A 115,343-nucleotide genomic window follows, 5' to 3' on the forward strand; every position below is an offset into this window, starting at 1 on the left:
GCAGGACCAGACCGCCGTCCAGACCGCGGCTGCCCGGCTCGCGCCGTTCGGGACGACCCAGCTCCCCCCGCCGGTTCCCTCCCCGGACGGGCGGGCCGCGCTGCTGATCGTGCCGATGGAGCAGTTGGCGGACGCGAACAGGTTCGCCGACCAGATCGACGAGATGCGCTCGACCGTGCGCGGGCTCGCCCCACCGGGCCTCACGACATCCGTCACCGGCCCCGCGGGCGTGATCGTCGACACCTACACGCTGTTCAGCGATGTCGAGGGCACGCTCCTGTTCGTCACGGCCGGCGTGGTCGCGGCGATCCTGCTGATCGTCTATCGCGGCCCGTTCCTCTGGCTGGTACCGCTGCTCGCCGTCGGCGCCGCCGACCAGACCGCCAGCGCGGCCACCTATCTACTCGCGCGCCATGGGGGCCTGACCGTCAACGGGCAGAGCGCCGGCATCCTGCGCGTGCTGGTGTTCGGCGCGGGGACCGACTATGCCCTGCTGCTGATCGCCCGCTACCGCGAGGAGCTGTCCAGGTATGCCGCGCCCGCCGACGCGATGCGCGTCGCCGTGCGGCGCGCGGGCCCGGCGATCCTGGCCTCGGCCGGCACCGTCGTCATCAGCCTGCTCTGCCTGCTGCTCGCCGAGCTGAACTCGGACCGGGGCCTCGGCCCGGTCGGCGCTATCGGGATCGCGACCGCGTTCGTCACGATCATGACGCTGCTGCCGGCCGCGATGGTGATCTGCGGGCGCCGGCTGTTCTGGCCGTTCGTCCCGAAGTTCGCCGCCGTGCCCACCGAGGTGGTCGGTGGGGTGCCCGTGGCGGTGGCCGTGGCCGGGACCGACACGGTGGACATGGCCATGACGGGCACCTGGGCGCGGATCGGGGCCGCGATCGCCCGCCGCCCCCGGCTGGTCTGGCTGGTCACGGCCGCGGTGCTCGCGGGACTCGCGGTCGGCATCGTCACGCTCGACACCGGGCTTCGCCAGCAGGACGCGTTCCGCAAGTCCACCGACTCGATCGTCGGCCAGCGGATCGTCGAGAAGCACTTCCCGCCCGGCGCGAGCGAGCCGACCTATGTCGTCGGCGCCGCCAGCGTCGACGACCAGCTGGCCAGTGTGATCAACGCGACCCCTGGCGTCGCCGCCTCGACGGAGAGCAGCAGCGACGGCGAGGTCACGCAGTTCCTGGTGGTGCTCACGGACTCACCCAACAGCGCCGCCTCGTTCGCGACGATCGAGCGGCTGCGGGACCGGGTCCACGCCGTGCCGGGCGCGCACGCGCTGGTCGGCGGGAACACGGCGGTGAACCTCGACGTCCGCGACGCCTCGGTGCGCGACCGTCAACTGATCATCCCGCTCGTGCTCGCCGTCGTGCTGGTGATCCTCGCGATGCTGCTGCGATCCGTGGTCGCGCCACCGCTGCTGATCGCGACGGTGGTGCTGTCGTTCCTGGCCGCGCTCGGGGTGGCGGCGCTGGCGTTCACGCACGTCTTCGGCTTCCCCGGCTCCGATCCCTCGCTGGAGCTGTTCGGGTTCATCTTTCTGGTGGCGCTCGGGGTCGACTACAACATCTTCCTGATGACGCGGGTCCGCGAGGAGGCCGCGCGGACCGATGCCCGAACCGGGGTGCGGCGCGGGCTCGCCGTCACCGGCGGAGTCATCACCTCGGCCGGGGTGGTRCTCGCGGCCACGTTCTCGGTGCTGTTCATCTTCCCGCTGGTGCAGCTCGCCGAGATCGGCTTCCTGGTCGCCTTCGGGGTCCTGCTCGACACCCTGGTGGTGCGCTCGATCCTGGTCCCCGCGCTCRCCCTGGACATCGGAGCCGCCATGTGGTGGCCCAGCCGCCTAGGCCGTCGCCCACCCACCACCACCACGAGCGCCCTGCCCCCCATCACCACCTCCGACAACCGAACACCGCGCCCCACCCACCACGGATAGGGCCGCCAGACGTTCAAGCGAAGTGGCCCCCGCGGGGGCCGGGCAGGGTGGTGACGTTCAGCGTCGGGTGACCGTGCGGCGCGGAGGCGCGCCTCCGCGGAGGCCCTCCTACGAGCGAAGCGAAGTAGGGGGCCGCGGCGGAGGTTGCCGGAGCGAACCAGAAATACAGTTCCTACCCGAAGGTCGGGAACTCCGGCCCGAAGATGGCGGCCCAGAACGCGACGGCCTCCTCGTGCCGGCCGTCGGCTTCGGCAAGGATCGCCTTCTCCGAGTAGGAGCGCGCCAACCGGATCGACTCTTCAAGCGCGCCGAGGTCGTCCGGCCGCAGGTAGGTCGACAGGTCGCCGCCGACGTCCGCCGGGTCGGCCATCGAAAGGCCGACCTCCTCCATGTGCCGGAAGACGGTGGTGAGCGCCTGGCGGGTGTTCAGGCCGCGCCCGGCGAGCACGGTCCCGGCCAGCGCCTCGATGTGGAACGAGCGCAGGTGACTGCCGCAGACCCGGTTCCACGCCTTCAGCAGGCGCACGGCGGAGATCACCCGAGGGCCCAGGTCCTCGGTCCAGCTGGCGTGCCGCTCGGGCCGGGTCGGCAGCCAGCCGCCGACCCGGTCCGGCATCACGTAGCCGGCCCGCGGATGGTCGAACGCGGGAACGAGGTGCACGTCCGGCGGCGTGTCGTAGACGACGCGCAGCGCCTGGCCGCGGGTGCCGATGGTCTGCACCCGGTCGCCGCCGATCGCGCCCCGCACGCACAGCAGCAGGTCGCGCGAGTCCCAGCGGAACCGCTTCCAGGCGCCGCCCGCGGCGCTGAACACCGCGAAGATGTCGACCTCGTCCAGCGGGCGGATCATCGTGTCCCGGCCGGCCGAGCCGATGGTGGCGACACCGACGAGCGGCAGCGCGCAGCGTGGCGGGAAGATCGCGCGCAGGGCCCGCTCGGCCTCGTCCCTGCGGGCGTCGATCACCGCCTTGTCCTCGGAGCTCAGCCGGATCATGTCGTCGAGCTTGGCGAACGCGCGCGCCGTCGTGCCGACCAGCAGCGGACCGGTCATCGCCCCCGTGTGCGGGCCGGTCAGGTGCGGGCCACTCGCCGGCTGTGCCTGCGCCGGGGGCGCGTCGACAGTCGGAAAGAGTGAGTTCGGCGCGCCGGGGACGGACTCGTCCGGCCGCCGCCAGTGCGGCGGAATGATCAGATGGTCGTACGTGACCTCGGCTGGTGGGATCTGCGACGAGATCGGGTGTGGGGAATCCACGCTCATGGTGCACCTCCCCGGCGCATCGCGCCGACCGTCGAGCTCCCCCTCCCGGACACACGCCGCCGTGTTGGCCGACGCGGATACCCGATCCGGACGGTGGAAGCCTTGTCCGGTCGCGACATCATTGCCATGGTGCCTCAGGCCGTCACCGCCTGAACAGCCGGGACACCCTACAGGTGGCCAGAAGCTACGCATCGGCGACGAAACAAGACCTCAAACGTTGTCGGGTAGCCGACAACCTAGCAGCGCATGCCGCCGATGTGCAGGCCAAAGAACAATCCGGAAACGCCGCGTTGAGCTGCGGCAATGACGCAGGGAACCGGGCTTCTCGCGGTGCGGCACACCCCGGGAACGAGGGGTACGAGCGGGCCGCGAGCGTCCGGCACGCCGCTACGCCCCGTAATGGCGGCTCGGCCCGATCAGCGGGACGGCGGGCGGCACCACAGTCGCCAGCCGGTGGTGAGCACGACCCTGGTGGGCTGAAAGGACGTTGCCATCGCCAGTCGTTCGGATGCCGCGTCGTCGGCGCGCACTCGGGTCTCCACCAGAGCGAGAAGAGACGCCTCCAGCCAGGTCGCCAACGCCCGGACGATCTCGGCGCCGTATCCGCGCCGGCGTTCGTCCGGGCCGATCACCACCGCGACCGCCGCACGGTGCGCCCGGGTGTCGGCGCCGAGCAGCCCGACGGCGACGCCGCCGTGGTCGCGGACCACCCAGGTCAGCGCGGCGCGGCCGGCACCCGTCCGGTGGCGCAGCTCGCGGCGCAACGCCGCCGGCTCGGTCGTCCCGCGCGCGTCCGGGCCGGCGAACAGCCCTCCGACTCCGAGCCCCGGAGCCGGGCGCGCCGCGAGCGCGACCTTGCGCGCCAGCTCCTCGGCGACATAGCCCGCGTTCCACACCGTCACCGGCAACGCCTGCAGCCGCGGCGTCGTCAGCGTCGGCCCGTCGCCACCCACGCTCACCCGCGCCGGGAAGGCTCGCGGACGCCCAGCAGGCCGCGGTCACGCAGCCAGGCCTCGGTGCGGCTCATACCGTCGGCCAGCTCGACCCGCGGGCCCCAGCCGGTCAACGCGGTGATCCGCTCGCCCGAGCACCTCCCGGTCCTGGTCACGTCCGCCACGCTGAGCGGACCCAGGTCCATCCGGCCGCGCGGGTCGACCCCGGCGACCAGCCGGGCGCCGAGACCGCGCACGATCCCCAGGGCCGCGGAGCCGGCCGACGGGACGGACGCCTGGCCGCCGCCGGCGTCCCCGGTGGGCTCCCCAGCGACGCCGGCGGGCTGGCTGCCTCGGCCAGCCTCGGCGAGCGCGGCGGCGGAGCCCGGCCGCGGGACGCGGTGCGACTCGACCCGGCCGCGCAGACGCCCGACGGCCACGGTGGCCTCATCCAGCGCGCCGTACATCCGGGCGGGCACTGAGCGCGGTGCGGGCAGATCCAGCATCCGGCTGTAGTAGCCGACGAACTCGGCGACCGTGCACGGCCCCGGCCCGGTCACGTGCAGAATCTCGCCGGCCGCCCGCGGCGAGTCCGCGGCCGAGATCACGGCCGCCACCACGTCGTCGATGTGGACGGGGTTGAGCCACCCGGTGCCACCGTCGAGGAGGACGAACCGGCCCGAACGCAGCAGCAGCACCGGCCAGACCGTCCACCGGCCGGCCCGCGGGCCATAGGCGTCCCCGAGGCGCAGCACGGTGGCCGACAGGCCGGACGCCGTCGCCGCGCTCACCGACTGCTCCGCGGCGGCCAGGGTGTCGGCCCGCGGGTCGCCGGTCAGCCCGACGGGCGCGGTCTCGTCGATGCCGTCGGCGATGTCCGGGCCGAGCGCCGACACGCAGGACAGGTGCACGACCCGGCGCACCTCGGCGCGGGCGGCGGCGTCGAGCACCGTGGCCGTCCCGCCGAGCAGGACCTGGCGCATCCGGGCCAGCGGAATGCGCGCGCTGCCGAGCGGTCGGCCACCGCGGATCGGCGGCAGCTCGCCGACCCCGCCCATGCCGGCCGCCGCGGCGTGGACCACCAGGTCCGCGCCGGCGAACTCCTTCTCCCAGTCGCCTGGCCGGCTCACGTCCGCGGTGCGCACGCCAGGGCCGCGGGCCACGTCGAGCGCGACCACCTCATCCCCGCGACCACGCAGGGCATGGGCAATCGCCCCGCCGACGAACCCGGCGGCGCCGGTGACCACCACCCGAGCCAACGTCAGCCCTCCTGACCGTGACCTCGCGGACGAGACCGTTCTGATCCTGCTGGCACGCGGTCCTCACGGCCGGAGTCCAGATCACGTCCCAGCATGCAGCATGACAGCACACCCGGATCTCAGCACGCACGGCGCCCGGCACACCACATGGACGACGGCCACCCACCTGCCGCCTCCAGAACCTACGACTGCCTCCCGGGCCTACGACAGGCCGCCGCCCTCGACGGGCGCGAGCCCGACCGGCTCCTCTTTCCTCTCCTCTTCCTTCTCTTTCCTTTTCTCCTTCACGAGGCCCCCGCCCTCGCCCCCGGTCTCCTCTTCCTCTGGGCTTCCGGCCACCGTCGCGCGGCGCCGGGCCACCTGGCGCCGCAGCAGCTCACCGAACAGGCCGGCCAGGACCGAGACGACCACGACGGACGGCGCGAGCCACGGAGTCGACTCCTTCAGCCCGGGCACCGACGCCGCCGCGTAGCCCAGCGCGGTCAGCCCGGTACCCCAGATCACCGCGCCGACCACGGCCGCCAGCAGGAAGCGCGACCACGGCATCCGCACCGCGCCCGCCAGGATCGGGGCGAAGGTGCGCGCCCAAGGCACGAATCGGGCCGCTACCAGCGTCACCGGGCCGAAACGTCCGTAGAACTCCTCGGTGCGGTCAAGCAGCTTTTTGTGTCGACGTTCCAGCCAGGGCCGGCCGAGCCGCCACCCGGTCACATAGCCCACGCAGACCCCCACGACCGCCATCACGGTCACGCCGGCAGCAAGTAGCGGCAGCGACACCCGGTGTGTCGGATCCGCCGCCAGCAGCCCGGCCGCCAGCAACATCGCGTCTCCCGGCAGCCAGAACCCGATCGGCACGCCGCTCTCAAGGAAGACGATCGCGAAGACGGTCAGATACAGGGTCAGGCCGGATAGACGGTCGACATCCATGCCATCAGTCTGACGGGGCGCCGAGCGCACCCGTCGCCGGACGCTTCGCGGCGCGCGCCGTGATACCCGATCGGCGCGGCCGCTGCGAAGATGACGGATCGAAGGGTAAGTAGTCACGAGTCCCAGTGGCGCGGGCGATGTCGGCGGCAACGGGCTCCCTCACAGCCGCCTCGCGTCATACCCTTCGCGCAACACAGCCCACAACGCGCGGTCCCGGCACACCCCGGCGCGCGCCGTCCACCCCTGCCCGGTCCGCCGGCGGGCGACGGCCGCCGGCGGGCGAACCCGGCCGCGTCCGCCCGCTCGGTGGCCCGACGCCTTTGACAGGAGCTTTCGATGCCCATCGCGACCCCAGACGTCTACGCCGAGATGCTCGACCGGGCGAAGGCGAACGCCTTCGCCTACCCAGCCATCAACGTCACCTCGTCACAGACGCTGAACGCCGCGCTGCGCGGCTTCGCCGAGGCGGGCAGCGACGGAATCCTCCAGGTGTCCACGGGGGGAGCCGAGTACCTGTCCGGGTCGACCGTCAAGAACATGGTGCTCGGCGCGGAGGCCCTGGCCGAGTTCGCGCACCACGTCGCCAAGGCCTACCCGGTGCAGATCGCCCTGCACACCGACCACTGCCCGGCGGACAAGCTCGACACCTACATGCGCCCGCTCGTCGCCATCTCCAGGGAGCGGGTGAAGGCCGGCCGCGACCCGCTGTTCCAGTCGCACATGTGGGACGGTTCCGCGGTGCCGCTGGAGGAGAACCTCAAGCTCGCCGAGGAGCTGCTCGCCGACTGCAAGGCCGCGAACATCGTGCTCGAGGTGGAGATCGGCGTCGTCGGCGGCGAGGAGGACGGGGTCGTCGGCGCGATCGACGAGAAGCTCTACACCACGCCCGAGGACATGTGGCGCACCGCCGAGGTGCTCGGCACCGGCGACAAGGGCCGGTACATGCTGGCGGCCACCTTCGGCAACGTGCACGGCGTCTACAAGCCGGGCAACGTCAAGCTACGCCCGACGATCCTGCGCGACGGCCAGCAGTACGTGGCCGCCAAGCTGGGGCTCRGCGCCGACGCGAAGCCGTTCAACCTGGTCTTCCACGGCGGCAGCGGCTCGGAGCTCTCCGAGATCCGCGAGGCGCTGGACTACGGCGTCGTCAAGATGAACGTGGACACCGACGCCCAGTACGCGTTCACCCGGCCGGTGGCGGACCACATGTTCAAGAACTACGACGGCGTCCTGAAGATCGACGGCGAGGTCGGCGTCAAGAAGTCCTACGACCCCCGCACCTGGGGCAAGGCCGCCGAGGCGAACATGGCCAAGCGGGTCGCGCAGGCCTGCGAGGACCTGCGCAGCGCCGGCCAGGCTCTTTAGTTTGGTTCGCTCCGTCCGGGCACGGCGCTCCGGCGACCTCGCTGCGGCCCGGCCCACTTCGCTTCGCTCGTGGGCCGGGCCTCCGCGAGGCGCGCCTCCGCGCCGCGCGGTCACCTGCCGCTGAACGTCACCAAACCAAGATCCATCCGATCCGGGGCACCAGCCAGATTTAGCTCGGCGTCGGATCTTCGGCCCGGGGTCGCCAACTTGGCGGCCCCGGGTCGTTTGCTGTCCCCGGCCGGTCCATCGCCCGTTCGGGCGGGTCCACCCGGACGGGCGGGCCTACCGGACGGGCAGGTCCACCAGAGCGGCGGGTCCACCCGTGGGTGGGCAAAGCGGTCAGCATCACTACTGACTACTCGCCGTTGCACAGTGGACTACTTAGCGCCACCGAAAGCGGACCACGACCGGACACGCCTGGCCAGTGCGCCACAGGGGTCGAATCTGTCGATGGTCAACCATGAGCACTCATTCGACTACCATCTGCGCACGAACCGGGTGATTCGGGGCGGGTGTAGCGAGGATCGCATTTCGCCCGAGCAAGCATCGAAGGTGCCCTTCGGACGGCAGAATGGTAGATTTATTTTTCGACGCGACACGCGGACGGAACCAGACCCGCGTGTGGCCCTCTGCTCGGACGGTCCGGCCCCTTGTGGGACGAAACCGCCAGCTAGCAGATCCTCGACGCAGAGCAAGAAAACGCCGCCCGCGGAGCCGGGTAGGAAAGATGAGCGCGCGTACGCGCGCGATAACATCGTTTCGGGCACATTTCAAGCAGCGACACGCCGGTGTGGCCTTCTTCACGTGCCTATTTCAATGCTTGCCGCCACGCCGAGGAATGTGGTTATGGTCTTCGCCGTGCCTGGCGACAGGACAGGCACCCAACGGGCGGCACGCCGAATCCTGCCCCCGCCCGGCGAGTTTTGAACCAGCGGCAGGAACGGGGGAACCGAATCCGGACGCCTGATCCAGAGATCCTGGGCAGCGGCCTTTTCCACCAACCTGATCGGACCGACGAGACCCGTGGAGCCGAAGTGGTGACGGAAAAGGCTCAATAGTGCGACGGCCTGCGTGGCCAAAAAGCGCGCCACGCCAGCCTCGCCCTCAACAGGCGTCCTAGGGGTGAAGCCGACCGACTTTCGCTGTGCTCGTTGACGCGCCGAACCGAGCGCGTCAACCCAACAGCCGAAAATGTCGCGTGGCCGGGCAATCTCTTTCCAGCCCGAACCCGACAGCTCACCTCGCAGGCGTGGGGAAGGGCAATCACGCATGTCCGAATCAAGTACCCCTGGTCGACATCGCATGCCCGGCGGTCGTTTCGTTCCGCCGGTGGCCGAATGTCCGCCAGACGGCACCACGAGCGTGCGCGTCTCCGTCAGCCCCCGAGCTGGCGAATCGGCGGGGCCGATCCGCCAGGTTTCTCCCCGGAATTCCCGGGAACCCCGGCGAGCCGTCACGTCCCCGGCACGCCGGCTACGCAAGTCCCTCGCGGCAGTTCCCGTCATCGCCGCGGCCGTGGGCGGCACACTCGCCGTCGCGACACCCGCGAACGCCTCTTCCACCTGGGCAGAACTGCGCCAGTGCGAGTCGGGCGGAAACTATTCCATCAATACCGGCAACGGATACTACGGCGCGTACCAGTTCTCCGTGAGGACGTGGCAGAGCCTCGGATATTCGGGGCTGCCGAGTGCCGCGCCACCGGCGGTTCAGGACGAGGCGGCGCTGCGGCTGGCGCAGCGCTCCGGCTTTGGCCAGTGGCCGGAATGCGGCCGCGGGATGGGTCCGGACCAGCTCGCCCCGGGCGCGAGCTCCGCCGGCGCCGGCCAGGCCTCCCGGTCGGCCCCCAGAGCGCCTCTCGTGGCCCAGCCGATCTCCTCGACCACGGCGCACCTGCCCTTCACGACGGCACTGGCCGGCCAGTACCGCGCCGACGTCCAGTCCTGGCAGGCCCAGATGAACAAGATCGGCTATTCCCTCGCCGCCGACGGGCACTACGGGCCGCGTTCGGCCGAGGCCGCCCGCGCGCTGCAGCGGGCCAAGGGCCTGGCCGTCGACGGCGTCGTCGGCCAGAGGACCTGGGCCGCCACCTTCGCCTGAGCCGTCAGGCGTCACCGCCCGGCTGACCTTCTCGCCGAGGCCTCCCGTCACGCGGGGCTTTGCCATTGCCCGTCGTTGACGGAACTCCCGGGGATCGGCTGACACCGATCCCGGGCAGGAGCCTCGGCCTGGGCCACCCGCCCGGATCCTCCCTCCCGGGCCGGCCCCGCGAGGTCAGTCGACCCGCCGCCACTGGAACCTCGCCGCGATCGGCCCCCACCGACCGCTGCCCACGCTGGCGACGGGACCCCTTTCCCACCCCGTCTCCGGCCGCCAGTCGGAGGCGTGCGGCCTTGGCCCGCCGGTTGGTCGGTGGGGCGAGGGGATCTGGCGGCGACGACGGTCGCTGCCTCGCCGCCGTGCCGTCGCGCCGGCCACAGAGTCGAAGGCCGCGCGAGCCTCATCATGATCGCGTGGCCGCCGGCCGGCGTGCCGGTCGGGCGGCGTCAGCGAGTGGCTGGCGCCACCGCCGGAACAGTCGCGAACCGGGGTCGTCCCTTTCGTTGGGGTGACCCCGGTTTGCGGCGAAGGATGACGACTCGCTACAGTCCGGTGCTACTCATCCGACCTGGGTGAGTCGCGCGGGCGGACGCCGAGTCCTGCCCCCACCCGCGTGTGGAGATGGCCCCGCTGCCGCGGGGCACGATCCGCTCGGGCAGGAGCGGGGGACCCACTTCCGGACGGGACGACAGTCACGTCCTCGGGGTGAAGCCGGTCAGCTGGGCGCGACGCCGCGGGCGACGCGCGAGGTGACACCGGCCGGGCATTCCCAGCCCGAACCCGACAGCTCACCCCGCAGGCGCAGGGAAGGGATCGACATGCCGTCTGAGCAGTCCGGTGACGCCCGGTCCGCCTCCAGGACGGGAGGCCGGCACCGTGCCCCGCAGGGCCCGTCGTCGACCGCCCGCCTGCTGCGTACCACCGGCGCGGTCACGGCGCTCGTGGGCAGCGGCCTCGCGGTCACCGCGATACCGGCCGGCGCCGCCACCCCGGACGACTTCGCCCGGTTGCGTCAGTGCGAGTCCGGCGGCAATTACTCGATCAACACCGGCAACGGCTTCTACGGCGCCTACCAGTTCGACAAGCGCACCTGGCAGGGCCTCGGCTACTCCGGCCTGCCGAGCGAGGCGGCCCCGGCCGTTCAGGACGAAGCGGCATACCGGCTTTACAACTCCCGCGGCTGGTCCCCCTGGCCGGCCTGCTCCAAGAAGCTTGGCCTGACCAACAACGGGCCGGTCGGCGGCGTCTCGTCGTCCGCGTCCAGCGGCTCGGTCCAACAGGCGGTCCAGCCAGCCGAGCCTCCGATGACGCTCGACCGGGCCCGCTCCGAGGTCCAGCAGTCGGGCTTCCACGGCACGATCTCCACGGCCGACGGCGGCAAGGTGCGCGCCGACGCCTACGTCTGGCAGCAGCAGATGCGCGACCAGAGCTTCTCGCTCACCGTCGACGGCAAGTTCGGCCCGCAGTCGCAGGGCGTCGCCGCGCTCTACTCGTACCTGACCGGGGTCAGCGACGGCGAGCCCGGCGTCGTCGGCGAGAACCTCTGGAAGGCGACCGTCCAGGGCTGACGCACGGCTCGGACGCCGCGCGCGGGCCGGTCCGTGGCCGGGGGGCCGCGCCGTCTACGGTTGGGGCATGACGACTCCGTCCGGACGGCCCGATCTCATGGGCGGACCACCAGCCACCCTGCTGCCGGTCGACCCCGCATCGGCGGCGCTCGCCGCGGGTGAGGCCGCAAGCCGCGTGGCCGCCCGGTTCCCCACCTCCAGCGCGGCGTGGGCTGCGTTGGCCGAGGAGGCCCTCGGCGGCGGGCGCCCAGTCGAGGCGTACGCCTACGCGCGCACCGGCTACCACCGCGGCCTCGACGCGCTGCGCCGCTCGGGCTGGCGCGGGCACGGACCGGTCCCCTGGTCGCACGAACCGAACCAGGGATTCCTGCGCGCCCTGGCCGCCCTCGGGCAGGCCGCCGCCGCGATCGGCGAGACCGCCGAGGTCGAGCGGATCGGGAAGTTCCTGTTCGACAGCGACCCGACCGCCCCTGGCCAGCTCACCCAGGCCGACTGATCATCGGCTCACGGGGTCGAAGGCACAGTCAGGCACCGAGCCGTCACTCAGCCAATCGGTGGGGTAGGCGGGGCTTCGTTCTTAGGTACAGTCTCACCCCGTGCCTGCGCTTGTCCTGATCGGAGCCCAGTGGGGCGACGAGGGTAAGGGAAAGGCGACCGACCTTCTGGGCGGCGCCGTCGACTACGTCGTGCGCTACCAGGGCGGCAACAATGCCGGYCATACGGTGGTCATCGGCGACGAGAAGTACGCCCTGCACCTGATCCCCAGCGGGATCCTGCGTGCGGACTGCATCCCGGTGATCGGGAATGGTGTGGTGATCGACCCGGGGGTGCTGCTCGCGGAGATGGCCGGTCTGCGCGCCCGCGGCATCGACACCTCCAGGCTGATGATCAGCGCGAACGCCCATCTGATCATGCCGCACCACCGGGCCCTCGACCGGGTGACCGAGCGTTACCTCGGCAAGGCCCGGATCGGCACGACCGGCCGCGGCATCGGCCCGGCCTACGGCGACAAGGTCGCGCGCACCGGCATCCGGGTGCAGGACCTGCTCGACCCGGGCATCCTGTGCCAGAAGCTGGAGCTGGCGCTGCGCGAGAAGAACCAGGTGCTCGCCAAGGTCTACAACCGCCGCAAGATCGAGGTCGACGCGGTGGTCGAGGAGTACCTGGAGTACGCCGCGCAGCTCGGCCCGCACATCGCGGACACCGGCCTCGTGCTGGACTCGGCGCTGCGCGCAGGCAAGGTCGTCCTGCTGGAGGGTTCCCAGGGCACCCTGCTCGACGTCGACCACGGCACCTATCCGTTCGTCACCTCGTCGAACCCGACCGCGGGCGGCGCGGCCACCGGCGCGGGCATCGGCCCGACCCGGATCACTCGGGTGATCGGCATCATCAAGGCCTACACCACCCGGGTCGGATCGGGACCGTTCCCGACCGAGCTGGACGACAAGGTCGGCGACGAGCTGCGCCGCGTCGGCGGCGAGTTCGGGGTGACGACCGGCCGCGCCCGCCGCACCGGCTGGTACGACGCGGTCATCGCCCGCTACGCGGTCCGGGTCAACGGGCTCACCGACCTGTTCCTGACCAAGCTGGACGTCCTGTCCGGCTTCGACACGGTGCCGGTGTGCGTGGCGTATGACGTCGGCGGCACCCGGATGTCCGAGATGCCGATGACCCAGACCGAGTTCCACCACGCCAAGCCGATCTACGAGGAGCTGCCCGGCTGGAACGAGGACATCTCGGGGGCCACGTCGTTCGACCAGCTCCCGCCCGAGGCGCGTGACTACGTCAAGGCGCTCGAGGAGATGTCCGGCGCGCCGATCTCGGCGATCGGCGTCGGCCCCGGCCGCGACCAGACACTCGTCCTGCGCGACCTCCTCTGACGTTGACGTACCTCTGACGGTCACGAACCTCGGACGTTCACCGGCCCCCGGCGGCCACCAACTTGCGCTACGGACAGTGACGAGCGACGCTTTCTTGGTCACGCCCCGCAGCCGCCGGGAGGTTGATCACGTGGTCGCCCGCCCGTCCGAGGAACCGCAGCCCACTCCAGGACCGCCGGAGGCGCGAAGGGAGAACAGCTTCGGGCCCGCATCGATGGTGCCGCCCGCGCCCGCCGACGGTCAGCCTGGCGAGGACGGTCCCGGTGGCCCGCTGGTGGTGGCACCCGGTGGGGACGAGGCCCTGTGGCGCCGCGCCGCCGTGCTCGCCGGCCCCGCGGAGCCGCTCTGGCAGGTCCGGGCGGGGGGCTACCGCGCGGACGTGGACGCCGACGCCTGGCCGGTCGGGTTCTCTCCGACGGGCGAGGCGCTGCCCGACGCCCTCACCGACGTCCTGCTGCGCGGCAGTCACTGGGTGCGCAGCGCCCGGCTGGCTGAGGCGGAGCGCAGGGAGCGCTCGGCGGCCGTCGCCGCCCACGTCGAGGCGCAGCTGGCCGCGTTCCTCAAGCTGTGTGCCGAGGYGGAGCTGGTAGCGCCCGTGACGATGCGGGTGGTGCGGGACGCGCCACGGCTGGCGCGGGCTCGGCACCGGGCCGAGGGCCGGCCGCGCGCGGCGCTGCGCGCGGCCGACGACTCGACGGCGGACCTTCCGCAGGGGACCGAACGCCGCGACCAGCACGCCCGGGGCGGCGGGTCGCCCGGCCGCTGGCACGGCAGGAACCGGCCGGCGGCATGGCCGGTGCTCTACTGGCGCTGTGAGAGCTTCCCGTCGGCCGGCCGGTCGCTGCACCTGTTCGTCGAGCCGGGCGGCCGGACGTTCGAGGGCCGGGACCTGCCGGCCCCGCTGACCGTGCTCGGCCGGCAGGTCCGGGTCTGGCCGGTCGACGTGCCGTCGATCGTCGAGGGCATGGCCGAGGTCGACGCACGCCGCTGCGCCCTCCACCTGGTAGACGGCATGGCCAGGCTGCTGTGGCGAGCCGGCGTTGGGCTCTGAATCACACCGAGCCCGGCTCGGGCTTTAGGCGCGCGTCGGGGAATCGGGTGACAGGTCGGTTTCCGGGTATGGTGCGGCCCGGGCCCAAGGTCCCCGCCGACCGGTGTCGCCGGTTCCGGGGGTGACGGCCCGCAGCGGCCCCCCGACAGGCAAAGGACCGACGGACCGATGACGCACGGCGTACGACGCCCACGACCGCCTGGCCGGGTGTCTCCAGAGGTGGCTGCGTGAGCATGAAGGTCCTTGTGATCGGCTCGGGCGGCCGGGAGCACGCGCTGTGCCGGGCGCTCGCCCGCGACCCCCGCGTCGGCTCGATCGTCTGCGCGCCGGGCAACGCCGGCATCGCCGACCTCGCCGAGGGCCGCCCGCTCGACGTGGCCGACCCGGACGCGGTGGCCGCCGTCGCCGAGTCCGTCGGCGCCGAGTTGACGATCATCGGCCCGGAGGTCCCCCTGGTCGCCGGCGCCGCCGACGAGCTGCGCGCCCGCGGCCTGCCGTGCTTCGGACCGTCCGCCGCCGCGGCGCGCCTCGAGGGCAGCAAGACGTTCGCCAAGGAGGTGATGCGGGCCGCGGGCGTGCCGACGGCCGCGGCCCGGGACCACGCCGAGATCGAGCCGGCGCTCGCCGACCTGGACACCTTCGGCCCGCCGTACGTCGTCAAGTACGACGGGCTGGCCGCCGGCAAGGGGGTGACGGTCACCGAGGACCGCGACGCCGCCGTCGCGGCCGTCCGCGACTGCCTGCGCGGACCGGACGACCGCGTGGTGCTCGAGGAGTACCTCGACGGCCCGGAGGTGTCGCTGTTCGCGGTCGTCACCGAGGACGGCGCCGTGGCACCGCTGTTGCCGGCCCAGGACCACAAGCGGATCGGCGACGGTGACACCGGTCCGAACACCGGCGGGATGGGCGCCTACGCCCCGCTGCCCTGGGCCTCGCGCGGGCTCGCCGGCCAGGTGGTCACCACCGTCGTCCGCCCGACGGTCGCCGAGATGGCCCGGCGCGGCACCCCGTTCACCGGTCTGCTCTACGTGGGTCTGGCGCTCACCGCCCGCGGGCCGCGCGTCGTCGAGTTCAACGCCCGGTTCGGCGACCCGGAGACGCAGGCGATCCTCGCGCTGCTCAGCACGCCGCTGACCGACGTGCTGACGGGCCGCCGCCCGCCGGTCTGGCGGTCGGGTGCGGCGGTCACCGTGGTGGTGGCCGCCGCCGGTTACCCGGGCACCCCCCGGCTCGGCGACCCGATCCGCGGCCTCGAAGCCGCCGGGAAGCTCACCGGGGTGGACGTCCTGCACGCCGGGACGAGACGCGACGCGGACGGACGAGTGGTCTCGGCCGGCGGCCGAGTGTTGTCCGTCACGGCGATCGGTTCCAACCTCGAGTCCGCGCGAGGATCGGCGTACGAGGCCGTCAGCCGGATCTCGCTGGCCGGCGCCCAGTACCGCACCGACATCGGTGACCCGTCGCGGCTGCGCCACGCCGCGGACGTCCGCCGCGCCGGCTCGGCCGGCGGGTCTGGCGAGGCTGGCTAGCGTCCAGCGAGGCTGGCCAGGCGGTCACCGCCCCGAGCAGTAGGGGCGCCCCAGGAGCACCTGCCGGTGGTAGAGCCGGAGTCCTCCCCGACGACGAGGAGCGAAGTGAGCAGCAACAACACCCCCGAGTCCCCCTCCGCCCGCCCGCGGGTCGCGGTTGTGTACGGGTCGGCGTCGGACGCGCAGACGATGAGCAAGGCCGGCGCGACCCTCGCGCGGTTCGGCGTCGCCCACGAGGAGGCCGTGCTCTCGGCCCATCGCGCGCCCCGCACGCTGGCCGACTGGGTGGAGGGCCTGCGCGGCCGAGGCATCCAGGTGGTCATCGCCGGCGCCGGGCTCGCCGCCGCGCTGCCGGGCACCGTCGCCGCGCTCACCACGCTGCCGGTGATCGGCGTCCCGATCTCCGGGGGCGCGCTCGACGGGATGGACTCGATGCTCGCCATCGCCCAGATGCCGCCGGGCGTCGCGGTGGCCACCGTCGGCCTGAACAACGCCACCAACGCGGCCGTGCTCGCCGTCCAGATCCTGGCCCTGGCCGACCAGGAGCTCGCCGGCAAGCTCGCCACCTACAAGGACGACTTCGAGCGCGCGGCGGCGGACGGGCTCGCCCGCGTGACGGCGGCCGCCGCGGCGCCCGCCGGCGTGTCGGCATGATCGAGCGTTACACCCTGCCCGAGATGGGCCGGGTCTGGTCGGAGGCGTACAAGTACGAGCTGTGGTGCAAGGTCGAGGTGCTCGCCATGGAGGCGCACGCCGCCGCCGGGCGCATCCCCGCCGACGCGGTCGAGCCGGTGCGCGCGGCGCCGGCACCGACGCCGGCGGCGGTCGCCGAGATCGAGGCCGTCACCCAGCACGACGTGATCGCGTTTCTCACCGCCTGGGCCGACCAGACCGAGCCGCGCTCGGCGGCCGCCTACGTCCACTTCGGAATGACGTCGTCCGACCTGCTCGACACGGCGCTCGCGCTTCAGCTGGTCGAGGCGACCGACCTCCTGCTCGCCAAGGCGGACACCCTGGTCGCGGCGCTGCGCGACCTGGGGCTCGCCCATCGGTCCACGCTGCGGGTCGGGCGCACCCACGGCATCCACGGCGAGCCGACGGTCTTCGGCCACCGGGTCGCGGACCTGGCGTTCGGCGTCGCGCGCTGCCGCGACCGGCTGCGTGCCGCCCGCGCCGACGTCGCCATCGCCAAGATCTCCGGGGCGGTGGGGACGTACTCGAACATCGACCCGGACGTGGAGCGCCACGTCGCCGAGAGGCTGGGCCTGGCCCCCGCGCCGGTCGCGACCCAGGTCGTGCTGCGCGACGGCATCGCGAGCTGGGTGGCGGCGCTGGCCGGTATCGCCACACTGTGCGAGGCGGTGGCGCTGGAGGTCCGGCACGGGCAGCGCACCGAGGTGCGCGAGCTGTCCGAGCCCTTCGGCAAGGGCCAGAAGGGCTCGTCCGCGATGCCCCACAAGAAGAACCCGATCATGTCCGAACGGATCGCGGGGCTCGCCCGGATCGTGCGGGCCCAGTACGTCCCCGTCCTCGAGGGCGTGCCGCTGTGGCACGAGCGGGACATCTCGCACTCCTCGACGGAACGGATCGCGCTGCCGGACGCGGCCGCCGGCGCCGACTACCTGCTGAACCTGACGACCCGGCTGGTGACCGGCCTGGTCGTCGACGTTGACCGGATGCGCGGGAACCTCGACGCCACCGGCGGGCTGGTCTACACCTCCGCCGTCCTGCTGGAACTGGTCGAGACCGGCCTGTCCCGGGAGGACGCCTACGTCATCACCCAGGCCGCCGCGATGGAGACCTGGCAGACCGGCGTCCCGTTCCGGGAGACGCTGCGCAAGCATGCCGCCGATCGCGGCCTGCCCCTCGACGAGAGCCGTCTCGACGAGGTCAGCCGGCCCGAACGCTATGTCGAGCGGCTGGGACCTGTTTTTGACCGACTCGCGGCGCTGAGCTGACGGCGTTGAGCTAGGAACCTGGAGAAATCATGCCGCTTACGCACGAGGAGTTCGCCGGGCTGACGCACCTGGGCTCGGGTAAGGTCCGCGAGCTGTTCGCCGTGGGAGATGACGCGGTCCTGCTGGTCGCGAGCGACCGGATCTCCGCGTTCGACGTCATCCTGCCGACCGAGATCCCCGACAAGGGCGCGGTGCTGACTGGCCTGACGCTGTGGTGGTTCGACCAGCTCGCCGATCTCGTTCCGTCGCACGTCATCAGCTCGAACGTCGACGAGTACCCGGCCGAGCTCACTCCCTACCGGGAGCAGCTGCGCGGCCGGTCGATGCTGTGCCATCGGCTGGACATGGCCATGATCGAATGTGTCGCTCGCGGCTACCTGACCGGCAGCGGGCTCAAGGACTACCAGCGCACCGGCGCCGTCAGCGGCCACCCGCTGCCCGAGGGCCTCGTCGACGGCTCGAAGCTGCCGCACCCGATCTACACCCCGTCGACGAAGGCGCCCATCGGCGAGCACGACGAGAACATCAGCCGGGCCGACGCGGCGGACCGGGTCGGTGGCGAGCTCGCCACCGAGCTGGAGAAGCTCACCCTGCAGATCTTCGGCCGGGCGAGCGACCTCGCCGCGGAGCGCGGGATCCTGCTCGCCGACACGAAGTTCGAGTTCGGCCACGACTCGGCCGGCGTGCTGCGGCTCGGCGACGAGGTGCTCACCCCGGACTCGTCCCGCTTCTGGCCGGCGGACCTGTGGTCGCCGGGCGGGGCCCAGCCGTCGTTCGACAAGCAGTTCATCCGGGACTACCTGGTCAACTCAGGCTGGGACCGTGACACTCCGGCCCCCGAGCTGCCGGCCGACGTCGTCGTGTCGACGAGGGCGCGCTACGTCGAGGCGTACGAGCGCCTCACCGGCATCTCGTTCGACGACTACCTGTCGACGTCCTGAGCCAGCCGTCGTCCTCCTGGGCGAAGGACCGTCACCGACCCGGTCAGGCCCGCTGGCCGGATTGGCCGTTCAGCACCTTGATCGGGTCGGTGCACAGGAGGTTCAACGCCTCGTTCACCAGCACCGGGTCGTAGCGGCGCTCGTCGAACTGCGCCCGCACGTGCAGCACGCCCGCGAGTTCCAGGTAGATGAAGGAGATGCCTTCGTCCTTGCCCCCGGAGCGCGCGTTGGCGAAGAAGCGCTCCTCCGGCGGGGCGAGCCACCGCAGACGTTCCAGCTCGGGCTCCCGGCCCCAGCTGACCAGCCACGGCCGCACGTCGGGTGCGGCCGGCGGCGCGGCGGCCTGGGGGCGCGGTCGAGGCAGCCAGGACTTCGCGATCTGGAAGGCCTGCCTGGCCAGCGGCTGGCCCAGCTCGGTCGCCCGGCGTAGCTCCGCTCCGAACGACTCCGGTGACGTCGGATCGTCCGGCCAGATGGTCAGGCGTTCCACGAAGTTGCCGAACGTCGGAGCGCCGACCCGCAGATAGCGCCGCAGGTCGCAGGGCAGGTGGATGCCGTCGTCGGCGCTGCCGAGCCCAGCCGCGTCCATCGCGGCCATGGTCGCCGCGAACAGCACGCTGTTCACGGACACGCCAGGGGCGTGCAGGTCCCGCCACGCGCGCAGCGTGGCCAGGTAACCCGGCCGGGAACGCTGGAGCAGCCTGCCCACGCCGCCCGCCGCCGGGCGCGGCCCCGCCGCGGCCTGGGCTGGCAGCCGCTTACCGAGCTCGAGCTGCTCGCCACCCGGGAACTCGCCGAGCTCGAGCTGCTTGCCACCCGGGAGCTCGCCACCCAGGAAACCAAGCCGGCCGGCGGGGACCTCGTGCCGTTCACGCATCGACGCCGCGAGATCCCTGAGCAGGGCCGGCCGGCGGCCGTAGGTCTCACGCAGGGCACGGGGTAGCGGGTACCGCGTCCCGCCACCCACCAGGTCGGTCGGACGGCTGCCCTCCAGCGCGTGGCGCAGCACGCCGGCCCAGAACTTCAGGCAGGTGTAGTCGCCGAGGAGGTGGGAGAACATGAGGAACGAGCAGCGCTGGCCGACGAAGATCCGGAACGGAAGGTCACCGAGACCCTCCTCGCAGAGCTCGGCCAGACGGGCCAGCAGTGGGCCGGAATCCTCGACGGGCTCGCCAATGGCGGCCGGGCTGTCGTCGAGGTCGACGACGACGGCCGACAGGAACCGTTCGCGCTGCCTGAGCGGAACAGGAACACGGGCCCCCCTGGCGGCATCGATGCGACGCGTGAACCGGCTGGACGGGTCGATCGTCGCGAGTTGCCGGATCACGGTTCGGGCGGCCTCGACCGACGGCATCTCGGCCGGGCCGGTCGCGACCGCGAATGTGCTCTCGATGCCGAGCCAGAGGCGGTCGCGCCGCGGGAAGTCGTTCCAGCGGAAGACAGTCGCGGTTTTTGTCACGGATTCCCAGGCACCCCCACCTGACAAGTACAGAAATTGTACCTTACGTAACTGTACCTACCGTCGGACCAGTCGCGTTCACCGCCCCACCGGCTCCGGGCCTGGTTTATCGCCGCCGGAGAGGCACTTTAGGCCCGGCCCGTGCATTGCCGGACAGGAGCTTTGCTCGGCGACTACTCGGCAGCCTCCACAAGGGTCGATCTTCGCAGGGATCGACCCGCGCGGCTCGGCCGTTACGGAGACGAGACCGTCGGCCGCCTGTCGGCGTTCCGACATCCACCCGGGACGCCTGGCGCCAGCGGATGACGGCCGGCGTGCCCCGCGGACGCCAGTTTTCGCGCCTGCCGCGGGAACGCCGCGGGCACGGGTGGAAGTCCTGGTCACGGGCCCGGCAAAGGACGGCGGCACCCGCGCCGCACCGCGTCAGGGTGGGGCTGGCCCCACCCCGGCCGGCGGTGGTGACCCACCATGGCCCACAGGCTGGCCTGACCCCAGGGCCGGCGGTTCACTCCAGTGACCTTGCCCGCCCGTTCCGGGACCGTTGACCCATGCCCAGTCGCGCTCCCCACCACCCCGACGGCCATCGGGCCGATCACTCCGCCCAGGCCCCGGCGCGCTCCGCCGCCGGGGCCGCCCGCCGGCCGAACGGCAACGCGGGCCGCGTCACCGCCGACGGTCACGCCAACCACCTCGCCGCCAGGGCCGCGCGCTGGAGCGTGCGGCACCGCAAGTTCGCCGTCGCCGGCTGGCTGCTCGCCGTCGTCGCCGTGATCATGATTGGCAACATGATCGGCACGAAGACCCTCAAGGACGAGGACATGAGCCTCGGCGAGAGCGGCCGCGCGGAGCAGACGCTGCGCGACGCCGGCTTCGTCGACCGCGACAGCGAGAACGTCCTCATCCAGCTTCCTACCGCGCCGGCCGGCGGCCAGCTGGCCGACCCGCAGGTCCGCGCGACGGTCGCCGATGTCATCGCGCGGATCGCGGCCACCGGTGAGGTGACCGACGTGCGCGCCCCGATCCCCGCGCAGGGTGCCACCGAGGACAGCGGTCTGGTCTCCGCGGACGGCCGGTCCGTGCTGGTGACCTTCGAGCTCACCGGGGACCCCGACACCGCGGCCGACCGGATCGAGCCGGTCATGGACACCGTCGCCTCGGTCGCCGCCGCCCACAGCGGGCTCACGGTCGAGCAGTTCGGCCAGGCGAGCGCCGACAAGGCCCTCGACGAGACGATGGGCAACGACTTCCAGCGGGCCGAGTGGTCCGCGATCCCGGTGACCATCGCCATCCTGCTGATCGTGTTCGGCGCGCTGATCGCCGCGCTGATCCCGGTGGCGCTGGCGATGACCGCGTTCATCGGCACGCTCGGCGTCGTCGCGTTCGTCAGCCACCTGATGCCGACCAACGAGATCGCGACATCGGTCATGCTGCTGATCGGCCTCGCCGTCGGCGTCGACTACGCGCTGTTCTACATCCGCCGCGAGCGCGAGGAGCGCGCCAAGGGCCACGGCCCCGAGCGGGCGCTGGCGATCGCGTCCGAGACCTCCGGCCACACCGTGCTGGTCTCCGGCCTGACCGTCGCCGTGTCGCTGGCCGGCCTGATGATCACCGGGATGAGCGTCTTCACCGGGATCGCGGTCGGCACGATGATCGTCGTCCTGGTCGCGCTGCTCGGCTCGGTCACCGTGCTGCCCGCGCTGCTGTCCCTGCTCGGTGACCGGGTCGAGCTCGGCCGGCTGCCGTGGAAGCGCCCGGCGGCGCCGGACGCGCCCCGCTCCCGGCGGGCCCGGCGGGCGGCGCGCCGCACCGCGCGGCACTCGAAGCGCCAGGCCGGCGAGATCGCGGACGCGGCCATGACCGAGGTCCTCGGCGCGGCCGTCGCCGCCGAGCACGCCGAGCGCGTGGAGCGGGCCGAGCGGGCCGCGCTCCTCGAGGCGGCCGGGAAGAACGGCCGGGTCCGCCTGCTCGACCGGCTGATGCGCCACCCCGGCATCGTCGCGACCGTGACCGGCGGCCTGCTGATCCTGCTCGCCCTCCCGACGCTGGGCATGCACACCGCCGAGCAGGGGCTCGACGACCTGCCCAAGGACATCCCGGTCATGAAGACCTACCAGCGGCTGACCGCCGCCTTCCCCGGCGGGCCCACGCCCGCGGTGATCGTGGTGTCCGCACCCGACGTCACCTCGGCGCCCGTCACCGCCGCGATCGACGACCTGCGGTCCAAGGCCGTCGCGGCCAAGGTCGGCTTCGAGCCCGTCGTCGTCGACATCAGCGCCGACAAGACCGTCGCCCGCGTGCTCATGCCGATCGCCGGCGGCGGCACCGACGACGCGTCGATGGACGCGGTCCACACGCTGCGCGACGACCTGGTGCCCTCGACGATCGAGAAGATCCCCGGCGCGCGCGCCGACGTCAGCGGCCTGGCCGCCGGCTCGCTGGACTTCAACGACCAGCTCGGCGGGCGTACCCCGCTGGTGATCGGGTTCGTGCTGCTGCTGGCCTTCGGGCTGCTGCTGACGGCGTTCCGCAGCGCCACGGTCGCGGCCCTCGCGGTGGGCCTGAACCTGCTCTCCGTCGGCGCGGCCTACGGCCTGCTGGTGCTGATCTTCCAGCACCACTGGGCGGACAGCCTGCTGAACTTCACGGCCACCGGCAGCATCGCCAACTGGATGCCGCTGATGCTGTTCGTGATCCTGTTCGGCCTGTCGATGGACTACCAGGTGTTCCTGCTCTCCCGGGTCCGCGAGGCCCGCGAGGCGGGGCTGGACATGCGGTCGGCGGCGCTCGCCGGCCTGCGCCGCAGCGCCGGCGTGGTCACCAGCGCGGCGGTCATCATGGTCGCGGTCTTCTCGATCTTCGCGACGCTGTCCCAGGTCAGCATGAAGCAGCTGGGCATCGGCCTCGGCTCGGCGATCCTCATCGACGCGACCGTCATCCGGGTCCTGCTGATGCCCGCCATGCTCACCCTGCTCGGCGACCGCGTCTGGCGCCCCAAGGCCGGCTCCACCCCCGCGGCCGGCCCCGACGCGGGCGAGACCCCCGCGACGGTTCTCCCCACCCAGCAGCCAAGGAGCCTCCGAGCCCACTCGCACACCAGCTAACCGCGCCCAGCTAGCCACACTTGGCTAGCCACACCGATCCTGTGCCCGCCCTGCCGTCCCCCGCGGCAGGGTGGGCACAGCTGTGTCCCGCGCGCGAGATCCGCGCCACCTGGCTCCTGATCAAGCCTTCGGAGCGGAGCGGGTGAACAGCATGTCGGCCTCGCCTGCTCGATCCGCGGCCGCATCCCCTGCCCCGACACCGCCTCCAGCTCCACCATCACCCGAACCGTGTCAGCTCACCGAGCCCATGGGCTCGGTGAGCTGACACACCTCACGACAGCGCCCCGGAGGTGTGTTACATGGCCGAGCCCATAGGCTCGGTGAGCTGACCCGATTTCCACTCGGGTACGGGCGCCCGGCGACGGCGACGCTGGACTGCTTACGRCACGCCCCGGGCCATCTATCCGGCCGGCTGGATAGAGCAGTCACCGGCCCGCTCGGCCGTACGCACTTTGTCACCGTACGTAGACGACGCGACGCCGCAGCCGCCGACCGCGAAGTCCGAGCGACATCAAGGCGGGACACGACGCCACCTCACCGGCCTGGCCCCTTCCTGCGTGGGTCACAGCGGACCCCCATGGGGGTTGCGCAGGGGTTACAGTCGTCCGCGACGTCCGGTACCGCACTCGAGGACTGGAACGGCCAGATGCCCCGTACCCCGCTCGCCGATCCCGACGCAAGGACTCGGCCCGCCCTCGCCAGCACCCGCGCGGAGCTGGCCGCGCTGCTCGCCCCGCCGGCCGGGCGCCGGGCGGTGGTGATGACCATGGGCGCGCTGCACGAGGGGCATGCCACCCTCATCCGCGCGGCCCGCCGGGAGGCCGAGCAGGTCGTCGTCACGATCTTCGTCAACCCGCTGCAGTTCGGGCCGCACGAGGACCTCGACCGTTACCCGCGCACCCTGGCGGCCGACCTCGAGGTGTGCGCCCGGGAGGGTGTGGACGTCGTGTTCGCGCCGTCGGTGGTGCACGACCCGGCACCGCTGGTGACCGTGGGTGCCGGGCCGCTCGGCGACATGCTGGAGGGGGCGAGCCGGCCGGGGCACTTCGACGGCGTCCTCACGGTCGTCGCGACGCTGCTGCACCTCGTCCGGCCGGACCTGGCGTTCTTCGGCCGCAAGGACGCCCAGCAGCTGGTCTGCATCCGCCGGATGGCAGCGGACCTGGCCTTCGGAGTGCGGATCGTCGGCGTGCCGACCGTCCGCGAGCCGGACGGGCTCGCGCTGTCCAGCCGCAACGCCTACCTGACCACCGCCCAGCGGTCCTCGGCGCTCGCGCTCTCCCGGGCGCTGGCGGCCGGCCTCGCGGCCGCCGCCGCCGGCCCGGACGCGGTCGTCGCCGCCGCGCGCGCGGTGCTCGCGGCCGAGCCAGGCATCGAGGTCGACTACCTCGTCCTCGCCAGTCCCGACGACCTCGGCCAGGCCACGACCGGGCCCGCCCTGCTGCTCGTGGCGGCCAGGGTGGGCGCCACCCGCCTGATCGACAACGTCGAGCTCACCCTCCCACCCGCCGCCGAACCAGAGGCCTGACCATGACCAGCACCCGTTCGCCCGCGGCGTCGGCGCCGCACACCCAGGCGGGCCAAAGGGTGCGCGAAAATGTTTCTCCTTCGCGCACCCGGCGGCCCTTGTCCCTGGCGTCACCGGCCGGCCTGCCCCCGCTGCCGGTGCTGCCCGCGCGGCTCGGCGCGCCGCGGGCCGGCTGGACCAGGCACGCCGACGTGGTGGTGATCGGCTCGGGTGTGGCGGGCCTGTCCGCGGTGCTGAGGGTGCGCGCGGCGCTGCCGGCCAGCCGGGTGCTGCTGGTCACCAAGGCCCTGCTGGACATGGGCTCCACCCGCTGGGCGCAGGGCGGGATCGCCGCCGCCCTCGCCGCCGAGGACTCGCCCGACGACCACCTGCGCGACACGCTGGTCGCGGGCGTCGGCCTGTGCGACCCGGCGGCGGTGCGGGTGCTGGTCGACGAGGGCCCGGCCAGGGTCCGCGAGCTGGCCGCGCTCGGCGCCCAGTTCGACCGCACGTCCACCGGCGAGCTCTCGCTCACGCGGGAGGGTGGCCACCTGCGCGACCGGATCGTGCACGCGGGCGGTGACGCCACCGGGCTGGAGGTGGAGCGCGCGCTGATCGCGGCGCTGCGCGCCGACGAGGCCGTCGAGGTCATCGAGCACGCCCTCGTCCTCGACCTGCTCACCGACGCGGACGGCCGGGCCGCCGGCGCGACCCTGCACGTCCTGGGCGAGGGTAGCCGCGACGGGGTCGGAGCCGTCATCGCGCACGCGGTGATCCTCGCGACCGGCGGCATGGGCCAGATCTTCGCGTCGACGACGAACCCGCCGGTCTCCACCGGCGACGGGGTGGCGCTCGCGCTGCGCGCGGGCGCGGTGGTCACCGACCTGGAGTTCGTCCAGTTCCACCCCACGGCGTTCTGGGCTCCCGGCACGGGGCCGCACGCCGTCGGCCAGCGGCCGCTGGTGAGCGAGGCGATGCGCGGCGAGGGCGCCGTCCTCGTGGACGCGGCCGGCGAGCGGGTGATGCCCGGCGTGCACCCGCTGGCCGACCTCGCGCCGCGGGACGTGGTCGCGAAGCAGATGTCGCGGGTGATGGCCGCCCAGGGCGTCGACCACCTCTACCTGGACGCCCGGCATCTCGGCGAGGAGACGATCCTGCGCCGGTTCCCGACCATCACCGCCCAGTGCCGCGCCCAGGGTGTGGACCCGGTCACCCAGCCGATCCCGGTGGCGCCGGCGGCCCACTACGCCAGTGGCGGGGTGCGCACCGACACCTGGGGCCGCACCAGCGTGCCCGGCCTCTACGCCTGCGGCGAGGTGGCCTGCACGGGCGTGCACGGCGCGAACCGGCTGGCGTCGAACAGCCTGCTCGAGGGCCTGGTCTTCGCGGCGCGGATAGCCGACGACCTGGCCGGCGGGCTGCCCTCCCCGGGCGAGCCGGCGCTGGCGGTGGTCGAGCGCGGCTCCGCCGGGCTCGCGGACCCCGCCGAGCGGGGCGACCTCGCCCGGGTGATGACCGACGGCGCCGGGGTGCTGCGTTCCGCGCCGAGCCTGCTGGCCGCCACGAAGGCGCTCGCCGCCATCGGCGACGTGCGGGTGACCGGCTCGACCGTCACCGCGGGCCCGGACGCGTGGGAGATGAGCAACCTGCGGACCGTGGCGACGGCGCTGGTCGCCGCGGCGACGGCACGCACGGAGACCCGCGGTTCGCACTGGCGCGAGGACTTCGCCGACGCGGACGACGACTGGCGCGGGCATCTGCTGGTCCGGCTGGACCCGGACGGGGCGCTCGGCGTCGCGTTCGAGCCGGCTGCGGCCGGCGCTGGCAACCTCGCCGGAGAGGCGAGCCCCGCCGACGGAGCCGAAGGAGAGGTGGCACCGTGAGCCCCAGCACGGCCGCGACCCACGCCCCCACCACCCCCAGCGCGGCGCTCCGGCTCGCCCTCGGGCTGTCGGGCGCGTCCGCGTCGGCCCTGACCGCCGCGGGCCTCGAGCCCGCGGCCGTCGCCGACGTGCTGTCCCGGGCGCTCGCCGAGGACCTGCCGGCCGCGAGCGGGCTGGGCGTGGACGTCACGTCGGCCGCCACCGTGCCCGCGGACCTGGTGGCCACCGGCCGAATCGTCTCTCGCGCGCGTGGCGTGGTGGCGGGACTCCCCGTGGCCGCGGCCGTGTTCGAGGCCGTCGTCGGTGAGGGCGTCGAGGTCACGCTGACCGCGGCGGACGGCGACCGGGTCGAGCCCGGGGGCGAGGTGCTGCGGGTGCGCGGTCCGGTGCGCGGCCTGCTCACGGCCGAACGCACCGCGCTGAACCTGCTGTGCCACCTGTCCGGGGTGGCGACGGCGACGAGGACCTGGGTCGACGCGGTCGCGGGGACGGGGGCCGCCGTGCGGGACACCCGCAAGACCCTGCCGGGGCTGCGCGCGCTGGAGAAGTACGCGGTGCGGGCCGGCGGCGGTGTGAACCACCGGATGTCGCTGGTGGACGCGGCGCTGGTCAAGGACAACCACGTGGTCGCCGCCGGCGGGGTGCCGGCCGCGTTCGCCGCCGTGCGCCGCGCCTTCCCGGATCTGCCGGTCGAGGTCGAGTGCGACACCGTCGAGCAGGTCGCCGAGGCGGTCGAGGCTGGCGCGGACCTGATCCTGTGCGACAACATGAGCACCAACGAGCTGCGGGCGGCGGTGGCGCTGGCCAGGCCGGCCGGTGTCCGGCTGGAGGCCAGCGGCGGCCTTACTCTCGCGGTCGCCGCCGAGGTGGCGGCCACCGGCGTCGACTATCTCGCCGTCGGTGCCCTCACCCACTCGGTCACCGCGCTCGACCTGGGCCTGGACCTCACCCTCGACACCGGCGACGAGTAGGAAACAGTCCCACCCATGCTGCTGACGATCGACATCGGCAACACCAACACCGTCCTCGGCGTGTTCGACGGTGAGACGTTGGCCGACTCGTGGCGGGTGCRCACCCAGCCGAACGCGACGGCGGACGAGCTGACCCTGATCTACCGCGGGCTGCTCGGCGACTTCGAGATCGACGGCGTGTCGGTGTGTTCGACGGTGCCGGCGGCGCTGCGGGAGATCCGCCGGATGACGGCGCGGATCTTCCGGCACGTGCCGGTGGTGGTGGTCGAACCCGGGACCCGTACGGGAGTGCCGATCCTCATCGACAACCCCAAGGAGGCGGGCGCCGACCGGATCATGAACACGCTGGCCGCGCACCACCTGTACGGCGGGCCGACGATCGTGGTCGACTTCGGCACGTCGACCAACATCGACGTGGTGTCCGCGCGCGGGGAGTTCCTCGGCGGCGCGCTTGCCCCGGGCATCGAGATCGCGCTGGACGCGCTCGCCTCCCGGGCCGCCCAGCTGCGCAAGGTCGAGCTGGTGCCGCCCCGCTCGGTGATCGGCAAGGGGACGGTCGAGGCCCTGCAGTCCGGCATGATCTACGGAGCGGCCGGGCAGGTGGACGGCCTGGTGCGGCGCATCCGCGCCGAGCTGGGCACGGAGGYGACCGCCATCGCGACCGGTGGCCTCGCTCCGCTCGTCATCAAGGAGAGCGAGACCCTCCAGGTACACGAACCACACCTCACGCTGATCGGCCTCCGGCTGGTGTTCACCAAGAACATCTGATGCCGCTCCGAAACACGTCGGAAATCCATATCGCACCTTTTCCGACATAGCTCGCCAGTCCGAGGCCGGCAGGTCGCCTAACCAGTTCGGTCACGGCCGGGCGGGCGGCCGGCGGAACGCGGTGGCGGCCGGTCGGAGGCACCCCGACCCGACCTGGTCTCGGCAAACACCCTGGTCGGGGCGTCGCCTTCCCGACATATGACGATGGTCACGATTCCATCGAATTAACATCGTTGACATTTATGGCCATCCGAGTCACACTGCGCGATCGAATCCGCATGGAGCGTGCGTAACACCACTACGGCACACCCACAAGCGTTCAGATGGACCACTTCAAGACCAAGGGACCCACGTAGAGCAGCCCGCCCGGTGCCGTGGATTACTCGCAAGAAGACCAAAGACACTATGACGTGCCGTTAGACTTCGGGCCGACCCGTTGTATCGGCCGCAGGCAGGCCAAGAGCTGTCCGATCGCTCTCCGATCGTCCAGCCGAAGGCCCACACCCGGGGCGACCGGGGGTGGCCACGCTCGACGGCTGACGCCGTCGGCCGGACGGGCCGAAACGTCGGGGGACGTAGGGGCGGGGGCCACCGGTGACGGAGACGATCGACGGTATAGGCACACATGTTCGGACAGAGCCCCCGGGCGCGGAGCAACCGCGCGTACCGCGCGGGGACACAGCTCGCCCGAGGACAACGGCCCCGGCCACCGCGAGTCTGCGCACAGAAACCCCGGACACGGAGCATCCTGACCCGGGTGGCCCTGACACGGAGCACGTCCACACGGAGCACGCCGCCCCCAGGGCGGACGAACCGCGTCAGGACGGCTCTGGCCCGTCACCCGGCGGGTCCGGCACCCTGCACGCCAGCGGCGCGGACCACCGCGCGGCCGTGGAGCCCGCCGCGTCGAACGCCGTCGCGTCGATCGCCGTCGCAGCGGTCAACGCCGCCGACCGGAGTCCCGCGGAGCCCAGCGCCATGGACGAGAACGCCGTAGACAACGACATCACCGAGGCCACCGGCACCGACCCGGAGACGACGGTTCGGGTCCCGAGGCAGCGGATCTCGCCGCGCCCGGCCGGTCCACGCGTCACTGGTTCCCGCGGCGCGCGCTCCGCCGGCCCGCCCGCGAGCGGGCCGGCGACACCCAGCCTCGCCATGCCCAACCCGGTCATGCCCAGCCCGGTCACACCCGGCGCCGCCGCGGCCAGCCCCGCCGAGGCCGACGCGGACGTCACCCAGCGCATCGTCACCGGAGGCCTCTTCGTCAGGGGCGGCGTCGGCGGCGTCGGGAACGCCGCTCCCGAGAACGCCGTCGCCGGGAACGACGTCACCGACAAGGTCCTGGCGCCCGGCGGGGCCGGGACGGACCACGCCGCGGCGGACTCCTCGGCGGAAGGCGTCGAGAGCACCCCGTTCGGCGCGGTCACCGGGCCGACGCTGCTCCCGCTGCCACCCGGCGGCCTCGAGAGCCTCGGACTCACCGCGGCGCCAGCACCGGCGGCGGCACCGGCGGCAGCACCGGGCGTCTCCGTCCCCTCTCCCAGGGAGACGGCGCCTGCGGAGACGCCGGCCGACGACGCGCAGGGCGGGCTGGAGAAGCCCGTCGGGCGCCAGCCATACCGCGCCAAGATCGCGTGGGAGGGCAAGTACACCCGGCTGGTGATCGGCGCGGACCTGGCGGCGGGGGCGTTCGCGGCGGCGCTCGCCTATGTCCTGCGGTTCGGCGGCATCGTCGACTTCGACCTGATGCCGCCGTCGCCGATGCCGTACCTGATCATCAGCGTGGTGTTCCCGATCGCGTGGCTCGCCGCGATGTCGTTGAACCGGGCCTACGAGGACCGCTTCCTCGGTGGCGGGTCCGAGGAGTTCCGCCGGGTCGTCAACGCCGCCGTGCGGTTGATCGCGCTGGTGGCGGTCGGCTCGTACGCGACCAAGGCCGAGGTCGCCCGGGCCTACCTGCTGATCGTCTTCCCGGTGGCCACGGTCCTCACGCTCGCGGGCCGGGCCACCGCTCGCTCGCTGCTGCACCGGATGCGCCGGGCGGGCCGCTGCCAGCACCGGGTGCTCGTCGTCGGCGCCGGGGAGTCCGCGGCGTCGCTGGTGCGGCTGGCTCGCCGCGACCCGAGCGCCGGCTGGTCGGTCGTCGGCATCTGCCTGGACCGAGCGCCCGGCCGCCACAGCCACGACCGGATGGAGCGAGCGGGCTTCGACCTGTTCGGTATCCCGATCGTCGGGACGTCGGACGCGCTGGAGGACGCGATCCGGGTCACCGACGCGACCATGGTCGCGATCAGCCCGCAGATCGACGGCGAGCGGCTGCGCCGGGCGCTGTGGGCACTGGAGGGCTCCAACGTCGACGTGCTGGTGTCCTCCGCGGTGACCGACGTGACGGGCCCCCGGATCCACCTGCGTCCGGTCGCGGGTCTGCCACTTCTTCATATCGAGGAGCCCGAGCTCACCGGTGCCCGYCGGCTGATGAAGGCGCTGCTCGACCGCGGGGTGGCGTTCGTGTCGCTGACGCTGCTCTCGCCGCTCCTGCTCGGGCTCGCCCTGGCCGTCCGGCTCACCAGCAGGGGCCCGGCGGTCTTCAAGCAGACCCGGGTCGGCCGGCTCGGCCAGCAGTTCACGATGTTCAAGTTCCGCTCGATGTTCGTCGACGCGGAGGCGCGGCTCGCCGAGGTCCTCACCCTCAACGACCGCGAGGACGACTACATGTACAAGTCCAAGGACGACCCGCGGATCACCTGGATCGGCAGGTTCCTGCGCAAGTGGTCCCTCGACGAGCTGCCGCAGTTGCTCAACGTCCTGAACGGCAGCATGTCGCTGGTCGGCCCGCGCCCGCCGCTGCCGCGGGAGGTCGCGAAGTACGAGCGCGACGTGCACCGCCGGCTGATGGTCAAGCCGGGCCTGACCGGCCTGTGGCAGGTGAGCGGCCGCAGCGACCTGCCGACGGACGAGGCGGTCCGGCTCGACCTGCGCTACGTCGAGAACTGGTCGCTCGCCATGGACCTCATGATCCTCTGGCGCACCGTCTTCGCCGTCCTCAAGCGCGAGGGCGCCTACTGACCCTCCCCCACCGATCCGCGGGGTTTGGCCTGGTCAGGGCCCAGGCCGGCCGATTGGTGGGGCCCTGGGCCACCCGTCAGATGTGGTCCTGCCCACTGCCCGGGAGGTCGTCCGGCTCCGGGCCGGCGGGACGGGACTGGCCCGGTGTCCGCCCGCGCCTCGGCGCGGCTCCCGGTCTTTCGGCGGGGATGCCTGGCACATATGCCCACGGCGGGAAGCCGCCGGCCCCGCTCGCTCGCCCGCTCGCCCAGCGGCGGCCGGGCGCGGGCCGACGCCCAATGTCCGGAAGTGGACCATTTGTCCGCCGCCCGCCGAAATCCGAGAAGGATGCCTCAACGCCGGGGATGGGTCAGACGTTGGTATTTTCAACGCGAGTCACGTCGGCCGCCCACGGACTGCCCGGCGAGGTGCGCGTGGGCTGCTGCCCGCAGGCTGGTTCGGCGGAGGGGTGCGCATGGGTGCGAAGCGGGTCATCCCACGCGCCGACCCGCGGTCGGTCGCCGCTGGCTGGCGGGCAGGCGTAGACGGCCCAGGAAGGACGCGCCGGTGACCGCGACGACGACCCGCGGACAGGCCGGGAACGCCAACCCCGGCGACGGGAATGGCAACGGCGACGGCGAGGCGACGCTGCGCGTCTCGATGCGCAACTTCCGGGCGCGCCTGGCGGGCCGGCCGCCGGAGCGACGGAACCATCCGAACGCCACCACCCGCAGCGCCGCCGAGCTCGCGATCCTGTCGAACACCCCGTACGAAGGGGTGCGCGAGCCGTACCGAGCGCAGCTGAGGTGGGAGCGCGACTACGCGCGGGCGGCGATGTTCGCCGACCTCGCCGCCTGCCTGGCCGGGACCGGCCTCGCCTACCTGATCCGCTTCGGCGGGATCTTCACGTTCAGCCAGGCGCCGTCGTCGTCGCGGCCCTACCTGTTCTTCACCCTTGGCCTGCCGCTCATCTGGATCGCCGCGGTAGCGCTCAACCGGGGCTACGAGTACCGGTTCCTCGGCGGCGGGTCGGAGGAGTTCCGCCGCGTCCTGAACGCGGCCATCCGGCTGACCGCCCTGGTCGCGGTCGCCTCGTACGCGACCAAGGCGGAGTTCGCCCGCTCGTACCTGTTGGTGGCCTTCCCGACGGCCACGCTGCTGACGCTCGTCGGCCGAGCGGTGGCCCGCGCGCGGCTGCACCGGATGCGCCGGGCCGGTCAGTGCCAGCATCGGGTGCTGGTGGTGGGCGCCGGCGAGTCGGCCGCCTCGCTGGTTCGGATCGCCCGGCGCGACTCCACCGCTGGCTGGAACGTCGTCGGCGTGTGTCTCGACCGGGCGCCCGGCCTGCACAGCTCCGAACGGCCGGACCGCGCCGGCTTCGACCTGGCCGGCGTGCCGATCGTGGGGACGTCCGAGGCGCTGGAGGAGGCGATCCGGCGCACCCGGGCGACCGCCGTCGCGATCAGCCCGCAGATCGACGGCGAGCGGCTGCGTCGGGCGCTGTGGGCACTGGAGGGCTCCGACGTCGACGTCATGGTGTCGTCCGCGATCACGGACGTCACCGGGCCCCGCATCCACCTGCGTCCGGTCGCCGGGCTGCCGCTGCTGCACATCGAGGAGCCCGAGCTCTCCGGCGCTCGCCGGCTGATGAAGGGCATGCTCGACCGGAGCCTCGCGCTGGCCGGCATGCTGGCCCTGCTGCCGCTCTTCGTGGCGTTGGTGCTGGCGATCCGGCTGACCAGCAAGGGCCCGGCGTTCTTCCGGCAGACCCGGGTCGGCCAGGGCGGCAAAGAGTTCACGATGTTCAAGTTCCGCTCGATGGTGGTGAACGCCGAGGCGCTCAAGGCGAAGCTCGAGGCCCGCAACGAGGGCAAGGGCGTGCTGTTCAAGATGGAGAAGGACCCGCGGATCACCCGGGTCGGCGGCTTCCTGCGCAAGTGGTCCCTCGACGAGCTGCCGCAGCTGCTCAACGTCCTGAACGGCACCATGTCGCTGGTCGGCCCGCGCCCGCCGCTGCCGAGCGAGGTCGCCCAGTACGAGCGCGACGTGCACCGCCGGCTGATGGTCAAGCCGGGCCTGACCGGCCTGTGGCAGATCAGTGGCCGCAGCGACCTCGACTGGGAGGAAGCGGTCCGGCTCGACCTGCGCTACGTCGAGAACTGGTCGCTCGCCATGGACCTGATCATCCTCTGGCGCACCGTCTTCGCCGTCCTCAAGCGCGAAGGCGCCTACTAGCCACCGCCGGCCCAGCCACCGCCGACGGTGGCGGTGGCTGTAGCCGTGGCGTCCAGGAGCCCGGACGCCGCCGACTCGGTAGCCCGACTCGGCCGCTAGTTCATCCGGTTTCCATCCTCCGTGCGTTTAGGGGTCGTTTCCGGCAAAGGAGGTCCGGTACATTCGCCGGGTTGACGCGGCACCACGGGCCCGCCGGCGGCGGCCGGGACGGCTCGGTGGGTGCGGCTGGCCGTCGAGGCCAGCCGTCGAGCGCCTGGGTTCCGCGGCCGGGGGGACGACCGGGACGGGGAGAAAGTGGCGAACCGGACAGGCGTGGCGACGAGCGACGGGCAGACGGACGCGGTGGTCGCGCCATGATCGCGCCATCGCCGCCTTCCGCGCCGCCGAGTTCCGCGCCGTCCGCGTCGGCGACTCCGGGGGCGTCGACTCCCGCGGTGCCCGCGCGGCCCACGCAACGCCATCGTCACCGCAAGCCAAAGCGGTCGGCCGGACGGCGGCGCGGCCGCGCCCTCAGCCTCACCCGCGTCGTCGCGGTGCCCGCGGTCGGACTGCTGCTCATGCTCGGTGGGGGGCCCGCCAGCCCCCGTGATGACGAGGCCGCGGCCAGCTCACCCAGCACCCAGCCCGTACGCGGCGACACCTACCCCATGCCGCCGCTGACGCCGGACGGCGAGATCAGTGACGACGGCGGCGACGGGGCGGTCCTCGTCACCGAGAGCCCCGGCCCCGGGGACGAGGTCGGCACGGACACGCTGGCGGCGGCCGCCGCCGGCGACGGCGACGGCGACGGCGCGCTGGTCCGCCTCGCCGGCGCCAACACGCAGATCCCTGACAGGATCCTCGCCGCCTACCAGCGAGCCGTCACCATGATGGCCAGCGAGCTGCCCGGCTGCCATCTGCGCTGGCAGCTGCTCGCCAGCATCGGCCGGGTCGAGTCGAACAACGCGACCGGACGCTCCATCACCGCCGACGGCACCGTCACACCGACGATCGTCGGCGTCGCGCTGGACGGGAAGGGCGGCCGCGCGCTGCTGCGCGACACCGACGACGGCGCGCTCGACAACGACAAGGTCTACGACCGCGCCGTCGGCCCGATGCAGTTCATCCCGAGCACGTGGAAGACCTCCGGCCGCGACGCCAGCTCCGACGGCCGCAAGGACCCGAGCAACATCAATGACGCGGCCCTCGCCGCCGGCGGCTACCTGTGCGCACATGGCCGGGATCTCACCAATCCGGCGCAGCTGCGGGCGGCCATCTTCTCCTACAACCCGTCCGACGCCTACGTGCGCGCGGTGCTGGCGTGGATGACCGGCTACGACGGCACCAGCCCGACCACGGTGCCGATCCCGGTCGTCGCCCTCACGCCGGCGGCCGGCTCCAGCGGTGCGCCGTCCCCGGCCGTGGCCCCGGTCCCGGTCGTGACCCTTGCCGCCGGCGCGGCCGTCCCGAGCGCGAGCGCGAGCCCGACCAGCGCCGCCTGCGCCACCATCGCCGTGACCGCCGGCAGCCTGGCCGCCACTGTCAGCCCGACCGCGAGCGGTTCCACCCTGGAGGTCACCGGCACTTACACCGCCGCGAGCGCGACCGCCACCGGCAACGTCTCGATCCATGCCGAGGCCCGCGCGTCCAGCGCCGGCGCCCTGCTCGCGCAGGCGGACACCAACGTGCCGGCCCGGCCCGCCACGGGCTCCGTACCGCTGGCACGCCTGGGCCTCGCGCCGATCACCGGCGGCTCGGTCACGGTCACCCTCACCACGACCCCGGCCGGCTGTACCGTGCGGACGCTGACCACGGTGGTGGTCACCGGCATCCCCGCCACCACCCCGGCCCCGACGTCGGCGGCTCTCAGCGCGCCGCCCAGTTCGTCACCGAGCCCGCCGCCCAGCTCATCGCCGAGTTCGTCACCGACGCCCAGCGCGACGCCCACGGCCGCGCCGACCACCGCGCCGGCCGCGCCGAGCTCCAGTCCGGCCTCGGCGGCCGCCGCGCCCGCGCCGACGAGCGTCACCTCGAGCCCGACCACCTCCGCGCCGAGGGCCGCGGCGACCTCGACGTCTCCCGCGTGAGACCGCGCCGCGAGATCCCTGGTCGCCGGTGGGTCGACGCTCGGCGACCGTCGAACGATCGGCCACCGGCCCGACCGCGCCGTACCAGTACCCGCACCCATGTCCAAGGCCCGGGCGTCTCACGTGGCTAGGCTTGACGCGGAAGCTGGTCGGCATGCGCGGCCAGCTTGGACGCGCCATCGGGCCTGCGCCGGGCAGCATTGCTAAAAGCGCGGTACTCGACGCCGCGCAGGCTCCTCTGGACCGGAAGGGCGGTATGAAGGGCATCATCCTGGCCGGTGGCACCGGCTCACGCCTCTACCCGATCACTCAGGCTGTCTCGAAACAGCTGATGCCGGTCTACGACAAGCCGATGATCTACTATCCGCTGTCAACCCTGATGTCCGCGGGAATCCGCGAGATTCTGATCATCACCACCCCGGAGGACCAGGACCGCTTCCGCCAGCTCCTCGGCGACGGCAGCCGGTTGGGCTGCCGGTTCGAGTACGCCGTCCAGCCGGAACCGCGCGGGCTCGCGGACGCCTTCATCGTCGGCGCGRATTTCGTCGACGCCGACAAGGTCTGCCTGGTTCTGGGCGACAACATCTTCTACGGCGCCGGGCTGGGCAACACGCTGAAGCAGTACACCGACCCCGCCGGCGGCATCATCTTCGCGTACCACGTCTCCGACCCGGAGCGCTACGGCGTCGTCGAGTTCGACGGGGACCACCGCGCGGTCTCCATCGAGGAGAAGCCCACCCGGCCGAAGTCCAGCTACGCGGTGACCGGCCTCTACTTCTACGACAACGACGTGCTGGAGATCGCGCGCGAGACGAAGCCCAGCGCCCGGGGCGAGCTGGAGATCACCGCCGTCAACCAGGAGTACCTCGACCGAGGCCGGCTCGGCGTACACCTGCTCGACCGCGGTACCGCCTGGCTCGACACCGGCACCTTCGCCTCGCTCATGCAGGCGGCCCAGTTCGTGCAGGTCATCGAGGAACGGCAGGGACTGAAGATCGGCTGCGTCGAGGAGATCGCCTGGCGGGAGGGCTACCTCACGGACGACGAGCTCGCGGCGCTGGCCCATCCGCTCGCGAAGAGCGGCTACGGCGAGTACCTGCAGCGCCTGCTCGCGCGGTGAGCGACAGGCCGGCGGACAGCGACAGGCCAGCGGACGGCGACGGGCCGACCGAGGGCAGCGTGCCGGCGGAGGGCAGCGTGCCCGTAGGCGAAGAGTGGTCGTGGCTCCAGCGCCTGGTCCTGGCCTTCAGCACCCGGAACCGGGCCCGGAAGGCGGCCGTCATCACCCGCTTCATGGCGGACCACCGGCTGCGCACCGTGCTGCTGGTCGGGGCGGGAGACGCGGGCAATCCAAACAAGCTCGTGGTGGAACGCGAAGTTGCCGCGGCCGGCCGAATCATGGCGGCCTGCGACCTTTACCGTCCCACGTCCATCGACTGGCCCTACGTCCGGGGCGACGGTCGGCGCCTGCCGTTCCGAACCGGTTCCGTGGATATCGCCGTGTCCAATGCGGTGATCGAGCATGTCGGCGACGAGAACGACCAGCGGGATTTCGTACGTGAGCATGGCCGGGTGGCCCGCTCCTGGGTAATTACCACGCCAAACAGATGGTTTCCGGTCGAGCCGCACACATCGACCGTCCTGAGGCACTTCTCGCCCACCTGGCGGGAGTCTCGCGCCGAGTTCACCCGCCTCCTGTCGCTACGGGAGTTCCGACGCCTCGTTCCGCCGGATACCCTGGTGATCGGGCACGCCTGGTCGCCGACATTCATTGCGCTGTTCTCACCCGCGCGCGACGACCGGACGCCCGGCGGCGGTAGCCGAAACCGGGCGACGGCGTAGRCCGTAGCCGAGCTGGGCGCATGGCGGGACTCGAGCGCCGCCGACGCGGCCAGCGCCACCAGCGCGGTTGAGCAGCCGGAGTGCTGGCCCGTCGGAGAAGCGACACATTCCCCCATGGCCGCCGACCGCTATCCGCCARCCAAGGGACGGTTGCTCAGTTACGCTCCGGAACCATGCAGCTCCGCTCGCCAGCGCCGACGCGGGYGCCTCGCCTCGTCAGCCTGGGCGTTGTCAGCCTGTTCGCGACGCTTGCCATCCTGCTTTCCGGATGCCAGCCGCGTACCCAGCTGGAACAGGTCGACAGTGACGTTTCCAGGGGGCAGACCAGCGTAAACGCGGTCGGCACCAACAAACCCCTCGCGGACAAACCTCTCACGATCGTCGCTCTCGGCGATTCCTACTCGTCCGGCGAGGGCAACGCCCCCTTCGACCTGGACGCCGCGAGCTGCGGCCGGGGCGCCAATGCCTGGCCTCGGCTGCTCGGCCAGGAGATCGCCGGCTCGACCGTCCGCCTGCTCGCCTGCTCGGGTGCGAAGACCACCGCGTTCACCACCTCGTTCCACGGCCAGCCACCGCAGGTCGAGGCGCTGCGCGCGCTGGTCGCCAGCGGTGTGAAGCCGGACATCGTGACGATCACGATTGGCGGCAACGACGCCGGCTTCGGGTCCACGATCGTCAGCTGTGTCGTCTGGCGCTGCTTCTGGACCGGTCACGACGACAACAAGCGCAAGTACGTCACCAAGCAGCTCCCCTCGCTGCTGAAGACGGCCTATTCCCAGGTGAAGGCCGCGGCGGGCGGCGCCCGGGTCGTCGTCGTCGGCTATCCGGACCTGTTCCCCAGCAGCACCGCCAATATCTGCAAGTGGCTGGACAACAACGAGCGCGTCCAGCTCGCCGGCCTGAACAACGATCTCAACCGGGTGATCCGCCGCGCCGCCAGCCAGTCCGACGTCGACTTCCTCTCCATCAACCGGGTGTTCGATGACCACAAGCTGTGCACGAAGGACCCCTGGGTTTACCCGGTCGGCCTGACCGGCGCCGGCCTGGAGGCGAGCGGCCACCCCAACGCCTCCGGCCAGCGCGCGATCGCCGACGCCGTCCACGCCTACATCTCCAAGAGCAAGTAGCCGAACCCGGCTGCCCTGTCGCCCGCCGTCGCCAATGCCCCAGGCTCAGAGGGACGAGACGTCCGCGCCGGCGGCGCTACGAGCCTCGGCGCGGTGGCGCTCGGCGCCGCCGCCCTTCACAAGGCCGTCGCCGAACAACGCAGCCAATGCCCCGCGCGGGCCGCGAGCGCGCGGTACCCAATCCGCGGATCCGGCCAACATATCAGCATGAGGCAATTGAATAGAGAATTCATGAAACAGCCGCCGTCCCGCCATAAATGAATATCAGTAGCGCTCTTCGCCGTTAGACTGCGCAGCACAGTCGGAAGATCCTGACCGGCCGCGTAATACGTGAACGGATTGAGGGGCGGCAAGAAATGGATCAGGGCGGAAAGCCGAAGATCAGTCGCATCAGTGTGATCGGCACGGGCTATCTCGGTGCCACTCACGCGGTGTGCATGAGTGAGCTCGGCTTCTCGGTGGTCGGGATCGATGTCGACGCGGCCAAGGTGGACAGTCTGAGAGCGGGTGTGGTCCCGTTCTTCGAGCCCGGCCTTGAGGAGCTGCTCCGCAAGAACATCGACACGGGCAGACTGACGTTCGCCACTTCCTTCGAGGCAGTGGCCGACGCCGATGTGCACTTCCTCTGCGTCGGCACGCCGCAACGGCCTGGCTCAAGGACGGCCGACCTCAGCCATCTCGACGCCGCCGTGGACCGGCTGCTGGCCGTCGGCCCGAAGACTGGCTCCCTCGTCGTCGGCAAGTCGACCGTGCCGACGGGCACCGCGGCCCGGCTACAGGTCCGGCTCGCCGCCGAGGCCCCCGGCGTCCACCTGGGCTGGAACCCCGAGTTCTTGCGCGAGGGCTTCGCCGTCGAAGACACTCTGCGACCCGACCGGCTCGTCTTCGGGGTGCCCGCCGAGGACACCCAGCTGGTCGAGGACCTGCTCCGTGTCGTCTACGCCTATCCGATCTCGGAGGGTGCTCCGGCCATCGTCTGTGACTTCGCCACGGCCGAGCTGGTCAAGGTCGCTGCGAACGCCTTCCTCGCCACCAAGATCTCGTTCATCAACGCGATGGCCGAGATATGCGAGGTCGTCGGGGCCGATGTCAAGCGGCTCGCGTCGGCGCTGTCGTACGACTCCCGGATCGGAGGTCGTTTTCTTGGGGCAGGGGTCGGATTCGGCGGCGGCTGTCTGCCCAAGGACATCCGTGCGTTCCAAGCCCGCGCCGAGGAGCTCGGGGTCGGCCGGGCAGTCGGCTTCCTCGGCGAGGTCGATGCCATCAATCTGCGCCGCAGGGCACGGGTCGCCGAACTCGCGACCGAGTTGTCCGGGGGCGACGTCCGGGGGCGGGCGGTCGCGGTACTCGGTGCGGCCTTCAAACCGAACAGCGACGACATCCGCGACTCACCCGCGCTCGACGTCGCGGAGCTCCTGCGTGGCGCCGGCGCACGAGTCACCGTCTGCGACCCGGCCGCAGTCCCCAACGCCATGCGTCGTCATCCGGAACTGCTGTACGCGCCGAACGCCCTCGAAGCCGTCCGCGACGCCGACATCGTGCTGCACCTGACCGAGTGGGCCGAGTTCCGCGAGGTCGACCCGGTCCTCCTGAGGTCATTGGTGCGCAACCCGATCCTCATCGACGGCCGCAACACGCTGGACGTCGAACGCTGGCGCGCCGCCGGTTGGAAATTTCATGCGCTTGGCCGTCCGAACGCCTGACCAGGCGTCGGCTACGGGCGTGTGCTCTGTACGGCCGGCTGGTAAAGACGGTCCTTACCGTACCAATCGCTTCCTCGCGTTCACGCGCGTCACTCGACCAGGCTCAGGCTAGCCATCTCCCAAGAAACGTCACGCAAACGCGAGCATCGGTTGAGGCGCCCTATACGCCCTTAGCCCGGCCAAGGATCTCTCGCACGGCCGCCAGCGTCTCCCGTGTCGAGTCGAACCGCCAGTCTGCGCGGCCCGCCGGCCTCGCATCATAGTCAAAATAGCAGATGGTGCGCATCCGAGGGAACGACCGGGTCTCGGCCATGTCAGCGATCCACTGGGCCTTGGTGCCGCGCTGCCACTGCAATGGCTCGTGGCAGCCCGTCTCGCCGATCCAGAACTGTTTGTCCGACAGCGAAGTAATCCTGCGGTAAGGGTCGGCAACGATCTCGTTGAAAGATTTCCACTCCTGCGGCTCGTTGAAGACGTCACAACCGACGATGTCAACCCAGTCCTCTCCAGGCCAGTAACGCTCCATCGCCACGCCACCTACGTCTCGCCCGGTCGGACACCAGAACCATCGAATGTTGGACGGACCGGGCATACGCCGCTCGCGGGCGACGATGTAGCGCCAGGCGGTGACGTATTGCTCAGGCGCCGACCTGCCACGCGGGTAGGCCGCGCACCAGGGGTACCAGTCGCCGTTGGGCTCGTGACCCCATCGACAGACGACCGGTCCGTCGAACGAGCGCATTCCGGTCAGCATCGCGTCAATGTGTCGATCGTGTCTGCCCGCCGGTATGTCCGCCAGAGCGAGGACCCCGGTCGCGATCTTCGGCATCCAGCAGACGACGAGCTCGCGGCCGGCCGCCGGGACGCGATCGGCGGGATACCGCGCCCACGAGGTGTCGAACGTGTAGTAAAGGCCGCCGACGACCGGAGCCCGGTATCCCAGCAGGTTCTCCCTGGACCGCAAGTTACTCGGAGGGTGGACGATACCGATCCTGACTGGGACTCCGCCCCACCCAGCTGTGCATCCCAGGGCGGCGAGCCCCGCGACGACAACGCTGCTGCCCAATACCGTCGTCGCAGCTCTGAGCACTTTTCGGCGGGTTTCGGTAACTGGTTCCGTCAGGCGGTCAACGTGGTGTTCTCGACCTTCTGCCGCCGAACACGTCGCTCCTGCCACGCCACCGACGCTATCGGTACCCAGACGAACGAGGCAAGCGACGCCATGAACAGAACGGGTGCGACCGAGACAGGATCGTGCCGGGTCATCCAGAAATGCACGGCACCGACGAACATGACGACGTTGGTCGTGCCGGTCCAGAGGATCAGAGCCACGGTGACCTTAGACGTCATGGTGGTCCGCTTCGTCTCACCGGTCGGCACCCACTCGGAGGTGCGGTTCCGTAGAGTGTCGAGGATTGCGGCTGCGTGGGAGTACGACGATATCGTGTAGACACGGATCGTAGCCGGCGTCCAGCCCGTCCGGTGCACTACCCGGATCAGCGGGTACATGAAGAACGTAGGCATCAGCCAGAAGAAATTGGACAGGTGCACCCGGTCTGGCAGAAACCACACCATGATGATCGTGGGCAGTGGAAGGGTGATGATCCCGACTGCCGTCGAGATGTAGTAGCCGAATCCGGTGAAGAAGCACATGCGCTGCCGATAGCTGAGCGGTGAGTCGTGGAAGGCCTGGTCTCGCAGCAAACTCATCGAGCCAGCGCACCAGCGATACTGCTGGGAGATGAAGCTCGCAAGCCGGTCGGGGCAGACACCCTTCGCGAGGATCACCGGCACGTAGATCGTCCGGTAGCCCACCTTGAGCAGGTTGACCCCAGTGTGCACGTCTTCGCTGTGGCCTATCTGGGCAAACCCGCCGGACTTCACTAGCGCGCTGCGCCGGTAAATCGCGCAGGTGCCGACGCAGATCGGTGCGCCAAGTCGGTCACGTGAGACCTGGGCCCAGCGGTAGAACGACTCCTGGACCGTGCCCGCGCAGCGCTGCAGCCACGGCATTGATCGGTGGGTGTCGAAAAACTGCGGCGACTGGACGATCCCGACATCCTCATACGCGTCGAAGTAGGGCGCGAGCTCCAGGATGAAGTCCGGCCGGGGACAGAAGTCCGCGTCGAAGATCACGATCAGATCGCCGTCGGAGTGCTCGAAGCCGAACTTCAGGTTTCCGGCCTTCTTCAGGCGTCCGCGGTCCGGCCTGCTGAGATACCGGAACCCGTAGTCCTCGGCGAGCTGGCGCACCTCGGCCCGGGCGCCGTCATCCAGCACATACACGGCAACCGCCCCCGGGTAATGGAGCCGCGCGACGTGTTCATACGTGTTCTGGATGACCCGGAGATCCTCGCCGACACATGGAAGGAAGATGTCTACCGACGGGTATCGCGTTGGGTTCCAGAGCTCGGTGATGGCCTCATGGTCGACGCGGGAGATCCTGCGTTTCGCGGTCGTACAGATGTGCGTGAGGACCATGTAGGCCGTGAAGATGCTGAACGGTATCCAGAACCACCAGGTCATGACCGTGGTGTTGGCGAACAGAAAGAGCGACGTTGCAGCTGAGAGTGTCGCGAGGCTGCGTAGCCAAATGTACCAGCGGTGCTGCCGACCGAAGTAGACGTACTTCTCGGCGTCAGTGGGCGCACGCGGCAGGTCRTCGGCCACCGGCCGTCCGGTTCTGTGCCGCCCGGCCGAACTGGGAACCGTGACATTTATGGTCACTGGGGGACCCCTAGGAATATCGGTTCGAGCATGGGTGCGAGCCATGTGGCATAGGTATCGGTGATGTGGCCCTGGTCGCGGTATACGGCCATGTTGTCGACCGCCGATGGACAGAGCTGTGGAGTACAGAAGAAGGGCAGCGAATCGATGAAACCGATACCAGCCCGCCGCATCGCGTCGGCGATGACGAAGTACCGGTCCGGAAAATGCCCGAACGCATCGGCGCGCGGGACCAGGCACCGCTGCGCCTCGTTCAGGTTCCGCTGGAGACAGGTGACCGGATCGGTGAGGAAGGTCGGCGTGTCGCCGATGTAAGCGATCGAGGCGGTCGATCCGGCCAACTCGACCAGGGCCGCGACTGACCTGCGCGCCCATTCCTCATCGGTGATGTTGTCCCAAGGCGCGATGTTGGATTGACTCGCGATGACGAGATCGGGCTGTAGGCGGGCCACCTCGGCCGCCGCCCACCGTCGAAACACGTCGCATTCACGGTACTCGCGCTTCAGGTCGTTCTGGAAGAACTGAACATTCGCGATCGGACAGGCACCCTTGGTAATCTCGACCAGCTTCCACCCCGTCCGCTTCGCCTCCTGGTCCAGCGCGGTCATCCACTGATGGGCGTGCGAGTCGCCGAGAACGACCGCAACCTTATCCGCGGAGGCATCACCCGCGATACACGGTCTGATCTCGGTCTGATTTAGATCCGCGAACCCGCAGGTGCGCCAGCCGGGCGGCGCGTCCTGGGGCGCCTCGGCGAGCGGCGGCGTCAGGTTCCGCGGTAGTTTTTCAATGGGAATGCTTCGCACCAGCGCCGCCTGGACCGCCGTGACGTCCGGAGCATTGAGGGCAAGCGCGGTGCGCGCGACGCCCGAGGTCGTGAGYGATGGCAACGTGAAGGTTCCAACGACTGAGCAAAGGGCGACGAAGGTCGAGAGCAGCGCACCGGCCCATATCCAGCCGAACGCCGTCCGACGAGCCCGCCGTGCGGCATCCTCAAGGAAATAGGTCAGGACCGCGAACCAGAACGCCAGGCAGACAATCTCGACCTGCTCCCAGACGCTGAGCGGATGACCCACCCACGCCGGTAGCAGGATCAGCATCGGCCAGTGCCAGAGATACCAGGCATAGGAGACCTTGCCGGCATACTGCATAGACGGCCGCTCCAGGAGAAAGGTCTCCGGAGTCCGGTCGTGCCGCAGCATCCCCGCCCCGATCAGCATCGCCGCGCCCGCAACCGGCACGACGGCCGCTACACCCGGGTAGACCGTGTGTTCGTCGTAAAGGACCGCCGCAGCGAGGACGGCACCGAGACCGACCCAGCCGAGGATCTGGCAGATGCCGGACGATAGGCGAGCCCACTGATCGGCCGTCAGCGCGACTAGTGCCCCAAAACCGAGTTCCCATGCTCTCGTCTGCAGCGAGAAGTATGCGAGTGGGGCCTGGCCGGCAGAGATCGCGACAGAATAGGCCAGCGTCGCGACCGTGATGGCAGCGATGGCTGAGATGACCAGCCGGTACCGCAGGCGGTGTCGGCCGAGCAGACAGCAGAGCAGGATCAGCACTGGCCAGACGGCATAGAACTGCTCCTCGACGGCGAGCGACCAGAAATGCTGAATGGCGGACGGTGGCTCGGAGGCGTTCTGGTACCGCACTCCCTCGTGCGCGAAGTGGTAGTTGACACCGTAAAACGCTGCGTACCGGACGTCTGTCATCAGGGATTTCATCTGCTGGTACGGCAGAACATAGTGTGCGACGACGACGGAGGCGGCGACGACCACCGCCGCAGGCGGCAAGAGGCGACGGAAACGAGCAGCGTAAAACCGGACCAGGCTGACTCGTCCGTTAGCCGCCGCCTCCGCGACGAGCTGCCTGGTGATTAGGAATCCGGAAATTACAAAGAACACGTCGACGCCGATGTAGCCGCCCGCTAGGAATGGCACTCCGGCGTGATAGAGGGCGACCGTCACGATGGCGATCGTGCGCAGCCCCTGGATGTCCGGCCGAAAACGTCTCGGTACCGGAAAGCCGGTCGACACCGCCCGGCTATCGCCGGGCTCGCCGGCACGCTGAGTAGGCAGGACGATGGTGTTTGACATGGTCGGGACTTCCGCAGGAGGGCGTCGGCGAACAGTACGGAGCAGCCCACCCGCCGGCGTCCGGAGGCTCCGGAACGGCGAGTCACGGCTAAGGCTCCGCAGGCCTGCCGACGCAGGGCGGACGGGGCTCAGAGTGGATTCGGCTGGGACCACCGGAGCGTTAGGACCCACACAGCATTCGAAGCCCTCGGGCCACAATAGGAGCAAAGCGCATGATAAATCCCCGTGAGCGACAGCGATTCGTTTAAACGAACGGGGCCGCCAATGGCCCATGCCCGGAGAGTACAACGCACCGGACAAGTGAACCGGGATCCCGCTGTAACGGTCTGGTGACACGTCCGCCACACATGCATACAAAAAAGCGCTAATCCACCGTCGGCGCCGATCGCCTGTATGATTCTGTTGAGCACGAGGAAAAGGAGAGATCGGCGGTACAAACACCCGACGAACCTGAGATGGTCGGTGGCGAGAGGCTGGAGGTGACGATCGCGTCGGCGCCACTCACCTGGCCGGGCCGCGTGGCCTACGGGCATGACATGCGCGGCGGCGGCGGCGACGTCCCCGAAGAACCCGGACTGACGGAATCCGTCGCCGGTGTCAGCGCCGAAGGAGCACGGCGAGGTCTTGGAGATCCTCGGCCGCACCAGGCTCTGTCGTCAGGACTCGGTCGCGAAGAGGAGGTCGGTTCTCAACGGTTCGACGAGTTGACGCCGCGATTGGTGCTCGTCTCGCTCCGGCGTCGATGCCCGGGCCGCCGCGCGATCGCCTCTCGCTCGTGCAGAGAAGCTGACCCCTGGTCACCGCCATGGGCGGCCTGGGCCCGCGGTGCCCGCCCGCTGACCCTGGTCAGGCGGTGTCGAACAGCCGCGGGGCGAACCATTCGGTGATCAGGGTGAGGGGTTCGCCCGTCACCATGCTGCGCATCAGGTAGGTACGGGCCGGAACCCGGGTGTCCGCCTGGACGGCCGGGCCGAGGTGGGCGGCGAAGTCGCCGGCCGGAAAGTGGCCCCACCGGCGGATCTCGCGTTTGACCTGGATGCCGGCGCGGACGAGCAGCTTGCCGATGGGCGCTCCGGTGGTCGCCAGCCGGTGGGCGACGTCCGGCGGCAGCCGGTCGAGCACCGCGAACAGGCTCGCGGTCGCGTAGATGACCCCGTCGTCGCCGCAGAGCAGCACCTCGCGGATGAGCAGGTCGTCGCCCGGTACTCCGCCCAGGTCTCGGTAGCCGACGGTCGAATAGGCGGCGAGTGTGTCCGCGCCCGGGCCGGTGTAGCCGTCGAAGATGTCGTACGCCCGCTCCGCCTGTGCGGGCAGTGCCAGCCGCCAGTGGCGGCGGACCCGAACCGTGATCTCGTGGCCGGTCAGGATTTCCAGTGACGTGGTCGTCAGCCCGTCGCCGCGAAGGACGAGCTGTTCGACCCGGCCGAGCCTGGGAGCCGCGCCCACCGGCGGTCGTGTTCCCGTCCCCGCTCTCATGTTCATCTGACCACGCTCAGGCAGCCGTCTCGGCCCGCAGGTCCCGAACCCGGCGCGCCTTCGTCTGCGTCCGGGGAAGCACCCCGTACTCGAGGATCTCCACGCTGGCCCGCAGCTCGGCCCGCGACCGAATCTCCCGGACCAGGGCCTCCCGTAGCGCGCCGTGGTCACCGGCCGGGAACCCCGCGGTCGCCTCGACCCGCACCATCAGCTCGTCCAGCCCGCGGGGCGCCGTCAGCACGATCTCGTACTCGACGCCGGCGTCCGGAACCCGGCGCACGGCGTCCTCGATCATCGAGGGGAACAGCGTCACGCCGCGCACGTTCAGCATGTCGTCCGCCCGGCCGAGAAATCCGCCCCGCGCGCGGGGAGTGTTCCGCCCGCATGGGCAGGGCTCCGCGCCTAGCCGCGTGTAGTCGCCGACGACGAAACGCAGCTGCGGGGACGCCTCGGACAGGAGGTTGGTCACCACCGAGACGCCGCGCTCGCCGGCGGGGACCGGTGCCATCGTGTCCGGGTCCACCACCTCCCAGAGGTGGGTGTCGCCCGGCAGGTGCAGGCTCACCTCCCCGGGCGCCGCGGAGACCTCGGCACAGCTGTGCGCACCGGCCGAGGGTGCGGCCTCGGTGCAGCCATAGAACTCGTGCAGCGTCGCCTGCCAGGTGCTCTCCAGCCTGGCCCGCAGGGCCGGCACGGCCATGCTCGGCTCACCGGCGCAGAACAGATGACGCACCGAGGTCTCAGCCGGGTCGAGCCCCATCTCCTTCATGACATCGGCCAGGTACAGGGCGTAGGACGGCGTGCAGGCGAGGATCGTCGGCCGGTACATGTCCAGGAAGCGGACCCGTGCCGTGGTGGCCAGACCGCCGGCGGTGACGATGGGAATCCCCATCAGGTTCAGTCCGTAGTGCACGCCCCACAGCCATACGTGCGGGCCATAGCCGAAGGCGAGCATGGCGCTGTCGCGGMCACGCCGGAAGCCCATCGCATACATCGCCCGGGCCGTGCTCCAGGCCCACGTCTCGCGGTCGAACCCGGTGTAGCGGAACGCGCGCGGCGCGCCGGTCGTGCCCGAGCTGGCGAAGATCTGCCATCCCTTGCTCAGCCAGGTCGGCTCGTCCACGGCCGTGTACGTACCCCACGGAGGGTGTTCGGCCAGGTCAGCCGCCATATCCTGCTTGGTCACGGGTGGGATCGCCGTCAGATCCTCGAGGCCTCGAATGTCGCCGGGCTCGAGGCCGATCGCGTCGAACCGGCGTCGGTAGAAGGGCACCGCCGCGTGAAGATAGCGCACCAGGGCGCGTAGCTTGACGGCCTGGATCTCCGTGATCTCGGCAGCGGACGCCGTTTCCAGCCGCCGGCTCCAGATACGGTCGTCATCCGGCGCCGACAGTGCCGACCTATAACGGTCGACGGTGCTGAGCCAGGACGCGCGGGCGACACCGGCGGAATCGCGATCGCGCTGTGCCGGCACGCCGTCTACGGAGTGGGTGGTCAACTACCCCCCTTGATGCTGACCCTCACCAGTGTTGACGCATGACGTTTTCGACGCAGGGCAAAAAAGCGGCAGTGCGCCAGTGCGGCCAATCTCACAGGCCCGCGCATGGCAATACGCCGCTCGCACGTCGGAAGCGTGCCTCGCGCCCCCCTTTGTCGAGTATCCCGGCTGGCTCGCGCGCTCGTCGCGGGACGACTCGCGAGAATCATGCGGTAGTGAGTCGCGCTGGTCAAGGCCGTCCCCGAGGTAATTCGGATCCGACACCGGTATCGGTATCGGTAGATGACGGCAACCGGCTTGCGGCCGTATGGTCATCGAAGTGGATGAGAGACACGGCACGGACACGCTTCGATGTCACGAGCGTTACGACACGATAAATCATTTCGACCATTCGGCGAACCGGCGGTAAAGAACCAGCAAACCTGTTGGGAGCAGCTGGTCGGTCGCTATCATTCGAGACATGGTCGACGGGGGACGTCCGCTGAAGGTTCTGCATGTTAGCCAACCGGTTTCCGGAGGCGTGGCTCGTTGGGTGGAAATCCTGGCGGCGGATCAACGGGCCCGGGGATGGGATGTATGGGTCGCCTGCCCGAGGGACGGATGGCTGCCAGAACGCCTGCGCGAGGTCGGCCAACAGACCCGCGCCTGGGACGCGGTGCGTTCACCCGCCAGCCGGGGAACCCTCGGGGAGGTGGGGCGGCTTCGCTCCATTGTCCGGGACCTGCGGCCGGACGTAGTTCACCTGCACAGCAGCAAGGCTGGGATGATCGGCCGGATGGTGATCCACGGCGGCATTCCGACCATTTGCCAACCGCATTCCTGGTCGTTCCACGCGACCACGGGCCGGATGCGCGGGATGGTGCTCCGCTGGGAACGGCTGGCCGCCAGGTGGGCGGATGTCCTGCTCTGCGTCAGCGAGACCGAGCGTCAGGAGGGCGCGGACGCGGGTGTGCTGACCTCGCGCGTGAGGGTCATCCACAACGGCGTGGACGTGACCGGGTGGCCCTACCAGGATCGGACCGGGAGGGCCAAGGCCCGGACCTCGCTCGGCCTGGACCAGTCCGTGCCGCTGGCGGTGACGGTGGGTCGGCTGTGCGAGCAGAAGGGCCAGGATCTGGTCGTCCGAGCCTGGCCATCGGTGTCCTCTCGGGTTCCCGGCGCATCCCTCGCGCTGGTCGGCGACGGCCCGGCGCGGGCCGAGCTCGAGGTCGCGACGGCCGATCAGGCTGGAATCCAGCTCGTCGGCGAATCGGACCAGATCGCCACCTGGTTGGCGGCCGCGGACGTCGTGGTCCTGCCATCCCGGTGGGAGGGTCTGGCGTTGGCGTTGCTGGAGGCGGCCGCGACCGGCCGCAGCATCGTCGCCACCGACGTCGGCGGGGTACGTGAGGTGCTCGGCGCCGGCGCCGCTGGCGCCGTTGTTTCCGGCTCGGGCGAGACCGTCGTCTCGCACCTCGCCGCCGCGATCGCGGTTCGGCTCGCGGATCGGGACCTGGCGGATGAGGAGGGTGTCGCCGCTCGGCGACGCATCGAGGACGGCTTCACGCTCGGCGCCGCGTTGGACGCGACCGCGCGGCTGACTCTCGGGCTCGTCCCGGTGCCGTCGGGAACGGCGGCTACCAGCCGGTCAGCGCCGCGGCCTCGCCGCGCATCCGCTCGTTGAAGCGATGCACGGAGAACTGTTCCGCCTGTGCGCGTATGTCGTCCGGGCGGAAGCTTTCCCGCTCGAAACGCCGAACGGCGGCGATGAGATCAGCGATGGGGTCGCCGGTCGGCGGGTAGAGAACGCCCGTCCGGCCGTCCATCACCGAGTCGGGAGCCCCGCCCACGCCCAGCGCGATGACCGGCGCGGCGCAGGCCGCGGCCTCGACCGGCACCATGCCGAAATCTTCCTCGCCGGGAAAGAGCAGCGCCCGGCATCGCCGGAACAGGTCGCGCAGGGTGTCGCGGTCGACTCGGCCGAGGAAACTGACGTTCGGCCCGGCGAGCCGTTCGAGCTCCGGGCGCATCCTGCCCTCACCGGCGACGACCAGCCGGAATCCGTGCCGGTTCGCCGCGGCCACCGCCACCTCCGGGCTCTTGTACGGTACGAGCCGGCCGGCAAGCAGATAGAAGTCCTCCCGTTCGGCGACATTGGCGGGGGTGAAGAACTCGGTGTCCACCGGTGGGTGGACCACGGTGGACTCCCGCCCCCACCAGCGGGCGATCCGATCCCGCACCGCCACGCTGTTCGCCAGGATCACGTTCGGTCGAGCGGCGGCCGTCCGGTCGCCGCGGCGGTGGGCCGCGGAGAATGCGGCCAGCGCGGACCGCCGGGCGCGGCCACGCAGCTCATCAGATCGGCTCGCCGGCTCCCAGATCCAGCGAGCCGGCGTGTGGACATAGGACAGCACCGGAATCTCCGGCGCCACCCGGATCCGGTTGGCGAACGAATGATGGCTGACTACGACGAGGTCGGGCGCCCCCACTGGCAGCCGGCTCATGGCGGCCGGCAACAACGGCAGAAGGTGCGTCGGTCGGCCGCCCCGGTAGAGGTGCTGCAGGTAGCTACCGCGGATCTTCCCGGCGTCGAGCCTGCCGGGTACCGCCTTCTCGTCCACGAGCGGCGCGAAGACCTCGCTCTCCGGCCATATCGCGTGCAACGCCGCGACCACCGCTTCGGACCCGCCGGGCTCGGTGAAACGCTCGTGAACAATCGCGACCTTCAACGGCGTCTCCAAAATGGACCTATCGAACATTGTGGACCGGCCGCACGCCGAGAACCTCTCGGATGCCGCCAGCCGCCGGCCGCCCGTTCCCAGCCGGGACGACCCGCCCGACCCGCTGTCGCAGCAGCCATCCGACCACTCCCAGCGCGACGAGCGCTGGCGCCGTCCGCCCCTCGGTCCAGTAGATGTACCGCGGCAGCTCGAGAACTCCMGTGACGAGTACCGGGTAGAGCAGGACTCCGCTCGGCCGCCCGTGGACGAAACCCCGGTATGCCGCCCCCAGGCAGAGCCCCGCCAGGAAGAAGAAAACCAGGCCTCCGACCTCCCCGTAGTCGACGAAGGGCGCGGCGACTCCACCTGGGTTGTTGAACTCGGGGTTGGCGTACGCGGCCAGCACAGGATCCGCCAGCCCCGAACCCATGGGTGCCCGGCCGGACAGGGCGACATATCGACCGTCCATGCCCGGGGCGGTCCAGAACGCCTCGATCGTGGCGAAGGGCAGCCGTCCGGGGTACCGGTCGTGGTCGAGCGCGAGCTGGCCGTTGTTGTACGCGGTCGCGTAGTACCCGGCGAAACGCTCGGCCGCGAAGACGGGGAAGGAACCACCCTCGCTCTGCCGGTAGAAGTTCCAGCTCCGGGAGTACTCGAACGCTCCGAACACCGCCACCATCGCCGGCAGCAGAACGATCGGCAGCAGGGCCACCGCCACCCGGGTACGCCGCCGTCCACCGACGAACAGCCGCATCGCCACGATCGTCGCCAACGGCACCGCGAGCTCCAGGATGGCGAGCCGCTCGGCGAAGAGGTAGGCGCGGGCGAGGCCAAGGGCCAGGACCACCCCCAGCTGCCATCGCAACACCCGGTCACGCCCGCGGCCGCGGCGGCAGACGACCGCGGYGACCACGACGAAGGCGATGCCCACCTGKGTGAGAGTCGTTATCCCGGCGACGGACGAGAAGCGCTGTTTCAGGTCTCCGCCGAACGTGCTCTGGTGAATGACCGCGTCCACGATCATCGTCGGCGTGACACCGCCCCTGACCCCGGACAGCGCAAATGCCGCATAACCCACCATGGTGAGCCAGAACAGCACCCGGGCGGCGCCGCGAATGAACGGCTCGCTGCCCGGCCCGAACCCTGGCCAGCCGGCGTCACGACGCACGGACGGCCGGGCGAGCTGGGGAATGGTCGCGCCGATCAGCATGACGGTCACGCCGGCGGCGTAGAGCAGGAGCGTCGAGTTCGTGACCAGCTTCGGCGTGCGCCAGCCGAGCCGGAAGCCGACGTCGGTCAGGTTCCAGGTGAGCAGCAACGTCCACGGAACGATCAGCAGGGTCGCGCCGACCGGCGAGATCCACCAGACACTCGGCGACGGCCGTGGCCGGCTGTCGTCGGACCACAGCGCCCGGAGCAGCCGGGCCGGCGGTGTTCGCCGGGAGGACGCCGGCCGCCGACCAGGCAGAGCAGACGGAGCAGACGGAGCAGACGGCCCGTCCTCGTGGCCGGCAGCGTTCGGGACGACGACCACTAGTACCGGCCCCCCGCGGGGTTGACCCGTCCCCTCGGGCCGTACGGGGCCGCGTCCAGCCACTCTCCGGCCGGCTCCCATACGCGGGCGAGCTCCGCGGCCGCCCGACGCCGCAGCCGGGTTCTCCGGTCGCGGGCCAGCATGTGGTCCAGCGCGAGCCCGGCGGCCCGGCGGTTGCCCTCGGCGGCCTGGCGCCGCCGCGCGTCGAAGGCTCGGATGGAGTCCGCGGGGCCCGGCTCGCCTTCGCCCTGGCGAAGCGCGGTGGCGATCGCCTCCGCCGCCGCGACCGCGTCGGCGACCCCCGAGTTCATCCCACGCGCGCCGAAGGGCGCGAACAGGTGTGCGGCCTCCCCGACCAGCAACACCCGGCCCGCCTCGTCCACGAACTCCCGCGCGACCGCCTGGCGGAAACGGTAGGTCGACACCCACCTGACCTGGTCGGCGTACCGCGTTGGCAGCACCTTCGCGATCCAGCGACGGACCCCCTCGGCGTCGCCGAACTGGCCCGGATCGTCGTCGGGGAGGCACTGCAGGTCCGCCCGCCAACCCCCGGCGAAGGGCACGAGGAGCACGTTGCGCCTGCCGACCGCGGGGTGTGCGTAGTGGTACCGCCGTTCCAGCGGGAGCGGCTCGTCGGCGGCCTCCTCGACGTCGACGATCACGAACGACGACTCCGAACGGTTGCCCTCGAGCGGGATTCCGAGCGCCTGACGGACCGTCGACCTGGCGCCGTCCGCCGCGATGGCGTACGGCGCCGAGAAGGCCCGGCCGTCGTCGGTGCGCAGCGTCACTCCCCTGGGCCCGGACTCGACGCCTTCGATCCGGAAACGCCACCGGAAGCGAACACCGACGGCCCGGCAGGCGGCGAGGAGCACCTCCTCGGTACGGACCTGGGTCAGGTTCGTGGAGTGCGGGAGCGTCCCCGGCCGAGGCGGTGGATAAGTCCTGGCGAAGACCTCGCGGTCGCCCCAGAACGTGCGCTTACCGAGCCAATGAACGCCCTCGTCGGCGATCGCCCGGCCAAGCCCGGAGAACAGCTTCTCCAGGTGCTCAAGGGTCTCGCGGTGCACGAAAATAGCTCGACTGCCAGGACGTTCACGGCCCTCGATCTCCGCCTCGAGCACGGTTACCGACAGGCCGCGACTGCGCAATGCCAGGGCCGCGGTAAGGCCCACTGGGCCCGCACCGACGACCAACACCTGGTCTTCATCTGGCGTCAACGCATTCGCCATGTTGACCCCCGGATTCAACAGGACGAAACAGGTCTGAAACAAGAACGGATGGAGCTGCCACATCTTGGGACCATGATCGTCCACGTGATAGATACCACGGGCCCGGCGTCCAGCACCCGACCCGCACCCCAGAGCGTATGTATCCTGTTCGCCTGGGTCCGGCAAATCGTAGTGTACTGGGTTTCAGTTGCCTAGGCGGCGTCCCCGACAAGGCCACTGTTTTCCCAGGGCACGGTCGGGTTTTCCACGGCACGCTCGGGCTGCTGCCGCCCCACCGGCCGTGACGGCCGCTTGTCGGATACGCCGCGGCGGGTAGTATGCACCCACTGTCGCTGTCGGCGGAGGGGTTGGCATTCGGYGGGGGGGTTGACAACTGGAGGCGTCCTCATGACGCATTTCGCCGCATCACGGCAGCGCATCAGGGCAGGCAGTACCGCGCTGAAGGATGACCAGGTTCCATCGTGTGGCTCACCGGGCTGGCCGCGGATCTTGGAGTCAAGGAGCCGCATTCGGCCCGGTATCGCGAGCGGGCAAGCAGAACGGCAAGCAGAACACCGGCGGCCAGAACAGAGGCGAACCCAGGTCGGGTTGGTCCGGGCGAGAAAGTCGCGAATTGTCCGGATGGCTGTCGCGCTCGGCCTGTCGGCCGGCCTGTCCGCGGGTCTGTCCGCGTGCAAGGTCGGGCCGGCGGGGCCCGGCGGGCCGCTGCCGACCACGACCGCCCCACTCTCGACGCCAGCCAGTCCGTCCAGCGGCGGCGGATCTCCCGCTCCCCCCACCGCCGGTTCCCCGACCGCGGCCCCGAGCGCGCCGTCCGGCCCCCGCCCATCGGCCGGGGAGACGACCAGCACGCCGACGGGCCCGCGGATCGCGGTGGAGACCTTCGGGGCGGTCGGCGACGGGCGCACGGACGACTCGGCCGCGATCCAGCGCGCACTCGACGCCGCCCGCCCGGGTGAGACGCTGGTTTTCCGGCAGGGGCACACCTACGCGCATTCCCAGGTGCTCCAGGTCCGGCGTGCCGGTACGCATGTGAGTGGCGCGGCGACGCTGCAGGCGACCGACGAGTCCCACTCGGCGTTCATGGTGCAGGCGGACGACGTCGTCGTGGACGGGGGCCTGGTGTTCGGCATCGCCCGAACGACCAAGCGCTGGACCGCGCCGCAGCAGTCGGCGCTCGTCCTGGATGGTGGCTCGGGTGCCCGGCTCGTCGGGGTCCACGTGACGGGCTCGGCCGCCGCCGGCATCCAGGTGGAAGGGGCCACCAGGTTCCTGATACAGGACGTCACGGTGGCGGACACTCGCTCGGACGGCATCCACATCACCGGCGGTTCGAGCGCCGGCCAGGTCGTCCGGCCGCAGGTGTCGCGTTCCGGGGATGACGGCGTGGCGGTCGTGTCGTACCTGGACGGGGCCCTGTGCCACGACATCACGATCTCGTCACCCCGGGTCTACGACAACGTCTGGGGGCGTGGCCTCTCTGTCGTCGGTGGCAGCAGGATCACCTTCACCGACATCTACAGCAGGGCCTCGAGCGCGGCCGGCCTTTACATAGCCTCGGAATCCTCCTACAACACCTACCCGGTGCAGGACATCTCGGTGACCGGCGGCAGTCTCGTCGACGCGAACCAGAACGGTTCGGTCGAGCACGGTGCCGTCCTGGTCTTCAGCGACCGGGCCGGCGCGGTCAGCTCCAACATCACGATCCAGGGGCTGAGCATTTCCGGAACCCGTTCGGAGGCGCCTGGCCAGCTCGGCATCCTGACCAGGTCGAGCTGCGTCAGCAATGTACGGATCAGCGGCATCCGGATCACCGGTGGCCCCGCCACGGTCTTCTGGAAGAACTCCGACAGCGCCGGCTACTCGCTGACCCAGATCGAGCGCGACGGCCGCGCGCTGCCGGTCGCCAGCGCGGCGGCGAACTGCAACGTCCGGCAGTAGCGAGTCCGCTGGGCCTGGCCCGTCTCCCGTCCTGGGCTTTCGCGGTCTTCGTCGGTGCCTGAGACGCTTCCAGCGTCTCAGGCACCGACGGGTTCGCTCAGCCTTGGCTGGCTGGTCAGCGGGCCCGGTGCGGGCTGGCCACCGTCCGAAGCGGCCGGTCGAGCAGGCCTTCGACCCGCCCGAGAGATCGGGCCCGAGCCACCAGGAAACGCTCGCCGAGCGGGCCACGGGCAGCCACCGCCCGCATCCACGGCGCCGCGACAATGGTGAGCCGCCGCCGCAGCGGATATTCATGAACCCTGTATACGTATCCGGTTCCCCGAGCATATCTGCGGTGCTTGAGAACCCATTCGGACCTGGTCAGGTCCCGGCGCTCGCCGTCACACAATGCCCGGACCGAGGGAGCACTCACCACTCGGCCGCCGTCGGCGAGCAGGCGCAGCAGGAGATCGGTCCCCTCGCCGGACTGCCAGGGCGATGGCCCGCCGGTGCCGAGGTCCTCCCGGAATCCCTGGAGCTCCTTGAAGACCGYGGACCTGAGGAAGAGTCCCGGTTCGATCGCCCGCCACACGGTCCGGCGGTCGAGCGGCGTCCCGTCGGCGGGCAGCGTGAGCCGCGGTCGGCCGCCGTCCACGAGGCTGGCCGCGACGGCGTCCGGTGCCGGGGTCTCGCGGAACAGGGCGCGGACGGCGGCCAGCGCACCGGGCTCGTACCAGGTGTCGTCGTTCGGCAGACCGACGACGTCGGTCTCACTTGCGACCAGTTCGAACGCCTCGTTCCGGCCTCGGCTGGCTCCGCCGGAACTCGCGATCTCCCGTACCTCGAACGGGAGGTCCGGCAGATCGAGGCCGAGGGGCCGCCCGGACTGGTTGGCGACGGCGACGACGTCCGGCGGATGCGAGGCGGCTGCCGCCGAGAGCAGGAGCCGACGCAGCTGGGGACGGCCGACGGTGGTCACCACCAGGCCCAGACGAATCTCCGTCATCGCCTCTCCTGAACCTGGTACGGGGTCGAGGTGGTCGAAGGACCGCCAGAGGAGGCGGCCGAGGACGAGGACGGCGCCCGGGCGGCGGGTACGGTCTGCCCGCCCCCGCCGGGAGTGTTCCGCCGCCGGTGGCGCCGGTGGCGCCTGCGTGGCGGGAGAGGCGCGGCTCTGGTCCGGGCCAGCAGCAACGCGGTGCAGGCCAGGGCGAGCAGCACCTCGGCGGCCGCGAGGCCCCAGATGCCGCCCGCGACGCCGGCGATCCAGCCGCCGGCGACGAGCAGGGCCAGCTTGAGCAGCGCCGAGCCGAGGTCCAGCGCGCCCACCACCCCCGCGCGCAGAACCGGGATCAGGACGAGCGTCCCGACCGACGCGACGCACATGGCCACCCGTTGCACGGTGAACTGCGCGAGGACTGACTCCAGCTCATCGGTCGCCGGACCCAGGAAGAGCCTGAGGAACGAGCGGGGCGCGAAGGCCACCGCGGCGGCGTTGCAGAGGGCGATACAGCCGAGCAGGGTCGCGCCCCGACGATAGGTGGCCCGAAGGTCACCATCGTGCTCGCGCACGAGCAACAGCTGCGCGCTCGCCCCAAGAATGAGGTTGGTTACCCCGAACGCGAGCTCGCCCGCTCGCCAGGTGCTGGCGGCCGCCAGGCCGCTGGTGGCCGCGATGGCGATGGGGATGACCTGCACCAGCGCGAGACTGGCCCCGGCCCCCCCGACGTAGGGCAGCCACCGCCGGTAGTGGCCCACGATCCAGGCGCGCGCGGCGGGCCAGGTCGCGCCGCGGTTCACGAGGAGCAACACGGTCGCCACACCGGCGAGGGCGAGGTATGGCGCGACCACCAGGTACGTCGCCGAGACCCACCCGGCGGCCACTGCCACCAGCGCGGCCTGCGCGACATAGCAGGCGCTCAAGGTCATTGACGCCGCTCGGGGGCCGCGGACGTACACGAGCCGCCAGAAGGTGCCCTCGACGACCAGGCCCGCCGGCACCCCGAACGCCCCGCCGATCAGCGCCAGCTGGGCCGCGCCGTGCAGCCCCAGCGAGGCCGCGCCGAGCAGCGCTCCGACGACCAGGCCCAGCAGGACGGTGGCCGAGTAGGCCATGGGTATCTCGGCGACCCGCGCCTCCCGGGAAGGCAAGGTGGCCATCGGCTTGCCGATGACCGCGGGGGCTATCGCCTGCGCCGTGGCCGCCATCGCCGTCGCGACCGACAGCGCCCCCAGCCCCTGCAACGAGGTGTTGTGCGCGACGACGGCAAAGATCCAGATCGACGAGAGCCGGGACGCGGCCTGCGCGACCAGGAACCAGAGTGTCCGGTTGGAGGGCTTCACCGGACCGCGCCCAGGGCCGGCGACGCCCGTACGCGGATGAAGGCGGGCGGCGGCCCGAGGCCGGCCACCAATTCATCGAAATTGGTATGTGGAATTTCATCTGGCTGAAACACAATCGAAAGGGTGTGGCCTTCGCGTCGCCAACAGCGGTAACCCGGCCGGAACTCGTGGCCCAGCGGGCTTGCGTATGCGCAAGCAAAGTCACGCCTCATCGCCATCCCCCGTCCCCCGTCCGCCGGCATCCAGCGCCCCCACCATCAGGCCGTTTAGCCAGAAGTCGTCGACTCGATGCCGGCTGTCGGTACACAGTAACTTCGACAGTAACCTCGACGAAGCAGATGAGCGCGCAGATGAGTGCGGGTCGTTCTCATTGACAACCCGTCGCGCCTCGTTACAATGATAGCAGCAGGGTCCAAACCACAGGGGGGGTGGACCACTTGAGTTGTCGAGTGGGGACGGATGGCGTTCGCCGCCGAGAGTGCCTTCGACCGTGCTTCTCAGCAAGCCACAGCAGCTGAGCAGGCCGACAATTCCGCAGAGATCCACCAACCGTTCATCTCGCGTTATCAAAGCGCCATCTGGCCGAGGAGGGTCGTCGTCACGGCCACCGTGRGCGCCCTCTTGGGCGGCGTCCTCGGTCTTGGTTTGAGCCATCTCGGCGGCTCAAAAGTACATGCGGCATCGGAGGTGCTCGTCGCCCCCGATCCGCCGTTGCTCGGCGATAGCCAGCAGGTCACCAGCGAAACCGCTCAAAGATTCGTCCAGAATCAGGTCCTGGTGGTTTCCAGCGACGAGTTCCAGGCTGAGGTGGCGGCTCGCCTGGGTCTACCTGACGTGACCGATTTCCAGGTCACGCAGGTCGCGCTCACCGACGTCATGCGGATTTCCGTCACTGCCGACGACGAAAATCAGGCGCGCCGGATCGCCGATACCGCGGCGACGCTGTACGCGGCCGACCGGCAGCGTACCTCGGCCGCGCGTTACACCGCGGCCATCGGCGGAGTCGAACAAAGAGCAGGGACCCTGGCGGTCCAGCTCAGGGACTTCCCCGCCACTTCCGGGCCCGGTCAGGAGGCACAGCTCCAGGCGCTCAGCACCCAGTATCAGCAGCTCCTCGGCCAGGAGGAGCAGCTCCGGCTCGCCGCCGACCAGACCACTGGGCTGGTGGAGATCGTGAAGCGGGGAACGGTCACCTCGACGGACGGCCCTTCCTCGGTAATGGTGGGTCTTCTGGCGATGCTCGGCGCCCTGGCCGGCTTCGGGCTGGCGATGCTGCGGCGCCGCCGGCGACGTGTCATCTACCGCGCGGACGACCTGGGTGATCTCGCGATCCAGCCAACGACGGTGCTGCCCAATCTGGCCGGATGGCGATCGCCCGCCACCCGACGGCGCAGGCTGGCGGCGGCGGACCGGGCCGTGCGCCTGCACCTGAACCAACGCGCGGGGCTGGATGGCCCGATTGATCTCGTGATCGCGGTGCTCGCGGTCGCTCCGGGAGTGGGCGGAACGTTCGTCGCCCGGCGGTTCATGGCCTCGGCGGCGCGGCGCGGCGCGGAGGTCGTCGATGATTCCACGTCGACTCCGGAAAACGAACCGCGCCTGCGCCCGACGGTCAAAATCGTCGACTCGCCTGTCCTGAGCTCGTCGGGCGAGGCAATTCAGGCCGCTCGCGGCGCCGATGTCCTCGTGCTTGTCGTGGGGCTTGGCCGGAGCACCTATGACGAGGTGCGGGACGCCCTTCTCGAGCTGACGATCGCCGGTGTCGCTCCGCATGGAGTGGTGCTGAACGAGCCGCCGCTCCACCGCAGGCGAAGGTCTTCGACAAGAACCGGCCGCCCGCTTCACGAGGGTCTGCCCGCCCAGCAGCACCCGATGGCCACCGCGCCGGTAGAGGACCCGATTCCAGTCGAACGATGACGCCGCGGCGGACGCCATTCCGCCAAAACGGTTCGCGCGCCCCTGGTGGCGCCCGGACCGTCCAATAGGGCGTTCCGAACGTCCCGCTGGGGGGAAAGATACATGTCAAGCCCGTCGCACACATCTGTAAACGATGTCGACTGGTCGACGGTCCCGGGACACCATGATGGCCCCGCCCTCGTCACCCGGATAGCCGAGGCGGCGGCCGCCGCGCCGGACGCCCCGGCTCTCGTCCACGAAGGCCGGGTGACGACGTACGCGGTCCTGGACCGGCAGACAAACATGATCGCCAACCTCATCCTGAACCAGGCTGGCGACCACACCGGGCCGATCGCGGCCGTGCTCGGGCACGACGACACCGGCCTGATGGGTGTTCTGGGCGCGCTGAAGACYGGTCGGCCGGTCGTTCCGCTGGACCCGCTCATTCCCACAGCCCGGCTGGCCACGATGCACGAGCTGAGCCGGGCCACCACGATCCTGACCGACCAGAGGCATCGACTCGTGGTGGACAGCCTCCGGGTGGCCGACGGTTCGGTCCTCGAGGTCGAGACGGCCGACGATCCCACTGGGCCGCGGGCGGTACCGCGGCCAGCGGACATCGGTTTCATCTTCTTCACCTCCGGCTCCACCGGCCTGCCGAAGGGTGTGGCCTGGAGCCAACGGATGATCACCTGTGAGGCGTCGTCCGGCGTCGACGCGCTGGGCTTCGGGCCGACCGACCGGATGGCCCTGGTACTCCCGTTCTCCTTCTCGGCCGGAATGGGCGTCGTCACCTGGGCCCTGCGCAGCGGCGCCGCGCTGCACATCTTCAACCCTCGGCTACGGTCCACCAGCGAAATGCTCGAATGGCTGCTCGAGCATCGGATCACCACGATCCACTCGACCCCGTCGCTGCTGCGGTCGCTGCTCGCCAACGTGACGCCCGGCCAGGTGCTGCCCGATCTCCGGATGGTCATGACGTGCGCCGAGCCGGTACACGGCAGGGAGGTGGCGGCGCTGCGCGAACACCTGCCGCCGGCGTCCGTCTTCGTCAACTGGACGGGGGCGTCCGAGGTGGGCACCCTGGCGTTCAACCTGGTGCGGTCGGTGGATCCGCTGCCGGAAGGCGTCATCAACAGCGGATCTCCGGTGCCCGACAAGGCCGTGCTGATCGAGTCGGAGACCGGTACGGCCCGGGGACCCGGTGAGCCGGGCGAGGTCACGGTCGTCTCGCCCTACATCGCCGACGGGTACTGGCACGACGAGAAGCGCACCGCCGCCAAGTTCGGCCGGGCGGCGGACGGCCGGCGCACGTACCACATGGGCGACCTGGGCCGGTTGACGAGCGGCGGGCAGCTCGAGCTGCTGGGCCGGGTCGACCACGCCTTGAAGATCAACGGCTATCTGGTCGAGCCGATCGAGGTCGAGTCCGCGCTGATGGACATCGACGACGTGACGGAGGCGGTGGTCCTCGGAGAACGGCGGTCGTCCTCGACCAGGCTCGTCGCCTACGTCGCCTGCCCGCCGGCGTCCAGGCTGTCCCCGGCGACCATCCGCATGCAGCTACGCGTGAAGATGCCGACGTGGATGATTCCCTCGATCATCATCCAGCTCGACGCGCTTCCCCGGAATGAGCGCGGGAAGGTCGACGTCTCCGCCCTGCCGGCGCCGCCCAAGGGACCGGTCGCCGGTTTCGTGGCGCCGCGGACCCCGTGGGAGACCTCGGTGGCGGAGATCTGGTCCCGGGTGCTGCATCTCGACGAGATCGGCGTCCACGACGACTTCTCCGAGCTCGGTGGTGACTCGCTGGTCGCCCAGGAGATCCTCGCCCTCATCGACCGAGAGCTGGGAGTACGGCTTCCGTCGGCGGCGCTCCTGCAGGCTCCCACCATCGCCGAGTTCGCCACGTTCGCGGAACACGCCATCACCACCGGCCGCGGGCCCGGGCCGACGGGCGATTCCGCCGAGCCCGCGCAGTGGTCGCGGTTTCCCACCCTGGTCCCGCTGAAGCCCACCGGCTCGCGGCCGCCGCTCTTCTGCTTCGCCGGGGCGGGCGGGCTCGCGCTGACGTTCCTTCCGCTGGTGCGCCGGCTGGGCGACGACCAGCCCGCCTGGGGCCTGCAGGAGTACGGGCTGGAGGGACGCGGCTGGCCGGACTGGTCGGTGGGCAGGGCCGCGCGCCGGCACCTGACGGCGATACGCCACATCCAGCCGCGGGGCCCCTACACGCTTCTCGGCTACTCGTTCGGCGGCCTGGTGGCCTACGAGACCGCGCGCCGGCTGCGGGCCGCGGGAGAGGAGGTCGTCCTTCTCGGGACGTTCGACACCGTCCTGCCGGGTACCGTCCTCAAGCCACCCCAGCGGAAGGGGACCGAGCAGGCCTTGGCGGAGGCCATTCCGCGGCAGCGCGGTGATCAGCAGCGGTCGGTCGCCCAGCCGCCCGGACGGCTGGCGAGGTTCCGGGTCATCCGCCGGATCCGGCACAGTGAGCGGCCGGTTGTGAAGATCCTTCGCAACATGCACCGGCTGCCGTTCGCCGGGCTCTTCCGGTTTGCCGGCACCACGCACTATGACGTGTTCCTGTGCAAGGGCCTGGTCGCCAGCAGGTGCTACCGGATGYAGGCCTGGGCCGGCCGCACCCTGGTCTTCGTCGCCGCGGACAACGCCACCCAGGCGGACAACCTGCACTGGAGCAGCGTCCTCACCGGCGAATGGCGCTTCGAGAACGTCGCCGGCGATCATCACTCGATCTGGCGTGAACCACACGTGAACACGATCGCGGACCGGCTGCGCGGTGAGATCGAGATGCTTCGGCGGACCGGCGCCGGCCAGCGCCTGGCCACGACCGGAACGYGGACAGGACGCCCTGCCGCGTAAAGGGCCGGCCCGCGATATCACGTCGTATCGCGGTCCCAATTCCGGCGCGAAGTCGTCAGGAATCCGCTGGGTGGTCGTCGGCTGTTTTCAGGTCAGCCGGCGATCACCAAATCGGCAAAACCCGACCCAACACGATCGATCACGCGCGTGGTCCGACGAGTTTCTCCCACCGATTCAACCCGCCAGGTGCGGCAGTAGCGCACCGTCACGCAAGGGGAAGAAATGAAGCAGCTCACTGCGCCATCGACGGCCCGCCATGGGTCCGTCGCGCGCGTGGCTCTCATCCGCAGTAGATCGCGGGCCAACGAGATGTCCCTCCGTTCCGCCGGTACCGGCAACGGTCGCCGGTGATTCGTGATGGACCAGCTCGCGGTCCCGCGACAGCGCACCGACGGGGAGATCCTCGCCTCCGACGGAAAAAGGACAATCCGACGTCATCACAGTTGGCTCGTGGTGCTGGTCGCGGATGTGGCCGGACTGGCCTGGCCAGCGGCGCTGCTACGCGAAGGACGGCTTCCACTCGCGGCCTTCACGGTAGTCTGTCTGCTCTTCTTCCACGGAGGCCGTCTCTACCGTCCGCACCTGCATCTGTCCGTCCTGGACGAGATGCCGTCGTTGATATCCAGGAGCCTGTCGGCGGCCCTCCTGGGCGGCGTGGGGGTGGAGCTGCTGGGGATGCGCCCGGGCACGAAGGTGTTCGCCGCCCTGGCGCTGACCGCGATCGCGACGCAGCCCCTCGCGCGCGCCCTGGCGTACCGCTTCATCAGCGGCGTCCGAAGGAAGGGTTTCGGCAGTAGGACGGCCCTGCTCATCGGAACGGAATCCGTCAGCGCGCAGCTTGCCGCCACCCTGACGGCGAATCCGGGCTACGGGCTGCGGCTGATCGGGCTGCTGGACGCCGCCTCCGGCGACCGGCCCGCCGAACGGTTCGTACCACGCCTGGGCCGCCTCGACGATCTTCCGATCATTCTGCGCGGTTACGGCGTCGAGGTCGTGCTGGTCGGGTTCAGCCAGAGCTCCGATGCCCGCGTGGTGGAGATGCTGCGGGCGACGGCGGACCGGCCCTGCGAGATCTTCGTCGTTCCACGCCTCTTCGAGATCCAGCCGGCCCGGGGACTGCGCGACCATATCGGGGCCATTCCGGTCGCCCGTATCCGCTATCCACGGCGCAGCGGCCCGTCCTGGCTGATAAAGCGGATGCTGGACGTCGTCCTGAGCGCCACCGCGCTGGTCCTCCTCGCGCCCGTGCTGGCGGTGACCGCGATTGCCGTGTGGCTGGAGGACCCGGCGGGAGTGCTGTTCCGGCAGATCCGGGTCGGCAAGGATGGCAGCCACTTCGAGCTGCTGAAGTTCCGCAGTCTCAAGCCGGTCGACGACGCCGAGTCCGCCACTCGCTGGAACATCTCCACCGACGACCGCCTCGGCGCCGTCGGGCGCTTTCTGCGCCGGACGTCGCTCGACGAGCTACCACAGCTGTGGAACATTCTCCGGGGAGACATGACGCTGGTCGGCCCGCGGCCCGAGCGCCCGCACTTCGTGGACCGTTTCGCGGCGGAGTTTCCCGTCTACCGACACCGGCATCGAGTGCCCTCGGGCCTGACCGGCCTGGCGCAGGTCAGCGGTCTTCGCGGCGATACGTCGATCGAGGACCGGGCCCGGTTCGACAATTTCTACATCGAGAACTGGTCACTCTGGCTCGACGTGAAGATCATCTTGATGACCGTTCGAGAGGTGTGCTTCGCCAGAGGCCGGTGACCGGACCGGCCTTCCGCCCGCGGTGGAGACCGCTGGCGGAAGACCGGTCCGCGACGACCGCGCGGACCGAGTGGGCCGCGCGGACCGAGTGGGCCGGTCAGATGTCGGGAACGCCGGACGGTTCGGAGCGGCCGGATTCGCCGGCCCCGGAACCGTCCACAGCCCCGGAACCGTCCGCGGTGGCGGAACCGTCCGCGGCGGCGGCGTTGTCCACAGCGGCCGCGTTGTCCCCGCCGGTTCCCTTGGCGCCTCGCATGGAGGGGAAGAGAACCACGTCACGCAGCGTCGGCGCGTCCGTGATCAGGGCGACGAACCGGTCGATGCCGAGGCCGAGGCCGGACATCGGCGGCATGCCGTACTCCATCGCCTCGATGAAGTCCTCTTCCAGCATCATCGTCTCGTCGTCGCCGGCCGCCCGCAGTTCGGCCTGCTCCTCCAGCCGGGCCCGCTGGTCGACCGGGTCGACCAGCTCGGAGTAGGCCTTGACGATCTCCCAGCCGTTGACGACGACCTGGAAGATGTCGAGCCGGGTCGGGTCCTCGTCCGTGCGCCGCGCCAGCGGCACGAGCTCGACCGGGTGCCCGACGAGGAAACACGGCGCCACCAGCTCGGGACGGACCGTCTTCTTGTAGAGCAGGTCGACCAGCGCCGCGTACGAGGCCGCCTTGGTGACGTCCAGGCCAAGGGCGGCGCACTTCTCCCGGAGAGTCTCGAAGTCGCGGACGACGCGCAGGTCGACGCCGGTGCGCCGGGCCACCTCCTCGCGGTAGTCCACCACCGGCCAGTCGGCGCCGAAGTCGAGCTTGACGCCCTCGTACGTGACCGTTCGGGAGCCGAGCACGTCGTCGAGGACGGCGAGGATCAGCTCACGCACGAAGCTCATGTTGTCGTGGTAGTCCCAGTAGGCCGCGTACCACTCCAGCATCGTGAACTCCTGCAGGTGCGAGGGGTCGATCCCCTCGTTGCGGAAGTTCCGGCCGATCTCGTACACGCGGTCGAGCGAGCCCGCGACCAGCCGCTTGAGGTAGGTCTCCGGCGAGATGCGGAGGTAGAAGTCCTCACCGAGGGCGTTGTGCCGGGTGACGAACGGGCGCGCGGCGGCTCCCGAGGCGGCCTCGGTCAGGATCGGGGTCTCGACCTCGAGGAAGTCCGCCTCGTCGAGGAAGCGGCGGATCCTGCTGATCACCCGTGAGCGGACTTGGAACCGCTCGCGCGACTCGGGGTTCGCCAGCAGGTCCAGGTAGCGGCGCCGGTAGCGGGTCTCCACGTCCGCGACGCCGTGCCACTTGTCCGGCAGCGCCCGCACCGCCTTGTTGAGCACGGTGAAGTCACTCGCGGCGACCGTACGCTCGCCCTTGCGCGTGGTGAAGACGGTGCCCGTGACGCCGACGAAGTCACCGACCCGCGCGGAGCTGTGCCACGCCTTGAAGGTCTCCTCGCCGAGGTCGTTGCGCGCCAGCGAGATCTGCACCCGACCGCTGCGGTCCTGCAGATGCCCGAAGACCAGGCCACCCATCCGGCGCCACAGCACCAGCCGCCCGGCGATCCGCGCCGGCGTGCCGTCTGGAGCGGTCTGGACGTCCCGGGCCACCGTGTCGGTCTGGTACCCGGATCGGGGCAGCGGCGCCCCGGACCCGTCGGCTGTCATCGAACCCGCACCTTCTCGCCGTCGTGGGTGATAACCCGGACCGTCGCCGCCACCGCACCCGCCTTCCGATCAGCCGTCAGGACCAACCTGGACGACCGCGGCAAGCTGCTTCGCCGCGCGTGCGCGAAYGGCCGCGCGCGAGGCCGGCCGTGAGCGGAGCGTGGGTGGCTACCGACGGTACCCATGTCCAGCCTACCGACCCGGCAGCCGGCACCAGGCCGATGGCGGATCGGCGGATCGGCGGAAACCGCGCCGGGCCAGGCCCGCACGAGGCGGCCTGAACGACGAAAACCCAATTTAGAGAAGTGATCCGCGGCGGTAGGTCCACCACGTCACCGGAAACAACAACGGAGGCATTCCACGGCATCGCGTCCAAGGATCTCGTCGATGGAATCCCGACCATTGCCGACCGGCGTCGACGAGCGGCCGGAACCTCGGCGGCCGACCGCATCTACAACCCTGTGAAGCGCCAAAATGGCGCGGTGGCACGGGCGGTCCGACGCCCGCATCACATCGCGCCACCTGGTGGTTGTGACGGGGTCAAACTCGCCCGTTGGTGGCTCACTGGCCGCCTCCCGTTCACGGTCTACCGCCCTCGTGTTAACGTTGACGCGTCTATCTGGGGGTCGCGTGCAGGATTCCGATCTTGCCGCGGAGTACGACACCGGTCCGGGTCCGCTGTCATCTCTGTGGCGTCACCGTGCCTTCTCGGCCTTCATGGTGCTGGCCAGCGTGCTGGTGGCCGCGGTTGTCGGGGTGGTGAACGCGCCGCCGACGAAGGCCGTCGCCCGTATGGGCCTGGCGAACCCGCGCAGCCTGGCGCTGTTTCTTGGCGGTGGTAGTTCCGGGGCCGATCTTGGCCGTTATGCGGACGGCCAGGAGCGCTTCGCCGAGGGCACGGACGTTCTCGGAGAGGCCGCCAACGAGCTCGGCGACGGAACATCGGTCCGCACCCTGCGCGCGAACGTGAATGTCACCGCCTCGGCATCGGCCGACATCTTGGTCGTGACGGCCGACGGAGACACCCCGCGGCAGGCGATGCGTCGCGCGGACGCGGTCGTCACCGCCTACCAGAGCCTCACGCTGCGAGCCGCGAACGACGCGGTGAACCGCGCGCTGGGAGCCGTCTCCGTGGCCAGGGCGCAGCTCAACAAGGAACTCGCCGGCATCAGGACGAACAACGCCGTCGACACCGCCGCGGTCCAGGCCGCGACCGCCGCCCTTGGTTCGCTGCAGCAGAAGGCCGCCCAGACGCAGACCGAGGCGGCGCTCTTCGGTTCGGGCACGACGTTCATCGACCCCGCCACCGCGCAGCCACGCCCCGGCAAGGTGGCCAGGGCCGCCCGCGCGGGCATGCTCGGAGCGCTGGTGGGTCTGCTGATCGCGGGCGCCGCGTCCTGGACCTGGGCCGGGCGGCGCCGAGAGGTCGAGGACGGCGCCGAGGCCGCGCAGCTGCTCCAGGCCCCGCTGCTCGGCGAGATCCCCACCGTCGACGCGCGCCGGCGGGCCGGCCTGGCCGATCCCGCCCACGGGGCGCTGCCCGGTTACTACGCGGTCGCCGACGCCCTGGCCGCGACCGCCGGGAACGGGCTGTACCTGGTGGCCGGCTCGGGCCGCCGGGACGGACGCACCGTGACGACCATCGGCCTCGCGACCGCGCTGGCCGCCGGCGGGACCCGGGTCGCCATCGTCGACGGCGACCTGCGGACCGGCCAGCTGACGAGCCGGTTCCCGACGGAGCCCGGCGCGACCGGCCTGGCGCAGCTCGCTGCCGCAACCACGACGCTCGCCGCCGCCATCCGGACGGTTCCGGCGGCCGAAGGCGGCGAGCTGGCCGTGGTAGGGCGCGGCCGCGCGGTCGGCGAACCGGCCGGCCTGCTGCGTCGACGAGCCCTGACCGACGCGCTGGACCAGCTGCGGGACACCTTCGACGTGGTACTGGTCGACACCCCGGCCGCTGGCGCGACGGTGGACGTCTTCGCACTGGCCACCGCCGCGACCGGAATGGTGGCGGTGGTGCGCCGGCGCACGCCGGCCCGTCCGCTGCACCGGCTGCGCACGCAGACCGCCGCCGCGGATCTCCCCATCGTCGGCGTGGTGATCACCCGAATGGCCAAGGAACGCTCCACCTACCGGGCCCTTGACGACCGCGAGCCCATCGTCGCGGAGACGCCTCGCCCAGCGGACGGGTTCGGTACGCCCACCGGCCCGAAGGCAGGCGCCGAGCAGGCGCCGAACCGCACCGTGCCCGCCGAAGCCGGGCTCACCGAAGCCGAGGCGGACACAGCGGCCACAGCGGCCACCGCGACGCCAGAGGCCGGCCCGACCGCGGAAGCCGAGCCCGTTGGCACCGGTAACGGCACCGGCGCCGACACCCCGGCGGCGCGGCCCATAGCCACCCGGCACTGATGTCCCGACTCCCACGGCCATCCCGGCTGGAGGGTCGTGAAGCACGCGAGACGCCGCCCCGCTCGCGCCTCCCGCGGCCAGGCCGGATCGGCGGTCGTGCCGCCGGCGCCGTCGCCTCGCAGGCGGTGAACGCCGGCGGCAGCCTGGTCATCCAGATCGCGACGGCCCGGGCACTCGGCGCCCACACCTTCGGCTCGCTGACGCTGCTCACCTCGTCGCTGGTGCTGCTCACCGCGCTGTACACGGCGTTCGTCGGCGACTCGCTCACCGTGCTCGACCGCCAGGACCCACACCTGCGCGGCACGGTGCTCGCCCTGCACGCCGTCCTGTCGATGCTCGCCGCCGGCGTCGGCTATGGAGTCGCCATCTCGCTCGGCGAGCTCGAACCGGTCGGGGCGGTGGCCTTCGCTGCGCTGGTCCTGCTCTGGCTGAACGAGGAGCTGTGCCGCCGGGTGCTCATGGCCAGGCTGGAGTTCTGGAAGCTCGCGGCCAACGACGCGGTCTACGTCGGCGCCACGCTGGCGGCGCTCGCGGGGGCGACGGCCGCGGGAATCTCGATCAGCCTCGTCGTGGTCGTGCTGGCGATGGCCGCGGGAGCGGTGGTCGCCATCCTCGTCGCCCTCGGCCAGCTCCCCCTGGCGCGGCTGCGGCTCGGCCGGCCACGGCCGGAGCTGCTTCGCGAGATCGTCTCGTTCGCGCTGTGGCGGTCGCTGCAGGCCGGGCTCGCTCCCGCGCTCCTGTTCGTGGCACGCGTGCTCATCGGCGTGCTGGCCGGCCGGGCCACCCTCGGCCGGGTCGAGGCGGCCCGGCTGCTGCTCGCGCCGGCGCAGCTGGTGGTGAACGCCGCGGGAAACGTCCTGCTGCCGCTCTACGCCGCGGGCGCGGGCCGGGCCGGGCAGCGGGTCAGGCGGGCCAGTGCCCTGCTGATCGGCACCACCGTGCTGGTCGGGGCGGTCGCCGTCGCCGGTTCCGGCCCGCTGTCGAGGCTGGTCGTGGGGCCGGAGATCACGGTGCCGTCCGTGGCGGTGCTGGCCTGGGCCCTGTACACCTGCACCCAGGCGCTCGGGCTCCCGGCGTCGACCGCGCTCGTCGCGCGCCGGCGGTCCCGAACGGTCTTCGTCGCCCGCTTCCTCGACGCCCTGGTCGGCCTCGCCCTGCTGCTCGGCCTGTTGGCGGCCGACCACCCGGCGCTGGCTCCCGCCGCGCTCGCGGCCGCGCGGGCCGGCAGCGCGCTGTGGCTCCAGCGGCTCGCCGGCCGACCCGACCCAGCTGACCCGTCACGCGCCACGGCCACCCCTACGACCACGGCCGCCGCCGGGCCGGGTTGGGCCCGCGCCCTGGCCCGGGAGCGGTCGCTCTGGCCGGTTCGGATGCCCATGCCACGGCTGCTGCCGAGCGAGAACCGGTGGGCGCTGGCGTTCGTCATCCTGCCGCTGATGCTGGCCAGCGACTACAAGCTGCGGCTGCGTGACCAGCAGGCGACCGTGTCCGGGCAGCCGGACATCTTCATCTTCATAGAGATCGGCGTCTACGCGGCGGTCGCGGCCGTCCTCCTGCTCACCGTCGCGCGCGCGCCGGCCGGGCGCCGAAGCGCGACGGTCATCAACCTGGCGTGGATCTTCGCGATCTACTGCGTGTGCGCGGGGCTCTGGTCGCCCTACCGTCAGCTCGCGCTCGTCCGAGGCGCCCAGCTGCTGCTCACCGTCGCGATCGCCCAGACCATCGCGCGGCGCGCCAGTCGCCGGCAGCTTCACGGGCTCGCGCACGCCTTCGTGGCGCTGGTCGCCGCCTCGGTGCTCTTCGGCCGCGTCCATCCGTTCCCCCCGGTGAGCAACCTGACGGCGGGCCGCTTCACCTGGCTCTACGTCCATCCCGTGGTGGCCGGGATCTACGCGGGCGCGGCCACGGTGATCGTGACTGGCTACCTGGTCCGGGCCGGCCGGCCGCACCGGGTGTGGCCGGACTGGGTCTACCGGGTCCTGCTCGTCATCGTCGGGTACGGACTGCTGGCGACCCAGACCCGCGGCGCGCTCTCGGGCGCGGTGGTCGCCATCCTGCTGGTGATCGTCCTGGGCGCGCGCGGCGCGCGGCGCGCGGACCTGCTGCTCACGATCGGCATCCTGGCCACCATCGGCGTGATCACCTCGTCGGACACGATCCTCGGCTATCTGACGCGGGGCGAGTCGACCGAGCAGTTGGCCACGCTCAACGACCGTACGAACCTGTGGACCCTCGCCTACCAGGCGTTCGAGCAGAAACCGTTGACTGGCTGGGGCTTCACGGCCTCACGCGGAATCTTCTACAGCCAGATCGGCCTCGGCGGCGGCCACAACGCGTTCATCAACATCATGGTCGACGGCGGCCTGGTCGGCGTCGTGCTCTGGCTCGCGATGCTCGGTGGGCTCGCGGTCGCGCTCCGGCATCTGTGGCGACGGGTGGCGCCGACCGAGCGGGCCGACCTCACCATGCTGACCGCGCTCGTGGTGTTCCTCCTGATCGACGGTCTGACGGCCGAGCACATGGCCGCGCCCGCGAACGTCGCGAACATCCTGCTGTTCGTGCTCGTGGGCTGGACCGGCACGCTGCTGCGCGTGTCCGCGCGTCGGCGCGCCCTGCCGCCACCGCCACCGCCACGACCGCGGCCGCAGCCGCGGCGCCAGCCGGCGACGCGAGGCCGGACGCCACCGGGAAGGCCGACGACGCCGCGAAGCCCCACGACACCGCCGTCGCCGTCGCTGTCGCCCTCGCCGGCATCGGCGCAGGCGGCGCGGCCGCCAGCCCCACGGGTTCCGGTGCCCTGAATGCCCACCCTTCCAGCGAATCGCGGAGGTCCTGTGACGGCGACGGCGGTCCCTCCCGTGGCCGGCCCGCGGACGGTGTTGTTCGCCCACCCATCGGTCGAGCTCTACGGTTCCGACCGGATGCTCGTCGATTCGGTGCGCGCCGTCGTGGCCGCCGGTGACCGGGCGGTCGTCGTGCTGCCGGGCGACGGGCCGCTGCGCCCCCTGCTCGAGCGGGCGGGAGCCGAGATCCGGACCTATGACGTCCCGGTCCTGCGCAAGCAGTACCTGCGCCCGGCCCGGGCGCTCGGCCTGGCGGCCAGGATGGCGCGCGCCATCGTCGAGCTCCGTCGGCTGATCCGGCAGGTCGAGCCGGCGGTGGTCTACGTGAACACGCTGACGATCCCGGCCTGGCTGGCCGCCGCCCGGCTGACCCGCCGGACCTGCCTGGTCCATGTGCACGAGGCGGAGCAGACCGGACGGCTCGTCGGGCTCGCGCTGACCGCCCCGCTACGGCTGGCCCGGATCGTCGTGGTCAACAGCTCCGCCGCCTCGGCGGCCCTGGTGGCCTCCATGCCGGGCCTGGCGGCCAGGATCGAGCTCGTCTACAACGGGGTGGCGGCGCCGGCGAGGACCGAGCCGATGCGCACACGCCCCGGCGCGCCCGCCCGGCTGGTGCTGGTCGGCCGGCTTTCCCCGCGCAAGGGCAGCGACGTCGCGGTCAAGGCCGTCCAGCGGCTGCGCGCGGACGGCCGGGATGTGCGGCTGGACCTGGTTGGCAGCACGTTCGACGGCTACGAGTGGTTCGAGAAGGAGCTGCGGATCCTCGCCGACGAGCCGCCGCTTTCAGGCCGGGTGAACTTCCACGGCTTCCAGGCCGACGCCGAGAGCTTCTTCCGCACAGCCGACCTCGTCCTGGTGCCTTCCCGGGTCGAGCCGTTCGGCAACGTCGCGGTCGAGGCCCTGCTCGCCGGACGGCCGGTCATCGCGAGCGCGACGCAGGGGCTCGTCGAGATCATCGACGACGGACGGACCGGGCTGCTCGTCGCCCCGGACGATCCCGAGGCGCTGGCCGCCGCGATCGCCCGCCTGCTGGACGACTGGCCGCTCGCCACCCGGCTCGCGGCGGCCGGCCAGGCCGAGGCGGCCGAACGGTTCGGAATCGAGCAGTACCAAACCAGGATCGCCGCGGTCGTCGACGGTCTGGCGGCCACGCGCTGAGCCAGCCGCCCGCGCTCCGGTTCGGCGAGCGGGCGTGGAGCGGGAGCGCGAGCGGCCAGCGTCGTCAGCGCGTGGTCAGGTGGCGGTGGACCGCGTAGCCGCCACCGGCCGCGACCACCGTCGCGAGCGCGGCCGCGCCGCCGATCGCCCACGGCGCCACCCCGTCACCGCCGCCCTCCGCCTGGGCCGCGGCTGGTTCATGGGGCCGCGCCGGACGGCGCAGGGTGACCCGGTCGAGGACCGTGCCGTCGGCTCCGACCGCCCGCAGCTTCATCGTCGTCTCCCCGCCGGCGGCCGGGCCGGGAGCGACCTCGGCGATGAGCACCGAGTACTGGTCCGCCCCCGTCGGCATCGACCAGTCCACGGCCTCGGAGTACGGCCGCCCGTCCGACTGCCAGATCGTGCTGCTGCCGCTGACATGCCCGAAGCCGGGGGTACGCGCCGCTCCACCGCCGCCAGCGGTGACGTAGGTCGTGCCGACCGTCGAGTCGACCTCGCCGGCCCCGCCCGCGACCGGCCTCCCGGCGCGCAGCGGCAGGGTCCGCTCGTAGCTGTGGTTGTGGCCGTTGATGACGAGGTCGACCGCGTACCGGTCGAACAGCGGCACCCACAGCTCCCGGACCCCGCCCTCGGAACCGTGGGCGTTGCTCGTGCTGAACGCGCAGTGATGGAAGTAGACGACTATGAAGTCGACTCCCGAGCGGTCCCGCCGGTACCTGGCGAGGATCGCTTCGAGCCAGCGGAGCTGGCTGCCCGCCGAGTAGCCGAAGTTCGCCGGGATCTCGTACGACACGTCGTTGCTGTCGAGCGAGATGAAGCCGACGTTCCCATAGCGGAACGCGTAGGTGGCGGGGCAGCCCGGCGCGCCGCCGGTGGGCACCGCGAGCCGGCCCAGCACCCCGCCATATCCGTGGATGTCGTAGCCGGGCTCCATCTCGTGGTTGCCGACCGCCGGCATCCAGGGCACCTTCGACGCGACCGGGGAGATCTGGTCCAGCCAGCGGTCCCAGCGGCGGATGGAGAATGACTCCGTCAGCAGTCCGCTCCCGCCGGCCGCGTAACACAGATCACCCGCGTGCAGGTGGAAGGCCGGCTTCGCGCCGGCCACCTGGCCGAGGATCGCTACCGCGTCGGCTGTGACGTCCTGGTCGCCGAAGGCGGTGAACGTGAAGGGCGCCGGGCCGTCGGGAGCGGTCGTGAAGGTGCCCTCGGGACCTTCGGCCCCGTCGACCGAGAGCCGGTAACGGTAGGCCGTGGCCGGCGCCAGCGCCGTGAGGTTGGCGTGTCCGTACGACGTCGTGGCCAGATCCACGTTCGCCAGCTCGACCTCGGCGGTGGCACCGAGGTCGGTGGCCTCCCCGGTCTCGGCCACGGGGCCGTAACGGACCAGCGCACGGCCGAACCGCGCCGGGGTCGAGAAGGAGACCGTCATCGCGCGCGCCGGGTCGCCGCCGAACGCGAGGTAACGCGGGCCGACCTGCGCCGGCGTCGTGACCGAGGCCCTGGYGGTACCCGCCAGCAGGGTGGGCCCGGCGACCGCGGCGAGCGCCGAGCCGAGCACGGCCCGCCTGCTCGGACGGCGCCGCCGCAGGTACTCGTGCTGCTCGGCCATGGTCATGTGCCGGGCGAGCCGGTCCGGGATCTCCCCGAAGGGGGTCAGCATGGCGGCTCTGCCGGCGTTCCGGTCCTCACCTGTCGTCCCCCTCGTCCAGCGGCAAGGATCTGCTCACCCCAGCGCGCCAGACGCCAGGAAAGCCGTCACCGTCGGGAAGTACATGCAGCTCGATGAGCACCAGTACACCCGGCCCCCGGCGGCGGGCTGGAAGGTGTTGGAGACGAAACGCCCGATCATGTCCGGTGCGGTCACCTGCGCCGTCCTGTTCGTTTCCAGCAGCACGTCGTCGGTCCCGCCGGCACCGACGAAGCTGTTGCCGGTGACCGTGACCTGACGGGTGTCCCAGGTCAGCCCGTTCTGCTCGGAGTACTTCTCGACGCTCGGGCTGCGCGGGTCGTCGTACACGCCGAGATCGATGCCGTTGTCGGTGAAATGGTTTCCGTTCACCGTGACCCGGTCCGATCCGGCGATCTTCAGGCCCCTGCCGTTACGGGTGATGGTGTTGCCGTCGAAGACGGCGTTCGTCGAGAGCTCGTAGAACATGCCGTTGCCGGTGTTCCCGGACACCAGGTTGCCGGTCACGGTCGCGTCGATGCACCCGAGGTCGCACCAGACGCCGGCGCCGTCGTTGTTCGAGAACGAGTTTCCCTTGACCGTGAGCCCCCGCGTGCGGGTGATCTTGAGCCCCGCGATGACACAGACCGCCCCGCAGGTCGTCGTGGCGAAGCCAGCCGTGTTGTTCAGGTCGAACCTGTTGCCGGTGACGACCAGGCCGTCGGCCCGGTTGGCGACCATCCCGCGCAGACCGTTTCGGATGACGACGTTGCCGGTCACGACCGCGCCCGGCCGGGTCACGGCCAGGGCCGTCCCGGCGACATCGGTGAGGACATTGCCGGTGAACCTGACGCCGGGGGCGTTGAGAATGACGGCGGCGAGCTGCTGCGACTCGATCCAGACCGGGGCGTAGCCGCGGACACCTATTCCGCGTACGACGCTCCCGCTGGCGCCCCCGTCGAACTGGATGGCCTTCCAGCGGACCGAAATCTGGACCGTCACGCCCGCCGGGTCGGTACCGATCACGACCGTGCCGTCGTCCATGACGTAGAACGAGCCGGAGTCCAGCTGCGCGTCCCCGGCCACTTCCTTCAGCGCCTTGCCGTTGACGAAGACCTGGTTCGGGCTGCCGGCGAGTGGGCGGGCGGGGTCGACCGCCTTCTCGTAGTAGCAGGTCCGGCAGAGGGTGCTCCGGAACGTCGCCGTGGCCCAGCCGTCGGGCAGCGGCGCCCAGTCCTTGACGATGTCGGCCCCGTTGAGCCAGGCCTGTTCGCGCTGGTAGGGCTGAATCGTCACCGGCTTGGTCACGCTGGCGACCGTCTCGCGGTAGTCCCCGCCGCGCAGGACCACGGTGCCGCCAGGGGGCGCCTTCGCGAGGGCGGCCGCGACGGTCCGCAACGGCTGCTCCAGGGTTCCCGGCGCGTCGTCCGAGCCCGCCGGCGCGGCGAACACGGCACCGGCCGGCGCCGGATAGCCGGCGGCGCCGGGCACCAGTGAGGCCGGCGGAACCTGGGCGGGGACCTCGCCTGACGGCGTCGTCCCCGGCGTCGTCGCGGTGGGAGGCGCGGCGGAGGCCGGCGGCGTTCCGGCGGCGCCGGTCGTCGGGCCAGTGGGATGGGGCGTTCCTGGACCAGCACCGGTGGACTGCGTGGATCCGGTCCCTGAGGGGGCCCCCGGCTTGCATCCGGTCAGCGCCCCCGCCACGAGTGCCGAGATCACGACAATCAGCGGGAAGAACCTCGTAGCGCGATGAACTTTCGCTCCGACAACGCGCACGCAATCCCCTTGCATCCGCCCCCCGACGTGGCAGGGCTACGATACGYGACCACGGGCGAACTGCCGCTAACAGGGAGCGAATCGACCGTAGACGTAACCAAAATATAACACACAGTGACGCGAAACTGGGAATCCGGGATCCGGAAACCCCGGTATCCAGCAGGCATCATGACCGTGCCACGGGTATGACGGCGGGGCACGACGGGGGGCATGAGAACAGTGAACCGGCGCGCGACATCCACTCAAGACGACGGCGGGCCGGGCAGGCCGCGGGCATCCGGGAAGGGCGGCCCGACCTCGCCCAGCTCCACAGCCATCTCCGGTGCCACGGGCACGGCCATATTCCGGGTGAACCGGTCCCGGGTGAAGCACCATGGTGTCGCCAGCTGGCTTGTTGTCCCTCCTGTCGCGCTGGCGCTCGTTCTCACCGTCGTCGGCTGCGACAGCGACAATGACCCGTACAAGGACCAGGGACCGTTTCCGACGGCCCTGGCGCCGGTGCCCGCGGGCACCGCCGCGACCGCCAGCCCGTTGCCGATCACCGCGGCGGTCGACTTCGGCAACAAGGTGACGGTGTCCGTCCCCGGCACGCGGTCCATCCGCTCGGGCGGCACCGGCCCAGGCGAGCTGGCCAACAAGCCGGCCGTGGCGTTCACCATCGAGCTGCGCAACGACTCCGGACACACCATCGACCTGGGCCCGGTCACCGTCACCGTGTCCTACGGGGCGACGTCCACGCCGGCGACCGCCGATTCCGGCCCCGAGAACAAACCGATGCGCGGGACGCTGAAATCGGGGGCGGCGGCGAGCGGCGTCTACGTCTTCCTCATCCCCGAGGACCAGCGGGAGAACGTCGCGACCGTCATCAGTTACGACGCGTCCCAGCCCGCTGTGGTCCTTACGGGCCACGTCGGCTGATCGGACCTCGTCTGCCGGGCAGCACCCGCCACCGCCCGATCGGGCCATTTCTGCCGCGCGGGCCATACGGCGGAACGCCCGCCTGCGCAATAGTGTCGAAACGGACGAAATCCCGACCTCGACCGCCGCGTTTTCCAGAATTCCGGGAAGAACCGCGCCCCCGGCGATAGCGCGCGGCGGCGGCCCCGTCGTGCCCTGTCGACAGGACACAATGCCCCAGCTCGGGCAGATTCGTACCATCTGCCCGTCACCTGTTGGTCAGCCGGTTGTCACCGCCCATGGCCCGTTCCGTCCCGCTGTGGCACACTGCCCCGACAACGGGGGTAGCAGGGGGTCGCCTCCGGTCGTGTGCGGTCACCAGGAGTGGTCGCCAGGAGGCGAGCCAGTGACGTGGCCCCCGTGGGAAGCGTTGAACGCACCTTGGGGGAGAGAAAACCATGCGGGGTCGAGCTACCCGTGCGGCCAGACGTGCCATCGCCGCCCTGTCGGCGAGCACGCTGGTCGCGGTGGGCGCCGCTGTCGTCCTGGCGGCGGCACCACCAGCGCGCGCGGACACCGCGCCGCCTAATCCAGGCACGCCGGAGACGGTGAGTGCCGACGCGCTGCCGACGGTCCAGATCAACGGCGTCGTGTGGGCACAGGTCACCGTTGGCAACACGGTGTATGCGACGGGTAGCTTCACCTCGGCCCGGCCCGCCGGCTCGCCCGCCGGCAGCAACGAGACCGCGCGGGCGAACCTGCTGGCCTACGACATCACCACCGGCAACCTGATCACGAGCTTCAACCACACGCTCAACGCGCAGGGGCGCGCGATCACCGCCTCACCGGACGGCACCCGGGTCTACGTGGTCGGCGACTTCACCACCGTCGACGGGCAGACGCACAACCGCGTCGCCGCCTTCAACACCGCCGACGGCTCGCTGGTGAACAGCTTCACGGGCGGCACCGCGGCGTCCGCGCGCGCGGTGACCGCGACGAACTCGACCGTCTACGTCGGCGGCATCTTCGCTTCGGCGATGGGGAACTCCCGCGCGCGACTGGCCGCCTACTCGGCCACCAACGGCGCGCTGCTGAACTGGGCGCCCACCGCGKACGACAACCAGGTCACCGCGCTCGTGCTCACGCCGGACAAGTCGCTCGTCATCGTCGGTGGCCAGTTCAGCACCCTCAACGGCGTGCCGGCGAAGGGCCTGGGCGCCATCGACGCGACCACCGGTGCCACCGTGCCCTGGGCCGCCAACCAGCTCCTCCAGAACTCGGGGAACGACGCCGGATTCAACAGCCTGTACACCGACGGCACCAACATCTACGGCACCGGCTGGGTGTTCGGCCCCGGCGGCAACCTCGAGGGTGTCTTCGCCGCCTCCCCCAACACGGGCAACCTCGTCTGGGTCGAGGACTGCCACGGCGACTCCTACGGAACCTTCGCGCTCGGCGACTCGGTGTACACGGTCAGCCATGAGCACTTCTGTGGCAACATCGGCGCCTGGCCGCAGACCGATCCCTGGACCTTCCACCGCGCGACCGCGTTCACGAAGGCGGCGACCGGGACGGTCCAGCACAACTCGGTCGGCGGCTACTACGACTTCTTCGGCAACCCGAGCCCGACCCAGCTCGACTGGTACCCCACGCTGCCGGCCGGCACCTACACCGGGCAGAGCCAGGCCGCCTGGTCGATCACCGGTAACGGGAGCTACATCTCCCTAGGCGGCGAGTTCCCGTCCGTGAACGGGACCGCGCAGCAGGGCCTCGTGCGCTTCGCCGTGAAGAACCTCGCCCCGAACCACGTCGGCCCGCAGTACTCGACCAGCCTGCAGCCGAACGTCGTCTCGCTGGCGGCCGGCACCGCCCGGGTCGCCTGGACGCCCACCTGGGACCCGGACAACGAGGCGTTGACCTACAAGGTCGTCCGGGACGGCAACACCGCCAACCCCGTGTACACCACGACCGTCAACTCGACCTTCTGGCAGCTCARACCGACCGGCTTCGTCGACACCGGCCTGGCACCCGGCAGCTCACATACGTACAAGGTCTATGTCTACGACCCGTACAACAACACGACCAACGGACCGACGAGCGCGGCGGTGACCATCTCCTCGGCGACGGCCGGTCAGTACGTCCAGGACGTACAGGGGGATGGAGCCAGCGACTACTGGCGCCTTGGTGAGCCATCCGGAACCGCGGTGTACGACTGGGCCGGGTTCAGYGACCTCACGGCGGGCAGCACGGTGACCCGCGGCGCGGCGGGCGCGATCGGCGGCGACGCGAACACCGCGTCCACCTTCGACGGCAGCGCGACGGGCACAGCCGCGCAGAGCACGACGCAGCCGGGACCGAACACCTTCACCGCCGAGGCGTGGGTCAAGACGACCTCGACCAGCGGCGGCAAGGTCATCGGCTTCGGCGACCGGAACACCGGAACGTCGTCGAGCTACGACCGCCACGTCTACATGGACAACGCCGGGCACTTCATCTTCGGCGTCTACCCGAACGCCGTTCGGACGGTGTCCAGCCCGGGCACCTACAACGACGGGCAGTGGCACCACGTGGTCGCCACGCTGTCGAGCGGCGGAATGGTTCTCTACGTCGACGGCAAGCGGGTGGGCCGGGACACCGGAACGACCTCTGGCCAGCCGTATGCSGGCTACTGGCGTATCGGCGGCGACAACCTGGGCAGCTGGCCGTCGCGACCGAGCAGCGACTTCCTGAACGGCTCGATCGACGACGTCGCCGTCTACCCGACCGCGCTGACCTCGACCCAGGTCCAGAAGCACTACGTCGACGCGGGCTACACGCTCAACATCCCGCAGGCCCCGGCGGACGCCTACGGCGCGAGCATCTACGGCGCGGGTCCCGACCTGTACTGGCGGCTGGACGACGCGTCGGGCCCGACGGCCGCGGACGCCTCGCCGAACGGCTCTGCCGGCACCTACAGCGGCGGGGTGACCTACAACGTCCCGAGCACGGTGACCGGGGCGAGCGGGAAGGGCGTCACGCTCAACGGTTCCAACGGCCTGATCGTGAGCAACACTCCGGTGACCAACCCCACCGTGTACTCCGAGGAGCTGTGGTTCAAGACCGCGACCACCTCGGGTGGCAAGCTGATCGGCTTTGGTGACGCGGTCAGCGGCAACAGCAGCAACTACGACCGGCACGTCTGGATGCTGAACTCGGGCCAGCTCGAGTTCGGGGTGTGGACGGGCCAGACCAACACCATCACCTCGCCGACCAGCTACAACAACGGCCAGTGGCACCATCTGGTCGCCACCCAAAGCGGCGCGGGCATGAAGCTCTATGTCGACGGCACCCTGGTCGGCACCAATCCCCAGACCCAGGCGCAGGGCTACACCGGCCGCTGGCGAGTCGGCGGCGACAACACCTGGGGCGGCGCCAGCAGCAACTACTTCGCCGGCACAGTCGACGAGGTGGCGGTCTACTCCGCCGAGCTCACCGCGAACCAGGTGGCGGCGCACTACTCGCTTGGGAGTGGGGTGAACACGGCGCCGACCGCCGCGTTCACGCAGACCTGCACGGGCCTGGCCTGCACCTTCGACGGTTCCGGCTCGTCGGACCCGGACGGGACCGTGGCCAGCTACGCGTGGGACTTCGGTGACGGGACCACGGGCACCGGCTCCACCCCGTCACACACCTACGCGGCCGCCGGCGACCGGACGGTGACCCTGACGGTGACCGACAACCTCGGCGCGACCGGCACCGTGACCCACACGGTCTCGCCGACACAGCCGACGAACGGGGCTCCGACGGCTAGCTTCACGTCGAGCGGCGGCGAGCTCGCCCTCTCGTTCGACGGCTCCGGCTCGTCGGACCCGGACGGCACCGTGGCCAGCTACGCCTGGAACTTCGGTGACGGAACCACGGGCACCGGCTCCACCCCGTCACACACCTACGCCGCCGCGGGCGACTACACGGTGGCCCTGACGGTGACCGACAACCTTGGCGCGACCGGCACCGTCACCCAGGTCGTCGCGCCACGGCCACCCGCCAACCCATCGCCGTCGCCGTTCGCCCTCGACGCGTTCAACCGGACCGTCACGGGCAACAGCGTCGGGACGGCCGACACGGGCGGGGCGTGGACGAACTACTTCGGCGCCGGTCCACGGACCGTCTCCGCCGGGGTGGCCTCGTTCGCGACGGCGACCACGGGCTCCCAGACGGGTGCCTACCTCGGCGGCGTCTCGAAGACGGACAGCGACACGACGGTGACCGTCACGACGGACAAGGTGGGTACCGGCAACGGCGTCTACATCTACACCGTCGGCCGGCGGACGGCGTCGAACAACGAGTACCGCGGCCGGATCCGGCTGACCTCGTCGAACACCGTCGCCGTGGCGATCACCGGGCTGCTGAACTCCTCGACCGAGGCGACGCTGGCGACCGAGGTCAGCCTGGCGGGTGTCACCTACACGCCGGGCCTGCAGCTGAAGGTGCGTCTCCAGGTGGTCGGGACGTCTCCGACGACGCTGCGGCTGAAGGTGTGGCCGGCGAGCGTCGCCGAACCCGGGACCTGGACGCGGACGGCGACCGACAGCACCGCGACCCTCCAGGCCGCGGGCTCGGTCGGCCTGAGCTCGTTCCTGTCCGGGTCGGCGACCAACGCCCCGGTGGTGACGCAGTTCAGCGCCTTCGCGTCGGCGCCGACGGCCGGGGCGCCGACCGCGTCCTTCACCACCTCGTGCACCGCCCTGGCGTGCTCGGCGGACGCCTCGGCCTCGACCGACCCGAACAACGCCATCAGCTCGTACACCTGGAGTTGGGCCGACGGGACGGTCACGACCGGGGTCACGTCGAACCACACGTTCGCCGCGGCCGGGACATATCGGATAACCCTGACCGTGACGAACACCTTCGGCTGGACCGACGTCACGACCAGGACGGTCACCGTCCCATGACGAATTAGCCACCACTAGCCATCGAAGTGGCCCGAAGCGGCCCGAGATGGCCCGAGATGGCCCGACAAACCGTGGGCTCCACCGCTCGGTCGAGCGGTGGAGCCCACGGGCGTTTGAAATGGATGCAGGTCCGCCCGCGCGGGCGCTTCGAGGGCCGCGACCGGCTTTGTTGGCGACCAGTCAAAGATGCCAGGCAGTGTGATTCGTTCACCGCCCTGGGCCGGATGTCAGTGAACTGAGGCTCGCGACACAGGCGCGACGAGCCCACGACCGCAATCGCCGGGAACATGTCGACCGCATGACCGCTGCGTATAGTTTGGGAAAAATACCAGGCCAGGATGTGTTCATCGGCAAAATAGGTGACGGACCCGTGACCGTCCGTTGGCGGGTCGGCACGTCGCAGCGCGGTACGGGCGGCCCGCACAACCCCCCAAACTCACCAGGATCGCCCATCGGGCATGCCATGAACGTGGAGTGTCTAGACCATGACTCGCGCGTTGATTTAAGGTAGCCTTCAGTCCGACAACAGCCGACATCAGACCCAGCTGACGGGCACATGATCATTTCATGATCCAACCGTGAACAGCTGGCGAGCCACGGCCGTCGACCGGCGGCGGCCATTCACCTGGCCAGCGGGTATCGACGGTCCGCGGCGCAATGCCGGAAAACCGGCGCCAGGAACGACGACCGCGCGCGGCTGCCACCGAGCGCGGCGCTAGATTCAGCGGGGGCTGGCGTGCATATAGCTTTGATGGGCACTCGAGGCGTGCCCGCGAACTATGGCGGGTTCGAGACCGCTGTCGAGGAAGTGGGCCACCGCCTCGTCAAGCTCGGCCACGAGGTCACGGTCTACTGCCGTTCCGGGGGCGCCCAGGAGTACCTCGGAATGCGCCGGGTTCAGGTCCCGGCGATGCGCAGGCGATCACTCGAAACGCTCTCGCACACCGGCTTCAGCTGCCTGCACGCATTGCGGCACAAACCGGACGTCGCCCTCGTCTTCAACGCGGCCAACGCTCCGCTGCTCCCGCTGCTCAAGCTGCGGCGGATCCCCACGGCCGTGCACGTCGACGGCCTGGAGTGGAAGCGCGGGAAGTGGGCCGGCGCGGGACGCAGGTACTACCTGGCCGCCGAGGCGCTCTCGGTCGCGTGGGCGCAGTACCTCATCGCGGACTGCGTCGCGATCGCCGACTACTACCGGTGGAAGTTCCAGGTCGAGTCGACCGTGCTGACCTACGGCGCGCCCCTGCTCGACGAGCCGGCTGCCCATCGCCTGGCCGAGGTCGGCCTGCGGCCGGGGGAGTTCCACCTGGTGGTCGCGCGCCTGGAGCCCGAGAACAACATCGACCTCATCGCCCAGGCCTACCGGAACAGCTCCTGCCGGTACCCGCTGGTGATCGTCGGCGGCAACCCCTACCCGACGGACTACACCCGGGGCCTGATGGCGTCGTTCCAGGACGAGGACCAGATCAGGCCGCTCGGCGGGGTCTATGACCAGGAGCTGCTCAACGCCCTGTACCAGACCAGCCGGACCTACAGCCATGGTCACAGCGTCGGCGGCACGAACCCGTCGCTGCTGCGCGCGATGGGAGGGCGGGCGACCGTCCTCGCGATCGGCAACCGGTTCAACCGCGAGGTGCTCGGCGACGCGGGATTCTTCTGGGAGGACGCCGACCAGCTGACCGAGCTGCTCGAGTTGACCGAACGGGACGCCTCGATCGGGCCGCTGTATGGCGACAAGGCCCGCGCCCGCGCCGCGCGCGAGTTCGACTGGGACGACGTGGCGGCGGGCTACGAGCGGCTCTGCCTACGGCTGGCCGAACGCAAGCCGCCGAAGCGCCCCGGCCTGATCACGTCACTGCGCCGTTCCTCCGACGTGCGTGGGATCGAGTGGGTGCCCACGGCCCTGGTGCCGCCCCCGCGGCACGACGAGACCCCGGCCGCCGACGTGCCGTCGAGCGCCCCCGGACAGTCCGGACCCGACACGCGACCGGTCGAGCCCCGGTCGACCGAGCCCCGGATGACGGAACCGCGGTTGACCGAACCGCGGATGGTCGAACCGCTGGCGGAGGAGCCGGCACCGGACCAGCAGCCCATCGCCTCCTGACGGCCGGTGCCGCGCTGCCCATGACCTGCCAATACCCTCAGCCGTTTCCGACGAAGTGAGTGGACGGACGTGATGAACGGAGCGCGCCCACACCCGACGGGCACGGCGGTCATAACAGACACGAAGGTGCTCGGGACGGACACGGAAGTCCTGAGGCGCCGATGAGTGTCGACACCTCCGCCGAGCCGCACCGGGCGGCCGGCGCGCCGCCGGCGCGACCGGAGCGGCTGACCTACCGGCAGGCGCTCGCCCGCCTGCGGCTGGCGCAGAAGACCGTCAAGGGCGCCCCGGCCTACTCCCGGTTCGTCAACAGGCGCATCGGCCGGCTGCTCGCGGCCGGGGCCTACGTCGTCGGGCTCACCCCGAACCAGGTAACCGCGATCAGCGCCGTGTTCACGTTCGGCGGCATCTCGCTCCTCGCCCTGGTCCGGCCGACCGTGCCGATCGGCGTCGTGATCTGCCTGGCCCTGGTGCTCGGCTACGCGTTCGACGCGGCCGACGGGCAGCTTGCCCGGCTACGGGGCGGCGGCTCGCTGGCCGGCGAGTGGCTCGACCACATAGTGGACGCCGCGAAGATCTCGTCGCTGCATCTCGCGGTCGCGGTGTCCTGCTACCGGTTCTCCGACCTCGGTCGCGGCAGCTACCTGCTGGTGCCTCTCGGGTACGCCGTCATAAACGCGGTGGCGTTCTTCGGAATGATCCTCAACGATCTGCTGCGCCAGCGCCAGGCCGCGCGCGCCGGGCTCCCCGTCAGCAACCAGCCGGTAGCGGTGCACGCACCCGTCTGGCGGTCACTCGCGGTGGTACCCAGCGACTACGGGCTCCTCTGCCTTCTTTTCGCCCTGCTCGGTGTCGGCGGCACCTTCGGCGGCGTGTTCGCCGTCGGTTACGGCGTCCTGGCGGCGGCGAACCTGCTGTTCCTGCTCGCGGCGCTGGTCAGGTGGTACGGAACCATGACCGCGCTGGCGCCCTCGGCGGCGCCGGCACGACCAGGAAACGGAAGCTCGGGATGACCACAGTGGGCTACGTGCCCGGCGTCTTCGACATGTTCCACATCGGGCATCTCAACATCGTCCGGCGCGCCCGGCTGGAGTGCGACCGGCTGGTGGCGGGGGTGGTGACCGACGAGGTCGTGCTGGCGGTGAAGGGGCGGCCTCCCGTCATTCCACTCGTCGAGCGCATCGAGATCGTCGGCAGCCTTCGGCTCGTGGACGAGGTGGTCGCCGATCCCCACCGGGACAAGTTCGACATGTGGCCGTCCGTCCGTTACGACGTGCTATTCAAGGGCGACGACTGGCGCGGTACCGCGAAAGCGCAGAAGCTCGAGGCCGATCTCGCGACCGTTGGTGCACGAATCATCTATTTCCCGTATACGGTCCACACGTCCAGCACCCTGCTTCGGCGGTTCCTCAGCCAACGAGTCGGCCCGGACGCGTCGGATGCCTCCGCCGCCGTCGGCTGACAACGCCAAGAGCATTTCCGGGCCGCCAGCCGGCCGGCGCGGACCGGTGTGGGCCGGTGTGGGCCGGCCCGCACCGGCGGCGTCTCCCGGCGCCTCGGCATGAACCGCTGACCTGCCTCGCCACCAGCACGCCGTCGTCGGCGCCCGGCCCCGCTCGCGGTGGCCAGGCCCCCGCCCGCGACGTCAGGCCCCGGCTCGCGCCACCCGCGCCGCGCTCTCGCGATGCCACGGCGCGCGGTGTGGCGCGGCCCGCGGCGCGCACGGCGAACGCCCAACGGACGGCCCGGCCATGCGCCGCCCGTCGGTCTCGTCCGTGAGCTTCAAGATGTCGACGCCGGCACGTTTCCGGAACCAGCACGATCCGGTCGCCGCGCCATCACGTAAAGCATCATGGCAAACACAAAGCGCGATTGTCCGACGTGAATCACGACCAGCACACTCCACGAAGGCGTCCCGCGATCTGTAACATACGGTGACGGCCGCGCTGGGAAGCGAGGGTTCTGTTCCCTCCCTCGCCCGCCCGCGCCGCCGTGCCTCCGCGCAGCCAGGACCCAGCAGCCGGGGGCGGCGGTTCGAGCCGCCGAGACGGACGCCGGTCGTCGGCCTGCGCGTTTCCGCTCTCGGCGGAACCCCGTGACGGAATCATGCCTGCTCCGCCACGGTTGCCATAGACGTTGCAGTAGACGTCTGGACCCATCGGGGCACGACAGCGATGTCGGCCCCGTCCGCGACGAGGTGGACGGGTTCTGGCGGGTAGGTTTCTGTTCGATGCGTGAGGACATGCCTCGGCGGAGCTAGCATGCGGATACCGGCTGTCGTGTGGTCGGTCGCAGCTCGAAGGAGCGCACATGTTCGAGAGATTCACCGACCGGGCACGTCGGGTCGTCGTCCTGGCTCAAGAAGAGGCCAGGATGCTCAACCACAACTACATCGGCACCGAGCACATCCTCCTCGGCCTGATCCACGAGGGTGAGGGTGTCGCGGCGAAGGCGCTGGAGTCGCTGGGGATCTCGCTCGAGGGTGTGCGGTCGCAGGTTGAAGAGATCATCGGCCAGGGGCAGCAGGCACCCAGCGGTCACATCCCCTTCACCCCGCGCGCGAAGAAGGTCCTCGAGCTGTCCCTGCGCGAGGCGCTGCAGCTCGGCCACAACTACATCGGCACCGAGCACATCCTCCTCGGCCTGATCCGCGAGGGTGAGGGCGTCGCCGCCCAGGTGCTGGTCAAGCTCGGCGCCGACCTCAACCGGGTCCGCCAGCAGGTCATCCAGCTGCTCTCCGGCTACCAGGGCAAGGGCGAGCCGGCCACGGCCGGCGGTCCGTCCGAGGGCACGCCGTCGACGTCGCTGGTGCTCGACCAGTTCGGCCGCAACCTGACCGCGGCCGCTCGCGAGGCCAAGCTCGACCCGGTCATCGGGCGCGAGAAGGAAATCGAGCGGGTCATGCAGGTGCTGTCCCGCCGAACCAAGAACAACCCGGTCCTGATCGGCGAGCCCGGCGTTGGCAAGACCGCGGTCGTCGAGGGCCTGGCGCAGGCGATCGTCAAGGGCGAGGTGCCCGAGACGCTCAAGGACAAGCAGCTCTACACGCTCGACCTGGGTGCCCTCGTCGCCGGCTCGCGCTACCGCGGTGACTTCGAGGAGCGGCTGAAGAAGGTCCTCAAGGAGATCCGCACCCGCGGCGACATCATCCTGTTCATCGACGAGCTGCACACGCTCGTCGGCGCGGGTGCCGCCGAGGGCGCGATCGACGCCGCGTCGATCCTCAAGCCGATGCTGGCCCGCGGTGAGCTCCAGACCATCGGCGCGACGACGCTGGACGAGTACCGCAAGCACCTGGAGAAGGACGCGGCGCTGGAGCGCCGCTTCCAGCCGATCCAGGTCGCGGAGCCCTCGGTGGCGCACACCATCGAGATCCTCAAGGGCCTGCGCGACCGGTACGAGGCGCACCACCGCGTCTCGATCACCGACGCCGCCCTGGTCGCCGCCGCGTCGCTGGCCGACCGGTACATCTCGGACCGCTTCCTGCCGGACAAGGCGATCGACCTGATCGACGAGGCCGGCTCCCGGATGCGCATCCGCCGGATGACCGCGCCGCCGGACCTGCGCGAGTTCGACGAGCGGATCGCCAACGTCCGCCGCGACAAGGAGTCCGCGATCGACGCGCAGGACTTCGAGAAGGCGGCGTCGCTGCGCGACAAGGAGAAGACCCTCCTCGCGGAGAAGGCGAAGCGCGAGAAGGAGTGGAAGGCCGGCGACATGGACGTCGTCGCCGAGGTGGGCGACGAGGAGATCGCCGAGGTGCTCGCCATCTGGACGGGCATCCCGGTCTTCAAGCTCACCGAGGAGGAGACCGCGCGTCTCCTGCGCATGGAGGACGAGCTCCACCGGCGGGTCATCGGCCAGGAGCAGGCCATCAAGGCCGTCTCCCAGGCGATCCGGCGTACCCGCGCCGGCCTGAAGGACCCGAAGCGCCCAGGTGGCTCGTTCATCTTCGCCGGCCCGTCCGGTGTCGGTAAGACCGAGCTGTCCAAGACGCTGGCCGAGTTCCTCTTCGGCGACGAGGACGCTCTCATCCAGCTCGACATGTCCGAGTACATGGAGAAGCACACCGTCTCGCGACTGGTGGGCTCCCCGCCCGGATACGTCGGCTACGAAGAGGGCGGCCAGCTCACCGAGCGGGTGCGGCGCAAGCCGTTCTCGGTCGTGCTGTTCGACGAGGTCGAGAAGGCGCACCCGGACGTCTTCAACACGCTCCTGCAGATCCTGGAGGACGGTCGTCTGACCGACTCCCAGGGCCGGCTGGTCGACTTCAAGAACACCGTCCTGATCATGACGTCGAACCTGGGCACCCGCGACATCTCCAAGGGCCCGGGCATCGGCTTCGCCACCGGTCAGGGCGCGGTCGACTACGAGCGGATGAAGGCCAAGGTCCAGGACGAGCTCAAGCAGCACTTCCGGCCGGAGTTCCTCAACCGCATCGACGACATCATCGTCTTCCACCAGCTGAGCAAGGACGAGATCATCCAGATCGTCGACCTCATGCTGGCCCGGGTGGACACGCAGCTGAAGAACAAGGACATGGCGCTGGAGCTGACTCCGGCCGCCAAGACCCTGCTCGCCATCCGCGGGTACGACCCGGTGCTGGGCGCCCGGCCGCTGCGCCGGACGATCCAGCGGGAGATCGAGGACGTCCTCTCCGAGAAGATCCTCTACGGGACGCTCAAGCCCGGCGAGATCGTCATCGGCGACGTCGAGGGCGACCCCGAGAGCGAGGACGCGAAGTTCGTCTTCCGCGGCGAGACGAAGCCCAGCTCGGTCCCGGACACCCCGCCGATCGACCTGGCGAAGTCCAGCGAGTAAGGCGGCCAGAGCGCCGCTGGTAGCCGCCGGCGGCGACTGATCGAAAGCGGGAGGGCGGCCACGGAGTCCGTGGCCGCCCTCTGGCGTGTCGGGAGCAGGTCACCAGGATGGGAACGGGGGCGAACAGCCGTGACGCGGCGGGTGGCGGACGGCGGTGGGGTTCACCTGGCGTTCGGGGCGGACCCGGCCAGATCGATGGTCGTGTCCTGGCTGACGGACGGCCCCGTGAGCCGGCCCATGGTGCGGTTCGCGCCGGTCGACCCGGACGCGGCCGAGCCGGGCGAGGCGTACGCGACGACCAGCACCTACCGGGACGCCGACCGCCGAAGGGTCTACGTCCAGCACGCCACGCTGGTCGGGCTGCGGCCGGGCGTCCACTATCGCTACGAGATCTCCCCCGCGCTCGGCGGATCCGAGCCGCCGGCCTCCCAGCGGACCTCCCGGGCGGGAACCCCGACCGGCGACTTCCGCACGGCCCCCCGCGCTGGCGGCACCGGCGAGGGCGCGGACGGCTCAGGGGCGGGCGCCTCGGAGGCGGACGGCTCGGCCTTCACGTTCACCTGCTTCGGTGACCACGGCACGGACCAGGAGGACGACCCGTACGGCACGCCGGCCTCCGGGGCGGTCGTCGCCGCGGTCGACATGCTGGCCCCGCTGTTCCACCTCGCCCTTGGCGACCTGTCGTACGCGAGCCTGCGGCGCGACCCCGCCGAGGTCTGGGCGGACTGGTTCCGAATGATCGCCCCGTCGGCCAGCCGGCGGCCGTGGATGCCGGTCGCCGGGAACCACGAGAGCGAGCGTGGGCTCGGCCGGTTCGGGCTCGACTCGTACCAGGCCTACTTCCAGCTGCCGGACAACGGCGCCGGCGGCGACTTCCAGGGCCTCTGGTACGCGTTCACCGTCGGCCGCGTCCGCTTCGTCGTGCTCTTCGGTGAGGATGCCTGCTACCAGGAGCACGGGCTGGTCTATTTGCGCGGCTTCAGCGGCGGCCGGCAGACCGCCTGGCTGGAGCAGACCCTGCGCGCCGCCCGCGCCGACCCCGAGATCGACTGGGTGATCGTCGCGATGCACCAGGTGGCGATGTCCACCGCCGCCTACCACAACGGCGGTGATCTTGGCCTGCGCGAGGAGTGGCTGCCGCTGTTCGACCGCTACGAGGTCGATCTGGTTCTTTGCGGGCATGAGCACCACTACGAGCGGACCCACCCGGTCCGCGGCGTCGTCCCAGGCTCAAGGGTGCTGACGCCACGGCCGGTCGTGCCCGTGAGCACCAGCACCGCCGCGACGGCCGACGCGGCGGTGTCGCCGACCGCGCCCACGGTGCCGATGGCGGCGCGAACCGCGACACCACCCGGGCTGGCGCTCGCCGGCGAGGTCGTGGACACGACCTCCGGAACCGTGCATGTCACCATCGGCACCGGCGGCTCGTCGTCGCCGAGCACGGGGGCGCTGTTCCACCCGCCGGCCGGCCAGGTGGTCATCGAGCCGGAGCCGCCGGACCCGCCGGCCGGTCCCGGCCGCCGCCGGTTCGGGAAGAGCCCGGTCAGCCGCCGGCGCACCATCCACGTGACGGAGGGAGCGCCGTGGCTCGCCGCGCGCTCCACCGACCACCCCTACGCGTTCGCCGCCCTCCACGTCGACCCCGGCATCCCCGGCGGGACGACGACCATCCGGCTCACCGTCCACGACTCGCTCACGCCGGACGAGCCGCCGTTCGACGAGGTGCTCTTCACCCGCCCCCGCCACGATGCCGTCCCGGACTGACCGGAACGGCCGCCCGCGGTCCTCAGCGGTGCCCCTCCAGCCCCGCCGATCCCGCCCGTCCAGTCGGTCCAGACGGCCCGGATGGTCCGGATGGTCCGGACAGCCCGGACGGCCCGGACGGCCCCGTTGATCCCGCCGGTTCAGGGTGTGCGAACAGCCTGAGCAGCGCGACCAGCGACGGCAGGATCACCAGCATGCCGGCGGCGATCGCGACCAGCAGGGCGCGCAGGTTCGCCGCCGGTGCCGCCGCACCGTCGACGGTGGCTCGGYCGACCACGAGATCCGGGTACTGAGCGACCGCCCAGCCCCACAGCACTCCGGCGGCCGCCAGCCCCGCGGCGATCCGCGCCGCCGTGAACCGCCGCCGCCACACCAGCGCCACCGCCCCGAGACCACCGAGGGCCGACACCGCGACGAGCGGCACGGACCGGGCGGCGAACCGGTCCGCGACGACGGGCGCGTCCGACCAGAGCAGCGGCAGCAGCACCGCCGCGAGCAGGCCGGCCACCACCGCCGCGGCCAGTGCCCGGCGCCGGAAGCCGGCGACGAGATGGGCGGCCGCCGGCCGCGCCGCCGCGTCCCGGCACAGGTAGACCGCGGCGAGAAACGCGGTGACCGCGACCGTGAACAACCCGCAGACCACCCCGAAGGCGTTGGTGAGCGGGGCGAACGGGGCGCCCTCGGCCAGGTCACCGGTGGCCAGCGCGGCGCCCGCCACCCCGAGCGAGAACGGCGTGAGCACGGACGCGGCGGCGAACACTCGCCCCCACCAGTGGTCCGGGCCGGCGGCGCCGCCACCGTACGCGCGGTACACGTAGGCAGCGCCGCGCAGCACGATCCCGAGCAGCGCGCCCACCAGCGGCACCTCCAGCGTCGACCCGACGACGCCGAACGCGGCCGGGAACCCGCTGAACAGGGCGACGATCACGAAGATCAGCCAGACGTGGTTGGCCTCCCAGACCGGGCCGAGGGAGCCGGCGACCAGCGCCCGCTGGTCCGCGGCGTCCCGGCCACGGGCCAGCAGGTCCCAGAGGCCGCCGCCGAAGTCCGCGCCGGCGAGCAGGGCATACACGGTCAGGCCGACGACCATGACGACGACGAGCAGGTCCGCCGCGCTCATCGCCCCGCCCCGCCGTCCCGCGCGGCCCGCCCCGCCGGCGCGACGTCCGGATCCGGGCGGTCGGGGTCGGGCGGGTACGGCTCGCTCGGCGGTCCTTCGGTCGGAGTCCGGGGCTCGTAGCCGGGGCCGCCGGTCGCCATCCGCCGCAGGATGAGTACGAGCGCGGTGGCGAGGCCGAGGTAGAGCGCGAGGGTGCCGGCGAAGATCCAGCCGATCCCGCCGGTGGCGGTGACCGCGTCGGCCACCCGCATCCGGCCCTGGACGATCCAGGGCTGCCGGCCGCCCTCGGTGACCTCCCATCCCGCGAGCATCGCGAGCACCGACGCCGGCCCGCTCGCCACGGCCGCGAGCAGCCAGGGCCGACCGGTGGGGAGCAACGGTCGCAGCCCGCGCCGTCGGCGGCGCAGTGCCACCGCGGCGACCAGCGCCGACARCGCGATCAGCCCGGTGCCGAGCCCCACCATGGTGTCGAACGCGAGATGCACGATCGTCGCGTTCGGCCGCTCGTCCGCCGGTACCGAGTCCAGCCCTGTGATCACATGGTCGGGGTCGAACCCTTCCAGCAGCGACAGCCCGTCCGGGATCTCGATGCCGTACCGGACGTCACMGGTCTTCGGGTCGTACAGACCGCCGATCGTGAGCGGCGCGTGGTCCCGCGTGTCATACAGTCCTTCGATCGCGGCCAGTTTGGCCGGCTGGCGGGCGCCGACGACCCGGGCCGCCCAGTCACCGACCACGAGCTGGAGCGGCGCGCAGACCAGCACGACGACGAGGCCGACTCGCAGGCCCCTGTGGTGGTACGTGTCGCGGCGGCCCCGGAGCATTCCGACGGCGTAGATCCCCGCGACCACCCCACCGGTGCACATCAGCGCGGCGAGCAGCATGTGCGCGACCTGGGGCGGCGCGGACGGGCTGCGCAGGGGCGCCAGCGGCTCGGCCGCGACGACCTGGCCGTCCGCCGTCTCCACGATCCCGCCCGGCACGTTCATCCAGGCGTTCGCGGTGATGATGAACAGCGTCGACAGCGTCCCGGCGATCGCGATCGGCCAGAGCGTCAGCCAGTGGGCTCGAGGCGAGAGGCGCCTCCAGCCGTAGAGGTACATCCCGAGGAAGATCGCCTCGGCGAAGAACGCGAAGCCCTCGAGGGTGAACGAGAGCCCGAGCGCACCGCCGTAACGGGCCATGAACGCCGGCCAGAGCAGCCCGAACTCGAACGAGAGCACCGTGCCGGACACGGCGCCGACGGCGAAGAGCACGGCGAACGCTCGGGACCACTTCTTCGTCAGGGCGAGCCAGATCTCGTCGCCGGTCCGCAACCACCGGCCCTCGGTGTACAGCAAGAGCCAGGGGATGCCGACGCCGAAGACCGCGAAGCAGATGTGGAACGCGAGGCTGAAGGCGGTCTGGCCCCGCGCCAGCGCGAGCGAGCCGGCGAGCTGGGCGCCGGCGAGCTGGGTGGCGGCCTCGGCGACCACCGGCGAGTCGAGGACCATCCGTGGTCCCTTCCGAGCCGGCCGTGCCCCGAGATGACCGGCTCTATCTTCTACGTAACGTAGAAAGTTCTACGGACCGTAGAATAACCGCGGGCACGGGCCTTGCCGTGGCCCAGCACGGAGAACAGGCCGAGATCCCTGGCACACCTCGGAAACGACGAGGCCCGGCCGGGGCGGGACGCCGGTCGGGCGTCCGCGTCCGCCCTGGCCGGGCCTCGCGGGTGGTGCGGGTGGTACGGGGTGGTCCGCGGCGTCAGCGCGGCGTCGGTTCGGGAACCAGGTCCGCGACGACGACGGTGGTGTCGTCCCTGGCGCCGGCGAGCAGCGCAGCCTCGACGAGGGCGTCGGCGGCGCGCTCGGGCGGATCGCTGGCGAGCTGGTGGAGCAGGCCGTACAGCTGCTCGGGCTTCATGACCTTGGTCATGCCGTCGCTGGAGAGCACCACCCGGTCGCCGGCCCGGACCTCGACCTGGAAGAGGTCCATCTCGATCTCGTCGGCCAGGCCCACCGCGTTGAGCAGCGGACCCCCGGTGATGGCGTGCGGGGTGGTGAGCTGGCGCGGCTCGCCCTTGCCCGGCTGCAGCCAGACCGTGCTGTCGCCGACATGCGCGACGGTGATGGTCCGCCCGGTCGTCTCCTGCCTGCCGAGCACGACGACGTCGAGGGTGCAGGCCATGCCGCGCCAGGAGGGCTCGGACTTGGGACGCTGCCGTACCACCCGGTTCGCGCGCTCCACCGCCGCGCGCAGCCCCTCCCGGGGGTCGGCGGCATACTGCGGCCGGAAGCCGGCGACCGTCGTGACGGCGAGCGTGGAGGCGATCTGCCCCGCCGCCTCGCCGCCCACGCCGTCGGCGACGGCGAGCAGGCCGTCGACGACGACGAAGGCGTCCTCGTTGGGCCCGCCGCGCTTGCCGCGCCGCGTCCGCCCGGCCGCGGCCAGCCGCAGCGGTGGCGCGCTGAAGTGCTCGGGCTCCTCGGCGACGTATGGCCCGGGCCCGGTGCTCGTGATGCCCGCCGATGCCGCTGGGGGCGCCGCGGGCGCCGGCTCGGTCGGGGCTGATGGGAAAGGAGCTGCCGCTGCGGCAGGCGCCGGCGGGGCAGCCGGCACCTCGGGTAGCGGCGTGCGGTTCGAGGGCGACTGGACGGTCCACGCGGCGTCGTCGGCCACCCAGGCGGGGTCCACGCCATCCGTCGGCGCCGTCGAGCTGACGGTGGCCGGCTCGGGCGGGGCCGCCCGGGGATGCGGCGGCCCGCTGGGCGGCGGGGCCCAGCCGGTGGACTCCGGGTCGCGGTCGTCGTCCGGCCAGCCGCCGTCGCCGCCGGTGGGAACCTGCGTCGTCACGTCATCACTCCAGGCATGGTCAGCGCCGCGCGCGTCAAGGTCGGGGTCAGGTCCCGGGCCGGCGGCGCCGCCGGCCGCGGCGGCTGGCCCGCCTCCGGGCGCGCTCGCCTGTGTTCCGGCGCGGCCGCCGGCGGGCACGGTTGGCCCGAAGCCCGGTATGAGGTTCGCCGCGTCCGAGGAGTAGCGGTCGTCCGGGGCGGGCCGGCGCGCGCCGCCGGCACCACCGCCGGCGTTGCCGCGGCCGGCTCGGCGGCGGCCGGCCCGGCGGCCCGGCAGGCCGTCGTCCCGCCCGGGCTCGTCGGCGGGCGGCCGCTGACCGCCGGGGCCGTACTGCGTGCGGCCCGAACGACTGGACAGCACGACGAAGACCGTGGCGCCMACGAGGAGCACGACGATCAACATAATCGGTAGCAGTGAGCTCTTCATGGCCTCCGTACCCCCGCCGTGCCATCGATCAGGCCGACCTGACGCGGGCCGCCACTCGTCACACTGATCGTGCCGGTCATGCTGCCAGATCGCGGGCATGCCCGACCGCCGGTATCTGTCCCGTTGGTCCTAAGAAAGACGTCAGACCATGGCCGCGAGGGTAAGTGTCGGAACACCGACACCGGCTTGGCCATCTGGCCATCTTCCACCCGAACCGCCCGTCCGCATGGCAACCCCCGCGTAATGGCGGGCCCGTCACCCTTTTCGCGGTGTTCAGTCACCCTTTTGCGGCGTTCAGGCGGTCGGTCGACGGCTGAAGATATTCAGTGCACGCGCTGATCGGCGGGACAGTCCAGGGCGCTGGCCTTGGTCAGGCCGTCGACCGACAGGCGTGCCGACAGCCGCACCGGTCCCGGGGTCTCGGCCAGGATCCCGGTCCAGTCGCCGGCGGCGCGGAACACGCAGACGTTGCCCTCCGTGATCGACCAGAGGGAGGTGAAGTGCACCAGGACGGTCGCCACGCCCGGCGTCTGGAAGTCGACCGCGATCGAGCTGACGCCGAGCTCGGTCAGCGTCGCCGGTCCCCGCACCAGGCCGCTCGAGTCGGTGACGATCCAGACCTTCCAGTTGGCGTCCTGCCAGGCAAGGTCGAGGTAGGGCAGCCCGGACCGCAGCAGCTCGGCCTCGGCCTGCCCCGACGCGTCCAGCGGCACGTTCGGCAGCGCCACGTAGGTGACGCCCCGGGCCAGCAGCCAGTCGTGGTACGTGCTGGCCGTCAGCGTGCCGTCGTAGAAGAGCGTGTTGTCCTTCGTGTCCAGCTGGCGCAGCCAACCGCGGGCCATCTCCGCGTGCGGCGCGACGTAGCGGGCCTCCCAGTGCGCCTTGGTGAACGGGATCTCGACCCGGCCGGCCGGGACCAGGCCGTCGTCGCGATCGAGGTAGCTGAGCAGCCCGTTGTAGTAGCCGGGAGAGGCGGATGGGTCGCCCTGGGTTATCAGCGCGCCGTGCACCGGCCCGATCGACCAGCCGATCAGCGGTGCCGCGACGACCAGCAGGACCCGCGGCCGGCGGGCGAGCAGCACGGCGGCCATCGGCCCGGCCAGCAGCGTCGCCGGCCGGGTGATGTTGCCGCCGACCGACGACGGCACGAAGAAGAACACCGTCGCCGCCGCCGCCCACAGCAGCAGGCCACGGCGCACCGCCCGCTCCCGGCGCGGCACCACCAGCAGGCCGCCGCCGATCAGCGCCAGCAGACAGAGAAAGGTGAGCGCGGGAAAGGGCTGGACGCCCTCCTCGGGAAAGACCAGCGACACCACCAGGCCACTGAGCGCTCCCACCATCGGCAGGATCCGCCGCCACGGCAGGCTGCCGACCAGCGCCGCCGCCACCAGCAGCACGAACGCGCCGGACAGCGGCGAGGACAGCGATGAGCAGATCGCCCCGGCCCAGGCCACCCAGCCGCGTCGCTCCCGCACCCCGACCAGCGCGAGCGCCCCGAACGCCATCCCCAGCGCGAACGCGCCGCGGCCGACGACGAGGTTCGCGACGGTCACGACGGCGAACCAGACGACCGCGAGATCGTGGTGGCCGCTGCGGCGGCGTGGACCGCGCAGCAGCCGCGCCACCAGCATCGTCGACGCGACGCAGGACAGCGCCCCGAGCAGCCGGGTTCCGAACAGCGCGCCGAGGGGCGGGAACAGCACGCTGTAGCCGAGCACCGTGTGCCCGCCGTACCACTGGTTGTCCCAGAGCCGCGCGCCGCCGTGCTCGAACAGCCAGACCCGGTACTCCTGCGCCGGCGTGTCCGGCCCGGTGAGGCCGAGACCCAGCGTCAGCGCGCACAGCGCGGCCGTCAGCAGCCAGGGCCGCGCCCGCACGGCGCGGCCGACGAACAGCCCGGATCCGACCACCGCCCGGCGGACGGCCCCCCACCGGCCGGCCCACCCGCCGGTGGACGTGTGCCGTTCGCCGGCGTCCCCCGGCTCGCCAGCCCGCGCCTCGGTCGAGGCCGAGGTCGGGGCGGAAGCCGAAGCCGAGGCGGATGGCGGGTGYACCGATAGGGCACGATCGAGGCTGGCCGGGGCGGCGTCCGCCAGGGTCTCGACGACCAGGACCTCGACGGCCGGGGGATCGACGGGCAGAGAATCGACGGTCTGGGTCTCCACCGCCGGGACCTCGACGGCCGGGGGGCTGGCATCAACGACCGAGGAGGTCTGTGGGAGTGACGGAGCCGGATCATCGCCCAGCGCGGGATGGCTCGGCCCCTGGTGGTCTGTCAGCGGTTCCGCGGTCTCCGGAGGCGGCCCGACCTGCGGCGGAGGCGAGGCGGCCGGTGGCGGCGATGCCTCCCGCGGCTCCGACGGCGGACGGGCACGCTGGGGGCCCGTCGAGGATCCGGGTATGGCGAGGGGTCCTGCCACCCGGTGCTACCTCCCAGACGTTCCCGAGTCCTCGCCCACTCCCCGGCTGGGCGACCGACCGAGCCGGTTCCGCGACTGTCTGGCTGGTCGTCGCGGGCACTGGTGCGGCCATTGCGGCTGTTACTGCGGAGGGCCGGCTCGGGCCACGTGATCCGCGCGCAATCGACCCGACACCCTGGTGGGGCATTCTCCCATCCACTCCGCCCACCGGCACCACAAGGGGCGCCCTTGCCGGTATCGCCGCACTCGCGGTCATCGCCCTGTGCGTGTGCTGGATCACCCTGGTCCGGCGAGCCTTGTCCGGTCGGGCGGGTCCGCGCGCCGCGCTGGCGGCCGCCCTCACCTGGGCCCTGCCGTTCGCGCTCGGCCCGCCGCTGTTCAGCCGGGACGCCTACGCCTACGCGGCGCAGGGCGAGCTCGCCCGGCGTGGCCTCGACCCGGCGACCCACGGGGTGGCTGCCCTGGCGGCCGGCGGACCGGCGCCCGGCACCGGCTCCCCCCATCCGGCTGGAACCCTGGGCGCCGCGTTCAGCGACGCCGTCGACCCACGCTGGCGGGACACGCACACGCCGTACGGCGGCGGAGCGGTGGCCGTGGAGAGGTTCGCCGCGACGGTTGGCCATCTGCTCGGCGGCGGGCCGACGACGGCACTGGTGACGTTGCGGGTCGTCGCGGTCGTCGCGGTGGTGGTGATGGTCGCGTGCGCCGTCCGCCTGGTCGGCCGCCTGCCGCGCACCGCCGGCCCGGCCGGCGAGGGCCGCCGCCAGGGCCACCGGGACGGCGCGGGGGACGGCGCCCTCGCCAGGGCCGTCGTGCTCGCGCTCGTGGCCGCGAATCCGGTGACGGTGATCCACCTCGTCGGCGGGATGCACCTGGACGCGCTGGCCGCCGCCGCGCTGGCCGGGGCGCTGCTGATCGATCGACGCCGGGCCGGCGACGACGTTCCCATCGAGAGACCGGCCGGAGGGCCGGGGGTAGAGCCGAGTGGAGGGCCTTTCGGCGGGAACGCCCGCCGGGTCGTCTCCGGCGCCGCGGTGGCGGCGACGGCGCTGGCCTGCTTCGCGGGCATGATCAAGGTGACGGCTCTGCTCGGACTCGCCTGGCTGGTCGTGGCGCACGCCCGCGACGCCATGCGGCTCGCCCCGGCTTCGGACGCGCCCCGGCCGACGGCTCCGGGACCGGCGGCTTCGGAACCGCCGGCCGTCGGCCCGGGTAGCCGGGCCGCGGCTGGGAACCGGTGGTGGCTCGCGGCGGCGGCCGTGGCGGTCGACCTGGCCGTGGCGGCGGCGGTGCTCGGGCTGAGCGTGCTGGCCAGCGGGTTCCCGCCGACCTGGATCAAGGCACTGGCCACCTCGGGCGAGCTGACGACCGGGATCGCGCCCGCGTCGCTCCTCGCCACCCTCGTCGCGGCCGGGGCGGGCCTGGTGGGCTGGCGTGTCCCGGCTGGGCGCGATTCGGCCCTGCTGACCGACTGCCGCGCCGTGACCCTCGCGGCCGCCGCGGCGGTCGTCGCTGTCCTGCTGTGGCGGGCCTGGCGGCGCCCGCGGACCTCCGCGGCCACGGCCGGCGACCGGGATGGGCTCGCCGTGCTGGGGATCGGCGGGTTCGCGGTGGCGATCGGCAGCCCGGTGCTCTACCCCTGGTACCTCGGCCCGGCTCTGCCGATGCTCGCCGTCCTCATCGCCGACGAGCACGTCCGGACACGGGACGCGGCGGGGCCCGCCCGGAGGCGTTGCCGGGCCGGCGTGGCGGTCGTGTGCTTCACCTCGGTGTTGCTGTGCGGGGCGACGCTGTCTCCGCTGGCGCAGACGTGGCGGCTGCTCGGTCCGCACGGGCCGGCCTTCCCGGCCCCGCTGGTGGTGACGCTGGCCGTCGCGGCCGCGCTCGTCACGGCCACCGGCGCCGTGGCGACGCGACGGGCTCACCACCGGGCCGCGCCAGACTGACCCGGACGGCGTGCCAGGTGGCGACGAGCAGCAGCGCGTTGCGCCCCACGAGGACCAGGCTCATCACCACCCGGCCCTGGATGACGTCGTTGTAACGCCACGGGTAGACCAGCTGGCTGATCGCGACCACCGCCAGCAGCATGACCAGACACGTCCGCCGCCGCCCGCGGGCGTCCCGGCCGACCTCGGACGTCGCCGGATCGGCTCCGGCCCCGGCCCTGGCGTCGCTCCCGGTCCCGGCCGCGAGGGCGACGCCGGTGACGGCGACCGCCAGCACCCAGAGCAGGTACTGCGGGCTGAGCACCCGTGACGTCACGAGCACGACGAGCAGCAGCGCCAGCAGCCGGTCGCAGACGATCACCGCCCAGCCGGCCGAGGCGTCGGCCGGGGCGCGGGCGGCACCGGCCGCGGCGGGCGTTCTGGCGGGCAGCAGCCACCAGCGGACGACGACGGCCGCGACCACCACCAGCTCGACCACGGTGCAGACGGTCGCGACCGTGCGGGCGGTGGAGTCGCCGAACTGCAGCGAGCCGTAGGAGTACCGAGCCGTCTCGCCGGCTCCGAACATCCGGATGACGACGAGCACGGTTGCCGGCACGGCCTCCAGCTGCAGGCCCCGGGCTCGCTGGGCGCCGAGGAAACCGAGCAGGTCGCCACCCGCCCCGGCCGCGACGAGCGCCAGCCCCACGGCGGCGACGGCGACGGCCGCCCCGACGGCCATCCGCGCCAGGGCGCGGGCCGAAGGCCGGCCGACGGCGACCAGAAGGAAGGCGGGCCAGGCCTTGACCAGGGTGCCGACCATCGCGGCGAAGCCCGTCCGGCCGGGCCGCCCGGCGCCGAGAGCGAGCAGCCCCGCGACGACGCAGGCCGCGGGCACGAGGTCGAACCGGGCGAGCGTCACCGGCCCGAGCAGCAGGGTGCCCACCAGCCAGATCCGCGCCCCGGGCCCCGGCAGTCCCGGTCGCCCGCCGGCACGGGCGAGGGCGGCGGTGACCGCGGCGTCGATGGCGACCATGAACAGCGGGAAGCCGACCCGGTAGGACAGGCCCACGACGGCGTGGACGAGCGCCGGGACAGCGAAGACGAGGACCGCGCCCGGCGGGTACTGCCAGGTCTCGTCGGCGACCGGCAGGCCGTGGCTGTGGACGAACGCCTCCCCCCAGCCGGCGTAGAGGCGGACGTCGCCGAGGACGCCCTGCTGGGCGCCGAGCACCCGGCCGGCGAAGACCAACGTCAGCAGAACGGCCCGGCTGGCCGCCCAGAAGGTCCACAACCGCCGCCGCGACCACGGTTCACGCCACCTGCCCATGGCCCGGGCGGACCAGCCGCGGCTCTCGCCGACGCCCGCGGGCGGCACCGCGCCGCCGCCGTGCGCGGCGAGATCGGCGACACGCTCGGGGACGACACGCTCCATGTCCTTCACCACGCCACCGACCGTGTCTCGAAGTCGGCCACCGCCGCGCGAGGAGCGATCTTCCCTGCCGTCCGGCGACGAGCGGCCACGGCGCGCGCCGCCCACGCGTTGTCTCGCCGTGGCGAATCAGGGCGCATATCGCGGACCGTACCGGCCGACCACGCCGGGCCGCGTGGAGGGGATCGCTCAAGGCGGGTACCGTGCGTGACTTAGTGCATCAACGGCGATGCGCTCGCGGGGGCTCTCCCGCCACGGAGTTCACGGGGTTCCCGCCGGCGGCCCCCGGATCGGTCCGCCGATCCGGGGGTCCGCCGGCGGATCTGCTGGGAGGTCCCGGATCGGTGGAGCCGGTCAGGTAGGTCGCGGGCTCGCCCGGCGCGCCTACCTGCCGGGTGGCTCTCGCGGCGGGTCTTCGTCCCCGCGGGCCACATAGGAGGGCCAGTGAGCCTCGGGGCATCACCCTGGGACACCGCCTGCGTCCAGCTTGCGGACGCCGCGCGGCACCTGGGACTAGACGACGGACTGCACGACCTGCTGCGCATGCCGCGGCGGTCGGTCACGGTCAGCGTCCCGCTGCAGCGCGACGACGGGCAGCTGCTGGTGCTGACGGGATACCGGGTTCAGCACAACCTGGCGCGAGGGCCAGCCAAGGGCGGCATCCGCTTTCATCCGTCCACCGACCTCGACGAGGTCAAGGCGCTCGCCATGTGGATGACCTGGAAATGCGCGCTGATGGGAATTCCGTACGGCGGTGCCAAAGGCGGGATCGCGGTGGAGCCGCGCATGCTCTCCGACCGCGAGCGGGAACGGATGACCCGCCGCTACGCCGCCGAGCTGGTGCCACTGATCGGACCGGAGAAGGACATTCCGGCCCCGGATGTCGGCACGGACGAGCAGACCATGGCCTGGATCATGGACACCTACTCGACGCACACCGGCCACACGACCCACGGCGTGGTGACCGGCAAGCCCCTGGCCGTCGGCGGCTCCGCCGGGCGGGCGGGCGCCACCAGCCGCGGCGTCCAGCTCGCGATGTTCGCCGCGCTGCGTGAACGCGGCGTCGACCCGAAGGGCATCACCGTCGCCGTGCAGGGCTTCGGCAAGGTCGGCGCGCTCGCCTCGCAGTACCTGCACGACGCGGGCTGCCGGGTGGTCGCCGTGTCCGACGTGAAGGGCGGCGTCTACAACCCGCGCGGGCTCAACCCGACGGCGCTCATCCGCCACCTCGCCCGTGGCGCCGACACGGTCGTCGGCTACCCCGGCACCGACACCCTGACCAACGCCGAGCTGCTGGAGCTCGACGTGGACGTGCTGGTGCCGGCGGCGCTCGAGGGTGTGGTGACGGCCCAGAACGCCCCGCGGATCCGCGCCAGGATGATCGTCGAGGGCGCCAACGGCCCGGTGACGGCGCAGGCCGACCCGATCCTGGCCGACAACGGCGTCGTCGTGGTGCCGGACATCCTGGCCAACGGCGGTGGGGTCGCCGTCTCGTACTTCGAGTGGGTGCAGGATCTGCAGGCCTACTTCTGGTCCGAGGACCAGGTGAACGAACGGCTGGCCGAGCTGATGGAGCGTGCCTACGCCCAGGTGTCCCGGCTCGCCACCGAACGCGGGCTGACGCTGCGCGAGGCGGCGCACGTCATCGGCGTCGGCAGGGTCGCCGAGGCACACCGCACCCGCGGCCTCTACCCCTGAGGGATCGCTATCGCCGCCGGCGCCGCTCCCTGGCGCTGGCGGCGGACCTCGCCACGGCGCCGTCGATGCCGCCGGCGAGGGCCGCGCTCGCCGCCTCGGCCGCCAGGCGCAGCAGGGCCTGCTGATCGTCCACGGGCGAGGCCCGGTTGCGCCGCCGGTGGCCGCAGCGCTCGCAGACATGGGTGAGCACCGTGTCATGGGCGCGGGCCTCGACCCCGACCGGGCGCATCAGGCCGCCGCAGCCGGCCTCCCGGTCACCCGGCTGGACGTCGACGTGCCGGGACCACAGGCACCGCGGGCAGTGGTTGGTGTAGCCGTCGCCCCGTACCGGGGTACCGCACACCAGGCAGTCGAAGTCMTCGGTGGTGCGGGTGAACCTGCGGGCCACGGACCCACCGTAGCCCGCGCGACGTGGTCCAGGCCCCCGAACGGGGGCCAATCATTAATTCAGCATCAACCGGGACTCTCCAGAACTCGGAAAACACCGGGGTACCTCACGTCGCGATCATCGGTCCGACTATCGTCTGCCGGAATCCGGCCAGGAGGTAAGGAGCGTCTCGTATGCGCCATTCGCGTACCCGGTCCCGGGCCGTCCGGCCGAAACGCCCGACCCGGTTACAAAGCCCGGGCCGGTTACAGCCGCCGACCCGGTTGCGAAGAACCGCGCTGTTCGCCGCGGTCACCATGGCCACCGCCCTCCTGGCCGGCTGCGGGACCTCAGGCAGCGCCGCCACCGGCCCGGCGCCCTGCACCACCCCCGGTTTCAGCCCCGACTCGATCAAACTCGGCTGGGTCTATCCCGACACCGGGCCGCTGGCCCAGGCCCTGGGCGCGGCCCGCTCCGGATTCGTCGCCCGGGTCGAGCAACAGAACGCAGCCGGCGGGATCCACGGCCGAAAACTCACGTTCGCATGGCGGGACGACGTCGGCAGCGGGGCCCAGAACCTCGAGGCGATGCGCGACCTCGTCGAGAACGAGCACGTCTTCGGGGTGGTCGAGTCGACGACCGCCGCCGCGGGCGGCGCCGACTATCTGCACGAGCAGGAGGTCCCGGTGGCGGGCCTGCCGGCTGAGGCAATCTGGGCTGAGCACTTCTACGACAACATGTTCGCCCACGCCTACGTGATCACCAGTGGCCCGTCGGTCGACACGTTCGGCACCTTCGTCAAGGCCCGGGGCGGCACGAAGGCCGCCATCGTGCTCAGCGACACCGACCAGGTCTCCAACCAGATCAGCGAGAAGGTCACCGACAGCCTGCGGGCGGCGGGCATCGAGGTGTCCCCGACGAAGTTCATCTACAACCCGACCCACACCAGCCGGAGCCAGCTCGGCGAGCAGCTGAAGAACGCCGGCGTGGACACGGTCGCCGGCGCCCTGTCCGCCGCGGACACCAGCGAGGTCATGGCAGGAGCGCACGAGGCGGGCGCCGTGGTGAAGGTCTTCCTGTCGGCCGCCGGCTACGACCGCGGGGTGCTCCAGGAGAAGGGCGCGACCATCGCCGGCCTGTACACCTACATGAACTATGTGCCTTTCCTGAACCGAACTCCCGCCCACGACCTCTACATCGACGCGATGCGCGCCTACGCACCGGAGCTGCAGCCGCCGGACCAGGAGCTCGCCCTCATCGCCTACCTCAGCACCGACATCTTCCTGACCGGCCTGCTCCGGGGCCCCGCCTGCCCGACCCGCGCCAGCTACATCAGGACCCTGCGCGGCGTCACCGACTACAACGCGGGTGGCCTCCTGCCCGGCCCGGTCGACTTCAAGAACTGGGGACAGCTGAACCTCTGCTACACGTTCGTGCGGGTCAACGACCAGGGCACCGACTACGAACTGGTCAAGGACCCCGGCGGCGCCGACCGATGGTGCGGCAAGCGCCTTCCGGACCAGTGACCCACCGCTCGCCCACCAGCCGCCGCTCACCGTTTCCTGCCCGCGCCGCCCGCCACTGGCCCGGCCCGGCCCGGCCAGATCCTGACATCGGAGGGCTGGTGGGGGCTCCCCGGTTTGTCGGGGCCAGGGGGTGAAATAGTGACGTCCAGCCTGATAGCCGCGTTCGCGGGAATCAGGCGACTGGAGCGGTCCCGTCGACGCGGGACCCGCGGCACCTACGGGCCGAAGGGGGTTGGGCCATGGATGACGGCGAGCCGACAGCGGTCGCCGGGACGTCCGAACCAACCGTGCCAGGGCTGTCGGAGCGCGACACCCGGGTGCTGCGGTTCGAGCAGCGCACCTGGCGGTACCCGGCTGCCAAGGACGAGGCCATCCGCGCCGAGTTCGGCCTGTCCCCCGCGCGCTATTACCAGCTTCTCAACGTGCTGATCGAATCCCCCGCGGCCCTGGCCGCCGAGCCCATGCTGGTCGGCCGCCTGTCCCGCCTGCGCGCCGCCCGCCGCCAGGGCTGGTCCCCGGCCACGCCGACCGCGTCCGCGTCCGCGAGCGGCTCCCAGCCAGCCGACCGGGCATGAGCGAAACCGACCCGACACCCGCCCCGCGCGCCGGCGCCGCCCGCGGCGGCACCGGGACCGCGGGAACCGCCGGGACCGCGGGCGCCGCTGGCAGCGCCTCCAGCTCCGGCGGCGCCACGGGCAGCGGTGGCGGTGGCCGGCGCCGGCCACCGCCCAGCCGCGGGCCGCGCGGGCTGTGGGGCGCCCTGATCGCCATTCTCGCGGTCAGCGCCGGCATCCTGCTGGTGAACCTGCTGCACAACCCCGATGACGACGCCGACCAGGCCACCGCCCGCCCGTCGGCGACCACCACCACGGCGACCACCACCACGGCCAGCGCCTCCGCGACCGCCAGCCCGACCGCGAGCCCCACCGCCACCCCGTCGGCCGCCCCCACCACCACCTCGGCGCCGGCCACACCCGCCACCCGCCCGCCGACCCCGGCCGGCGGTGAACAAGCCTTCGCCCCGGTCGTGATCCTCAACAACTCCAAGGTCGAGGGACTCGCCTCGGACGCCCGCTCACGCGTCGAGGCGGCCGGCTTCACGGTGACGCGCATCGGTGGTTGGGGAGGCTCGATCAACGTCCCCCGCACCGTCGTCCTCTACGAGAAGGACGACCTGCTGCCGGCGGCACGCACCCTGCAGCGCCTCGTTCCCGGCATCGACGAGGTCCGCAAGGTCKACCCGGCCGATCTGGTACGCCCGGCAGGCGAGCACGACACGCTCCTCCTCGTCATCACCAAGTACTACCCCAATCCCAGCCCCAGGCCCTGACGCTCGCGCTGGCCGCGCCCGGGCATCCCCTGACCAGCCCGGCATCCTGCACGACCTCGCGGACGAGGCGGCGGGGGAAGCCGCCCAGTGGGGCGGGAGAGGCGACAGGTGTGGTTACTCTGAGGTCTCGTTGGGTGGTCGGTGCGTGGCCGATCTGACGCCACCGGCACACTTGTTGCCATGGTCGCCCAGGTAGGCCCAACTGAGGCAGCGTCATGACAACTGTTCCCACCCCCGCCCCACGCACCCCGGCCGGTGGCGCGGGGCTCGCCGCGCTGATCACGGCGCCGGAGACCGCGCTGGTGGCACTGGACTACGACGGCACGCTCTCGCCGATCGTGTCCCGGCCGTCGGACGCGGTGCCCGCCCCGGGCGCGGTGGACGCCCTGCGGGCGCTCGCGGACCGGGTGGGCACGTGCGCGATCATCACCGGCCGGCCGGTGGACGCGGTCCTCGAGCTCACCGGCCTCGCGCCGCGCAACGGAGCCGAGAACGGCGGTGCCAGGAGGAAGGCCACCGCCGGCAACGGCGCCGCGCCGGAGACGCCCGCGAAGGCGCTCACCAACCTGACGGTCCTCGGTCAGTACGGGCTGCAGCGCTGGGACGGCGCGACCGGGGTGACGAGCAGCCCCGAGCCGCTGCCGGGGGTCGCCGCCGTGCGCGCGCTGCTGCCCGAGGTGCTGCGCGACGCACCGCCTGGCGTGACCGTCGAGGACAAGGTCCAGGCCCTGGTGGTGCATGTCCGGCGCGCCGCCGACCCGGACGCGGCGCTCGGCGCGCTGGCGCCGGCCCTGCGCCGCCTCGCCGAGGAGCACGGGCTCGAGGCGGCGCCGGGCAAGAAGGTGCTGGAGCTGCGCCCGCCGCACCACGACAAGGGCAGGGCGCTGCGCGGGCTGGTCGAGGAGCGGGCCGCCCGCTCGGTGCTGGTCGCGGGCGACGACCTCGGTGACCTGCCGGCGTTCGACGCCGTCGACGAGCTGCGCCGGGCCGGCGTCGCCGGCCTCACCGTCTGCAGCGACGGTCCAGAGGTCCCCGCGGTGCTGCGCGACCGCGCCGACCTGGTCGTCGACGGGCCGACCGGCGTCGTCGCCCTCCTGCGCGTCCTCACCAACCGCCTGCGGTGAGTGCCGACTGCCTCCGCTGACCCAGGTCAATCCCCGACGTCACCAAGTCCACAGACCTGTCACAGCAGCCTGTCCACCAAGTTAACTTTTGGCACCGTCGTGTAGCGCTACTTGGTCAACGGCGGGGGCTTACTCGTCTAGTGTGCCCATGTGCCATACCTGAGCCGAGCCGCGGTGGCGGGGCCTGATCCAGCGGCCGCCGGCACCGCGCGGGTGCTCGTCGCCTCCAACCGAGGTCCAGTCGCCTTCTCCTTCTCGGAGACTGGCATGTTGGTGGCCCGGCGCGGCAGCGRCGGGCTCGTCAGCGGCATGCAGGAGGTCATCCGCGACGCCGCCGCGACCGCCGCGGGCACCGGGGCGGCCRCCGCCGAGCTCGGGGACGCGGCCGACGGTGACGGCGGCGATCCCCCGTCCGGCATCGTGTGGGTCTGCGCGGCGCTCAGCGACGCCGACCGCAAGGCGACGCGCGAGTCGCCGGACGGGCGGCTGGACCGGGCGAGGTTCGACACCGGCGGCGCTGCGGTGCGGATGCTCGACGTCGACCGCGTCGTGTTCGACCGGGCCTACAACGGGGTCGCGAACCGCACCCTGTGGTTCGTCCTGCACCTGCTGTTCGCGCCGGCGGCCGAGCCGAGCTTCGGCGCGGTGTTCTGGCGGGACTGGGAGGCCTATGAGGCCTACAACGCGATGTTCGCCGAGGCGCTGGCAGCCGAGGCCGCGCCCGGCGCCGCGGTGCTGATCCAGGACTACCACCTGACGCTGACACCTGGTCTGCTACGCAAGCTGCGCCCGGACCTGCGAATCTCGCACTTCACCCACACTCCCTGGGCACCGCCGGACTACTTCCGAATCCTGCCGGATCGGGTGTCGCGTGCGGTGATCGGCGGGATGCTCGGCGCCGATCGGCTCGGCTTCCTGACCGCTCGCTGGGCGACGGCGTTCCGCGACTGCGCCCGCGCGCTGTTCGGTGACGAGATCGAGATCGACGACCGTATCCAGATCGACGACCGGCTCCCGAGCGACGGCGAGAGTCCAGCCGTCATCACCACCGTGCCCGCGGCCACCGTGCCCGCGGCCCTGGGCGAGACCGTCCCGATCGTCGAGCAGCGGACCGCGCCCGACGAGGAGGACGGACAGGGCGAGGCCGCCCGGCCGAACGCCCCCCTTGGGCACATCGGCCACCGAGTCAGGATCGGGATCCATCCGCTCGGGGTCGACGCGGTGGCGCTGCGCGCGCGGGCCGCGGCCAAGGACGTCGTCACCCGCGCGGCCGAGCTGCGCGAGCTGGTCGGCGACCGGCGGCTGATCGTACGGATCGACCGCACCGAACTGTCGAAGAACATCGTCCGCGGCCTGGACGCCTATCGGGAGCTTCTGCGCAACCATCCGGTCTGGCGAGGGCGCGTGACCCACCTGGTCTGCGCCTACCCCTCCCGGCACGACCTGCCCGAGTACCGCGAGTACACGGCGGCCGTGCAGCGGATCGCGACCGAGATCGAGGACGAGTTCGCCACCGACGGCTGGCTGCCGCTGCGCCTCGAGGTGACCGACGACTACCCACGCTCGCTGGCGGCGCTGACATTGGCGGACGTCCTCGTCGTGAACCCCATTCGCGACGGCATGAACCTCGTCGCCAAGGAAGGCCCCACGATTTCCGGTCGCGACGTCGCGCTGGTTCTCTCCCGGGAGGCCGGTGCCTACGCGGAGCTGGCCGCGGACGCGCTGGTGGTCAACCCGTACGACGTGACCGAGACCGCCGAAGCGATGGACGCTGCCCTGCGCATGCCGACCGCCGAACGCCGCCGACGCGCCCGCCACCTCGCCACGCTCGCCGCCAGGCTCCCTCCCGGCGACTGGTTCCGCCAACAGCTGGCCGCCCTTCCGGCCGCCCCGCCCGCGGAGGTCCCGCTACTCCCGCTAATCGGCGGTCGCGCAGACTGATCGGGACCGGGGCAGCCCCTACCCGATCGGTGGGGACTGCCAGGTCGCGACCGCAGCGCGGACGGCGCTCGCCCAGCCGAGGGTCACCGGCTCCTTCTCGACGACGACGTTGTCGTACGCGGGCAGCAGGCCCGCGATGTCCGGGTGGCGCAGGGCGTTGGCGACCAGATGCATCTGGCCGACGTGGCTGGCCATGCTCAGGTCGCTGGCGGAGTCTCCGATCGCGATGGCGTCCGACGGGTCGATGCCGCKCCGTTTGAGATCCCAGGCGACCGCCTCGCCCTTGCCCACGCCGTCGGGCACGAGGTGGTAGACGTGCGGGTTGACGCCGAGGTCCGGCATGTGGGCGGGCGCGATCAGCCCGTTGTCGCGCAGCGAGAGCCAGCCATAGCCGGCGGCGCGCAGCCAGGCGTCGGTGGCGGCGATGTCGACCTTGCCGCGGAACATCACGTCCAGCTCACGCCCGGTGTGCCACGGGGTGTGTAGTTCCAGGCGGCCCGGATGAGCGGCGATCAGCTCGTGCAGCAGGTCCTCGGGCACCTGGCTGAAACGCTCGGGCATGGCGCCGCGCAGGATCTCGCTCTGGCGGCCCTGGTCCCAGCCGACGATGGCGCCAAGCTCACCGATGAAGCCGTCGGCGCCGAAGATCGCCGCGGCCTCGACGAGCTGCGGCCGCGTCCGCCCGCTGACCAGGACCAGCACGATGCCGGCGGTGTGCAGGTCGAGCAGCGCCTGCGCGGCCGCGAGCGTCAACGTCCCCGGAGATCCGCGCAGCGCGTCGTCGGGAGACGCTTCGGCCAGGAAGAACGAGCCCTTTGGCCCGACCATGGTCCCGTCGAGGTCGGTGTAGACGACACGGACACTCACGTGCGCGGCTCCTCCCGAGGGCCCACTGGTCGCGCGGTCCGATCATCGTCGGCCCCGCGGCCACAGGCCTGGATCTGCAATGTCCCAGCGACGCTGGTGGACCTCCGGTGGGCTCGCGCTCAGGCCGGCAGTCCCACGGGACAGCATCCGCCAAGAGGGCCCGCCGATGCCCGGGCGAGCGCTAGGACGCAAGCGGCGTCACAGTGCATACGCCAAGAAGTGCGGTGCGCTCGGAGGTGCGTCGGTCTACAGTACGGAGACACAACTGAAGATGGCTCATCCAGAGGGGCAGAGGGAACGGCCCAGTGAAGCCCCGGCAACCGAGCGGATGAGTGTGCTCGCCGCCCTTCGGGCGGTTCGTCCTAGCCGTATCTCCCCCTGGGAGGCGGCCCCTGGACCCAGTGTCGCGCTCCGCGCGACGGGACAGGCAGGGCAACCGGACGACGCGAGCGCACCTCCGCGGCAGGTGCCAATTCCGACCCGTGGTGCCATGGCGGCCCCGGGAAAGATGAGGAGTTCCAATGACTCTTGCGCCGGAGCGCTCTGCCCAGTCGGGCTTCACCTCAGATGACACCGCGAACCCAGCGGTAGGTCTGTCCTGTCGCAACTGCGGCGCAACCTACCCTCTGGCACCCTCGCACGTCTGCATCGAGTGCTTCGCTCCGCTGGAGATTTCCTACGACGAGGACCGGCTGCRCCGCGTCACCCGGGCCTCCATCGAGGCTGGCCCGCGCAACCTGTGGCGCTACGTCGGCCTCCTTCCCGCCGGCCACGACCCGGCCCGCCGCGTATCCCTCGACGCCGGCTTCACCCCGCTGCGCCCGGCGCCGCGGCTGGCCGCCGAGCTCGGCATGAAGACCCTCTGGGTCAAGGACGACAGCGCCAACCCGACGCACTCCTTCAAGGACCGGGTCGTCTCCGTCGCGCTGTCGGCCGCCCGCGACCTCGGCTTCACCACCGTCGCCTGCGCCTCCACCGGCAACCTGGCGCACTCCGTCGCCGCGCACGCCGCCCACGCCGGCCTGCGCTCGATCGTGCTGGTCCCGCAGGACCTGGAGAACGGAAAGATCGTCTCCACCGCCGTCTACGGCGGCACCCTCGTCGCGATCAAGGGCAACTACGACGACGTCAACAAGCTGTGCAGCCAGCTCGCCGACGAGTACGAGTGGGCGTTCGTCAACGTCAACGTCCGGCCGTTCTACGCCGAGGGCTCGAAGACGCTCGGCTACGAGGTCGCCGAACAGCTCGGCTGGCGCCTGCCCCAACAGGTCGTCGTGCCGATCGCGTCCGGCTCGCTGTTGACCAAGATCGACAAGGCGTTCCGCGAGCTGATCAGGCTCGGGCTCGTCGAGGAGTCGCCGTACAAGGTGTTCGGCGCGCAGGCCGCCGGCTGCAACCCGGTCGCGGCGGCGTTCGCCCGCGGCACCGACACGGTCGCGCCGGTCCGCCCGTCGACGATCGCCAAGTCGCTCTCGATCGGCAACCCGGCCGACGGCCCGTACGCCCTCGACGTCGCCCGGCGCACCGGCGGCGTGATCACCGACGTCACCGACGACGAGATCGTCGAGGGCATGCGCCTGCTCGCCCGCACCGAGGGCATCTTCGGCGAGACCGCCGGCGGCGTCACCGTCGCCAACCTGCGCCGCCAGCTGCGCGAGGGCCTGCTCGACCCCGAGGCCGAGACCGTCATCTACAACACCGGCGACGGCCTGAAGACCCTCGACCCCCTCATCGGCAACACCGTCCCGACGGCCACCATCCCGCCAACCCTGTCCGCCTTCGAGGCGGCCGGGCTCGGCGACGACTGATACCCGGTACGGACGCGTATGCGAGCCGCGCCGCGTCAGCGCGGGGCGTTCAGCCGCTCTGCCGGATCGCCGACGTCGATCCGGCAGAGCGGCGCACAGCGACCAGCGGCGACAAGCCGCGCCGGCAGCGTGATCACCGACGCCACCGACGCCACCGACGGCGAGACCGTCGAGGGCATGCGGCTGCTCGCCCGCACCGAGGGCGTCTTCGGCGAGACCGCCGGCGGTGTCAGCACTGACCGACGGACCGACGAGCACTGACAGGCGGACCGACGGACCGACGCTTCCGGCGGTCCCCGCCGATCGGCCGCCGAGTGGGTGGGCGCGACCGTATGAACGATCGCCACCTCCTCACCCAGCCGATCGGCGGGTCATGGGCTGAGCAGGGCTCCTGGACCGGCCATCACGCATCCGGACCACGGAGGGAACCTACGACCTCCGGGTAGGGTTTCGCGCTGTTTGGTCGATGAATGGCGGGAAGCGTGAACAGACCGCTTTCTGGTTGGTCTGCCCCGCGTATCCTGTCGATGTGACGCTGTGGGACGGGGATACGGCGGCACGGTCACCGGATGGCATCTCGACGGGGCAGCCCGATCACCGGGCGGCACGGTCGCCACGCGGTACGGTGACCGCCAGACCGGTGACCAGCGGAAATGGCTACACGCCAAGCCGCCCAGTCACCCGGGCCGGTTGACGGATTCCGATCCCCAACTCGGATGCGTCCGGAGGGGGACCGAATGGCGAACATGCCCCGCGCTCGCGGCGTCGCACCCCACTTCACCAGCATCCAAGCAAAACCACGCGCCGGCCCCCGTGGCAGGACGTATGAACTTAGCTGGGTCGCGATCGGCGCCACCGCTGTCGAGCTCGAAGGATACGGCGTACACGGCCCGATCGGCTCGGTCATGGTGGCTTTCGACGACGTCCCGCGGCGCTGGTTGACGGCCCACGGCCCCGGCGGCGCCAACCGCGAACTCAGCCCGCAGACCATCACCTTCGCCGAACCCGCCGTGGGCCTGGTCCTGCCTGATTGGCCGCGCCGCGCGCTGGGCGGCGGCCGGCGCGATACGCATTGGCTCGGCGCCGAGGCGCCCACTCCCAACGAACTGCTGGCCAGGTACCGGCCGCCCAGCCCCCGGGGCAGCGTGGGTGAGCGAGCCGACGGCATGCCGACGGTCCATCCGTCCAGTTGGCTAAAGCCATCGGCCGCGCTGACCAGCCGGTTTGGACGCACTCCCGGCCGGAGCCAGTCGTGGAACGCGCATTTCCAGCGGGTGCGGGCACTCGACGCGACGGCGGAGCCAGGCGCCGATCAGGCCCGCGGCGAGGACGACGAGAATACCGGCGTCGGCAGAAAACGACGGTGGCTGTGGTGGCGGTGACCGCGGAGCGGTCAGCTCCAGCCGTGGCGGCGGCGCGCGACCGCGCGGGACGATCGCGGCGCGAATGACGGGGGACTGAGAGAAATGCGATCGAGCTCAGATCAGGCGCGCCCGCCGATGACAGGCGCCGGGCCGCTCATCGGCGCGCCGTTTCGGGCCATGGGCCGGTTCATGTTGTGGCTTTCCACGGCGAACCTCGAGGTTCTGGAACGTTTCCCGTCCGACCGGCCGAAGTACATAGGCCTCGGCAGCTCGGTGTTCATCACCTCGTCGGTGGCCGCCGTCTCGGCGTCCTTCGCGCTGCACATGGGGCTGAAGCTGCCGGTGGCGATCTGCGTGATCGCCGGCTTCCTCTGGGGCTGCGCGATCCTGGGCTTCGACCGCTGGCTGCTCGCCACCGCCGGGCGCGGCAACCTGTTGCTCCTGCTGCCGCGCGCCGGGCTCGCCGTCCTCATCGGCATCGTCGTCTCGACGCCGTTCGTTCTGCAGATGTTCCAGCCGGAGATCAGTTCAGAGATCAACTTTATCCACGCCGAACGGGAGGCGGCGTTCATCCAGAAGTCCAGCACTGACCAGCGCGGCGCCCGGATCGATGCGTTGGAAAAGCAGGACGCCGCCTTCAAGAAGCAGCTGCAAGATCTTGGGAAGCCGTTCAACGAGGACGACTACGAGCCCGTCCGGACCGCGAAGGCCGACCTGAAGAAGGCGCAGGACGACTTCACCACCGCCGATAACAACTACACCTGTGAGTACCTTGGCCGGTCAGACTGCGGCAGCCCGATCGGTGCCTCCGGCAAACCCGGCGACGGCCCCTACCTCCAGCAGCTCTCCGGCATCAGGGACCGGGCCCAGACCGCCCTCACGACCGCCCAGGGCAAATACACCACGGCCCACGACAACGCGCTCGCGGCGTACAACAGCTCCACCGGGACGGAGCGTCCCTCCATCACCGCGAACATCACGAGGGTCGAGACCGAACTGCGCACGCTGCGAACCGCGGTCGACGCCGACACGAAACGTTTCCGAGACCAGAACGCCGACGACACCGGCCTGCTGATCCGGATCGAGGCGCTGGACAGGCTCACCAGCGAGCGTCCGTCGATGCGCACCGCCCATCTGTTGCTGCTGCTGTTCATCACCGCGATCGAGTGCCTGCCGATCCTGTTCAAGCTGTTCATGTCGCTCGGGAAGAAGAACAAGTACGAGGAGGCACTGGAGATCGAGGAGCGGGAGCATCTCGCCATCTCCCAGGCACAGAGCCGGCAGAAGCGGGCCGCGGCGCTGATCTACGACCAGGACGCGCTGCGGGAGGCACAGGCGGCCAGGGACAGGCGGGACGCCGCGATCGAGGAGCTGGCCAACAAGACCATCGACAGCCAGGTGAAGCTCGCCGAGGACGCGCTCGACCGCTGGACCCAGGAGCAGCGCAGGCGCATCCAGCGTGACCCCGGCGAGTATCTGGCGAACGGCCCGACGCCGGCGCCTACCCTGCTCCCGCCCTCCCAGCGGCAGCCGCCCGAGAACTGGGAGGACGCGCGGAACGGCGCTGGCGGACGCGCCGGTATGGATGACCTGCGGCGGCGGGAGTGGCCACCGCCGAGGAGGGACGAGCAGCCGCGACGCGGCGCCGAGCGACCGGTCGCCCCGGCGGACGGCAGGCCAGGCCCGGCTCGCCCCGCCGGCGACGCACCCGGCTTCGTCCCACGCGTCCCGGCGACCGAGCCGAACCGCGCCGAGCCGAACGGCGCTGGCGGACGGGCGACGCGCGGTGCCGAGGGTGGTGGGCGGCAGCGACCCGCGGGGCCAGGCCCGGTTCCTGCTGACGCGGCCCGCGCTGACCGGGCCCGCCCTGACGCGACGCGCGCTGACGCGGCCCGCGCTGACCAGGCGCGCCCCGCCGGACCGGTGCCACCGGGCCAGGCGAGGCGGGATCGATCCGCGGACCCGACGGAGGGCGGGTTCGACGAGGGTCCCGACCTGTGGTGACGCCGGCGCGGCGCGGGCCGGGTGCCCGCGCCGCTTCGCGCCGTTGCCCTGCCCGCTACCGGTCCCTGCGCGGAACCACGTAGGCCTCGAGCAGCATCTTCCAGGTCTTCGCCGTCTCATGGCGCAGACGAGGCTTCGGCTTCGCACCCAGGTATCGGGTAACGATCTTCGCCAGGCCGGGCGAAACACTCATCGCATCCTGCGCCAGCCAGCCCAGCAGCATCAGCGTGTCGTCGGCACGGTAGGAGTCTTCGGGCCAGCCATCGCTGTCCAACGAGGCCGCCAGCCCGTCCATCACCGCCTCCAGGATGGGTAGGCCCGCCACGCCGGAGCCGTACCGGTTGACCAGGTCGCGAAACAGCATGTGGACGGATCCGCGGTACTCGGTCCAGTACAGGCTCATCATCCGGGCCTTCAGCGCCTCGACCGGTCCGGTGCCGAGGAGCACCCCGCAAAGATCGAGCTCTGCCTCCTCCTTGGGCACGCCGCTCTCCCGGGGGTGGCGCGCCGGCAGCTTGGACAGCTCGTCCGCCCAGGCCCGCTCCAGGTCGGAGGGCACCTTGGGCGGCGGTCGTTCGACCCACGTGTCCCTCAGCCACAGCCACACCTGCCGGCGCAGTGGCTGGGCGCGGCCGGCGAGCCGGGCCAGGCGGAACACGACCAGCGGGTAGCCGG

General features: G+C 71.5%; 75 protein-coding genes and 3 riboswitches (2 of these 78 cut by a window edge). Of the genes, 49 read left to right on the forward strand and 26 right to left on the reverse strand.

Annotated elements, in window-relative coordinates:
- A protein-coding gene (locus tag BCD49_RS06765) for an MMPL family transporter (RefSeq protein ID WP_083401305.1) crosses the window boundary here: on the forward strand, positions 1 to 1,933 show its 3' portion. Its footprint begins 338 nt before the window's first position; 1,933 of the gene's 2,271 nt are visible here — the last part of the coding sequence; its start codon lies beyond the left edge, outside the window; it ends in the stop codon at positions 1,931 to 1,933.
- 172 nt (positions 1,934 to 2,105) lie between these two features.
- Here the strand turns inward: BCD49_RS06765 and BCD49_RS06770 are convergent, their stop codons facing one another.
- From BCD49_RS06770 to BCD49_RS06785, 4 genes are all read right to left on the reverse strand, one after another.
- The gene (locus BCD49_RS06770; protein WP_007511036.1) at positions 2,106 to 3,191 is read right to left on the reverse strand and encodes a nucleotidyltransferase domain-containing protein; all 1,086 of its coding nucleotides are present in this window, start codon (positions 3,189 to 3,191) and stop codon (positions 2,106 to 2,108) included.
- A 416-nt stretch (positions 3,192 to 3,607) separates the two neighbouring features.
- Complete coding sequence (locus BCD49_RS06775) at positions 3,608 to 4,150, reverse strand: GNAT family N-acetyltransferase (RefSeq protein ID WP_007511038.1); 543 nt, start codon at positions 4,148 to 4,150, stop codon at positions 3,608 to 3,610.
- Positions 4,147 to 5,382 carry an NAD-dependent epimerase/dehydratase family protein gene (locus tag BCD49_RS06780; protein WP_007511040.1) on the reverse strand — a complete coding sequence of 412 codons (1,236 nt, stop codon included), beginning with the start codon at positions 5,380 to 5,382 and terminating at the stop codon, positions 4,147 to 4,149. The genes BCD49_RS06775 and BCD49_RS06780 overlap by 4 nt, the downstream gene beginning before the upstream one ends.
- A 201-nt stretch (positions 5,383 to 5,583) precedes the next feature.
- The gene (locus BCD49_RS06785) at positions 5,584 to 6,339 is read right to left on the reverse strand and encodes a DedA family protein (protein WP_232793958.1); all 756 of its coding nucleotides are present in this window, start codon (positions 6,337 to 6,339) and stop codon (positions 5,584 to 5,586) included.
- Between the two features lie 306 nt (positions 6,340 to 6,645).
- Between BCD49_RS06785 and fbaA the strand changes: the two genes are divergently transcribed.
- The 10 genes from fbaA (at position 6,646) to BCD49_RS06835 (ending at position 18,698) form a co-directional block, all read left to right on the forward strand.
- Positions 6,646 to 7,674, forward strand: coding sequence for a class II fructose-bisphosphate aldolase (gene fbaA / locus BCD49_RS06790; RefSeq protein ID WP_071041281.1), 1,029 nt, complete (start codon positions 6,646 to 6,648; stop codon positions 7,672 to 7,674).
- A 1,038-nt stretch (positions 7,675 to 8,712) separates the two neighbouring features.
- Positions 8,713 to 8,939: riboswitch (cyclic di-AMP (ydaO/yuaA leader) on the forward strand.
- 142 nt (positions 8,940 to 9,081) lie between these two features.
- A complete protein-coding gene (locus BCD49_RS06795; protein WP_035926767.1) occupies positions 9,082 to 9,771 on the forward strand; it encodes a transglycosylase family protein in 690 nt (229 codons plus the stop codon).
- A gap of 638 nt (positions 9,772 to 10,409) precedes the next feature.
- A riboswitch (cyclic di-AMP (ydaO/yuaA leader) is annotated at positions 10,410 to 10,588 on the forward strand.
- A gap of 1 nt (position 10,589) precedes the next feature.
- Positions 10,590 to 11,339, forward strand: coding sequence for a transglycosylase family protein (locus BCD49_RS06800; protein WP_007511049.1), 750 nt, complete (start codon positions 10,590 to 10,592; stop codon positions 11,337 to 11,339).
- A 67-nt stretch (positions 11,340 to 11,406) separates the two neighbouring features.
- Positions 11,407 to 11,835 carry a DUF3151 domain-containing protein gene (locus tag BCD49_RS06805; RefSeq protein ID WP_035924454.1) on the forward strand — a complete coding sequence of 143 codons (429 nt, stop codon included), beginning with the start codon at positions 11,407 to 11,409 and terminating at the stop codon, positions 11,833 to 11,835.
- A 100-nt stretch (positions 11,836 to 11,935) separates the two neighbouring features.
- The gene (locus BCD49_RS06810; protein ID WP_007511053.1) at positions 11,936 to 13,219 is read left to right on the forward strand and encodes an adenylosuccinate synthase; all 1,284 of its coding nucleotides are present in this window, start codon (positions 11,936 to 11,938) and stop codon (positions 13,217 to 13,219) included.
- 130 nt (positions 13,220 to 13,349) lie between these two features.
- Positions 13,350 to 14,270 carry a hypothetical protein gene (locus tag BCD49_RS06815; protein ID WP_071041282.1) on the forward strand — a complete coding sequence of 307 codons (921 nt, stop codon included), beginning with the start codon at positions 13,350 to 13,352 and terminating at the stop codon, positions 14,268 to 14,270.
- A gap of 233 nt (positions 14,271 to 14,503) precedes the next feature.
- Entirely contained in the window at positions 14,504 to 15,799 is a 1,296-nt protein-coding gene (purD, locus tag BCD49_RS06820) for a phosphoribosylamine--glycine ligase (protein ID WP_007511057.1), read from the forward strand.
- A 105-nt stretch (positions 15,800 to 15,904) separates the two neighbouring features.
- Positions 15,905 to 16,453, forward strand: coding sequence for a 5-(carboxyamino)imidazole ribonucleotide mutase (purE, locus tag BCD49_RS06825; RefSeq protein WP_035924450.1), 549 nt, complete (start codon positions 15,905 to 15,907; stop codon positions 16,451 to 16,453).
- The gene (gene purB / locus BCD49_RS06830; RefSeq protein ID WP_007511061.1) at positions 16,450 to 17,757 is read left to right on the forward strand and encodes an adenylosuccinate lyase; all 1,308 of its coding nucleotides are present in this window, start codon (positions 16,450 to 16,452) and stop codon (positions 17,755 to 17,757) included. Before purE ends, purB begins: the two co-directional genes overlap by 4 nt.
- Before the next feature lie 29 nt (positions 17,758 to 17,786).
- The gene (locus BCD49_RS06835) at positions 17,787 to 18,698 is read left to right on the forward strand and encodes a phosphoribosylaminoimidazolesuccinocarboxamide synthase (RefSeq protein WP_007511063.1); all 912 of its coding nucleotides are present in this window, start codon (positions 17,787 to 17,789) and stop codon (positions 18,696 to 18,698) included.
- A 43-nt stretch (positions 18,699 to 18,741) separates the two neighbouring features.
- Here BCD49_RS06835 and BCD49_RS06840 read toward each other — a convergent pair whose 3' ends face one another.
- Positions 18,742 to 20,157, reverse strand: a complete 1,416-nt coding sequence (locus BCD49_RS06840) for a hypothetical protein (protein ID WP_007511065.1) — start codon at positions 20,155 to 20,157, stop codon at positions 18,742 to 18,744.
- Between the two features lie 548 nt (positions 20,158 to 20,705).
- Here BCD49_RS06840 and BCD49_RS40380 point away from each other — a divergent pair.
- The 12 genes from BCD49_RS40380 (at position 20,706) to BCD49_RS06900 (ending at position 40,408) form a co-directional block, all read left to right on the forward strand.
- Positions 20,706 to 23,258 carry an MMPL family transporter gene (locus BCD49_RS40380; protein ID WP_007511067.1) on the forward strand — a complete coding sequence of 851 codons (2,553 nt, stop codon included), beginning with the start codon at positions 20,706 to 20,708 and terminating at the stop codon, positions 23,256 to 23,258.
- Between the two features lie 646 nt (positions 23,259 to 23,904).
- Complete coding sequence (gene panC / locus BCD49_RS06850; protein ID WP_035924447.1) at positions 23,905 to 24,786, forward strand: pantoate--beta-alanine ligase; 882 nt, start codon at positions 23,905 to 23,907, stop codon at positions 24,784 to 24,786.
- Positions 24,787 to 24,917: 131 nt separating this feature from the next.
- Positions 24,918 to 26,648 (forward strand): L-aspartate oxidase, encoded by a 1,731-nt coding sequence (locus BCD49_RS06855; RefSeq protein ID WP_035926763.1) that lies wholly within the window; start codon positions 24,918 to 24,920, stop codon positions 26,646 to 26,648.
- Positions 26,645 to 27,619 (forward strand): carboxylating nicotinate-nucleotide diphosphorylase, encoded by a 975-nt coding sequence (gene nadC / locus BCD49_RS06860; RefSeq protein ID WP_007511073.1) that lies wholly within the window; start codon positions 26,645 to 26,647, stop codon positions 27,617 to 27,619. Before BCD49_RS06855 ends, nadC begins: the two co-directional genes overlap by 4 nt.
- A gap of 15 nt (positions 27,620 to 27,634) precedes the next feature.
- On the forward strand, positions 27,635 to 28,387 hold the full coding sequence (locus tag BCD49_RS06865; RefSeq protein WP_071041283.1) for a type III pantothenate kinase: 753 nt from the start codon (positions 27,635 to 27,637) through the stop codon (positions 28,385 to 28,387).
- 1,449 nt (positions 28,388 to 29,836) lie between these two features.
- On the forward strand, positions 29,837 to 31,456 hold the full coding sequence (locus tag BCD49_RS40385; protein WP_425343335.1) for a sugar transferase: 1,620 nt from the start codon (positions 29,837 to 29,839) through the stop codon (positions 31,454 to 31,456).
- Positions 31,457 to 32,002: 546 nt separating this feature from the next.
- Positions 32,003 to 33,670 (forward strand): exopolysaccharide biosynthesis polyprenyl glycosylphosphotransferase, encoded by a 1,668-nt coding sequence (locus BCD49_RS06875; RefSeq protein ID WP_007511079.1) that lies wholly within the window; start codon positions 32,003 to 32,005, stop codon positions 33,668 to 33,670.
- A 533-nt stretch (positions 33,671 to 34,203) separates the two neighbouring features.
- Positions 34,204 to 35,736 carry a lytic transglycosylase domain-containing protein gene (locus BCD49_RS06880; RefSeq protein ID WP_071041284.1) on the forward strand — a complete coding sequence of 511 codons (1,533 nt, stop codon included), beginning with the start codon at positions 34,204 to 34,206 and terminating at the stop codon, positions 35,734 to 35,736.
- A 256-nt stretch (positions 35,737 to 35,992) separates the two neighbouring features.
- Positions 35,993 to 36,856 carry a glucose-1-phosphate thymidylyltransferase RfbA gene (rfbA, locus tag BCD49_RS06885; RefSeq protein WP_071041285.1) on the forward strand — a complete coding sequence of 288 codons (864 nt, stop codon included), beginning with the start codon at positions 35,993 to 35,995 and terminating at the stop codon, positions 36,854 to 36,856.
- 59 nt (positions 36,857 to 36,915) lie between these two features.
- Complete coding sequence (locus BCD49_RS06890; protein ID WP_131803388.1) at positions 36,916 to 37,578, forward strand: methyltransferase domain-containing protein; 663 nt, start codon at positions 36,916 to 36,918, stop codon at positions 37,576 to 37,578.
- Positions 37,579 to 37,751: 173 nt separating this feature from the next.
- Positions 37,752 to 38,705, forward strand: a complete 954-nt coding sequence (locus BCD49_RS06895; RefSeq protein WP_071041286.1) for an SGNH/GDSL hydrolase family protein — start codon at positions 37,752 to 37,754, stop codon at positions 38,703 to 38,705.
- Between the two features lie 356 nt (positions 38,706 to 39,061).
- On the forward strand, positions 39,062 to 40,408 hold the full coding sequence (locus tag BCD49_RS06900) for a UDP-glucose dehydrogenase family protein (RefSeq protein WP_007511088.1): 1,347 nt from the start codon (positions 39,062 to 39,064) through the stop codon (positions 40,406 to 40,408).
- A gap of 160 nt (positions 40,409 to 40,568) precedes the next feature.
- On the opposite strand, the gene BCD49_RS06905 is transcribed toward BCD49_RS06900, so the two are convergent.
- From BCD49_RS06905 to BCD49_RS06925, 5 genes are all read right to left on the reverse strand, one after another.
- Positions 40,569 to 41,237: a glycoside hydrolase family 26 protein gene (locus tag BCD49_RS06905; RefSeq protein WP_157845185.1), complete on the reverse strand. Its 669-nt coding sequence runs from the start codon at positions 41,235 to 41,237 to the stop codon at positions 40,569 to 40,571.
- Between the two features lie 290 nt (positions 41,238 to 41,527).
- Positions 41,528 to 43,078: a glycosyltransferase family 2 protein gene (locus BCD49_RS06910; protein WP_007511092.1), complete on the reverse strand. Its 1,551-nt coding sequence runs from the start codon at positions 43,076 to 43,078 to the stop codon at positions 41,528 to 41,530.
- A 53-nt stretch (positions 43,079 to 43,131) separates the two neighbouring features.
- Positions 43,132 to 45,231, reverse strand: a complete 2,100-nt coding sequence (locus BCD49_RS06915) for an acyltransferase family protein (protein WP_007511094.1) — start codon at positions 45,229 to 45,231, stop codon at positions 43,132 to 43,134.
- Positions 45,232 to 46,077: 846 nt separating this feature from the next.
- Positions 46,078 to 46,713 (reverse strand): chorismate--pyruvate lyase family protein, encoded by a 636-nt coding sequence (locus BCD49_RS06920; protein ID WP_007511096.1) that lies wholly within the window; start codon positions 46,711 to 46,713, stop codon positions 46,078 to 46,080.
- Positions 46,714 to 46,723: 10 nt separating this feature from the next.
- Positions 46,724 to 48,205, reverse strand: a complete 1,482-nt coding sequence (locus BCD49_RS06925; protein ID WP_131803391.1) for a phenylacetate--CoA ligase family protein — start codon at positions 48,203 to 48,205, stop codon at positions 46,724 to 46,726.
- 460 nt (positions 48,206 to 48,665) lie between these two features.
- Between BCD49_RS06925 and BCD49_RS06930 the strand changes: the two genes are divergently transcribed.
- Complete coding sequence (locus tag BCD49_RS06930) at positions 48,666 to 49,868, forward strand: glycosyltransferase (protein WP_083401311.1); 1,203 nt, start codon at positions 48,666 to 48,668, stop codon at positions 49,866 to 49,868.
- Here the strand turns inward: BCD49_RS06930 and BCD49_RS06935 are convergent.
- The 3 genes from BCD49_RS06935 to BCD49_RS06945 all read right to left on the reverse strand — a co-directional run bounded on the left by BCD49_RS06935 (position 49,822) and on the right by BCD49_RS06945 (position 53,670).
- A complete protein-coding gene (locus tag BCD49_RS06935) occupies positions 49,822 to 50,913 on the reverse strand; it encodes a glycosyltransferase (protein WP_198535947.1) in 1,092 nt (363 codons plus the stop codon). The two genes, BCD49_RS06930 and BCD49_RS06935, sit on opposite strands and share 47 nt — an antisense overlap.
- A 19-nt stretch (positions 50,914 to 50,932) precedes the next feature.
- Positions 50,933 to 52,222 carry an O-antigen polymerase gene (locus BCD49_RS06940; protein WP_131803392.1) on the reverse strand — a complete coding sequence of 430 codons (1,290 nt, stop codon included), beginning with the start codon at positions 52,220 to 52,222 and terminating at the stop codon, positions 50,933 to 50,935.
- A 215-nt stretch (positions 52,223 to 52,437) separates the two neighbouring features.
- On the reverse strand, positions 52,438 to 53,670 hold the full coding sequence (locus tag BCD49_RS06945; protein ID WP_035926739.1) for an FAD-dependent oxidoreductase: 1,233 nt from the start codon (positions 53,668 to 53,670) through the stop codon (positions 52,438 to 52,440).
- A 621-nt stretch (positions 53,671 to 54,291) separates the two neighbouring features.
- On the opposite strand from BCD49_RS06945, the gene BCD49_RS06950 reads away from it, so the two are divergent.
- Positions 54,292 to 55,611, forward strand: coding sequence for a glycosyl hydrolase family 28-related protein (locus tag BCD49_RS06950; protein ID WP_007511107.1), 1,320 nt, complete (start codon positions 54,292 to 54,294; stop codon positions 55,609 to 55,611).
- Positions 55,612 to 55,726: 115 nt separating this feature from the next.
- On the opposite strand, the gene BCD49_RS06955 is transcribed toward BCD49_RS06950, so the two are convergent.
- Positions 55,727 to 56,596 carry a glycosyltransferase family 2 protein gene (locus BCD49_RS06955; RefSeq protein WP_071041288.1) on the reverse strand — a complete coding sequence of 290 codons (870 nt, stop codon included), beginning with the start codon at positions 56,594 to 56,596 and terminating at the stop codon, positions 55,727 to 55,729.
- The gene (locus BCD49_RS06960; RefSeq protein ID WP_007511111.1) at positions 56,593 to 57,933 is read right to left on the reverse strand and encodes a hypothetical protein; all 1,341 of its coding nucleotides are present in this window, start codon (positions 57,931 to 57,933) and stop codon (positions 56,593 to 56,595) included. Before BCD49_RS06960 ends, BCD49_RS06955 begins: the two co-directional genes overlap by 4 nt.
- Before the next feature lie 459 nt (positions 57,934 to 58,392).
- Between BCD49_RS06960 and BCD49_RS06965 the strand changes: the two genes are divergently transcribed.
- The 3 genes from BCD49_RS06965 to BCD49_RS06975 all read left to right on the forward strand — a co-directional run bounded on the left by BCD49_RS06965 (position 58,393) and on the right by BCD49_RS06975 (position 64,461).
- A complete protein-coding gene (locus tag BCD49_RS06965; RefSeq protein WP_071041289.1) occupies positions 58,393 to 59,850 on the forward strand; it encodes a hypothetical protein in 1,458 nt (485 codons plus the stop codon).
- A gap of 102 nt (positions 59,851 to 59,952) precedes the next feature.
- The gene (locus BCD49_RS06970) at positions 59,953 to 62,706 is read left to right on the forward strand and encodes an AMP-binding protein (protein WP_083401313.1); all 2,754 of its coding nucleotides are present in this window, start codon (positions 59,953 to 59,955) and stop codon (positions 62,704 to 62,706) included.
- 357 nt (positions 62,707 to 63,063) lie between these two features.
- Positions 63,064 to 64,461: a sugar transferase gene (locus BCD49_RS06975; RefSeq protein WP_007511118.1), complete on the forward strand. Its 1,398-nt coding sequence runs from the start codon at positions 63,064 to 63,066 to the stop codon at positions 64,459 to 64,461.
- Between the two features lie 97 nt (positions 64,462 to 64,558).
- On the opposite strand, the gene lysS is transcribed toward BCD49_RS06975, so the two are convergent.
- Complete coding sequence (lysS, locus tag BCD49_RS06980; protein WP_007511120.1) at positions 64,559 to 66,109, reverse strand: lysine--tRNA ligase; 1,551 nt, start codon at positions 66,107 to 66,109, stop codon at positions 64,559 to 64,561.
- A 630-nt stretch (positions 66,110 to 66,739) separates the two neighbouring features.
- On the opposite strand from lysS, the gene BCD49_RS06985 reads away from it, so the two are divergent.
- The 3 genes from BCD49_RS06985 to BCD49_RS06995 all read left to right on the forward strand — a co-directional run bounded on the left by BCD49_RS06985 (position 66,740) and on the right by BCD49_RS06995 (position 72,519).
- A complete protein-coding gene (locus tag BCD49_RS06985) occupies positions 66,740 to 68,518 on the forward strand; it encodes a cell surface polysaccharide biosynthesis / chain length determinant protein (RefSeq protein ID WP_007511122.1) in 1,779 nt (592 codons plus the stop codon).
- Positions 68,519 to 68,643: 125 nt separating this feature from the next.
- Entirely contained in the window at positions 68,644 to 71,319 is a 2,676-nt protein-coding gene (locus tag BCD49_RS06990) for an O-antigen ligase family protein (RefSeq protein WP_051466171.1), read from the forward strand.
- Positions 71,320 to 71,352: 33 nt separating this feature from the next.
- Positions 71,353 to 72,519, forward strand: coding sequence for a glycosyltransferase (locus tag BCD49_RS06995; RefSeq protein WP_007511126.1), 1,167 nt, complete (start codon positions 71,353 to 71,355; stop codon positions 72,517 to 72,519).
- Between the two features lie 64 nt (positions 72,520 to 72,583).
- Here the strand turns inward: BCD49_RS06995 and BCD49_RS07000 are convergent, their stop codons facing one another.
- Complete coding sequence (locus tag BCD49_RS07000; RefSeq protein ID WP_071041290.1) at positions 72,584 to 74,182, reverse strand: metallophosphoesterase; 1,599 nt, start codon at positions 74,180 to 74,182, stop codon at positions 72,584 to 72,586.
- Between the two features lie 63 nt (positions 74,183 to 74,245).
- Positions 74,246 to 75,679 (reverse strand): right-handed parallel beta-helix repeat-containing protein, encoded by a 1,434-nt coding sequence (locus BCD49_RS07005; protein WP_051466170.1) that lies wholly within the window; start codon positions 75,677 to 75,679, stop codon positions 74,246 to 74,248.
- Positions 75,680 to 76,327: 648 nt separating this feature from the next.
- Here BCD49_RS07005 and BCD49_RS07010 point away from each other — a divergent pair.
- The 7 genes from BCD49_RS07010 (at position 76,328) to BCD49_RS07040 (ending at position 90,481) form a co-directional block, all read left to right on the forward strand.
- Positions 76,328 to 76,882: a hypothetical protein gene (locus BCD49_RS07010; RefSeq protein WP_232793953.1), complete on the forward strand. Its 555-nt coding sequence runs from the start codon at positions 76,328 to 76,330 to the stop codon at positions 76,880 to 76,882.
- A gap of 437 nt (positions 76,883 to 77,319) precedes the next feature.
- A complete protein-coding gene (locus BCD49_RS07015; RefSeq protein WP_083401315.1) occupies positions 77,320 to 81,792 on the forward strand; it encodes a PKD domain-containing protein in 4,473 nt (1,490 codons plus the stop codon).
- A 751-nt stretch (positions 81,793 to 82,543) separates the two neighbouring features.
- On the forward strand, positions 82,544 to 83,896 hold the full coding sequence (locus BCD49_RS07020; RefSeq protein WP_232793952.1) for a glycosyltransferase: 1,353 nt from the start codon (positions 82,544 to 82,546) through the stop codon (positions 83,894 to 83,896).
- 161 nt (positions 83,897 to 84,057) lie between these two features.
- Positions 84,058 to 84,909, forward strand: a complete 852-nt coding sequence (locus BCD49_RS07025; RefSeq protein ID WP_007511138.1) for a CDP-alcohol phosphatidyltransferase family protein — start codon at positions 84,058 to 84,060, stop codon at positions 84,907 to 84,909.
- Positions 84,906 to 85,358, forward strand: a complete 453-nt coding sequence (locus tag BCD49_RS07030; protein ID WP_007511140.1) for an adenylyltransferase/cytidyltransferase family protein — start codon at positions 84,906 to 84,908, stop codon at positions 85,356 to 85,358. Before BCD49_RS07025 ends, BCD49_RS07030 begins: the two co-directional genes overlap by 4 nt.
- 848 nt (positions 85,359 to 86,206) lie before the next feature.
- Positions 86,207 to 88,717 (forward strand): ATP-dependent Clp protease ATP-binding subunit, encoded by a 2,511-nt coding sequence (locus BCD49_RS07035; protein WP_007511142.1) that lies wholly within the window; start codon positions 86,207 to 86,209, stop codon positions 88,715 to 88,717.
- Positions 88,718 to 88,846: 129 nt separating this feature from the next.
- Positions 88,847 to 90,481 carry a purple acid phosphatase family protein gene (locus BCD49_RS07040; protein ID WP_007511144.1) on the forward strand — a complete coding sequence of 545 codons (1,635 nt, stop codon included), beginning with the start codon at positions 88,847 to 88,849 and terminating at the stop codon, positions 90,479 to 90,481.
- A 22-nt stretch (positions 90,482 to 90,503) separates the two neighbouring features.
- Here the strand turns inward: BCD49_RS07040 and BCD49_RS07045 are convergent, their stop codons facing one another.
- The 4 genes from BCD49_RS07045 to BCD49_RS07060 form a co-directional block, all read right to left on the reverse strand.
- Positions 90,504 to 91,601, reverse strand: a complete 1,098-nt coding sequence (locus BCD49_RS07045; RefSeq protein ID WP_083401316.1) for a cytochrome d ubiquinol oxidase subunit II — start codon at positions 91,599 to 91,601, stop codon at positions 90,504 to 90,506.
- The gene (locus BCD49_RS07050; protein WP_071041292.1) at positions 91,598 to 93,094 is read right to left on the reverse strand and encodes a cytochrome ubiquinol oxidase subunit I; all 1,497 of its coding nucleotides are present in this window, start codon (positions 93,092 to 93,094) and stop codon (positions 91,598 to 91,600) included. Before BCD49_RS07050 ends, BCD49_RS07045 begins: the two co-directional genes overlap by 4 nt.
- A gap of 253 nt (positions 93,095 to 93,347) precedes the next feature.
- The gene (locus BCD49_RS07055; RefSeq protein WP_027140337.1) at positions 93,348 to 94,862 is read right to left on the reverse strand and encodes a PP2C family protein-serine/threonine phosphatase; all 1,515 of its coding nucleotides are present in this window, start codon (positions 94,860 to 94,862) and stop codon (positions 93,348 to 93,350) included.
- 323 nt (positions 94,863 to 95,185) lie between these two features.
- Complete coding sequence (locus tag BCD49_RS07060; RefSeq protein WP_007518893.1) at positions 95,186 to 97,027, reverse strand: hypothetical protein; 1,842 nt, start codon at positions 97,025 to 97,027, stop codon at positions 95,186 to 95,188.
- Between the two features lie 551 nt (positions 97,028 to 97,578).
- On the opposite strand from BCD49_RS07060, the gene mptB reads away from it, so the two are divergent.
- A complete protein-coding gene (gene mptB, locus BCD49_RS07065; RefSeq protein WP_157845183.1) occupies positions 97,579 to 99,228 on the forward strand; it encodes a polyprenol phosphomannose-dependent alpha 1,6 mannosyltransferase MptB in 1,650 nt (549 codons plus the stop codon).
- On the opposite strand, the gene BCD49_RS07070 is transcribed toward mptB, so the two are convergent.
- Positions 99,170 to 100,642 carry a glycosyltransferase 87 family protein gene (locus tag BCD49_RS07070; protein WP_106410151.1) on the reverse strand — a complete coding sequence of 491 codons (1,473 nt, stop codon included), beginning with the start codon at positions 100,640 to 100,642 and terminating at the stop codon, positions 99,170 to 99,172. The two genes, mptB and BCD49_RS07070, sit on opposite strands and share 59 nt — an antisense overlap.
- A 441-nt stretch (positions 100,643 to 101,083) precedes the next feature.
- Here BCD49_RS07070 and BCD49_RS07075 point away from each other — a divergent pair, with 441 nt between their 5' ends.
- Positions 101,084 to 102,337 carry a Glu/Leu/Phe/Val family dehydrogenase gene (locus tag BCD49_RS07075; protein ID WP_007518896.1) on the forward strand — a complete coding sequence of 418 codons (1,254 nt, stop codon included), beginning with the start codon at positions 101,084 to 101,086 and terminating at the stop codon, positions 102,335 to 102,337.
- A 7-nt stretch (positions 102,338 to 102,344) separates the two neighbouring features.
- Here BCD49_RS07075 and BCD49_RS07080 read toward each other — a convergent pair whose 3' ends face one another.
- A complete protein-coding gene (locus BCD49_RS07080) occupies positions 102,345 to 102,725 on the reverse strand; it encodes an RNHCP domain-containing protein (protein WP_071041293.1) in 381 nt (126 codons plus the stop codon).
- 263 nt (positions 102,726 to 102,988) lie between these two features.
- Between BCD49_RS07080 and BCD49_RS07085 the strand changes: the two genes are divergently transcribed.
- The 5 genes from BCD49_RS07085 (at position 102,989) to BCD49_RS07105 (ending at position 108,625) form a co-directional block, all read left to right on the forward strand.
- On the forward strand, positions 102,989 to 104,230 hold the full coding sequence (locus BCD49_RS07085; protein WP_035924434.1) for an ABC transporter substrate-binding protein: 1,242 nt from the start codon (positions 102,989 to 102,991) through the stop codon (positions 104,228 to 104,230).
- Positions 104,231 to 104,469: 239 nt separating this feature from the next.
- A complete protein-coding gene (locus BCD49_RS07090; RefSeq protein WP_007518899.1) occupies positions 104,470 to 104,805 on the forward strand; it encodes a DUF3263 domain-containing protein in 336 nt (111 codons plus the stop codon).
- Positions 104,802 to 105,560 (forward strand): LytR C-terminal domain-containing protein, encoded by a 759-nt coding sequence (locus BCD49_RS43445; protein ID WP_083401317.1) that lies wholly within the window; start codon positions 104,802 to 104,804, stop codon positions 105,558 to 105,560. Before BCD49_RS07090 ends, BCD49_RS43445 begins: the two co-directional genes overlap by 4 nt.
- A 215-nt stretch (positions 105,561 to 105,775) precedes the next feature.
- Positions 105,776 to 106,684 carry a trehalose-phosphatase gene (locus BCD49_RS07100; RefSeq protein ID WP_007518901.1) on the forward strand — a complete coding sequence of 303 codons (909 nt, stop codon included), beginning with the start codon at positions 105,776 to 105,778 and terminating at the stop codon, positions 106,682 to 106,684.
- 267 nt (positions 106,685 to 106,951) lie between these two features.
- The gene (locus BCD49_RS07105; RefSeq protein WP_083401340.1) at positions 106,952 to 108,625 is read left to right on the forward strand and encodes an alpha,alpha-trehalose-phosphate synthase (UDP-forming); all 1,674 of its coding nucleotides are present in this window, start codon (positions 106,952 to 106,954) and stop codon (positions 108,623 to 108,625) included.
- Positions 108,626 to 108,643: 18 nt separating this feature from the next.
- On the opposite strand, the gene BCD49_RS07110 is transcribed toward BCD49_RS07105, so the two are convergent.
- Positions 108,644 to 109,492 (reverse strand): HAD family hydrolase, encoded by an 849-nt coding sequence (locus tag BCD49_RS07110; RefSeq protein ID WP_071041294.1) that lies wholly within the window; start codon positions 109,490 to 109,492, stop codon positions 108,644 to 108,646.
- Positions 109,493 to 109,765: 273 nt separating this feature from the next.
- Positions 109,766 to 110,007, forward strand: a riboswitch (SAM riboswitch).
- Between the two features lie 6 nt (positions 110,008 to 110,013).
- Between BCD49_RS07110 and thrC the strand changes: the two genes are divergently transcribed.
- The 4 genes from thrC to BCD49_RS07125 all read left to right on the forward strand — a co-directional run bounded on the left by thrC (position 110,014) and on the right by BCD49_RS07125 (position 114,668).
- A complete protein-coding gene (gene thrC, locus BCD49_RS07115; RefSeq protein WP_071041295.1) occupies positions 110,014 to 111,300 on the forward strand; it encodes a threonine synthase in 1,287 nt (428 codons plus the stop codon).
- A 129-nt stretch (positions 111,301 to 111,429) separates the two neighbouring features.
- On the forward strand, positions 111,430 to 111,561 hold the full coding sequence (locus BCD49_RS45815) for a hypothetical protein (RefSeq protein WP_269799812.1): 132 nt from the start codon (positions 111,430 to 111,432) through the stop codon (positions 111,559 to 111,561).
- Positions 111,562 to 112,037: 476 nt separating this feature from the next.
- A complete protein-coding gene (locus tag BCD49_RS07120; RefSeq protein WP_007518906.1) occupies positions 112,038 to 112,682 on the forward strand; it encodes a hypothetical protein in 645 nt (214 codons plus the stop codon).
- Positions 112,683 to 112,799: 117 nt separating this feature from the next.
- Positions 112,800 to 114,668, forward strand: a complete 1,869-nt coding sequence (locus BCD49_RS07125) for a DUF4407 domain-containing protein (RefSeq protein WP_007518907.1) — start codon at positions 112,800 to 112,802, stop codon at positions 114,666 to 114,668.
- Positions 114,669 to 114,723: 55 nt separating this feature from the next.
- On the opposite strand, the gene BCD49_RS07130 is transcribed toward BCD49_RS07125, so the two are convergent.
- Positions 114,724 to 115,343 carry the 3' portion of a hypothetical protein gene (locus tag BCD49_RS07130; protein WP_131803396.1) on the reverse strand. It continues 1,699 nt past the right edge of the window, so 620 of the gene's 2,319 nt are visible here — the last part of the coding sequence; its start codon lies beyond the right edge, outside the window — the gene reads right to left on this strand; its stop codon occupies positions 114,724 to 114,726.

It is taken from the genome of Pseudofrankia sp. EUN1h (genome assembly GCF_001854645.1).
GTDB lineage: Bacteria > Actinomycetota > Actinomycetes > Frankiales > Frankiaceae > Pseudofrankia > Pseudofrankia saprophytica.

Coding starts and splice junctions, on each gene's coding strand:
- panC (WP_035924447.1), top strand. CDS start 23,905: ATGCCCCGTACCCCGCTCGCCGATCCCGACGCAAGGACTCGGCCCGCC.
- BCD49_RS07020 (WP_232793952.1), top strand. CDS start 82,544: ATGGGCACTCGAGGCGTGCCCGCGAACTATGGCGGGTTCGAGACCGCT.
- BCD49_RS06905 (WP_157845185.1), bottom strand. CDS start 41,237: ATGCCGAAGATCGCGACCGGGGTCCTCGCTCTGGCGGACATACCGGCG.
- BCD49_RS07070 (WP_106410151.1), bottom strand. CDS start 100,642: ATGGAGCGTGTCGTCCCCGAGCGTGTCGCCGATCTCGCCGCGCACGGC.
- BCD49_RS06800 (WP_007511049.1), top strand. CDS start 10,590: ATGCCGTCTGAGCAGTCCGGTGACGCCCGGTCCGCCTCCAGGACGGGA.
- BCD49_RS06945 (WP_035926739.1), bottom strand. CDS start 53,670: ATGGCGAATGCGTTGACGCCAGATGAAGACCAGGTGTTGGTCGTCGGT.
- BCD49_RS06950 (WP_007511107.1), top strand. CDS start 54,292: ATGGCTGTCGCGCTCGGCCTGTCGGCCGGCCTGTCCGCGGGTCTGTCC.
- BCD49_RS07030 (WP_007511140.1), top strand. CDS start 84,906: ATGACCACAGTGGGCTACGTGCCCGGCGTCTTCGACATGTTCCACATC.
- purB (WP_007511061.1), top strand. CDS start 16,450: ATGATCGAGCGTTACACCCTGCCCGAGATGGGCCGGGTCTGGTCGGAG.
- BCD49_RS06805 (WP_035924454.1), top strand. CDS start 11,407: ATGACGACTCCGTCCGGACGGCCCGATCTCATGGGCGGACCACCAGCC.
- BCD49_RS07025 (WP_007511138.1), top strand. CDS start 84,058: ATGAGTGTCGACACCTCCGCCGAGCCGCACCGGGCGGCCGGCGCGCCG.
- BCD49_RS06835 (WP_007511063.1), top strand. CDS start 17,787: ATGCCGCTTACGCACGAGGAGTTCGCCGGGCTGACGCACCTGGGCTCG.
- BCD49_RS06920 (WP_007511096.1), bottom strand. CDS start 46,713: ATGAACATGAGAGCGGGGACGGGAACACGACCGCCGGTGGGCGCGGCT.
- BCD49_RS07090 (WP_007518899.1), top strand. CDS start 104,470: ATGGATGACGGCGAGCCGACAGCGGTCGCCGGGACGTCCGAACCAACC.
- lysS (WP_007511120.1), bottom strand. CDS start 66,109: ATGACAGCCGACGGGTCCGGGGCGCCGCTGCCCCGATCCGGGTACCAG.
- BCD49_RS07035 (WP_007511142.1), top strand. CDS start 86,207: ATGTTCGAGAGATTCACCGACCGGGCACGTCGGGTCGTCGTCCTGGCT.
- BCD49_RS07125 (WP_007518907.1), top strand. CDS start 112,800: ATGACAGGCGCCGGGCCGCTCATCGGCGCGCCGTTTCGGGCCATGGGC.
- BCD49_RS06930 (WP_083401311.1), top strand. CDS start 48,666: ATGGTCGACGGGGGACGTCCGCTGAAGGTTCTGCATGTTAGCCAACCG.
- BCD49_RS40380 (WP_007511067.1), top strand. CDS start 20,706: ATGCCCAGTCGCGCTCCCCACCACCCCGACGGCCATCGGGCCGATCAC.
- BCD49_RS06900 (WP_007511088.1), top strand. CDS start 39,062: ATGGATCAGGGCGGAAAGCCGAAGATCAGTCGCATCAGTGTGATCGGC.
- BCD49_RS07120 (WP_007518906.1), top strand. CDS start 112,038: ATGGCGAACATGCCCCGCGCTCGCGGCGTCGCACCCCACTTCACCAGC.
- BCD49_RS07100 (WP_007518901.1), top strand. CDS start 105,776: ATGACAACTGTTCCCACCCCCGCCCCACGCACCCCGGCCGGTGGCGCG.
- purD (WP_007511057.1), top strand. CDS start 14,504: ATGAAGGTCCTTGTGATCGGCTCGGGCGGCCGGGAGCACGCGCTGTGC.
- BCD49_RS06975 (WP_007511118.1), top strand. CDS start 63,064: ATGGACCAGCTCGCGGTCCCGCGACAGCGCACCGACGGGGAGATCCTC.
- BCD49_RS06770 (WP_007511036.1), bottom strand. CDS start 3,191: ATGAGCGTGGATTCCCCACACCCGATCTCGTCGCAGATCCCACCAGCC.